Origin of the sequence: Pseudoalteromonas shioyasakiensis (genome assembly GCF_001550135.1) — a bacterium.
GTDB classification, from domain to species: domain Bacteria; phylum Pseudomonadota; class Gammaproteobacteria; order Enterobacterales; family Alteromonadaceae; genus Pseudoalteromonas; species Pseudoalteromonas shioyasakiensis.
Map to the genome: position 1 here is coordinate 88,491 of NZ_LRUE01000018.1, position 115,343 is coordinate 203,833.

At 40.8% G+C, this 115,343-nt stretch carries 108 protein-coding genes and 2 pseudogenes (2 of these 110 cut by a window edge); 46 read left to right on the plus strand and 64 right to left on the minus strand.

Annotated features, from left to right (window positions below):
* The 9 genes from rraB to PASHI_RS14290 form a co-directional block, all read right to left on the minus strand.
* A protein-coding gene (rraB, locus tag PASHI_RS14250) for a ribonuclease E inhibitor RraB (protein ID WP_054552644.1) crosses the window boundary here: on the minus strand, positions 1-279 show its 5' portion. 57 nt of this gene lie to the left of the window's left edge; only the first 279 of its 336 coding nucleotides appear in the window; its start codon is at positions 277-279; its stop codon lies beyond the left edge, outside the window.
* Positions 279-965 carry a 1-acylglycerol-3-phosphate O-acyltransferase gene (locus tag PASHI_RS14255; protein WP_082710947.1) on the minus strand — a complete coding sequence of 229 codons (687 nt, stop codon included), beginning with the start codon at positions 963-965 and terminating at the stop codon, positions 279-281. The genes rraB and PASHI_RS14255 overlap by 1 nt, the downstream gene beginning before the upstream one ends.
* Positions 966-1,130: 165 nt before the next feature.
* Positions 1,131-3,428, minus strand: a complete 2,298-nt coding sequence (gene parC / locus PASHI_RS14260) for a DNA topoisomerase IV subunit A (protein ID WP_062566124.1) — start codon at positions 3,426-3,428, stop codon at positions 1,131-1,133.
* 10 nt (positions 3,429-3,438) lie between these two features.
* Complete coding sequence (locus tag PASHI_RS14265) at positions 3,439-4,539, minus strand: PQQ-dependent sugar dehydrogenase (protein WP_058586580.1); 1,101 nt, start codon at positions 4,537-4,539, stop codon at positions 3,439-3,441.
* A 52-nt stretch (positions 4,540-4,591) separates the two neighbouring features.
* Positions 4,592-6,481 carry a DNA topoisomerase IV subunit B gene (gene parE / locus PASHI_RS14270; RefSeq protein WP_054552648.1) on the minus strand — a complete coding sequence of 630 codons (1,890 nt, stop codon included), beginning with the start codon at positions 6,479-6,481 and terminating at the stop codon, positions 4,592-4,594.
* Between the two features lie 33 nt (positions 6,482-6,514).
* On the minus strand, positions 6,515-7,075 hold the full coding sequence (locus tag PASHI_RS14275) for a YqiA/YcfP family alpha/beta fold hydrolase (protein WP_055021196.1): 561 nt from the start codon (positions 7,073-7,075) through the stop codon (positions 6,515-6,517).
* The gene (locus PASHI_RS14280; RefSeq protein WP_062566125.1) at positions 7,060-7,842 is read right to left on the minus strand and encodes a metallophosphoesterase; all 783 of its coding nucleotides are present in this window, start codon (positions 7,840-7,842) and stop codon (positions 7,060-7,062) included. Before PASHI_RS14280 ends, PASHI_RS14275 begins: the two co-directional genes overlap by 16 nt.
* Entirely contained in the window at positions 7,829-8,287 is a 459-nt protein-coding gene (locus PASHI_RS14285) for a DUF1249 domain-containing protein (protein ID WP_054562727.1), read from the minus strand. The genes PASHI_RS14280 and PASHI_RS14285 overlap by 14 nt, the downstream gene beginning before the upstream one ends.
* A gap of 9 nt (positions 8,288-8,296) precedes the next feature.
* Positions 8,297-8,929 carry an NUDIX domain-containing protein gene (locus PASHI_RS14290; RefSeq protein WP_055197686.1) on the minus strand — a complete coding sequence of 211 codons (633 nt, stop codon included), beginning with the start codon at positions 8,927-8,929 and terminating at the stop codon, positions 8,297-8,299.
* A gap of 150 nt (positions 8,930-9,079) precedes the next feature.
* Here PASHI_RS14290 and tolC point away from each other — a divergent pair, with 150 nt between their 5' ends.
* The 3 genes from tolC (at position 9,080) to PASHI_RS14305 (ending at position 12,089) form a co-directional block, all read left to right on the plus strand.
* Positions 9,080-10,420: an outer membrane channel protein TolC gene (gene tolC / locus PASHI_RS14295; RefSeq protein ID WP_062566126.1), complete on the plus strand. Its 1,341-nt coding sequence runs from the start codon at positions 9,080-9,082 to the stop codon at positions 10,418-10,420.
* A gap of 107 nt (positions 10,421-10,527) precedes the next feature.
* Complete coding sequence (gene lpxL, locus PASHI_RS14300) at positions 10,528-11,454, plus strand: LpxL/LpxP family Kdo(2)-lipid IV(A) lauroyl/palmitoleoyl acyltransferase (RefSeq protein WP_062566127.1); 927 nt, start codon at positions 10,528-10,530, stop codon at positions 11,452-11,454.
* Positions 11,455-11,513: 59 nt separating this feature from the next.
* Positions 11,514-12,089, plus strand: coding sequence for a TcpQ domain-containing protein (locus PASHI_RS14305; RefSeq protein ID WP_054562731.1), 576 nt, complete (start codon positions 11,514-11,516; stop codon positions 12,087-12,089).
* Here the strand turns inward: PASHI_RS14305 and glnE are convergent.
* Positions 12,086-14,872 (minus strand): bifunctional [glutamate--ammonia ligase]-adenylyl-L-tyrosine phosphorylase/[glutamate--ammonia-ligase] adenylyltransferase, encoded by a 2,787-nt coding sequence (gene glnE, locus PASHI_RS14310; RefSeq protein WP_062566128.1) that lies wholly within the window; start codon positions 14,870-14,872, stop codon positions 12,086-12,088. The genes PASHI_RS14305 and glnE overlap by 4 nt on opposite strands.
* A gap of 72 nt (positions 14,873-14,944) precedes the next feature.
* Here glnE and PASHI_RS14315 point away from each other — a divergent pair, with 72 nt between their 5' ends.
* The 6 genes from PASHI_RS14315 (at position 14,945) to ruvX (ending at position 19,206) form a co-directional block, all read left to right on the plus strand.
* Positions 14,945-15,838 carry a DUF350 domain-containing protein gene (locus PASHI_RS14315; RefSeq protein ID WP_054562733.1) on the plus strand — a complete coding sequence of 298 codons (894 nt, stop codon included), beginning with the start codon at positions 14,945-14,947 and terminating at the stop codon, positions 15,836-15,838.
* Positions 15,839-15,866: 28 nt separating this feature from the next.
* On the plus strand, positions 15,867-16,328 hold the full coding sequence (locus tag PASHI_RS14320) for a hypothetical protein (RefSeq protein WP_058586585.1): 462 nt from the start codon (positions 15,867-15,869) through the stop codon (positions 16,326-16,328).
* Between the two features lie 69 nt (positions 16,329-16,397).
* Positions 16,398-17,132, plus strand: coding sequence for a 16S rRNA (uracil(1498)-N(3))-methyltransferase (gene rsmE / locus PASHI_RS14325; protein WP_062566129.1), 735 nt, complete (start codon positions 16,398-16,400; stop codon positions 17,130-17,132).
* Positions 17,133-17,200: 68 nt separating this feature from the next.
* On the plus strand, positions 17,201-18,154 hold the full coding sequence (gshB, locus tag PASHI_RS14330; protein ID WP_062566130.1) for a glutathione synthase: 954 nt from the start codon (positions 17,201-17,203) through the stop codon (positions 18,152-18,154).
* A gap of 24 nt (positions 18,155-18,178) precedes the next feature.
* Positions 18,179-18,736: a YqgE/AlgH family protein gene (locus PASHI_RS14335; protein WP_054562737.1), complete on the plus strand. Its 558-nt coding sequence runs from the start codon at positions 18,179-18,181 to the stop codon at positions 18,734-18,736.
* A gap of 20 nt (positions 18,737-18,756) precedes the next feature.
* The gene (gene ruvX, locus PASHI_RS14340; protein ID WP_054562738.1) at positions 18,757-19,206 is read left to right on the plus strand and encodes a Holliday junction resolvase RuvX; all 450 of its coding nucleotides are present in this window, start codon (positions 18,757-18,759) and stop codon (positions 19,204-19,206) included.
* Here ruvX and PASHI_RS14345 read toward each other — a convergent pair.
* The 3 genes from PASHI_RS14345 to PASHI_RS14355 are packed head-to-tail and all read right to left on the minus strand — an operon-like array spanning position 19,203 to position 22,264.
* On the minus strand, positions 19,203-20,075 hold the full coding sequence (locus tag PASHI_RS14345) for a hypothetical protein (protein ID WP_244269404.1): 873 nt from the start codon (positions 20,073-20,075) through the stop codon (positions 19,203-19,205). The two genes, ruvX and PASHI_RS14345, sit on opposite strands and share 4 nt — an antisense overlap.
* A complete protein-coding gene (locus PASHI_RS14350; protein WP_054562739.1) occupies positions 20,076-21,209 on the minus strand; it encodes a PilT/PilU family type 4a pilus ATPase in 1,134 nt (377 codons plus the stop codon).
* A 14-nt stretch (positions 21,210-21,223) separates the two neighbouring features.
* Positions 21,224-22,264, minus strand: coding sequence for a type IV pilus twitching motility protein PilT (locus PASHI_RS14355; RefSeq protein WP_054562740.1), 1,041 nt, complete (start codon positions 22,262-22,264; stop codon positions 21,224-21,226).
* A 2-nt stretch (positions 22,265-22,266) separates the two neighbouring features.
* Between PASHI_RS14355 and PASHI_RS14360 the strand changes: the two genes are divergently transcribed.
* The 9 genes from PASHI_RS14360 (at position 22,267) to PASHI_RS14400 (ending at position 30,532) form a co-directional block, all read left to right on the plus strand.
* The gene (locus tag PASHI_RS14360) at positions 22,267-22,980 is read left to right on the plus strand and encodes a YggS family pyridoxal phosphate-dependent enzyme (RefSeq protein ID WP_054562741.1); all 714 of its coding nucleotides are present in this window, start codon (positions 22,267-22,269) and stop codon (positions 22,978-22,980) included.
* 17 nt (positions 22,981-22,997) lie between these two features.
* Positions 22,998-23,819 carry a pyrroline-5-carboxylate reductase gene (gene proC, locus PASHI_RS14365; RefSeq protein WP_062566131.1) on the plus strand — a complete coding sequence of 274 codons (822 nt, stop codon included), beginning with the start codon at positions 22,998-23,000 and terminating at the stop codon, positions 23,817-23,819.
* Between the two features lie 23 nt (positions 23,820-23,842).
* Entirely contained in the window at positions 23,843-24,376 is a 534-nt protein-coding gene (locus PASHI_RS14370; protein ID WP_058586592.1) for a YggT family protein, read from the plus strand.
* 58 nt (positions 24,377-24,434) lie between these two features.
* Positions 24,435-24,875, plus strand: coding sequence for a DUF4426 domain-containing protein (locus PASHI_RS14375; protein WP_062566132.1), 441 nt, complete (start codon positions 24,435-24,437; stop codon positions 24,873-24,875).
* Between the two features lie 7 nt (positions 24,876-24,882).
* Positions 24,883-25,482: an XTP/dITP diphosphatase gene (locus PASHI_RS14380; protein ID WP_062566133.1), complete on the plus strand. Its 600-nt coding sequence runs from the start codon at positions 24,883-24,885 to the stop codon at positions 25,480-25,482.
* The gene (hemW, locus tag PASHI_RS14385) at positions 25,479-26,612 is read left to right on the plus strand and encodes a radical SAM family heme chaperone HemW (RefSeq protein ID WP_062566134.1); all 1,134 of its coding nucleotides are present in this window, start codon (positions 25,479-25,481) and stop codon (positions 26,610-26,612) included. The genes PASHI_RS14380 and hemW overlap by 4 nt, the downstream gene beginning before the upstream one ends.
* 40 nt (positions 26,613-26,652) lie before the next feature.
* Positions 26,653-28,488 (plus strand): DUF885 domain-containing protein, encoded by a 1,836-nt coding sequence (locus PASHI_RS14390; protein WP_062566135.1) that lies wholly within the window; start codon positions 26,653-26,655, stop codon positions 28,486-28,488.
* Between the two features lie 99 nt (positions 28,489-28,587).
* Positions 28,588-29,271 (plus strand): hypothetical protein, encoded by a 684-nt coding sequence (locus tag PASHI_RS14395; RefSeq protein ID WP_062566136.1) that lies wholly within the window; start codon positions 28,588-28,590, stop codon positions 29,269-29,271.
* Positions 29,272-29,275: 4 nt separating this feature from the next.
* The gene (locus PASHI_RS14400) at positions 29,276-30,532 is read left to right on the plus strand and encodes a lipopolysaccharide biosynthesis protein (protein ID WP_062566137.1); all 1,257 of its coding nucleotides are present in this window, start codon (positions 29,276-29,278) and stop codon (positions 30,530-30,532) included.
* On the opposite strand, the gene PASHI_RS14405 is transcribed toward PASHI_RS14400, so the two are convergent.
* Positions 30,521-31,237, minus strand: coding sequence for an SIMPL domain-containing protein (locus PASHI_RS14405; protein ID WP_062566138.1), 717 nt, complete (start codon positions 31,235-31,237; stop codon positions 30,521-30,523). The two genes, PASHI_RS14400 and PASHI_RS14405, sit on opposite strands and share 12 nt — an antisense overlap.
* A gap of 169 nt (positions 31,238-31,406) precedes the next feature.
* Here PASHI_RS14405 and PASHI_RS14410 point away from each other — a divergent pair, with 169 nt between their 5' ends.
* Positions 31,407-34,076 carry a bifunctional acetate--CoA ligase family protein/GNAT family N-acetyltransferase gene (locus tag PASHI_RS14410; RefSeq protein WP_062566190.1) on the plus strand — a complete coding sequence of 890 codons (2,670 nt, stop codon included), beginning with the start codon at positions 31,407-31,409 and terminating at the stop codon, positions 34,074-34,076.
* A 9-nt stretch (positions 34,077-34,085) separates the two neighbouring features.
* Positions 34,086-35,039 (plus strand): ion transporter, encoded by a 954-nt coding sequence (locus PASHI_RS14415; protein WP_062566139.1) that lies wholly within the window; start codon positions 34,086-34,088, stop codon positions 35,037-35,039.
* A 22-nt stretch (positions 35,040-35,061) separates the two neighbouring features.
* On the opposite strand, the gene PASHI_RS14420 is transcribed toward PASHI_RS14415, so the two are convergent.
* Genes PASHI_RS14420 through PASHI_RS14430 form a run of 3 tightly spaced genes read right to left on the minus strand, consistent with a single transcriptional unit; the run spans position 35,062 to position 40,211 of the window.
* A complete protein-coding gene (locus PASHI_RS14420; RefSeq protein WP_062566140.1) occupies positions 35,062-39,567 on the minus strand; it encodes an EAL domain-containing protein in 4,506 nt (1,501 codons plus the stop codon).
* 15 nt (positions 39,568-39,582) lie between these two features.
* Positions 39,583-40,008 carry a GNAT family N-acetyltransferase gene (locus tag PASHI_RS14425; protein WP_054562753.1) on the minus strand — a complete coding sequence of 142 codons (426 nt, stop codon included), beginning with the start codon at positions 40,006-40,008 and terminating at the stop codon, positions 39,583-39,585.
* 2 nt (positions 40,009-40,010) lie between these two features.
* The gene (locus tag PASHI_RS14430) at positions 40,011-40,211 is read right to left on the minus strand and encodes a DUF3283 family protein (protein WP_036966037.1); all 201 of its coding nucleotides are present in this window, start codon (positions 40,209-40,211) and stop codon (positions 40,011-40,013) included.
* 153 nt (positions 40,212-40,364) lie between these two features.
* Here PASHI_RS14430 and PASHI_RS14435 point away from each other — a divergent pair, with 153 nt between their 5' ends.
* A complete protein-coding gene (locus PASHI_RS14435; protein WP_244269405.1) occupies positions 40,365-41,066 on the plus strand; it encodes a type 2 periplasmic-binding domain-containing protein in 702 nt (233 codons plus the stop codon).
* On the opposite strand, the gene PASHI_RS14440 is transcribed toward PASHI_RS14435, so the two are convergent.
* The 4 genes from PASHI_RS14440 to zntR all read right to left on the minus strand — a co-directional run bounded on the left by PASHI_RS14440 (position 41,063) and on the right by zntR (position 44,371).
* Complete coding sequence (locus PASHI_RS14440; protein ID WP_055021180.1) at positions 41,063-41,308, minus strand: DUF1289 domain-containing protein; 246 nt, start codon at positions 41,306-41,308, stop codon at positions 41,063-41,065. The genes PASHI_RS14435 and PASHI_RS14440 overlap by 4 nt on opposite strands.
* Before the next feature lie 99 nt (positions 41,309-41,407).
* On the minus strand, positions 41,408-42,538 hold the full coding sequence (locus PASHI_RS14445; protein ID WP_054562756.1) for a 1-acyl-sn-glycerol-3-phosphate acyltransferase: 1,131 nt from the start codon (positions 42,536-42,538) through the stop codon (positions 41,408-41,410).
* Positions 42,539-42,693: 155 nt separating this feature from the next.
* A complete protein-coding gene (locus PASHI_RS14450; RefSeq protein ID WP_062566141.1) occupies positions 42,694-43,974 on the minus strand; it encodes an SO_0444 family Cu/Zn efflux transporter in 1,281 nt (426 codons plus the stop codon).
* On the minus strand, positions 43,958-44,371 hold the full coding sequence (gene zntR, locus PASHI_RS14455; protein WP_082401639.1) for a Zn(2+)-responsive transcriptional regulator: 414 nt from the start codon (positions 44,369-44,371) through the stop codon (positions 43,958-43,960). Before zntR ends, PASHI_RS14450 begins: the two co-directional genes overlap by 17 nt.
* A gap of 94 nt (positions 44,372-44,465) precedes the next feature.
* Between zntR and PASHI_RS14460 the strand changes: the two genes are divergently transcribed.
* Together PASHI_RS14460 and PASHI_RS14465 are read left to right on the plus strand one after the other, a co-directional pair.
* Complete coding sequence (locus PASHI_RS14460) at positions 44,466-45,410, plus strand: D-2-hydroxyacid dehydrogenase (RefSeq protein WP_062566142.1); 945 nt, start codon at positions 44,466-44,468, stop codon at positions 45,408-45,410.
* A gap of 163 nt (positions 45,411-45,573) precedes the next feature.
* Entirely contained in the window at positions 45,574-45,954 is a 381-nt protein-coding gene (locus tag PASHI_RS14465) for a DUF3192 domain-containing protein (protein ID WP_054562759.1), read from the plus strand.
* A gap of 37 nt (positions 45,955-45,991) precedes the next feature.
* Here the strand turns inward: PASHI_RS14465 and PASHI_RS14470 are convergent, their stop codons facing one another.
* From PASHI_RS14470 to PASHI_RS14480, 3 genes and pseudogenes are all read right to left on the minus strand, one after another.
* Entirely contained in the window at positions 45,992-46,915 is a 924-nt protein-coding gene (locus PASHI_RS14470) for a GGDEF domain-containing response regulator (RefSeq protein ID WP_062566143.1), read from the minus strand.
* A complete protein-coding gene (locus PASHI_RS14475) occupies positions 46,884-50,312 on the minus strand; it encodes a response regulator (RefSeq protein ID WP_062566144.1) in 3,429 nt (1,142 codons plus the stop codon). Before PASHI_RS14475 ends, PASHI_RS14470 begins: the two co-directional genes overlap by 32 nt.
* 62 nt (positions 50,313-50,374) lie before the next feature.
* Positions 50,375-50,632, minus strand: a pseudogene (locus PASHI_RS14480) (PhoH family protein); the annotation flags it as partial.
* Positions 50,633-50,717: 85 nt separating this feature from the next.
* On the opposite strand from PASHI_RS14480, the gene PASHI_RS14485 reads away from it, so the two are divergent.
* The 7 genes from PASHI_RS14485 to PASHI_RS14515 all read left to right on the plus strand — a co-directional run bounded on the left by PASHI_RS14485 (position 50,718) and on the right by PASHI_RS14515 (position 58,761).
* Complete coding sequence (locus PASHI_RS14485; RefSeq protein WP_045979589.1) at positions 50,718-52,208, plus strand: site-specific integrase; 1,491 nt, start codon at positions 50,718-50,720, stop codon at positions 52,206-52,208.
* Entirely contained in the window at positions 52,192-54,963 is a 2,772-nt protein-coding gene (locus tag PASHI_RS14490; protein WP_062566146.1) for a hypothetical protein, read from the plus strand. Before PASHI_RS14485 ends, PASHI_RS14490 begins: the two co-directional genes overlap by 17 nt.
* On the plus strand, positions 54,960-57,044 hold the full coding sequence (locus PASHI_RS14495) for a site-specific integrase (protein ID WP_045979590.1): 2,085 nt from the start codon (positions 54,960-54,962) through the stop codon (positions 57,042-57,044). Before PASHI_RS14490 ends, PASHI_RS14495 begins: the two co-directional genes overlap by 4 nt.
* Positions 57,041-57,505 carry a hypothetical protein gene (locus PASHI_RS14500; protein WP_016708220.1) on the plus strand — a complete coding sequence of 155 codons (465 nt, stop codon included), beginning with the start codon at positions 57,041-57,043 and terminating at the stop codon, positions 57,503-57,505. The genes PASHI_RS14495 and PASHI_RS14500 overlap by 4 nt, the downstream gene beginning before the upstream one ends.
* 222 nt (positions 57,506-57,727) lie before the next feature.
* Positions 57,728-58,105, plus strand: a complete 378-nt coding sequence (locus PASHI_RS14505; RefSeq protein ID WP_016708221.1) for a MerR family transcriptional regulator — start codon at positions 57,728-57,730, stop codon at positions 58,103-58,105.
* A 60-nt stretch (positions 58,106-58,165) separates the two neighbouring features.
* Positions 58,166-58,555: an organomercurial transporter MerC gene (gene merC, locus PASHI_RS14510; RefSeq protein ID WP_016708222.1), complete on the plus strand. Its 390-nt coding sequence runs from the start codon at positions 58,166-58,168 to the stop codon at positions 58,553-58,555.
* 53 nt (positions 58,556-58,608) lie between these two features.
* Entirely contained in the window at positions 58,609-58,761 is a 153-nt protein-coding gene (locus PASHI_RS14515) for a GDCCVxC domain-containing (seleno)protein (RefSeq protein ID WP_478212422.1), read from the plus strand.
* Position 58,762: 1 nt separating this feature from the next.
* Here PASHI_RS14515 and PASHI_RS14520 read toward each other — a convergent pair.
* The 7 genes and pseudogenes from PASHI_RS14520 to cadR form a co-directional block, all read right to left on the minus strand.
* Positions 58,763-59,324: pseudogene (locus PASHI_RS14520) on the minus strand (manganese efflux pump MntP).
* Positions 59,325-59,375: 51 nt separating this feature from the next.
* A complete protein-coding gene (gene qatD, locus PASHI_RS14525) occupies positions 59,376-60,107 on the minus strand; it encodes a Qat anti-phage system TatD family nuclease QatD (RefSeq protein ID WP_062566148.1) in 732 nt (243 codons plus the stop codon).
* A complete protein-coding gene (gene qatC / locus PASHI_RS14530; RefSeq protein ID WP_062566149.1) occupies positions 60,104-61,438 on the minus strand; it encodes a Qat anti-phage system QueC-like protein QatC in 1,335 nt (444 codons plus the stop codon). Before qatC ends, qatD begins: the two co-directional genes overlap by 4 nt.
* Positions 61,431-62,318 (minus strand): hypothetical protein, encoded by an 888-nt coding sequence (locus tag PASHI_RS14535; RefSeq protein ID WP_016708226.1) that lies wholly within the window; start codon positions 62,316-62,318, stop codon positions 61,431-61,433. Before PASHI_RS14535 ends, qatC begins: the two co-directional genes overlap by 8 nt.
* Before the next feature lies 1 nt (position 62,319).
* Positions 62,320-64,080, minus strand: a complete 1,761-nt coding sequence (locus PASHI_RS14540) for a KAP family P-loop NTPase fold protein (protein ID WP_082079326.1) — start codon at positions 64,078-64,080, stop codon at positions 62,320-62,322.
* Between the two features lie 11 nt (positions 64,081-64,091).
* Positions 64,092-64,667, minus strand: a complete 576-nt coding sequence (locus tag PASHI_RS14545) for a recombinase family protein (RefSeq protein WP_062566150.1) — start codon at positions 64,665-64,667, stop codon at positions 64,092-64,094.
* 131 nt (positions 64,668-64,798) lie between these two features.
* Positions 64,799-65,188: a Cd(II)/Pb(II)-responsive transcriptional regulator gene (gene cadR / locus PASHI_RS14550; protein ID WP_016708229.1), complete on the minus strand. Its 390-nt coding sequence runs from the start codon at positions 65,186-65,188 to the stop codon at positions 64,799-64,801.
* Positions 65,189-65,270: 82 nt separating this feature from the next.
* Here cadR and PASHI_RS14555 point away from each other — a divergent pair, with 82 nt between their 5' ends.
* The 7 genes from PASHI_RS14555 to PASHI_RS14585 all read left to right on the plus strand — a co-directional run bounded on the left by PASHI_RS14555 (position 65,271) and on the right by PASHI_RS14585 (position 73,445).
* A complete protein-coding gene (locus tag PASHI_RS14555; RefSeq protein WP_016708230.1) occupies positions 65,271-65,924 on the plus strand; it encodes a cation efflux transmembrane domain-containing protein in 654 nt (217 codons plus the stop codon).
* Positions 65,925-65,936: 12 nt separating this feature from the next.
* Complete coding sequence (locus PASHI_RS14560; protein WP_016708231.1) at positions 65,937-66,665, plus strand: transglutaminase-like domain-containing protein; 729 nt, start codon at positions 65,937-65,939, stop codon at positions 66,663-66,665.
* On the plus strand, positions 66,658-67,557 hold the full coding sequence (locus tag PASHI_RS14565; RefSeq protein ID WP_016708232.1) for a cation diffusion facilitator family transporter: 900 nt from the start codon (positions 66,658-66,660) through the stop codon (positions 67,555-67,557). Before PASHI_RS14560 ends, PASHI_RS14565 begins: the two co-directional genes overlap by 8 nt.
* A 45-nt stretch (positions 67,558-67,602) precedes the next feature.
* The gene (locus PASHI_RS14570; RefSeq protein ID WP_016708233.1) at positions 67,603-67,965 is read left to right on the plus strand and encodes a hypothetical protein; all 363 of its coding nucleotides are present in this window, start codon (positions 67,603-67,605) and stop codon (positions 67,963-67,965) included.
* A 69-nt stretch (positions 67,966-68,034) separates the two neighbouring features.
* Positions 68,035-69,363 (plus strand): TolC family protein, encoded by a 1,329-nt coding sequence (locus tag PASHI_RS14575; RefSeq protein ID WP_029216105.1) that lies wholly within the window; start codon positions 68,035-68,037, stop codon positions 69,361-69,363.
* Between the two features lie 2 nt (positions 69,364-69,365).
* Positions 69,366-70,280, plus strand: a complete 915-nt coding sequence (locus tag PASHI_RS14580; RefSeq protein ID WP_016708235.1) for an efflux RND transporter periplasmic adaptor subunit — start codon at positions 69,366-69,368, stop codon at positions 70,278-70,280.
* Between the two features lie 54 nt (positions 70,281-70,334).
* Positions 70,335-73,445: an efflux RND transporter permease subunit gene (locus PASHI_RS14585; protein ID WP_016708236.1), complete on the plus strand. Its 3,111-nt coding sequence runs from the start codon at positions 70,335-70,337 to the stop codon at positions 73,443-73,445.
* Positions 73,446-73,536: 91 nt separating this feature from the next.
* Here the strand turns inward: PASHI_RS14585 and PASHI_RS21875 are convergent, their stop codons facing one another.
* Positions 73,537-73,728 (minus strand): cupredoxin domain-containing protein, encoded by a 192-nt coding sequence (locus tag PASHI_RS21875; RefSeq protein WP_227006812.1) that lies wholly within the window; start codon positions 73,726-73,728, stop codon positions 73,537-73,539.
* A 5-nt stretch (positions 73,729-73,733) separates the two neighbouring features.
* On the minus strand, positions 73,734-73,895 hold the full coding sequence (locus tag PASHI_RS22440; protein WP_353956868.1) for a recombinase family protein: 162 nt from the start codon (positions 73,893-73,895) through the stop codon (positions 73,734-73,736).
* Between the two features lie 656 nt (positions 73,896-74,551).
* On the opposite strand from PASHI_RS22440, the gene PASHI_RS14590 reads away from it, so the two are divergent.
* Positions 74,552-75,073 carry a DUF305 domain-containing protein gene (locus PASHI_RS14590; protein ID WP_008109672.1) on the plus strand — a complete coding sequence of 174 codons (522 nt, stop codon included), beginning with the start codon at positions 74,552-74,554 and terminating at the stop codon, positions 75,071-75,073.
* Between the two features lies 1 nt (position 75,074).
* On the plus strand, positions 75,075-75,806 hold the full coding sequence (locus PASHI_RS14595) for a MauE/DoxX family redox-associated membrane protein (protein WP_016708238.1): 732 nt from the start codon (positions 75,075-75,077) through the stop codon (positions 75,804-75,806).
* A gap of 216 nt (positions 75,807-76,022) precedes the next feature.
* On the opposite strand, the gene PASHI_RS14600 is transcribed toward PASHI_RS14595, so the two are convergent.
* The 27 genes from PASHI_RS14600 to PASHI_RS14730 all read right to left on the minus strand — a co-directional run bounded on the left by PASHI_RS14600 (position 76,023) and on the right by PASHI_RS14730 (position 102,380).
* Positions 76,023-76,373 carry a hypothetical protein gene (locus PASHI_RS14600; protein WP_062566151.1) on the minus strand — a complete coding sequence of 117 codons (351 nt, stop codon included), beginning with the start codon at positions 76,371-76,373 and terminating at the stop codon, positions 76,023-76,025.
* 50 nt (positions 76,374-76,423) lie between these two features.
* Complete coding sequence (locus PASHI_RS14605) at positions 76,424-76,795, minus strand: hypothetical protein (RefSeq protein ID WP_019677951.1); 372 nt, start codon at positions 76,793-76,795, stop codon at positions 76,424-76,426.
* Positions 76,796-76,805: 10 nt separating this feature from the next.
* Positions 76,806-77,228 (minus strand): hypothetical protein, encoded by a 423-nt coding sequence (locus tag PASHI_RS14610; protein WP_062566152.1) that lies wholly within the window; start codon positions 77,226-77,228, stop codon positions 76,806-76,808.
* Positions 77,212-77,877 (minus strand): methyltransferase family protein, encoded by a 666-nt coding sequence (locus PASHI_RS14615; RefSeq protein WP_016708241.1) that lies wholly within the window; start codon positions 77,875-77,877, stop codon positions 77,212-77,214. The genes PASHI_RS14610 and PASHI_RS14615 overlap by 17 nt, the downstream gene beginning before the upstream one ends.
* Complete coding sequence (locus PASHI_RS14620; RefSeq protein ID WP_016708242.1) at positions 77,870-78,205, minus strand: DUF2933 domain-containing protein; 336 nt, start codon at positions 78,203-78,205, stop codon at positions 77,870-77,872. The genes PASHI_RS14615 and PASHI_RS14620 overlap by 8 nt, the downstream gene beginning before the upstream one ends.
* 9 nt (positions 78,206-78,214) lie before the next feature.
* Positions 78,215-78,568, minus strand: coding sequence for a cupredoxin domain-containing protein (locus PASHI_RS14625; protein WP_045979597.1), 354 nt, complete (start codon positions 78,566-78,568; stop codon positions 78,215-78,217).
* A gap of 11 nt (positions 78,569-78,579) precedes the next feature.
* A complete protein-coding gene (locus PASHI_RS14630; protein WP_045979598.1) occupies positions 78,580-80,823 on the minus strand; it encodes a heavy metal translocating P-type ATPase in 2,244 nt (747 codons plus the stop codon).
* Positions 80,824-80,924: 101 nt separating this feature from the next.
* Positions 80,925-81,338, minus strand: coding sequence for a MerR family transcriptional regulator (locus tag PASHI_RS14635; protein WP_045979599.1), 414 nt, complete (start codon positions 81,336-81,338; stop codon positions 80,925-80,927).
* Positions 81,339-81,635: 297 nt separating this feature from the next.
* On the minus strand, positions 81,636-82,058 hold the full coding sequence (locus PASHI_RS14640; protein WP_045979600.1) for a hypothetical protein: 423 nt from the start codon (positions 82,056-82,058) through the stop codon (positions 81,636-81,638).
* 609 nt (positions 82,059-82,667) lie between these two features.
* Positions 82,668-83,528, minus strand: a complete 861-nt coding sequence (locus tag PASHI_RS14645) for a copper resistance protein B (RefSeq protein WP_045979601.1) — start codon at positions 83,526-83,528, stop codon at positions 82,668-82,670.
* Positions 83,525-85,348 carry a copper resistance system multicopper oxidase gene (locus PASHI_RS14650; RefSeq protein ID WP_045979602.1) on the minus strand — a complete coding sequence of 608 codons (1,824 nt, stop codon included), beginning with the start codon at positions 85,346-85,348 and terminating at the stop codon, positions 83,525-83,527. Before PASHI_RS14650 ends, PASHI_RS14645 begins: the two co-directional genes overlap by 4 nt.
* A 27-nt stretch (positions 85,349-85,375) precedes the next feature.
* Complete coding sequence (locus tag PASHI_RS14655) at positions 85,376-85,846, minus strand: YybH family protein (RefSeq protein WP_008467847.1); 471 nt, start codon at positions 85,844-85,846, stop codon at positions 85,376-85,378.
* A gap of 15 nt (positions 85,847-85,861) precedes the next feature.
* On the minus strand, positions 85,862-86,749 hold the full coding sequence (locus tag PASHI_RS14660; RefSeq protein ID WP_045979603.1) for a copper resistance D family protein: 888 nt from the start codon (positions 86,747-86,749) through the stop codon (positions 85,862-85,864).
* Positions 86,750-86,767: 18 nt separating this feature from the next.
* Positions 86,768-87,115, minus strand: coding sequence for a copper resistance CopC family protein (locus tag PASHI_RS14665; RefSeq protein ID WP_016708251.1), 348 nt, complete (start codon positions 87,113-87,115; stop codon positions 86,768-86,770).
* Positions 87,116-87,139: 24 nt separating this feature from the next.
* Complete coding sequence (locus PASHI_RS14670; RefSeq protein ID WP_045979604.1) at positions 87,140-88,972, minus strand: 2Fe-2S iron-sulfur cluster-binding protein; 1,833 nt, start codon at positions 88,970-88,972, stop codon at positions 87,140-87,142.
* Entirely contained in the window at positions 88,972-89,592 is a 621-nt protein-coding gene (locus PASHI_RS14675; RefSeq protein WP_235419340.1) for a PepSY domain-containing protein, read from the minus strand. Before PASHI_RS14675 ends, PASHI_RS14670 begins: the two co-directional genes overlap by 1 nt.
* Before the next feature lie 79 nt (positions 89,593-89,671).
* Complete coding sequence (locus tag PASHI_RS14680) at positions 89,672-92,836, minus strand: efflux RND transporter permease subunit (protein WP_055022009.1); 3,165 nt, start codon at positions 92,834-92,836, stop codon at positions 89,672-89,674.
* Between the two features lie 14 nt (positions 92,837-92,850).
* On the minus strand, positions 92,851-94,608 hold the full coding sequence (locus PASHI_RS14685) for an efflux RND transporter periplasmic adaptor subunit (protein ID WP_055022008.1): 1,758 nt from the start codon (positions 94,606-94,608) through the stop codon (positions 92,851-92,853).
* A complete protein-coding gene (locus PASHI_RS14690) occupies positions 94,608-96,035 on the minus strand; it encodes a TolC family protein (RefSeq protein ID WP_062566153.1) in 1,428 nt (475 codons plus the stop codon). Before PASHI_RS14690 ends, PASHI_RS14685 begins: the two co-directional genes overlap by 1 nt.
* Positions 96,035-96,532 (minus strand): DUF411 domain-containing protein, encoded by a 498-nt coding sequence (locus PASHI_RS14695; protein ID WP_016708256.1) that lies wholly within the window; start codon positions 96,530-96,532, stop codon positions 96,035-96,037. Before PASHI_RS14695 ends, PASHI_RS14690 begins: the two co-directional genes overlap by 1 nt.
* Positions 96,533-96,639: 107 nt before the next feature.
* The gene (locus tag PASHI_RS14700) at positions 96,640-96,999 is read right to left on the minus strand and encodes a hypothetical protein (RefSeq protein WP_062566154.1); all 360 of its coding nucleotides are present in this window, start codon (positions 96,997-96,999) and stop codon (positions 96,640-96,642) included.
* A gap of 156 nt (positions 97,000-97,155) precedes the next feature.
* Positions 97,156-97,503: a hypothetical protein gene (locus PASHI_RS14705; protein WP_045979609.1), complete on the minus strand. Its 348-nt coding sequence runs from the start codon at positions 97,501-97,503 to the stop codon at positions 97,156-97,158.
* A 13-nt stretch (positions 97,504-97,516) separates the two neighbouring features.
* On the minus strand, positions 97,517-97,834 hold the full coding sequence (locus PASHI_RS14710) for a hypothetical protein (protein WP_045979610.1): 318 nt from the start codon (positions 97,832-97,834) through the stop codon (positions 97,517-97,519).
* Positions 97,831-98,868: a hypothetical protein gene (locus PASHI_RS14715; protein WP_062566155.1), complete on the minus strand. Its 1,038-nt coding sequence runs from the start codon at positions 98,866-98,868 to the stop codon at positions 97,831-97,833. Before PASHI_RS14715 ends, PASHI_RS14710 begins: the two co-directional genes overlap by 4 nt.
* A 208-nt stretch (positions 98,869-99,076) precedes the next feature.
* Complete coding sequence (locus PASHI_RS14720; protein WP_062566156.1) at positions 99,077-99,439, minus strand: hypothetical protein; 363 nt, start codon at positions 99,437-99,439, stop codon at positions 99,077-99,079.
* 194 nt (positions 99,440-99,633) lie between these two features.
* Entirely contained in the window at positions 99,634-101,016 is a 1,383-nt protein-coding gene (locus tag PASHI_RS14725) for a PhoH family protein (RefSeq protein WP_062566157.1), read from the minus strand.
* Positions 101,016-102,380: a PhoH family protein gene (locus tag PASHI_RS14730; protein WP_062566158.1), complete on the minus strand. Its 1,365-nt coding sequence runs from the start codon at positions 102,378-102,380 to the stop codon at positions 101,016-101,018. The genes PASHI_RS14725 and PASHI_RS14730 overlap by 1 nt, the downstream gene beginning before the upstream one ends.
* A 299-nt stretch (positions 102,381-102,679) precedes the next feature.
* On the opposite strand from PASHI_RS14730, the gene rapA reads away from it, so the two are divergent.
* Positions 102,680-105,574: an RNA polymerase-associated protein RapA gene (gene rapA, locus PASHI_RS14735; RefSeq protein WP_062566159.1), complete on the plus strand. Its 2,895-nt coding sequence runs from the start codon at positions 102,680-102,682 to the stop codon at positions 105,572-105,574.
* 55 nt (positions 105,575-105,629) lie between these two features.
* Here the strand turns inward: rapA and PASHI_RS14740 are convergent, their stop codons facing one another.
* A complete protein-coding gene (locus PASHI_RS14740; protein ID WP_062566160.1) occupies positions 105,630-105,860 on the minus strand; it encodes a hypothetical protein in 231 nt (76 codons plus the stop codon).
* A 133-nt stretch (positions 105,861-105,993) separates the two neighbouring features.
* Between PASHI_RS14740 and rluA the strand changes: the two genes are divergently transcribed.
* Together rluA and PASHI_RS14750 are read left to right on the plus strand one after the other, a co-directional pair.
* Entirely contained in the window at positions 105,994-106,647 is a 654-nt protein-coding gene (gene rluA, locus PASHI_RS14745) for a bifunctional tRNA pseudouridine(32) synthase/23S rRNA pseudouridine(746) synthase RluA (protein WP_082401641.1), read from the plus strand.
* Between the two features lie 80 nt (positions 106,648-106,727).
* Positions 106,728-107,663, plus strand: coding sequence for a DUF3530 family protein (locus PASHI_RS14750; RefSeq protein WP_062566161.1), 936 nt, complete (start codon positions 106,728-106,730; stop codon positions 107,661-107,663).
* Here PASHI_RS14750 and djlA read toward each other — a convergent pair.
* The 3 genes from djlA to PASHI_RS14765 are packed head-to-tail and all read right to left on the minus strand — an operon-like array spanning position 107,646 to position 110,196.
* Positions 107,646-108,518, minus strand: a complete 873-nt coding sequence (djlA, locus tag PASHI_RS14755; RefSeq protein WP_062566162.1) for a co-chaperone DjlA — start codon at positions 108,516-108,518, stop codon at positions 107,646-107,648. The two genes, PASHI_RS14750 and djlA, sit on opposite strands and share 18 nt — an antisense overlap.
* Before the next feature lie 23 nt (positions 108,519-108,541).
* Positions 108,542-109,198: an N-acetylmuramate alpha-1-phosphate uridylyltransferase MurU gene (murU, locus tag PASHI_RS14760; protein WP_062566163.1), complete on the minus strand. Its 657-nt coding sequence runs from the start codon at positions 109,196-109,198 to the stop codon at positions 108,542-108,544.
* Positions 109,195-110,196 carry an aminoglycoside phosphotransferase family protein gene (locus tag PASHI_RS14765; RefSeq protein ID WP_054562769.1) on the minus strand — a complete coding sequence of 334 codons (1,002 nt, stop codon included), beginning with the start codon at positions 110,194-110,196 and terminating at the stop codon, positions 109,195-109,197. Before PASHI_RS14765 ends, murU begins: the two co-directional genes overlap by 4 nt.
* 103 nt (positions 110,197-110,299) lie before the next feature.
* On the opposite strand from PASHI_RS14765, the gene lptD reads away from it, so the two are divergent.
* The 4 genes in view from lptD to rsmA are tightly spaced (at most 36 nt apart) and all read left to right on the plus strand, a layout consistent with a single transcriptional unit that may run on beyond the window.
* Complete coding sequence (gene lptD / locus PASHI_RS14770) at positions 110,300-112,546, plus strand: LPS assembly protein LptD (protein ID WP_054562770.1); 2,247 nt, start codon at positions 110,300-110,302, stop codon at positions 112,544-112,546.
* Between the two features lie 36 nt (positions 112,547-112,582).
* Positions 112,583-113,875 (plus strand): peptidylprolyl isomerase SurA, encoded by a 1,293-nt coding sequence (gene surA / locus PASHI_RS14775; RefSeq protein WP_055021167.1) that lies wholly within the window; start codon positions 112,583-112,585, stop codon positions 113,873-113,875.
* Positions 113,876-113,880: 5 nt separating this feature from the next.
* Positions 113,881-114,873 (plus strand): 4-hydroxythreonine-4-phosphate dehydrogenase PdxA, encoded by a 993-nt coding sequence (pdxA, locus tag PASHI_RS14780; RefSeq protein ID WP_054562772.1) that lies wholly within the window; start codon positions 113,881-113,883, stop codon positions 114,871-114,873.
* Positions 114,870-115,343 carry the 5' portion of a 16S rRNA (adenine(1518)-N(6)/adenine(1519)-N(6))-dimethyltransferase RsmA gene (gene rsmA / locus PASHI_RS14785; protein ID WP_054550997.1) on the plus strand. It continues 333 nt past the right edge of the window, so the window shows 474 of its 807 coding nt (coding positions 1-474); its start codon is at positions 114,870-114,872; its stop codon lies off the right edge, out of view. Before pdxA ends, rsmA begins: the two co-directional genes overlap by 4 nt.

Sequence of the window (115,343 nt, forward strand, 5' to 3'; positions counted from 1 at the left end):
TGCTTCTAACTTGTCTACGTCTTCCATAATGGCTTCTACGTCAAGTTCACACTCAACAACCACGTCAAAGCTCCACACTTTCTCGCCGTCTTCTAGCTCAAGTTCTGCAGGTTCTTCAACATCGTAACCTAGTTTAAAAGCGGCTAAAGCGGCTTGCTCTAACTTTTCAAAATTTTCGCTAACAAAGTGGTGTTCCACTTCATAAAGTACTTCAGGATCTGAGCCATCTTCAAGTAATGAAGTAACGATGTCTTCAGTAATTTCGCGCCAATTTTCCATTATTTGTTTCTCACTTGAGCATCTAATTCAGTTATTTTAGCAGCCATAATCTGATGAACATGTGAAGCATGGTCACGAGCAGATACGTCTTTATCAAGATAAATCGGCGCTAACATTTCGAGGTAAATTGTACCATTATCCCAGCGATTTAGCTTAATAGTTTTGTGCGTTGTACTCATACAAACTGGCACTACTGGCACATCAGCACTCATTGCTGTGTGAAATGCCCCTGTTTTAAAAGGCAATAAACCACGACCATAGCTTCGCGTACCCTCAGGAAACATCCAAACCGATAGACCTTTTTGTTTTATTTTCTCAGCTGATTTAGAAATTGTGCCTGCTGCTTTTGAACGGTTAGCGCGGTCAATTAAGATATTTCCCGATAACCAATACAGCTGACCAAAAAACGGGATCCATTTGAGGCTTTTTTTACCTAGGCTTACGCAGTTCTCCGGCACCATGGCAGGTAAAGTGAATAGGTCATAGTTATTTTGATGATTTGCTACATAGACAGCGGGGCCAATATTTTTTGGAGTCTCGTGATATTTAAGCTCTAGTTTGACACCTAAAAGTTTAGCTACCTTGCAAAACCAACCCGCAATAATATGCACGTTATTAGTATGAAACGGCTTAACGATGCATAAAAGCAGCCCAAAAACACAGCTTAAAACAATGAATAACGCCATGAAAATTATGCGAAAAATAGCTAACAAACGAATTCTCCTCGTACTAATCAGCGCGCATTATAACGTGAAAAATACCATTTCCATAGCTTTAAGCGCACATGTGTACGCTTAAAATTTCATAACGTTTTAACAATAAAAAGGCCTGCAATTGCAGGCCTCTGGTTTTTACTCTGTTACTTCGCTTGGCGACTCATCACTATCATCTGTTTGAGTCACTTCGACTACAGCCTCATCAACTCGCTGCAGACCACGGGGTAATTTGTTACCACGTCTACCGCGTTCACCATGATAATGCTCAAGATCAGTCGGTTTCAGTGTCAGTTTTCGTTTACCTGCATGCAGGGTTACGCTACTGCCCGCAGGCACCACAGCCAGTACTTTTACAAACTCTTCACGGGCTTGCACTTTCGCACTTGGGATAGAAATAATCTTATTTCCTTTACCCTTACTAAGTTTAGGTAAATCACGCAGTGGGAATAACAACATGCGGCCTTCGTTAGAAATTGCCATACAGTAATCTGTTGCTACATCAGTTACTCTAATTGGCGCGAGTAATTCACCGCCTTTAGGAACACTGACCAGCGCTTTACCGTTTTTGTTTTTACTCACCAGATCTTTAAAGTCGCTTATAAAGCCATAACCTGCATCTGAGGCCATTAACAACACTTGGTTGTCTTCTGCCATCACCACATGCTCAAAGTTGGCTCCTGCGCTTAGGTTAAAGCGCCCTGTCATTGGCTCACCTTGGCTTCGAGCTGAAGGTAAACTGTGTGCATCAGTAGCAAAAGCACGACCACTTGAGTCTAAGAACACTGCAGGCTGGTTACTTTTACCTCGCGCTGAGGCTTTATAGCTGTCGCCTGACTTATAACTTAGCCCTTCAACATCTAAATCATGGCCTTTACCAACACGTGCCCACCCTTTTTCAGATAGCACAACGGTCACTGACTCTGAGGGGATAAGGTCTTTTTCACTTAACGCTTTCGCTTCAACACGTTCAACAACTGGTGAGCGACGATCATCGCCATACATTTCAGCCGCTTCTTGAATTTCTTTTTTCATCAAGGTCGACATACGACGCTCTGAACCAAGCGTTTGCTCTAGCTTGTCACGCTCAAGAGCAAGCTCATCCTGCTCACCTTTAATCTTGAACTCTTCAAGTTTTGCTAAATGACGTAGTTTTAACTCTAAAATCGCTTCCGCTTGAATATCAGTTAAACCAAAACGCTCCATTAATACAGGCTTTGGTTTATCTTCAGTACGGATAATTTCGATAACTTCATCAATATTTAAAAAGGCCGTTAATAAACCTTCTAAAATATGTAAGCGAGCTAATACTTTATCTAAACGGTGCTGTAAGCGGCGGCGAACTGTTTCACGGCGGAACGTTAACCACTCGGTTAAAATACTACGTAAATCTTTAACTTGCGGACGACCATCAAGGCCAAGCATGTTTAAGTTTACGCGGTAGTTCTTTTCTAAATCTGTAGTTGCAAATAAGTGTGCCATTAATGGCTCAGCTTTAATGCGGTTTGAGCGCGGTACAATCACGATACGAGTTGGGTTTTCGTGATCAGATTCGTCACGTAAATCAGCAACCATTGGCAATTTTTTAGCATTCATCTGCGCTGCAATTTGCTCAAGTACTTTTGCACCTGAACACTGATGAGGCAGCGCGGTGATCACTATATCACCTTGCTCTTCAGTGTAAATTGCACGCATCTTGATAGAGCCACGTCCGGTTTGATAAATCTTACGAATATCGTCTTTCGGTGTGATGATCTCAGCTTCTGTTGGGTAGTCAGGCGCATGCACTAACTCAAGCAACTCTTCGATTTCTGTCTTTGGCTTATCAAGTAATAAACAACAGGCACTAGCAACTTCACGCACATTGTGTGGTGGAATATCGGTTGCCATACCTACTGCAATCCCCGTTACACCATTAAGTAAGATGTGTGGTAAACGCGCAGGTAACACCATTGGCTCATCAAGTGTACCGTCAAAGTTTGCGGTCCAATCGACAGTGCCTTGACCCAGTTCTTTTAGTAGAACTTCTGAGAACTTAGATAAACGCGCTTCGGTGTAACGCATTGCAGCAAATGATTTAGGGTCATCGGCTGCACCCCAGTTACCTTGACCGTCCACCAGCGGGTAGCGGTAAGAAAACGGCTGCGCCATTAACACCATCGCTTCGTAACAAGCACTATCGCCATGGGGGTGGTATTTACCCAGTACATCACCCACGGTACGGGCTGATTTTTTATATTTTGCTTGCGCCGATAGCCCCAGCTCGCTCATTGCATAGATGATACGACGCTGTACAGGCTTAAGACCATCACCTACATGAGGTAAAGCACGGTCCATGATGACGTACATTGAGTAGTTTAAGTAGGCGTCTTCAGTAAAGCGCCCCATTGTTTGTTGTTCTACGCCTTGCATCAGCAAGGTATCTGTATCACTCATTAACGCTTACCTATTTTTTCTTAGCACTAACGCGATAGATCACATTAGCAAAGTCGTCTGAGATCAATAAGCTGCCATCTGCAAGTTCTGCAAATGCAACCGGGCGACCAAATGTTTCTTCGTTTTGCATAAAGCCTGTGATGAACGGGGTGTAATTAGTAATACGACCTTGTTCAACATTTGCTAGCATCACTTTATAGCCTGATTTTTTACTACGGTTCCACGAACCATGCTCAGCAACAAAAAGCTGCTCTTTGTATTTAGCAGGGAACTGCTTACCGTTATAAAAATGAATACCTAGAGGAGCAACATGAGCACCAAGTGCAAGGGCTGGCGATTTGTAGTCAGCAATACTTTTACCTTTGCCAAACTCAGGGTCTAAAATCGCCCCAGCGTGAACATAAGGGAAACCATAATGCGCGCCCTCTTCACCTTCACCAACACGGTTAATTTCACAAGGTGGCATGTCATCGCCCATCATGTCACGGCCGTTATCACTAAACCAAAATGCATTCGTTGTTGGGTGATAATCAAAACCAACTGAGTTACGAACACCTTTGGCGATGGTTTTAATTTCTTTTGTATCCACATCTAACGAGAAGATACGGCCATATTTGTCGTCTTCCGCACAAATGTTACATGGTACACCCACTGGCACAATTAGCTCACCGGTTGGCGCAAAACTAATAAACTTCCAACCATGGTGACGATCAGTCGGAAACTTGTCGTATACCACGTCAAATTTAGGATCTTTTAGGTTTTTATCTACGTCTTTAAAACGAATGATACGTGACACTTCAGCCACATATAAATCACCATCTTTAATTGCTAAACCTGATGGCATTTCAAGGCCAGTAGCAATGACAATCTTTTTATCTGCAACACCATCACTGTTGTGGTCAATCAGTGCATAAACATTACCTGCTTTACGCGAACCTGCGTAAACAATGCCTCTTTTTGATACCGCAATTTGACGCGCGTTTTCAACATCATCGGCAAACAGGCTTATAGAAAATCCATCAGCAACTGTTAATTTATCAAGAATATCTTTTGCCATTACAGGCGCTGATAACAAGCTCAGCGATAATAATGAGGTCAGTAGTTTTTTCATTTTTGTCTTGCCCTTTAATTCTTTGCTAGCAACTAGGTTGCTACACCCTTTATTAAACTTCTGCGCGGTTACCGTGATCTTCTAACCATTGGCGACGGTCTGACGAACGTTTCTTCGCAAGTAACATATCCATCATTTCCATGGTTTGCTCTTCTTCGTCTAAGGTTAATTGCACTAAACGACGCGTATTAGGATCCATGGTGGTTTCGCGTAATTGTAACGGGTTCATTTCACCTAAGCCTTTGAAGCGTTGAACATTAACCTTACCGCGTTTTTTCTCAGCTTCAATGCGCGCTAAAATACCGTTCTTTTCGTCTTCATCAAGGGCGTAGTAAACCTCTTTACCAATGTCGATACGAAATAGCGGCGGCATAGCTACATACACATGGCCTTGTTTGATAAGCGATGGAAAGTGGCGAACAAACAGCGCACAAAGCAAGGTAGCAATGTGCAATCCATCCGAGTCAGCATCGGCCAAAATACAAATTTTGTTATAACGCAGACCAGATAAATCACTTGAATCAGGGTCAATACCCAAAGCGACAGAAATATCATGCACCTCTTGCGATGCTAAAATCTGCCCAGATTCAACTTCCCAGGTATTTAAGATTTTACCGCGCAGCGGCATAATTGCTTGGAACTCACGGTCGCGCGCTTGTTTTGCTGAGCCACCCGCTGAGTCACCCTCTACTAAAAACAGTTCAGTACGGTCATTATCTTGGGCGCTACAGTCAGTTAATTTACCCGGTAATGCAGGGCCTGAGGTAACACGCTTTCGCACAACTTTTTTAGCGGCACGTAAACGGCGCTGCGCATTTGAGATACATAACTCAGCTAATAATTCTGCCGTTTCTGTATGCTCGTTTAACCATAAACTAAATGAGTCTTTCACTACACCAGATACAAATGCAGCACATGAGCGAGATGAAAGCTTCTCTTTTGTTTGGCCTGCAAATTGTGGGTCTTGCATTTTAACCGATAATACGTAGCTACAGCGCTCCCAAATATCATCTGGCGTTAACTTTACACCACGCGGTAATAAGTTTCTGAATTCGCAGAATTCACGCATAGCTTCAAGCAAGCCTTGGCGTAAACCATTAACATGTGTACCGCCTTGTGCAGTAGGAATTAAGTTTACATAACTTTCAGCGATTGATTCACCGCCTTCAGGTAGCCAAACAACCGCCCAGTCAGCACCTTCTGTTGAACTTGAAAAGTCACCAATAAACGGCTCTTTTGGTAATACTTCAAAACCTTTAACTGCTTCAACTAGGTAATCTTTTAAGCCAGTTTCGTAATACCACTCTTGGCTTTCTTTGGTTTGCTTGTTGGTAAACTTAATGCGCAGGCCTGGGCATAATACTGCTTTGGCTTTTAATAAGTGATTAAGCTTAGTGATAGAAAAATTAGCTGAGTCAAAATAGCTCGCATCAGGCCAAAAACGCACGGTTGTACCTGTGTTACGCTTACCTACAGTGCCAATGACGTTTAAGTCTTCAACCTTGTCACCGTTTTCAAAGGCCATACGAAATTGCTGCGCATCACGGCGCACAGTGACTTCAACACGAGTCGATAGCGCATTTACAACCGAAATACCTACACCGTGTAAACCACCAGAAAACTGATAGTTTTTATTAGAGAACTTACCACCGGCGTGCAGCTTGGTAAAAATAAGTTCCACACCCGGAATACCTTCTTCAGGGTGAATATCAATTGGCATACCACGGCCATCATCGATAACCTCAAGGGAGTTATCTTCATGAAGGATGACATCTATTTTAGTGGCATGACCTGCCATTGCTTCATCGACACTGTTATCGATAACTTCTTGACCTAAATGATTAGGTCGAACCGTGTCGGTATACATACCTGGGCGGCGTTTTACGGGCTCTAATCCGTTTAAGACTTCAATTGCTTCGGCGTTATAATTTTGCTGACTCATAGTTTTTATATCTTTTATGCGCTTAGCTATGTTTTACGTGATTTTAAGAAAATCTACAATACTTGCAAAGGTTTGTTCGAAGCCGATAAAACTATGATCGCCTCCAAATTCAACGTGTTGCTTACACTGAGAATAATATTTAACCGCCTGCTGAAACGGCAGTACTTCATCGCCCGTTTGCTGTAGCAAATAAATCAATGAAGGGGTGTCTAATTGCGGCAAATATAAACTGCGCAATGCATCCATGTGACGAGTACCAAGTTCATAGTGACTGTCTTGATACGGGTTATAGTTTTCCCCTAAATAGTTATCGAGTAACTCAAATGGGCGAACCGCTGGGTTAATAACCACCGCAGGGATCGAATAACGTTGCGACAAATAGGTCGCATAAAAACCGCCTAATGAACTACCTAATAATACAGTATCATCATTTAGCAGTTGTTCTAATTGTAAAATTGCATGTAATGGCTCATGAGTTAATCGCGGCACCTGATAATCGACATCAAATTGCGCCATGTGCTCACCAAAACGAACTGCTTTGTAAGATTGCTCAGAGCTATTAAAGCCATGAATATAAATTACTCGTTTAGCCATACTACATCCGTGCTTAACAGTAAGTTTTGTTGCTCATCAATTATTAAGTCGATGATTCGAAATGCGGGGCCTAAATCCTCTTGCTGCCACGCCATAGTGTGTTTGGTAAACTGTATTGAACTGGCAGGTGTCGCATACACACTAAGGTTACGGTAGGTTTGCGTGTACTCATGATGCACATGACCATGAAATACCCCCACACACTGCTCAGTATTAACACAGGTATTTAAAAACTGTGGGCCATTTTCTAGCATATGTTTATCTAAGTAGGCTTGAATAGGCAGCGGGTTATGATGACAAAACACCACGCTAGGTACCTGCCCTACCGCTTGGCTTAATTCATCTAAATGCGTTTGTGTTACCCAACCTGCTGGCGTCGGGCCTTTTGAGTTTGCCAACAGCAACTGCCCACCTAAAAAGGTAATGCGCTTATTGTTTAAAATTTGCGGGCTTGTAAGCTTTTCATATTCAACGAGTTCATCATGATTACCCGGCAACCAAAACACCGGACAACTCAGCGCTGAGTCTGCTATTAACTTAGCAAAAAGCTGGTAAGACTCAGTGCTGTGATCTTGTGTTAAATCACCACCAAATACCACACAATCCACATCGAGCTCAGCAATAGCCTGTAAACAACGCCCAAAATACGCTGCCGTATTTACGTTAAAGTATTCACCCGTTGTGTATTTTGATAAGTGGCAATCAGTGATATGGGCAACTTTCAGTGCTGTTTTATCAAAATGGTAGGCGTTACTAAACCAAGCCATTATTTACATCCCAATTTAAAACTGCTCGGCCGTTTTCAACACAAGCCACCAGCCAGTCATATAAGAAGGCGTTAAGCTGATATTTTTCATCTTTTTGATGCATATTCGGATTTGGGTAAGCATAGGAAGGCTTGATGCGCTGATGAAAATCATGATGCACAATTTCAGCGACTTTCGCATCATGATACATGCGCACAGTTAAATACAATGGCTTAACCGAAGGTAAATGACCGGCTTCTTGTTTGATAGAAATATCTGTGGTGTATTTTGCTGTATCGTCAACTTTAACCGCAAAAGTGCTGTGCCCTAATTGTACCTTTCGTTCCTGACCTATACGGCGCTCATTAGGTAATAGCTTGAGCGCACGCACGTAATTATGCTCACACAAAGTTAAGTACTTAGGTAAGCTTTGAATATAACGCTGCTGGGCACTGACGTACGACAAAATAATCCCCTATGAGTTTTTCCAATCAGACAGTATACGTTGCTTATTCAGTGCTAACCACTGTAATGAGATAACTGTCGCTGCATTATCAATTTCCCCCTGTTCTAGGCGCAGCATAGCTTCATCGTATGACATTACATGGGTTTTGATATCTTCATCTTCATTATCAAGGCCAAAAATACCGCCTTGATACCCTGCTAAGTCAGTGCGCGCTAAATATAAATACAAACGTTCAGTGGTGCCGCCGGGGCTTGAAAGATACGACATCATAAATTCCAGCTCGTTAAGCTCAATTCCCGCTTCTTCGAACGCTTCGCGCTTCGCTACATCTTCATAATCAGTACTGCCATCTGCCATGCCTGCAATACACTCAAGTAACCAAGGTGACTGTTTTGATGCGAGTGCCCCGATTCTGATTTGTTCGATTAACAAAACTTGGTCAGTCGCAGGGTCATAAGGAAGTACAGCAACAGCATGGCCGCGCTCTAAAATTTCGCGTTTAACTTCTACTGATTTGCCACCAGCAAACAATGCATGATGAAAGCGGTAAGTATTAATTTTAAAGAAACCATCATAAACACGCTCAATCGGCTTTAACTCTATGTCATCATGATTAAATTGTGAGATTGCTGATATTTTCATTCACTATTTCCTTTGCGTTTTAAGTAAATGTTACGGCCAATTATATTCTGTTACACTTGGACATGCAGATTTACGTAATTTTTTTTTGGTTATTCATTAAAAAAGAGTACCATGGTCACAGTACAAAATTGTCTAAGGACTGAACGAACAATGAAAAAAACACTACTCGCTGCGCTGATCGGTTTTTCAAGCGCACTGACTGCAACAGCTAGTTATGCTGAAGACTTACTACAAGTTTACGAGATTGCGACAGCAAACGATCCTACCGTACTTAAAGCAAAAGCCCAAGCAGATGCACAAGCCTATGAGAGCGATCGCGCGTTAAGTGCACTATTACCACAAATTGGTCTAAGTCTTGGTTACCAATCAACCAAATCAGATCTTTACGAGGGTAATGATGCAACGGGTTATACAGGTTATGACTATGACCCTGATGAATTTAGCCGTGGTATTAGCTTAAGCCAAACACTGTTTGATTTAGGTGCGTGGAATTCACTGGGTATTGCAGATAAACAAGCATTACAAGCAAACGCTCAGTATGATTTTGCTCGCCAAGACTTAATCGTTCGTGTAGCTGAGGGTTACTTCAATGTACTAAGTGCAATCGATAACCTTGAGTTTGTTCAAGCAGAAAAACGTGCCATCGAGCGCCAATTACAACAAACTAAAGAGCGTTATGCCGTAGGTTTAACTGCAATCACTGACGTACACGAAGCGCAAGCTCAGTACGATAACTCTGTTGCACAAGAAATCGTTGCTAAGAACAGTGTTGAAACAGCGCGTGAGCAACTTCGCGAAATCACTGGTAAATACCACGCGAAATTAGACATGTTGAATACTGAAACGTTTTCAACAGTTGCACCTAAAAAGCAGTCAACTGACTACATTGAAATTGCAAAAGACCAAAACTTAAATCTGCAAGTTTCAAAAGTAACGGTTGATATTGCTAAAGATCAAATCGATTTAGCAAAAGCTGGTCACTATCCGAAGCTAACATTAAGCGCTTCATACGGAGACAGCCTAACTGATCTAAACAGCAACTCACACCAACCACGCGAAGACAGTGCAAGTATTGGTGTTAACTTCAGCCTACCTATTTACTCAGGTGGTGCAACAACAGCAGCGACAGATCAAGCACGCGCTTTCTATGTTGCGGCAAGTGAAGATTTAGAAGCAAGCTTACGTGCAGTAACTCGCTCGGTTATCACATCGTACAACCAAGTAGTGTCTGACATTGCTACTTATAAAGCGCTACAACAAGCTGTTGTTTCTGCTGAAAGTGCGCTTAAAGCAACTGAAGCAGGCTTTGAAGTTGGTACACGTACTATCGTAGACGTACTGATCAGCACGCAAAACCTTTACAATGCAAAAAGTAATTTAGCAAACGTTCGTTACCGCTATGTTGTTTCAACACTTCGCTTGAAACAAGCTGCTGGTACACTAACTAGCGAAGACCTTGTTGCAATTAACCAAGGTTTAAAAGAAATCTAAGCATTTCTTCTATAAAGTCCTTATCGTAAAGCCAGCCTCGTGCTGGCTTTTTTGTATTTTTATAGACATACAGTTAAACTAGCTTTTTTATTTTTAGAGATTTTTTTGTGGTTAGTTCTTCTCCTTTTAAAGCGTCTTTTTTAGGCCCTCGTTACTGGTTAACTTGGATTGGCGTGTTCTTTTTATATCTTATCTCTTGGTTACCACATAAATTACAATTAGCACTTGGAAAACTGCTTGGTCGTCTAGTACACCGTTTTATGAAACGTCGTCGCCACATCGCGGAGGTAAATATCCGTTTATGTTTTCCTGAAATGCCAGAGCATGAACAACGCGAATTAGTTCGTAAAAATATGGAAAATACCGGTATTGCAATGATGGAAACCGGCATGGCTTGGTGGTGGCCCCAATGGCGAATCAATAAAGTGTTTGGTTCTGTTAAAGGCCTAGAACACTTTGAAAAAGCTCAGCAATCAGGTAAAGGTGTGCTGTTACTTGTGCCACATTTTTTACACCTAGAAATGGCGAGCCGTATTATGGGTGTAAAACACCAAGGTATTGGCTTTTATCGCCCGCATAACAACCCTTTAATGGAATATTTCACGACTAACGGTCGTCTTCGTTCTAACGAATACTTAATTGGCAAAAAAGATGTTAAAGGCTTACTGCAAGCGCTTAAAAATAAAAAGGTTTGCTACTATTTGCCAGATCAAGATTACGGCCGTAACCGCTGCGAATTTGCGCCTTTTTATGCGGTAAAAGAAGCAGCAACAACAACAGGAACGCTGTTATTTTCAAGTAGCCGTAACTGCGAAACAGTAAGCTTAACGAGCCGTCGTGATGAAGAGGGCCGCTACCATCTAGAGGTATTACCTGCACTTGAAAACTTCCCAAGTGGCGATGACCTTGCAGACGTTACCCACGTAAATCAGCGTATGGAACAAGCTATCGATTTAGCGCCTGAGCAGTATATGTGGCTTCACCGTCGCTTTAAAACTCGCCCAGATAAGAATGCACCTTCTTATTACAAGTAGAGTGACATTTTGCTGTTTGTATGGTTTTATAAAGCTAATCAACAACAAGAGTATTAGAAATGTGGTTTTGGGTTAAGCATTTATCATTAGCTGTTATTTTGATTGCTGCTGCTATTTACTTTTTATTTGGTAGTGGTCCAGTAATGGACATTAAAGATACCAAAAATGCTGCAGCGCAAGGATTATCGCGCTTTTATGCGGCGCTACGTAACCAAGTAAATAACAAGAATAATGAGCGCGATAAATACGTTCTTAAATTACCTACGCCAGAAACCAGCTTAGATGTCGCACTTTTTGAACGCGAAAAGGTCGTAGAGCCTTCATCACCTAACTGGACTGGTGATATTCAACCGCGCCGATTTGAAAACGGTAACACCTTAAAAGATGTACTCTCTGACTATGCCCGTCACGAAGATATCGTACTGTACTGGTATTTAAGCAAAGACTATGTTGTAAAAGATCATTTTCGTGTTGATAGTAACTTTGTTTCAACCCTTTATCAGGTTGGCCGCGCCATCAACGATGATTTCGAAAATGAGGTTTACACCTATTTTTGCTTTAAGCAAAGAGCCGCAGTTATCACTGAGCTGCCCTCTGCTTATGTGCGCGAAAACTGCCGTCGCTTAAAAAGCTAAAACACCTGCTGCCACGCCTGACTTACTAAGTCGATGTGCTGAGTTAACTCAGCACGAGGCGCACAGCGTCCCTGCTGATTCAAACTCATTACATGATAACGTGAACGATAGGCAATATACGCAGCCACTAATTCTTGCTGCATTTGCTCAGTAATACAGCCTAAACGTGCAGCATCAGCTAAAATACGAACATTGTCAGACCAGGTCGTTAGCTCAGAGTGCTGCATAGCATTATTTAGCACCAGATACTGAGTGATAAACTCAATATCTGTGATACCGCCCCTATCTTGCTTTAAATCAAACAGATCATCATTGCCTTTAGCAAGGTGAGCACGCATTTTTTCGCGCATCTCAACGACATCAGTCTTTAGCTTCTCATTATCGCGGGCTTGGCACAAAACGTCTTTGCGGATTTGTGCAAAACGCTCTCGCAACGAATCTTGCCCATAAATCATGCGTGAACGAACCAAAGCTTGATGTTCCCAGGTCCATGCTTGAGTTTGCTGATAGTGGTAGTAACTTTCTAAATTAATAGCTAGTAAACCCGATGCCCCTTCAGGACGTAAACGAGTATCAAGCTCATACAATATGCCTGACGCAGTTCGCGTGTTGAATAGATGCATTAAACGCTGCGCAAGCTTTAAGTAAAACTGACGCGAGTCAATCGACTTATCACCATCGGTATAACTGCTGCCATCGTGGTTATGCACAAATACCAGATCTAAGTCTGAATCGTAGCCAACTTCAAAGCCGCCAGTTTTACCGTAAGCAATAACCGCAAAGCCCTTTTCTTGATCTGAGGTATTCGCTGGCCGACCAAAGCGCTCAACACATGCATGCCATGCAATATTGACCGCTTGCTCTACAATAGCCTCAGCAAGCGCAGTAAGATGATCACTTACCTTCATCACACTCAGTACACCGGTTGCATCGGCTGCTGCAATGCGTAACTGATGCGTTTGTTTAAACTGACGAAGTGCTTCCATTTGCAGCTCTAAGTCGCCATGCTCAATACGTAAGAAATACTGCCTAATTTCATCTTTGTAAGCAGATAAAGGCGTTGGTTTATAGAGCACCTGCGGATCTATCAGCTCATCAAGTAAAATTGGGTAACGAGAGATATGCTCGCCAATCCATTTACTATGGCAGCAAAGTGCTACCAGTTGATTTAAGGCACCTGGGTTTTCGTATAACAGCTCTAGGTAAGCAGTTCGTGAGATGATCTTGTTGAGCACTTGGCAGATCATGGTAAAAGCATCGCTACTGGCTTTTGTAACTGTTAGCTGTTTAAGTAAAAGGGGCATTAATTTATCGAGGATATCACGACCTCGACTGCCAATTTTCGCCTTAGTTAAGCGCGCTTTAAAATCTTCAAGCGCCGCTTGCCAGTCAAGATTCGGCTCACACATTAGGCTTACATCTGTCATTTCCCAAGCGCTAATGTACTCACTTTCACACGGATCCGCTGTTTCGCTTTCAAAGCCAATCACTTGTTCAAACTCACCATGGACTTGAGACATGGTCTGCTCAATGCTAGTTAAACACTGATCAAAATCATCTTTATTGAGCAAATAGCATAAACGTTGCTGGTTTAACTCGTCATCAGGTAGGGTTTGCGTTTGCTTATCATCGAAAATCTGTAGGTACTGCTCAATTTGACGTAAGTCTAAATAGTTTTGTGTTAATAACTCAGCTTCTTTATTCGACATCACTTGGTTGTTAACCAGCTCTTTTAAAGCAATTAGCAGTGACTGAGTTTGTAGGTTAGCTTCACGGCCGCCTCGAACCATTTGTAGCGCTTGCACCACAAACTCCACTTCTCGAATGCCGCCTGCACCTAATTTGATATTGTTTGTAAGGCGCTTTCGGCGTACCTCTTGGGCAATCATTTGCTTCATTTTACGCAGCGATTCAATCACCGAAAAATCAATATAGCGGCGATAAACGAACGGCCGTAGCAATTCATAAAATTCATCCCAATAACGGTTTTCAGTACCAATTAATCGTCCTTTTAGCATGGCGTAGCGTTCCCACTCACGTCCTTGCTCTTGATAATAATCTTCCATTGCATGAAAGCTCATTACCAAAGGCCCACTTTCACCAAATGGGCGCAGGCGCATATCGACTCGAAATACTTGGCCATTTACCGTGGTCTGGTTAAGCGCCATAATTAGCTTTTGCGCCACTTTGGTATAAAACACCTGGGCTTCAATGGAGCGGCGCCCCCCTTGCGTTGCAACATCGCGAGGATAAGAAAAAATTAAATCTATGTCAGATGAGTAGTTAAGCTCTCCCCCACCAAGTTTGCCCATACCTAAAACTAACATTGGCATTGCATTACCGTCATCATCAAGCGGCATACCACTGACTTTAGCTACCTGCGCAAAGGCCCACTGATTAGCACTATCGATAAGCTGGTTTGCAAGGGCCGAGATATAAGCGATGCTATCGGCAATTGGGTTTGCACAGCACAAATCAAGAAAAGCCACTTTCAACCAGTATTTTTCTCGATACAAACGTAGCTTTGCCAGCGCAGCATTGTCATCCAGTTCATTGATTTCAGAATTACTTAACGGAGTTTCAACTGCACGATTAGCAAGCTCCTTATCATCAAGTAACCAGTCTTTTAAATCAGGCTGAGATTGTAAGCAGTTCCACGCAAAATCACTTAAAGACAGCAAGTTAATAATTTCTTGTTGCTCAGTTTGCCCCTCATACAAGCTCGCGAAGCGGGTTTGGCCTAACTGATGAAGTGACTCGGGAAGCGCGTGTAAATTACTCATTAAATACTCTCTTTTAACTTGCCAATAACCGTACTAGAATGATTATCAAAGAATTATTTAGCAGGGACCTGCATGTCATATTTATCACTATCTAACACTAGTTTAGTCGCGATTGCTATTAGTTTCGCTGTAATTTGCGTCACTATAGTACTGCTACGTATTCTAACGCAAATCAAAGCAAAACAAGCGCTTAAAGAAGAGCTTGCGCAACATGATAACTTTGCCATGGGGATCAGCTTTGCCAGCGAAATTATGGTCGTTATAGCCACCATCGCTTATATATTCGATGAAATTAGCTTAAGTGCAGCCCAATCTAATCCGCTAAAAGTACTTTTACTCATTGTGCTGTTATTTGCCTTTATAAAAATAGGTCATTTAATTCATCGTAAATGGATTTTGCATCGCTTTAATGAAGAAGCAGCCATACTCAAACAAAATGTTTGCGCCGCCTTGGTCGATTCAGGCATGTTAATCGCTAACTGCATTATCGCTCTTGGCCTTTATAACTGGTGCCATACCCAAGGTTACAGCAGCTTATTGATCGCCACTGTGAGCTTTTTTGTGCTGCAAGGTATGTTTGCCCTTGATAGTAAAATTCGTGAATACCGCTTTGCAAAAGCCAACCAAGGTGCATCACTACAAAGTAACTTTAACCTTGAAAATACCTCTATTGGCATTCGCTACGCAGGTAAGTCTATCGGCCTAGCACTTGCGGGCTATGCTGGTCTTGCCAGTGCATCATTTATTAGTGGTAAGATGGTAGAAAATTTATTCACTCTAGTATCTCATTGCGGTGCAATGTGGGTATTGTTATATATTTTGAGCTACATTATTAAATATATCTCTCTACCTAATATCGACACATCGTTAGAAGTAGATCACCAAGATAACATTGGCATAGCCTGTATAGAGTTTGCCGTTTTCGGTGCAATAGGCTATTTACTAATAAGTATGTTTTCAATTTGATACGGAAGTATTTGAATCGTGAGGCATTATGCCCTTTAAAGTTAATAATTATTTATTAGTTGATATAGATGATGAGTTTAGCCGCGCATTTGCTCAGCACTACTTTGCAAATGCCGAAAATTCGACTCTAGTTGTGGCTGGCGCTAATAGCCGCCATATGGTTAAACTCATGTTTGATCAACTCGTTAAAGATTATTGCTATTGCGATTTTAGTAATGAAATTAGTGTCTCAGAACTCGCCAGCTATTTACATGAACACCACGATATTCAAGGTGTACTGATTAATCACACCGACTATCAGCTGGCGAATGATGCTCAAAAGTTTATTTATAACTCACTGCACAAAATACGTTACTTAGTGCAACAAGATGGACATAGCTTTAGTTTTACACCTTGCCCGGATGCTGCTCACATTAACCACCTTTCTTGCCAATCTGAGATTGCCGAAACCACTGCAGATGTTTTAAGTGCCAAAGACGAATTTAAATAACAAATAAATAATTGCACCTAAGCCGCTGTATACTTACCATATTGCTAAATTTATTGATAAGTGACAGCCATGCGAGTTCCACATATTTACCAACCTTCAGCGATTTCTTTAAACACCCCAGTAGCACTTGATGATGATGCAGCAGGTCATGTTGGCCGTGTATTGCGTATGCAAGTCGGTGATAAGGTTTCGATTTTTAATGGTGAAGGAGGTGAATACCTCAGTGAAATTATTGAAGTCAGCAAAAAAAATGTCGTCGTTGAGCCTCAGGAATTTGTTGATCATGATGTTGAATCGCCTTTAAAAATTCACTTGGGCCAAGGCATTTCTCGTGGCGATAAAATGGATTTCACTATTCAAAAATCTGTTGAACTGGGTATCACAGAAATCACCCCAATTTTTAGCCAACGTTGTGGCGTAAAACTAAGCGGCGATCGCCTTTCTAAAAAACATCAACAATGGCAAAAAATTGCAATTGCCGCTGCAGAGCAATCAGGCCGTAATTTTGTGCCTGTTGTACACCCTCCTATCGATATAAAAGAGTGGCTAGAACAAGCAAGTGAGGCGATTAAACTTACTTTGCACCCACGTGCTGAGCACAGTATTAAAACTATTCAAGTACCAAACGAAGGAGTGCGCTTTTTAGTCGGCCCAGAAGGTGGATTTACCGATGCAGAAATTGACATTGCTAAACAGCAAAACTTTGTTGATATTCGCTTAGGCCCACGTGTTCTAAGAACAGAAACAGCCGCTCTGACGGTATTGAGCGCTTTACAATTACAGTTTGGCGATTTAGCGAATTGAAAACCGTAAAAATACCCATATATCAAAGTAACAAAACATAGTATGGCATACGATTCTAAGGCAAAAATATGGCAATTAAGCTAGGCATAATCTCTGATCCAATTAGTGGCTTTAATATTAAAAAAGACACTGGCTTTGCAATGATGATGGAAGCGCAAAAGCGCGGTTACGAAATTTACTACATGGAAATGGATGACCTTTCTCTACGTCAAGGTCAAGGCTTTGCAACAGCCGCCAAAGCCCGTGTGTTTGATGATGTAAATCACTGGTATGAATTAGAAGAAAAAGCCACCATTGCTTTAGCAGATTTAGACGTTATTTTAATGCGTAAAGATCCGCCTTTTGATACTGAGTACATCTACGCTACCTATATTTTAGAGCGTGCTGAGCAAGCTGGCACGCTTATAATCAATAAGCCGCAAAGCTTACGCGATGCTAACGAAAAGCTATTCACAGCTTGGTTTAGCGAACATACGCCAGATACTTTAGTAACACGTAGCCAAGCAGACATTCGTGCATTTTTAGCTGAGCATAAAGATATTATTTTAAAACCGCTAGATGGTATGGGTGGTGCATCTATCTTTAGAGTTAAAGAAGATGATGCCAATATTGGTGTGATCTGCGAAACGCTAACCGAACATGGTAGTCGTTTTGCAATGGCACAAAACTATATTCCTGAAATCAAGCAAGGCGATAAACGCGTACTTGTGGTTGATGGTGAAGTAATGCCGTATTGCCTAGCTCGTATCCCACAAAATGGCGAAACGCGCGGTAACTTGGCAGCAGGTGGTAGAGGTGAAGCACGCCCGATTAGCGATTCAGACCGTAAAATTGCAGAGGCTGTAGCACCTACGCTGAAAGAAAAAGGCCTTATTTTTGTTGGTCTAGATATCATTGGCGACCGTTTAACTGAAATCAATGTCACTGCGCCAACGTGTGTAAAAGAGATTGAAGCCGCTTATGACATTTCAATCACTGGTCACTTATTTGATGCCATTGAAAGAAAACTGAGCCATACTTAAATTAAACAACAAAAGGGGCGACCTATGCAGTCATTAGAGAATCACTTCTTAATCGCAATGCCGAGCATGCAAGACCCTTTTTTTAAGCGTGCTGTCACTTACATTTGTGAGCACAATCAAGATGGTGCGATGGGCTTGGTAATTAACCAGCCTATCAATATCACCGTGGGCGAGCTACTCGATAAAATCGAAATTGATAACGACAAAAGCAAGCAAGCTGCAGGTTTAGCTGTGTACGCAGGCGGACCTGTAAAAACCGATCGCGGATTTGTTTTGCACTCACCAAAACCAGGTTATGCAGCGAGTCAAAAACTTAGTAGTGATATTATGATCACCACTTCAAAAGATGTGTTAGCAAGCCTGACTACGAGTGAAGCACCTGAACAATTTATTATCACACTGGGTTATGCTGGTTGGGATCAAGGACAGCTAGAGCAAGAACTGCTAGAGAATTCATGGTTAATTATCAAAGCAGATCCTGAGATCATCTTTAACACACCCGTTGAAAAACGCTGGGAAAAAGCCGTTTCTATGCTGGGTTTTGATATCGGGCAATTAAGCTCTGAAGCTGGCCACGCCTAACATTTATAAATTTTAAGACTATGACAAAACGAACTTTTAAGCCACTCGGTGAACGCACCGTAATGGGTTTTGACTTTGGCACCAAAAGTATTGGTATTGCCATTGGTCAAGAACTCACTGGAACAGCATCAAGCTTACAAGCTGTAAAAGCGAGAGATGGGATCCCTGATTGGCAACTTATTAAAAAACAGGTGGATGAGTGGCAACCAGATTTAATGGTGGTTGGTTTACCGCTTAATATGGACGGCACCAATCAAGAAGTTACCTTTAAAGCCAAGAAGTTCGCTAACCGCTTACATAACCACTTTGCTATACCGGTTGAAACGCAGGACGAACGACTAACAACAGCAGATGCCAAAGCCCGTTTATTTGAACAAGGTGGCTACCGAAACCTTGGTAAAGGTAATGTTGATAATATGTCAGCGGTGATCATCTTAGAAAGCTTTTTTGAGCAGTTTTATGGCGACTAAGGCGCTTTATTAATCACCGTATAGTTGTTTAAATCTGGAATGAAGCCTGCCTCTCGGTAGGCTTTTTCAATTGCGCCTGTTTTACGAAGCTGCGCAAGCCCTTTTTGAATTGCAACAAAGGCCGCTTTTCCATCGGGGTGACTCTTCGAAATAATAAAATGACGGCTATCATTAAGCTGGAGCACTAGGTTTGGCACAGCTACCAGTTCAATGTTTTCTAATGTGTAGCGATTATTGAGGCTAGGCATTAAGGGCATCATCATAAAATCAACCCACTGCATCGATACAGTGCGGACTTGCCCAAGCCACTCATCTTCTCTGAGCAACTCTTTTAAGGGCAGAGCAGATAACGTTTGCCAATCGGTTTGCCAGCGTGGCGTTGACACTGCGGTTAATTGTTTAAAGTCAGCAAGCTGTTTTACTTGCTGCACTTTCTTATTGTTCGGTGAAGTAAATATGCCCGCGTAATACTCACCATTTCGAATCACAGGGTCAGAGATATATACCGACTCAACTAGCTGCTTTGCATCAACAGACCAAACACTATCGAAGCTTAATAGTAGCTGGCCATCTTCTAACAGCTTGGTATTGCGATAATTAACATTACCTTTGTGATAACGAAATGGCTTGGTAAAACCGCCTAAACTCAGTGCTTGTTGAGCTATGATCATATCGACCACATCACGGCGAATGTAAGCACCACTAAAGTCTTTAACTTCAAGAGGTTTGCGACCATTCAAAAAGCGACTGTAATCGTCATAAACATCATCGCGAATAAAAATAACCACACTTTTATTATCATTGCCATATACCTGAAAGGTACTCAGCAATAAAAATAACCAACCGATTAAATTTACTCGCAAACACATTTATTCGTCACTCTTTCCATCAAGACCATCGATAGTCACGCCTTGTAAGAAGCCCGCACCACTTTGTTCATTGTTTTGCAGCTTAATCATTAGGCGTAAGTCATTTGGCGAGTCAGCATGGTGTAACGCATCAGCGTAGTTAATACGGCGCTGTTTATAAAGCTCAAATAAGGCTTGATCAAAGGTTTGCATGCCCATTTCTTTCGATTTAGCCATGGTTTCTTTGATAGAGCCAATATCACCACGCTTGATGAGCTCTGCCACCATAGGTGAATTAAGCAAAATCTCGATAGCAGCAACACGCCCTTCCCCATCGGAAGTTGGCACCAACTGCTGCGCAACAATGGCGCGAAGGTTAAGTGCTAAGTCGTACTTTAACTTATCGTGCTTTTCTTTTGGTACTAAGTGCATGATACGGTCAATGGCTTGGTTGGCATTATTCGCATGCAGTGTCGCCACACACAAGTGACCCGTTTCGGCAAAGCTGAGTGCGTATTCCATGGTTTCTTGTGAACGGATCTCACCAATTAAGATCACATCAGGTGCTTGACGTAACGAGCTTTTTAGAGCTGATTCAAAGCTTTCAGTATCCAAACCAACTTCACGTTGGGTAATGATGCTTTTACGATGCTCGTGAACAAATTCGATAGGATCTTCAATGGTAAGAATATGACCACGCTGATTGCGGTTACGATAACCTAACAGCGCAGCAAGCGAGGTTGACTTACCTGTGCCGGTACCACCTACAAACAGCACTAAACCACGTTTTGCCATAATCACGTCTGTTAATGTTGATGGCAAACCTAGTTCGTTGACATCTGGGATTTGCGTTACGATACGGCGAATAACCATACCCGCTCTATCACGCTGCCAAAAAGCAGAAACACGGAAACGTCCTTCATCAGTTGCAATTGCAAAGTTACACTCTTTACTGTCATGAAATTCTTTGCGCTGTTTGTCGTTCATTGCTGACTCGACCAAAGCAAGTGAATCCTCATCAGAGAGTTTTTCATCGCTTAAAGGTATTAATTCACCGTTTACTTTTGCACTGACAGGCAGCTGGCTCGAAACAAACAAGTCTGAGCCTTTTTTGTCGATCATAACTTGTAAAAAATGATTTAAAGGTAAAGACATTTTAAATAGCTCCGTTAACCACCAAATTGGGTTTTATCTTGCGCTTTAGCTCGCGCATCATTGGTTGTAATAATGCCGTAGTTAACTAAGTTTGCTAAACATTGATCCATGGTCTGCATACCATGCGATGCACCGGTTTGAATTGATGAATACATTTGTGCAATTTTATCTTCACGGATCAGATTTCGGATTGCAGGAATACCTATCATGATCTCGTGAGCTGCAACTCGGCCACCGCCCACTTTTTTAAGTAAAGTTTGCGAGATTACGGCACGTAATGATTCTGACAACATTGAGCGTACCATGTCTTTTTCTTCACCTGGGAATACGTCAATGATACGGTCGATAGTTTTAGGTGCAGAGGTAGTATGCAAGGTACCAAACACCAAGTGACCTGTTTCTGCCGCAGTCATCGCTAAGCGAATTGTTTCAAGGTCACGCAGCTCACCCACTAAGATTACATCCGGATCTTCACGTAGTGCACTTCTAAGCGCATTAGAGAAGCTATGCGTATCGCGGTGTACTTCACGCTGGTTAATAAGGCTCAGTTTATTCTCGTGTACGAATTCGATTGGATCTTCGATAGTTAAAATATGGTGATGCTTATTTTGGTTAATATAATCAACCATCGCCGCTAATGTGGTTGATTTACCAGAACCCGTTGGCCCGGTGACTAGCACCAAACCACGTGGATTATCGGAAATAGTTTTAAAAATATCAGGCGCACCTAAATCATCCAGCGTTAAAACATCACTTGGGATAGTACGAAACACCGCCGCAGGGCCACGGTTTGAATTAAATGCGTTAACACGAAAACGCGCAAGGTTTGGTACTTCGAAAGAAAAATCCACTTCGAGATTTTGTTCGTAGTCCTTACGCTGATTATCGTTCATAATATCGTATACCAGACTATTTACATCTTTTTGTTCTAATGCTGGAATATTAATACGACGCACATCACCATCAACACGTATCATAGGTGATACGCCTGATGACAAGTGTAAATCCGAGGCTTTGTGTTGCACACTAAAGGCCAATAATTCGGTAATATCCATTTATGACTCCACAACCAACTGATAATTATATGGTTACAATAGCAGAACGACTTACATCCGCCTACGCAAGAATTGCTCAAGCTGCAAAAAATAATCACCGCGATGAGCAATCAATCAACCTATTGGCTGTTTCAAAAACAAAACCTGCCGACGATATTATTGCTGCCTATAAGCATGGTCAACGCCAGTTTGGCGAATCATACGTTCAAGAAGCGGTAACAAAAGTCACAGCATTGGCTGATTATAAAGACATTGTTTGGCACTTTATCGGCCCTATTCAATCAAATAAAAGTGCCCAAGTAGCCACGCATTTTGATTGGGTGCAAAGCGTTGACCGCACTAAAATTGCAAAACGTCTTAACGAGCAACGACCAGCCGACAAAGCCCCGCTCAATGTATTAATTCAAGTTAATATTAGTTTAGAAGAGGCTAAGTCAGGCTGCCACCCAGACGAGCTAATGGCATTGGCCGAATTCGTCAATCAATGTCCTAATTTATGCCTGCGCGGTGTGATGGCGATTCCTGCCAAAACCGACGATGCCCAGCTACAATTACAATATTTTGAGCAATTAAGCGCTTGCTTTGATAAACTAAAGGCCCAATATCCCCAAGTAGACACCTTGTCGATGGGTATGAGTAACGATGTTGAAGCGGCGATTGCAGCAGGTTCAACCATGGTACGCATTGGCACGGATATATTTGGCCAACGAAATTAAAAGGTGATAACAGACATATGTCAGACAAAAAAATCGCATTTATAGGCACGGGTAACATGAGCTACGCCATCATTGGCGGCATGGTAAAGAACGGTTTTGCAGCAAAAAACATCATTGCAACCAATCGCAACCAAGAAAAATTAGCTAAGGTTGCTGCTGATTTCGGGGTGCAAACTACCGCGGATAACAACGCGGCACTTCGCGATGCAGATGTGATTGTCTTATCTGTTAAACCGCAAATGATGGGCGATCTTTGCCAATCATTCCAAGATTCAGGCGTTGATTTTAGCGACAAGCTATTTATTTCAGTGGCAGCAGGCCTTACCGTTAGCCGTTTACGTGAAATGCTAGGTCAAGATGTGAAAATGGTGCGTTGTATGCCAAATACACCATCATTACTAGGTCGTGGTGTTTCAGGTCTTTATGGCGCTGGCGAAACCGCTGAAGAGCACGAGTTTGTACAACAAGTTTTTGAGTGTACAGGCATTGTTGTTTGGGTTGAGCAAGAATCACAAATCAACGACATCATCGCTGTTACGGGCTCATCACCTGCTTACTTCTTCTTATTTATGGAAGCTATCGAAGAAAAAGCGAAAGCACTTGGCTTTAGTGATGAAGATGCGCGCCGTTTAGTACAGCAAACAGCACTGGGTGCCGCCGAAATGGCACTGTCGCAACCAGACATCAGCATTTCTCAGCTACGTGCAAACGTAACCTCTAAAGGGGGTACGACTCACGAAGCTGTTGAGCACCTTAAATCACAAGGTTTAGTCGGCACTGTTGCAGATGCAATGGATGCCTGTATTGCTCGCGCTGAAGCGATGGAAAAAGAACTTTAAGCTTACTTTTTGAAGGTAAAACTATGCAAGCCATGCACTTTTTAGTTGGGATTATTTTTGATCTCTTTTTAATGGTGGTCCTTTTACGCTTTTGGTTACAAGCGGCAAAAGCTGACTTTTACAACCCTATGAGCCAGTTTGTGGTAAAAGCCACTTCGTTCGCAGTGAACCCACTTCGTAAAATCATCCCAGGAGTGGGTGGCTTTGATATTGCCTCGTTAGTGCTTGCTTATTTAGTTGCTGTAGCAAAACTCAGTGTTATTTTTCTGATGTTTTATAATGCTTGGGCTCCAGGTCCGGTATTTATTCAAGCGTTAATTACGGTAGTTAAAGAAGGCCTAAACTTACTATTTTGGGTATTAATTATTCGTGCTTTACTGAGCTGGGTAAGCCAAGGCTACAACCCTATTGAGGCTGTATTCCACCAGCTAACTGAGCCGATGTTGCGCCCTATCCGTAAGATTATCCCACCACTAGGTGGTCTAGACCTATCAATCTTAGTGTTGATTATTGGTCTACAGTTTTTACAGTTTTTAGTAATGGATTTAATTGGCTAAGCGTTAAACGTGAAGCAGTAAGGGGCCGAAAGGCCTCTTTTGTTAAGTGAGATATACCATGAAGCAATTTATTTATTTTTCTTTGATTGTATTGAGTTTATTTACAACCTTTGCCAAAGCTGATGAGCAAGCAGGCGCCCAGTACAAGATTCTTGGCCCTTGGGAAGTTCATTACATTGCATTTCCATCGACTTTTATTCAGCCAAACATTGCTAAAAACTATGATTTAGAGCGTAGCCCTAGCAAAGGGATTATTAATATTTCGGTATTAAAAAACAGCGATAAAACAGCGCAGACTGCAACTTTAACTGGCACTGCACGTAACCTACTTGGTAATAAAAAACAGCTTACATTTAAAGAAGTTGTGGAAGGCGATGCGATTTATTACCTCGCGCAAATCGATTACAGCAACGAAGAAATTTACCGTTTTGATATCGAAATTAATCAAAATGGCAAAGTACAAACGTTGAAGTTTCAGCAAAAATTTTACGTAGATTAATTAACCTATGAACAACACCTTGGTTTTAGCCACGGGTAACCCTGGCAAAGTAAAAGAGCTGGCAAGTATGCTCAGCCCACTTAATATTAACGTGGTTCCACAAAGCGATTTTCAAGTGCCAGACGTGCCAGAAACAGGCACCACATTTGTTGAAAACGCCATTATTAAAGCGCGCCATGCAGCAAAGATCACAGGCATGCCTGCGATTGCTGATGACTCTGGCCTTGAAGTAGACGGCCTAAATGGAGCACCTGGTGTGTACTCTGCACGTTTTGCCGGAGCGGGTGCCAGCGATCAAGATAATATCGACAAGCTACTAAAAGAGCTTGCTGATAACCCAGTTCGCAGTGCGCGTTTTTGGTGTGTGTTAGTATTAATGCGCCACGCCGACGACCCTACACCACTTATTTGTAGTGCCAGTTGGGAAGGTGAAATCACCTATAGCCAAGATGGTCAGGGTGGTTTTGGTTATGATCCTGTTTTTTACGTACCGTCTGAGCAATGCACGAGCGCCCAGTTAACTAAGGAGCAAAAAAATGCCCTTAGCCATCGCGGCCAAGCTTTAAAACAACTACTTGCGCAATTGCAGCAAAAAGGCGGCCTGTGAGTTTACCGCCTTTAAGTTTATATGTGCACGTGCCTTGGTGCGTGCAAAAGTGCCCATACTGTGACTTTAATAGCCATGGCCAAAAAGGCACGATCCCCGAAAAAGAATACGTTCAGCATCTTATTGATGATCTCAAGGCCGATTTGCACTTAGTGCAAGGGCGTAAAATCCATAGCATCTTTATTGGCGGCGGCACCCCAAGCTTATTAACTGGTGACGCTTATACTCGCCTACTTGGTGAAGTCGACAGATTAATTGGCCTAACTGATGACTGTGAAATTACCCTAGAGGCAAACCCTGGTACTGTCGAAACAGGTCGCTTTAAAGAATATGTTGCCGCTGGCATCAATCGTATTTCGATTGGCGTGCAAAGCATGCAAAACGACAAGCTAAAAGCCCTTGGCCGTATTCATGGTGCTGATGAAGCAAGTTATGCGGCTAAACAGGCGCATCAAGCTGGGCTAAACAGCTTTAACCTCGATTTAATGCATGGCTTACCAGGGCAATCTGTTGCAGACGCCTTAAGCGACCTTGAAAAAATTATCGCCCTAAATCCACCTCATATCTCGTGGTATCAGCTAACAATTGAGCCAAATACTCAGTTTGCTTCTAAGCCACCGACCTTACCTCATGACGACACCCTTTGGGATATTCAAGAACAAGGTCAAGCGTTACTCGCAGCAGCAGGTTATGAGCAATACGAGATCTCAGGCTACGCGAAGCCCGGTTACCAATGCCGTCATAACTTGAATTATTGGCGATTTGGCGATTATCTCGGTATCGGCTGCGGTGCCCATGGTAAAATTACTGATGAAAATAAAGTCATCACCCGTACGGTGAAAGTAAAACACCCACGAGGTTATATGGATCTTGCCAAACCGTATTTATACGAACAATGGCAAGTAGCAGAAGACGACTTAGCTTTTGAATTCTTTATGAATCGTTTTCGTTTAGTCGAACCCTGCCCCAAAGCTGATTTACCTTTGCTTACAAGTTTGTCACTGCAAAGTCAGGAACAAGCCTTGACTGATGCAATTGCAAAAGGCTTACTAATTGATGATAAAGATAACTGGCAGGTAAGCCAAAAAGGCCATCGCTTTTTAAATGACCTGCTAGAATTATTCGTTTAAGAATTATAATTAAATTTCTAACAACTACAAAGGAACGATAATGCGTAAACTGACCTTCATCGCTGCGGCGGTAAGTGTTGCATTACTTGGCGGCTGCCAACAAATGCAAGAGCAACCGAAGCCTGCACCAAGTGTACAAAGCCAACCTGTACAAAGTGAAATCGATAAAGCTAATGCCTTCTTCGAAGATACTTTTAACCGTGATGTAATGAAAAGCCCTATCTATCAAACATACATGGGCATCAAAAAAGATTACGATAAATGGGATGATGGCAGCGAAGAGCGCGTTTTAGAAGACTTTGAACAAACTAAAGCTGATCTAGTTGCGCTTAACGCAATTAACCGCGACCTATTAGATGACGCAACAAAAGTAAGCTATGACCTTAAAAAGCAAGATTTAGAAAACGAAATTGCTGATTTCAAATGGCGTCATTACAACTACCCTGTGAACCAAATGTTTGGTGTTCACTCGATGATCCCTGCGTTTTTAATCAACCAACATCAAATTGCCGATGTATCTGATGCTAAAGCGTATATCTCACGTTTAAATGGTGTTACAACGGTTATTGATCAGCTAATCAAAGACCTTGAAGTACGTGCAGATAAAGGCATTATCGCGCCTAAGTTTGTTTTCCCACACGTGATTGATTCAAGCAATAATATCTTACGCGGCGCCCCATTCCATGACGGTGAAGACTCAACGTTACTAGCTGACTTTAAACGCAAAGTTAATGCGTTAGAGATTGCCGATAGCGAAAAATCAGCACTTATCAGCGATGCTGAAAAAGCCCTAAAAGCAGCAGTAAAGCCTTCTTACACTAAGCTAATTAACTTCTTAGCTCAGTTAGAAAAACGCGCTGATGACCGCGATGGTGCTTGGAAATTCCCTGATGGTGAAGCGTTCTACAATAATGCTTTAGCACGTACCACAACGACTGATTTAACAGCAAAAGAAATCCACACAATCGGTTTAGCTGAAGTCGCGCGTATTCACGACGAAATGCGTGAAATTAAGGACAAAGTAGGCTTTAAAGGTGACCTTAAAGCATTCATGCAATTCATGAAAACTGATAAGCAGTTCTACTACCCTAACACAGCTGAAGGTAAACAACGTTATCTTGATGAAGCAACAGCGCTTATCGATAACATGAAATCTCGTCTAGACGAGCTATTCATTGTTAAGCCAAAAGCTGACCTTAAAGTTAAAGCTGTTGAAGCATTCCGTGAAAAAGCAGCAGGTAAAGCGTTCTACCAACAACCTGCGCCAGATGGTTCACGCCCAGGTATTTATTACGCAAACCTTTACGACATGGAAGCAATGCCAACATACCAAATGGAAGCACTTGCATACCACGAAGGTATTCCTGGTCACCACATGCAAATTGCTATCGCGCAAGAGCTTGAAGGCGTACCTAAGTTCCGTAAATTTGGCGGCTACACAGCGTATGTTGAAGGTTGGGGTTTATACTCTGAGCTAGTACCAAAAGAAATGGGCTTATACGAAGACCCATATTCAGATTTTGGTCGTCTTGCGATGGAATTATGGCGTGCATGTCGCCTAGTAGTAGATACAGGTATCCACGCTATGAAGTGGACACGTCAAGAAGGTATCGACTACTACGTAAATAACACACCAAATGCGACGTCTGATGGCGTTAAAATGGTTGAGCGTCACATTGTAATGCCTTCACAAGCAACGGCATACAAAGTAGGCATGCTGAAAATTTTAGAGCTTCGTGAAGCGGCTAAAGAAAAACTAGGCGATAAATTCGATATTCGTGAATTCCACGATGTAGTACTTAAAAATGGTGCAGTACCGTTAAATGTACTAGAGAAGTTTGTTGACCAATGGGTTGCTAAAAAACAAGCAGCTTAAGCAATAAAGACTTGAAAAAGGCCGCTCAGCGGCCTTTTTTATTTATTTAAACAACTAGTTGAGCTATAAATGTATAAATAATAAAAAACGAGTATCTCCATGCAAAGCGCGATTGAGCAATTGAACAGCCGGCTTCAACATCATCAGTTAAAAGAACTCATTGCCGATTACCAAAATTTATCGGGAGTTTTGCAAGCGGCACAATTACAACATATCTATCAATTAGCTTGCAGTAGTGAAGTTAAATACTTGTTTTTACAAAATGTGGCAGCGCATTTACTCGAAGCAAGCCCGCTGCCAAGTGAAGCTGTAGCCTTAATTGATGATATCGATAAACTGAGCTTTTTCACGCCTGGTCTTAAATTTCAAAATGCTTTTTGTGTAACAGACAATCAGGGCAATACCTTACTACATCATTTATTTACGCAGTGTCAGGCTGATAACCTACCCTTTAATTACTTGCGTTCGTTAATGTTATTTGAAAGCAATGAAAGCTTAGGCATAGCATTAAAAACATTAAATAAGCAGCAGCTCACTCCTATTGGTTGCTTTATAGCGCTAAACAGCACGACTCAAATGCTAGCCAAACATGAGTTCTCTGCATTATTAGCCATGATGGAAGTCGACCAAAGCCACAGCCCAAGCGCAGTCAGCGCCTTGGTAAATACCCTTAAGCAATTTTATGGTGCCAATCAACCAAAGAGTAGCGACAGTAAAGTGCTGCTTTGCGCGGCCTATTTGCAAGTGCCAACGGCGCAGTTATTAAACGCCCTTAATCAATAATTTCATGAATAAGGATGTTGTTAAAGCGTTTTTATCGCTCAGCAGTTTTACCGCCCTTAACCATGGTAGCCGTATTGTTCTTACCTTGTGCCTTGCAAGGTTATTAAGTAATGATGAGTTTGGCACTTTCGCCGCGTTACTCGCACTTTGTGAAATTCTTTTGTTACCAGCGAGCATGGGCTTTGCATCGTCGTTAATGCGTATTAGCTATCCGCTCTACAAAGCTCAACAACATGATTTACTGCGTGGCTTAAAGCATGTTTATTTAGCTGCATCTTGTTTATTCGGGGTGATTTTTGTTGCAGCTGTGGTGATCAGCTTTCAGGCCATTTCGCCGCATCAAAGTGCCAAAGAACATGTAATTTATTTACTGTTACTGGTGCCGATTGGCGCCATTATGCAAAGCCAATCTGCTTTTTTAGTGGCGTTAAATAAACCTAAAATAGGCCTAATAACACAGCAATGTATCTTTGAATTATTAACCGCAGGGTTTTGTTTCTTAGTTTATTTGATACGTGGGGACTTATCGTTAGTCGAGATTTGTATATTGTTGTTTTGTAGTATCTTGTGTGTAGTCAGTTATCAATATTGGTTAATCAAGAAAATGATCGTCGCAAGTACTGCCCGCTACCAAACCAAGCAATGGTGTAAAGACTCATTGATCATGCTCGCCAGTGGTGCAGGCACTGTATTAGTCGCAAAACTCGATGTATTACTGGTGCATCACTGGTTTGGTGCACAAGACGTAAGTATCTTCTTTCCTGCGGTGGTGATTGCCGGCTTACTGACTATTTTAGGCAATGCCGCCAACCAATATTTAAAACCCATTTTAATGGCAGATGAAACGACCGAGCAGCAACTTAGCGAGTTAATGAAAGTGGTATGGCGTTTTAACTTTGCCGCTATTTTACTGCTTGCCCTGCTCGCAAAGCCACTACTCAACCTCTATGGCGAAAGCCAATTGCAGGAAGGGTTTTGGATTTTAATGCTGCTGTTACTCGGGCAACTGTTATTACCAGCAAGAATTTTAGCCAGTAGTATGATCAAATTAAAAGGCAACCCGCTTATTAACTTGTACGTATTACTTGGCGCAACCAGTGTCACGGTTTTAATGGCAGTACTGTTAAAAGATCAGTTTGGCTTATTGGGGGTGGCTGTAGCATTTAGTGGTGGCTTTATGCTCGGTGCGCTTTGCCGCATGGTGATTGTATGTACACGCATGCGGCTGCCTTTATCTGTGGTATTGGGTTTAGTCAGATAGATAATATTCAACACTGGTAACCACACGCACTTTTTTCAGCTGAGGTGTGTTTGAATCTCTATCAGAAATTGAAAACTGCCCCTGACGCGCTGTTTTAATTTTACCTAATTTAGACTGTGAATCTTTGGCAAATTTCATTGCCACTTCACGGGCTTTTTCGGTTGCTTCTTGAATCATATTTGGCTTAATTTCATTTAAGCCATTAAATAAATATTGAATACGCGTTTCGTAATTGTCTTGTACTATCGCAATGCCTTGCTTGGCTAATTGGCTTACAGCGCCTAAGGCATGTTGCACTTTTTCGATGTCATTTGAATAAACAATGACATTATTACGGGCGATATAACGAAACTGCTGATTCTCGCCGCCATATTCGCGGGCTTGTTTATCAATAATTGACTGACTACCAAGGCTGATTTCTTCATCACTAAAGCCATGTAGCTTTAAAAAGGCAACGACTGCATCGCTTTTCTCTTCAACCCGACCTACTAAATTTTCAAGGTTGTTATCGGCATCAGAAAACTGTAACGGCCATATAACAGTGTCTGCTGGCACTTCCATTTCAGCTAACCCTTTAACGTGAACAGTGCGCTCCATGCCTTTCACATCAAGGGCTGCACTTTTCAAAATAAAACCTAATCCGAGCAAACCAACCGCCAATGCACACGCTGCAATAACGATATTAAATGGTTGCGCTTTATTCATGCTTTTCTCCTTGATGTAGGTCACTGTTTTTGACTCGAAAAGTAGTTATAAACAGGTTATCTTATGAGTATAACTTTTAATACTTTAGAAGCGTGTCGGTTCTAGTTTGGGTGTATTAAACTTAACAGACCCTGAAGTTTTAACAAACAGCGCAAGCGAAGGAAACAGCATGAGCGTTAAACGTATTAGCCAATTTTTTAACCCTAAATCAGTCGCGGTCATTGGCGCCTCAAATTCTCCTAATCGAGCGGGGTTTGTGGTTATGCGCAACCTTTTACAAGGGGGCTTTAAAGGCCCAATCATGCCTGTTAGTTTAAATCACAGCGCTGTACACGGCGTACTAGCCTATCCGAGCATTGCTGCACTTCCAAAAGTACCTGACCTTGCGGTTATTTGTACTAATAAAAACACCTTAATCAACATCATTAACGAGCTTGGAGAGCTTGGCTGTAAACATGCAGTGGTGATTGCAGCCGGCTTAAACGCCGACCAAAAGCACGCATTAAAAAAAGCTGCTGCTGAGGCAAATGTCTCTTTACTTGGGCCTAATTGTTTGGGCTTGCTTATTCCTCACATTGGCTTAAATGCTAGTTTTTCGCACACAGTTGCAAGCCCTGGAAAGCTCGCCTTTGTATCGCAATCAGCGGCGGTTTGCTCAACCATTCTTGATTGGGCGAAAAACAAAGAGATTGGTTTTTCATATTTTGTGTCTGTGGGTGATTGCCTTGATATCGACTTTGATGAGTTACTCGACTTTTTAGGTCGGGATGCAAAAACCAAGGCTATTTTATTGTATATCGATAATATAGAAGATATTCGCAGCTTTATTTCTGCAGCACGAGCCGCTGCGTTTAGTAAACCCGTAATAGCCATTAAAACCGGTAAAACCAGCGCCGGAGCCCTTGCCGCAGAAATACACACTGGTGGCAAACAAAGCTCTGATGCGGTCTATGATGCGCTATTCCAGCGAGCGGGTATGCTAAGGGTAAATGACTTACGAGAGCTTTTTGCTGCGACACAAACACTGGCAATGCACCCCAAACTACTTAAAGTCGAACAGCTGACTATTTTAACCAATGGCGGCGGCCCAGGTGTAATGGCGGTTGATACGCTTTTGCAAAGCTCAGGGAAACTGGCAGAGCTTAGCGACGAGACCAGAGCAGCACTGAATAAAGTGATCCCACAATCAGAAATGACCTCGAATCCGGTGGATATTTTTGGTGATTCAGCACCGAGGCGATATCAACAAGCCTTAGAAATCTTGCTGCAAGCCAAAGAAGTTAAAAACCTGCTGATCATTCATACCCCTTCTGCACTTGCACCGAGTGAAGACTATGCTGAGATTATTGTCGAAACCTTAGAAAAAATCCCGAAGATGGCTCGCCCTTATGTTATGACGAACTTTATGGGTGAAGATGCCGCGTATGCTGCGCGAAAGGTCTGCGCTAATAATGCCATTCCGACCTACCGTACACCTGAAGGTGCGGTTGGTGCGTTTATGCACTTGGTAAGTTATCGCCGTAACCAAAAGCATTTAACGCAAACGCCAGAATCAAACACCGATGATGCAAAAATAAATAAAGACGCAGCACGCAATGTCGTAAATGAGTTTTTAGCCGAAGAGCAAAGCTATTTATCAACCCATGAAGCAAGCCAAATACTCACTCATTATGGTATTGATTGTATTCAAACTGAGGTTGCTTACACACCAACAGAAGCCAAAGAACAAGCCATTGAGCTAGGCTTTCCGGTAGCGTTAAAACTAATTAGCCCAAGTATTCCTTCTAAATCAGAAGTCGGTGGTGTGGTCCTTAATTTAAATGATGCACAAGAAGTTGAGCAAACAGCCTTTGCCATGCTGCTAAGAATCAAAAACACCTACCCTGACGCCCATATTGAAGGCTTTTCATTGCAAAAGATGGCGCCGCGAGCAGGTGCTAATGAGCTACGAATCGCTATTAAAACAGAGCCGAACTTTGGCCCAGTGATCTTACTGGGTGAAGCAGGCACCGGACTTGAATTCGCTCAAGCTGCAGTGGCATTACCACCACTGAATATGAACTTGGCAAAATACCTGATTGCTGCGGCGCACGATAAAGGCGTACTTAAAGACCGCGTACTACCAGAAAAGGTCGATAAATACCGTTTATGCGCCCTACTCACCCGCATCTCGCAGCTTGTTATTGACCAACCTGACATTACCAGTGTTGAGCTAAACCCTATTTTAGCCAGCAATGGGCAGTTTTTGGTCCTTGATGCGACTATCGGCCTTAGCCGTTATAAAGCAAAAGCGAACCGTAAACGCTTGTGTATTCGCCCCTACCCGATTGAATTGGTTAAAGAAGTAACCCTTAAAAACAATACCCAAGCACAGCTAAGACCAATTAAACCGGAAGATGAGCAAGCTCACTTAGAGTTTGATCAATCATTGAGTAAAGAAGACAGATATAAACGCTTCTTCGGTGAATTACCGCAATTTAACCATGATCAGCTCGCGAAAATGACGCAAATTGATTATGACCGAGAAATGGCGTTTATTGTCAGCCAAGAGCAAAATGGTTCAGCCTGTACATTAGGGGTGTCTCGTGTACTTATGGATCCAGACAAGCTCGATGCTGAGTTTGCAATTGTGGTGCGCTCTGATTGCCAAGGTTTAGGGCTTGGCACAATATTAATGAATGCGGCAATAGAGCATTGTAAAAACCAAGGCGTAAAACAAATTGCTGGTATTACCTTGCCAGAAAACACTGGCATGATTGAACTGGCACGAAAACTCGGGTTTAAGATCACCCGCGACTTTGAAGAAGGCAGCATTAATATGGTGCTAAAACTTAACTAAAACTGGATCATTATTTTGCATCGTTTAAGAAATTACACTGCACGAGTTTTTGAAGGTAACGGTAAATATCGACGTATAGGACGCGCTCTCGACGTGTTTTTAATGTCGTTGATCATGATTAATGTGGTGGCGATTGTGTTGGAGTCAGTCGGCCCTTTAGCAAAGCAATATCATCACGAATTTTTAATGATTGAGCTGATTTCTGTCGGTATCTTTACCTTAGAATATGTGCTCAGGCTTTGGTGCTGTGTTGATAAAAGCGTGCATAAAGAAAGCCCGTTAACAAATTCAAAAATTCGCATTAAGTATTTCTTTTCGCCCATGGCGCTGATTGATCTGATCGCGATTTTACCTACCATTCTGATGGTCTTTGTGAGTGTTGATTTACGCTTCTTACGAGTGCTTAGGTTAATGCGTATCTTTAAGCTGACACGCTATTCAAGGGCGATGCAGCTATTATTAAACTCGTTCAAAGAAGAAAGCAGTTCACTACTTGCGGCATTTTTTATTATGGCCGTAGTGCTGATCATTGCTTCATGCGGTATTTACTTAATTGAACACGATGTACAGCCAGATAAATTTGGTTCTATCCCTGCTGCAATGTGGTGGGCAATGGTGACATTAACAACCGTTGGTTATGGCGATGTCGTGCCTGTGACTCCCCTTGGTCGCTTATTTGGTGGTGCTATTACACTAGTTAGTATGGGTATGGTGGCTATTCCAACCGGTTTGTTGGCCTCAAGCTTTTCTGAGCAGTTACGTAAACGCAGACAAGTGTTTACCGATGCAGTCCACGAAGCCGTTGAAGATGGGCACTTATCACCTGTTGAAGAGGAACACTTAGAAAACTTACGGTATAAACTGGGTTTAAGTCAGCAAGAGGCGAATAAAGCGATTCATAACGAACTTAAAAACCGCAATCGCAATCTGTATTGCCGCCACTGTGGTAAACGCCAAGATTAACATAAAGGGTAAAGCTTTGGCTTTACCCTGAAAATTCATCATCCCACTGGGTATCTAAAAGCGCTTTTACTTCATCACCTGCTACAGGTTTGCTAAACAAGTAACCTTGGAAATACTCACAGCCTAAAGAGCGTAAGAACTGCAATTGCGTGCGGTTTTCAACTCCTTCTGCTACACACTCTTTACCCAAACTTTTTGCTAAGGTAAGCGTTGAGTTGATAATCGCTTCATCACCTTTATCAATTCCAATATCATTAACAAAGCTTTTGTCTATTTTCAGCACATCAACCGGAAAACGTTTCAAATAGGTCAGTGAGGCATAACCCGTTCCAAAGTCATCCATATAAATACGACAGCCTAGCGCTTTGAGTTTTTCCATACTTTGCTGCGCTTTATCTGAATCATGCATCATCACTGATTCGGTGATCTCAAACACTAATGCGCTCGCAGGAACCTTAATTGCGCTTATTGATTGATGTATTTTCTCAACCAGATTTTCGCTTTCAAAATCAAGAGCTGAGAGATTAATCGAAATATATAAATCAGAATGCGTGGTACGCCATTGGCGCAGCTCAATCAATGCTCTTGATAGAGTCTGTAGCATAATTTTGGTAATTAGCCCGGAGCTTTCTGCAGCATTTGCAAAGTCTTCTGGTTTATATTCATCATTACTCGGCCAACGTAACAACACTTCAAGCCCCGCCACTTGGCGAGTCTCAGCGCTCACAATTGGCTGATAAAAATTACAAAACTCATGTTCTTGGTAAGCTTTACTTAACTGTGATTCAAGGTGCAAAGTACGCTGCACTTGTAAATTCATTTCTTGCTTATAGAACTGATAACAGCCTTCAACATGACTTTTCGCGTGGTACAGTGCGACATTGGAGGCTTTCAATAAAGCTTTGGTGTCCTTTGCATCATCAGGATAAACAGCAACACCAACACTCAGGTTCACCTTTACAGCTTGCTGGCTCAGTTCAATATGAGTATCGACACAATCCATCACTTTTGCACATAACAGCAGTAACTCATCAAGCTGTTTAAAATCTTCGGCAAGGATAACAAACTCGTCACCATCGAAACGTGCCACGCTATCTTGTGGGCGCAACACCTGCTTTAAACGCTTAGCAACACGCTTAATTAATTCATCAGACTCTTCACGCCCAAGCGAATCATTAAAGTGCTTAAAGCGCTTAATATTAACGTTTAATAACGCCACTTTTGTTTGATGGTAATCCGCTTGTTCAATAGCGTGAACGACTCGGTCGTTGAACAAGGTTTTATTTGGCAGCCCCGTCAAAGCATCGTAGTTGGCCAGTAGATGCAGCTCGTTTTCAGCCAGCTTTTGTGCGCTAATATCAGTAACTATAATCACATAGCTATCAAGTTGGCGATTATTGCCTGCAACCGCACTTATTTTTATTAATACTTGGCGCTTTTCACCGCCAGCAACTTCAACAACATCTTCGGCTGAAAAGTGCTCACCCGATTCAAGCTTTTGCATAATGCGTAAGTAATGGATACGAGTTGATATAGGCATACCAAGTGTGAGCGAACGGCTAGAGCGAGGCTCTGCAGGAAAACCAAAGGCATCTTGGAATGACTTATTGGTAGCGCGAATACGCAGATTTTTATCTAAGATAAACACCCAGTCGCGAGTTTGTTCAAATGCTGCACCAAACAAACGGGCATTTTCTTCAAATACCAGTTCACGGGTCATATTTGTGTAGGTGCCAGCTACTTTTTCAGGGGCGCTGTCTTGCCACTCAACCACTTTGCCAAAGTCTTTATACCAGCGCCAATTACCATCAGCATGGCGCAGCCTGTAGGTGCAATTGAAGTAGCCTTTTTGTGTAGATAAAAACTCTAACCACTCTAACCGGAAAGTTTGCTTATCATGAGGGTGAATCTTTGCTAAATAATCATCTAAATTAACGCTGTCTGTTTCATAACCTAACTCATTTTTAAGGCGCGGCTGATAAATAATAGGGCTTTGCGAAGACCAATCCCAAACTCCAGAATGGCTGCCTTCAAGAGCAAGCTTCAATCGTGCTTCACTCTCTTTACTTTCTTTATGGGCGGCTAGCAGTATTTGTTGCATACGGTTACGTCTAAACACCCATGCAGCAACAAACAGTGCAACCAAAATCACATATAAAACAATAAAGTGTGGCGCACGCCAAGGTGGGTATTTCACTTCGATATTTAAAATTGCCGGCGGCGTTAACTCTCCGGTTAATGGATCTTTTGCCCATACCTTAAGGTGGTATTTTCCTGCACTAAGTTTTGGAAACAGTACTCGGTTGTTATTACGGGTATAAGTTTTTTGACCATCACCTAGCTGGTATTCATAAATGATACGTTCTTGATAGTTAAATGCCATCGCCGAAAAGGCAACTTCGAGGCCTATATCATCATGCTCAAGGATAACACTGTCGATTGGCTGTTTTAGCTCAGCGGGTAAATCACGAGACATCAAATCAAGGTTGGTAATATTTACGTGATCAATTAAAGCTTGCTGATAGTGGTTATCCATAGGGTAAAAATAGGTAAAGCCTTTTAGCGTACCATAGACAATTTGCCCTGACTCAAGCTTAGTAAATGCACCACTATTAAACTCAGTCGAGAATAACCCTTCTGAGCCAGTAAATTGCTGAAAATGTAAATTATCAGGGTTCAGTCGCCAAAGTCCTTTGTGGCTACTCATCCAGATCATACCTGCTTCATCAAGCACCATGTCGTATAACAAAGTACCTAACTTATTCTTTTCAAGGTCGATGGTATAAATATGCTCGTAAGTGCTGGCGTCTAAGCCGATTAGGCCAAAGTTTGAAAGCGATAACCACAACACATTGTTGTTATCTATGATGTAAGACATCACATTCACAGCAACATTTTCATGTTGTTCAGGCACTTTATATATCGTCGAGAGCTCGTAAGTTTCGGGATCAACTTGATACAGAATACCCGCATTATAAAATAATGGCGCATCTGGCTTTGAAGATAACGCAGGTAAAAACCCATAAGCTAAAAACGGCTCAAATTCATCAAACTTACCGCCTAGTCGGGTCACTTTTTGGCTATCGATATTATAAACAAACATGCCGTAATCAGGGTGAACATAGTAAAGATCCCCCGATGGCATCAACAATATGCCATGCACCCAATCGTTAATTAAAACCTGGCTCTCGGGGTTTGCGGCTTTGACTGGGGTGGCCTGCCCGGTTTTCGGATCAAAGCTTAATATACCGCGATTAGTATGCAGCCATAACTTATCTTTGTAGGGCATGATTTGGTAAATACTGAACTCAGTAGTAATCAGGTCAACCTGATAATCTTTTAAAAACACTTCACTTTCGTAGGTTTCTAAATCAACCGCTGTTAAACCATTATGGGTGGCAAGCCAGAGACGATTTTGAAACTCAGTGATACTCCAAATTGAATGATGCGATAGCCCATCGCCTGTTAATGAGTTGGCTGTTACATTGATAAAATTGTAATTGTCGTATGACTGATAGAATGCACCATCATTTTTGGTTGCCAGCCACATTCCACCAGAGCGGTCTTTCACAATATCAATAATGCTGGTGTCAGCTAGTGTGTAACCACTTTCCTTTAGGCGCATATTCTTAGCTAACTCACCCGTTTCAAGGTTATATTCAAATAACCCTTTATCAGTGCCAAGCGTAATAGAGTTAGCCTCAGGTATAATCTTCCAAATATTTAATTCACTAATGAGCGTTTTATTTTTAAAGGCAATATCTGGGGTCTCAAACATTGCTTTTAAATTGCTAATATCAACCTGATAAAGGCCTCTAACAGCCCCCACTAGCAATGTTTGTTCATTGATAATAGCGAACGATTTCACATAATTTTGATAAATATGGCTTGGCTCATTTTGGAGATGTTCAAGTTTACGGACTTTTCCTGATGCCAGCTCATAGACATAAGCACCATTACTAGTGCCCATAAAAATATAACCTTGGTACGCGAAAAGCTCTCGAATAACACTACTTTTTACGCGTTCAGGTATTTCAAAAATAGAGGTGATTTTTTTCGTTTCTAAGTCTAATTTGGCAAAATCCCAACCTCGCCCTAGCCAAAGTGTTTTGTCATCAACAGCCACCATGCTAAACACCGATTCAATAAAAATTTGCTCTTCAGTAGTTGGTTTCGCAATAAACTGCTGATAAGTATCGGAAGTGGGATCATAGCGAAATAAACCCGCTTGTAGTGAAGCTATCCAGATATAGCCTTGAGGGTCTTGGTAAATACGGTCAATGATGGCATCTTCAAGCTCACCATTAGGGCCTTTTATGTGAACCACCTGATAACCATCGTAGCGATTGAGGCCACCTTCAGTCGATAACCACAAGTAGCCACTGTTATCGATAAGCATGGTGTTTACATAACTTTGCGATAAGCCTTCACTGGTTGATAAACGTTTTACCTGCGAGATAGCGGGATGGCTAAATAAGCCACAGGTCAGAATAAAAAATAACGCTATACTGGAGAAGAACTTAGTCATTGACGTTCCAAATTGCTAACTTGGCACTGTGTCACGCGTAAAGTGCATCGCAACTACGTTTCGATGCGCATATACCTCAAACAACGATTGCAAAGAATTGGGTAATGTTAATGCATAGTTAAACCCATTTTGTAGATAAAAATCAATCAGATTTTGGTACACGAAGGTAAAAACCGTCCCTTTTTGTGCAGCGGTGACAGCCGCAAGTAATTGTGAGGCAATTTTTTGACCCCGCCATACTTCATCAACATAAAGGGTCGATAAAAATAACAGCCCAGCTTGGTTTTGAACTCGGCAAGCGGCAATTATTTCTGTTTCTTTGTAAGCAACCCATACTTGGTCAGCTTTGCTCGCTCTGCCGCGAGCCTTGTGTTTATCATAAAATTTGTTTACTAATGGCGTTTTAATTGGCTCAAGTAAACAAAATCTAAACGCAGCCATGGTTAGCTCATTAGCGAAAGGTAATGCTCAAATTGCTGCTTAAGAAAAGCTTGCTCAGACATAGGCCGATTATTTATTGCAGTGTAAACACCTTCGCGGGTGTTCTTACCACGCTTTATTTGATAAGCCCAAAAAGACGCTTCGTAATCCAATTGAATTTGATATTTTTGCTCTCGTGGCAATTTACATAAATTGAAACTCATACTTTCTCAGCAATAAATTTTTGATTTTGCAAGTATAACAAAATTAACAGGCTTTAATCCCTTTTATTAGCTAAAAAAGCCCACGGATAAGCTTGATTTTGGAAACACATATCAGTAAATTAACGAGCAATTTATGTACGCAAGGAACGCACGTTGTCGAAGTATCTGAGTAACAGATTTGCCTTATTTTTGCTGTTTTTTTGCTTCTCAAGTAGTGCCAGCACCAATTTACTGATCTTTAATCGCCCTGCCGATACACCTCAAGCTCGCTATGTTATTGATTTAATGAGAATGGCATACAAAGAAATTGGCTATGAGATCCATATAATCGACTTTAATCATCAAAATGCGCTGGTTGCTGCAAACCAAGGTGTGCTCGATGGACAGCTAGGCCGTATTGCTGATGTTAAAGATGATTATCCTAATTTATTGAAGGTGGACTACCCACTTTTTGATTTTAATTTAGTGCTACTGAAAAATTGCCGACAATGTCAATATGAACAGCTTAAATCGTTAGCAATTCAGTCAAGCTACCCGGCAGCCCAGAGTTATATCGATAACCACCCATTTGATGGTGATGTGATCAAGGTCAGAAATGTCACCGCGCAGCTTAATTTACTCACGCAAAAACGTGTTGAAGGGACAATATTACTAGACTTTTTACTGTCGACTAAGCATCCGGGGTTTGACCAAACGGCCTTTCATAAACAGATTCTAATGCCGATGCAGAGCTTTCACTTTGTGCATAAACGGCATAAAGCGATAATTCCGCAACTGACTAAAGTACTTAAAAAGCTTGATGAAAACGGCACGGTGCAATTTTTAAAATCGAAATACAACCTCAGTAAATTTTAAAAATCAAAACCGCCTTGCTCAGGATTTGTTTGTTGCTGCTCTGCCTGCTGTTTTTTCTGAAGGAAACGTTTATAGCGCTGTTGGCATAAGCTAATGACTTTACGTTTTTCTGCATTGGTAAACTTATTCCAATAAAAGCGCTCATCGCGACTTCGGTAGCAACCTTTACAATAGCCTCGGTTATTAACTTGGCATATTCCTTTGCAAGGGCTTGGAATTTCAAATATTTCAATCTGTTGCATCACAAATGCCGGTTAATAAAGAATATTAAAAGTATAGCCTGAAAATTAACCATAAAAAAAGCCACTTTAAAAAGTGGCTTCTTAAACTATCTGATTCGCTTACTCAGATTCGCTTGTGGCAAGTTCTGCTTTACGATGAAAAGGTTTAGCATACATAGCTAATACCAAAGGTTTTAGCTCCTCTGGCACTTTTGCTAGTCGCTCGTTAAATGCAGCAGCATCTTTTTCGTCAATCACAGCTTGCGTACAACCACCCGCTATGTAGTTACCAGGGTGTAAGAAAAACGAATCAACAATTTGCTGATCAATGGTTTTTGCCAGCTCTTCAGGTGATTCGCAGCCCGATTCAATTGGTTCGCCAAACGCTAAATGTACATGCCCTTTAGCTGTACTAAAACCTTCAACAATACTAGCAATATCTTCACCTTGCTGTTTCACATACTGACCATGTTGCTGTTTATGATAAAGCTCTTTCGCTTTAGCAATCGCGCATGGCTCGTATTGATAAGAGATAGACACTGGCACAATTTTTAATTCGCGTACGTACTCAGCAAATTCTTTTTTCTGCTTACGACCTTGTAACTGCAACATTTTAAGTAAGGCAGGATCTGTTTGATCAAAACCGTCTTTTGCTCGGCCTTCTTTTTGCGCTATCCAAATTGAGTGGCCTTCAGCAAGTGAGTCATAGATATAAGCTGACAGCTGCGACAGCGCTTTTAACATCTCTTTCGGAGCTTTCGCTGAGCGCTTTACAATAAAGCTTTTGTTTAAACGCATTAACTCAGTGATATACGGAATTTGCAGTAAGTTATCACCAATTGCGATGCGAACTGTCGGCATGTTGTGCTTGAACAAGCCCCAGTTAACGAGTGCAGGATCAAGCACGATATCGCGGTGATTAGAGATAAATAAGTAAGCTTGTTTTGGGTCTAGTTTATCGATGCCCGAAAACGTTACTTCTGAAGTCGTACGGGTGATTAGTTTATTTAAATAATCAGCCACTTCATGCTGAACTTGCTCAACCGATGCGGTGTTGCCCCACTTTTTACGCAGCTGACTGCGCACTAATGGGCGAGTAATAAATGGGAAGTTCGATAAAAAGCGCGGTAGGTTATACTTAGCGATTACATCTACAAAGGCATTATCAGCAATCAAACGCGCTACTGAATCAGCTACTTCATCATCATTGTAAGGTCTTATGTCGGCGTATTTATCCACACTTTCACTCATTAAAAACTACTTAAGTTAAAAAACGGCACGCAGAGCGTGCCGTTAAAAATAATTGGCGGATTATAACTCAGGCAATTTTAAATGCGAACCGAGACGCGATAGTTAACCAAATTAAATGCCAATTAATGTAGAAAATATATATCTATAACAAATAATTAAGCAATGCTCTTACCAGTTTGCGACGCCTTTTTTAATACCATTTTTAGCAGTAATCTAAGCATTAAAATTGCCAACACAATACCTGCCCCAAGGCTTAACCAATGTGGTAGAACTTCATGCTCTTCGCCCATCATCGGCGCCACCACAAAACCGTATTGCGCCACTAAATAATCGGTTAAAAAGCCAAATGCTAATGCAGTGCCAATCACCCCTATTAAGTAAGCAAATACCGCACGCTTGCCAAGCTCTTTACCAACCACACCAAGCGTTGCAATATTAGTTGCCGGCCCAGCTAACATAAACACTAGCACCGCCCCCGGAGACACACCACTGAGTAATAAGCCTGCCGCTATAGGTGTCGATGCTGTGGCACAGATATACATAGGAATACTGATTAAAATAACCACCAGCATCGCAAGAATGCCATTACCCCATTGGCTTAAATAAGATTCTGGTACATAAGTTTGAACTAGAGCCGCAAAAAATAAACCAATCATTAGCCAAATCATAGTGTCTTCAAGCAGCTTGTTACAACTAAAGCTCACCGCGCGTTTCAGTTTGCTAAAACGACTTTCAACGGCTTTAGTTGACTGCTCAGTGCTACAACAGCTTTTCTGCGAAGGTGCTGCTTTTTCAGTTGCGCAACTGTGTTGCGGCTCCTGTGTTGGTTGCGATTCTTTGCTACTACAACAACTTGTTGTTTTAGCAGGCTCAAGTTCTTGAGGTGATTGCTTACTACAACAACTTTGTGCGGGCTTAGTAGATGCCTCTTTGCTACAACAACTCGCTGTAGTCACAGGCTCAGGCTGTTTACTGCTACAACAAGATGTTGATTCTGAGTCTTTTTCATCTGATGCTGTATTTTGATGCTGATGAAGTTCACTGTCTTTCCCCACTAATACACCGGCCACAATGGCACTACACACGGCGGCAATAGGACGTATTACCGCCATAAATGGACCTAGTAACACATACGAAACCGAAACCGAATCGACCCCAGTTTCAGGGGTTGAAACTAAAAATGCTGTGGTAGCACTTTTTGACGCCCCTGCCCTTCTTAAACCAATGGCCGCAGGGATCACACCACATGAGCACAAGGGCATTGGGGCACCAATAAAGGCTGCTTTAACTGTGGTCCATAACCCTTCTTTGCCTAAATGCCGGTTAAGAAAGTTAGCAGGCAAATACACATTGAGAAGACCAGCTATGAATAAGCCCAACATTAACCAAGGCGCTGAAAGTAAAAACAGATGCCAAAAATTATTGAGTAAGTCCATCGATATCCTCCAGCGTCGTTAGTATTGAACAGTTTTCAGCAGGCTCTTCTCCGCCACAACATTTATCTGCTAATAATGATAGTGAGTCATAAAAGCGAGTAAGCTCTGCAATTCGCTGTGCAACGAGATCACGTTTTTGTATCGTCATCTCTTTAACTTCATGGCAAGAATGCTGATCTTTATGAAACTTAATTTGCAGTAGTTCTTTGATCTCAGCCAGACTAAAGCCAACATTCTTTGCTCTGAGAATAAACGCCATTTGTTTATAGTCATTCTCAGAATAAAAACGATATCCCACGTCTGAACGCGAACTAGGCGTTAACAAACCATGCTTTTCGTAGTACCGTAGCGTATCTGTTGAGACACCCAACTGACGGGCAAACTCACCTATTTTCATCACCGTCTCCATTGTGAAGCGTTTATTTATTATGCTCACTATAAACCTTGGAGTACACCCCAAGGTCAAGCAATAAATTAAAAAAGGAAAGCACATGAATATTACTGTCCTTGATGCAGCGACATTAGCCAACACTTCGTTAGATGCCTTAGCGCAATTAGGTAAGTTAACCTGTTACGATTTAACCGCTCAAGAACAGGTTGTTGAGCGCTGCCAAGATGCCGATATCGTTATCAGTAATAAAGTGGTGATTGATCAGCACGCCATGAGCAAATTAACTAATTTAAAATTAATATGTGTTGCAGCGACAGGGACTAACAACATTGATTTAGGTGCAGCCAAAGAGCATAACATCGCAGTGACCAATGTCGCGGGCTATTCAACACCGAGTGTGGTGCAGCATACCTTTACTCTCATCACTAATTTACTGGGCAATACTCACAGATACATTAATGATTGCCAGCAAGGCTTATGGCAGCAAAGCCCGATGTTTTGCCGTTTAGATTACAGCTTTAATGAAATTGCCGGTAAAACACTGGCTATTGTTGGCTATGGTTCACTGGGTAAAGCCGTTGCCGATGTAGCACGCGCCTTTGGTGCCAATGTCATCATTAGTGAACGAAAAGGCCAAACGCCTCGTGAAGGTCGTGTTAGTTTCAATGATGCCCTAACCACGGCCGATATCATTAGTGTTCACTGCCCGCTAACTGATGAAACACGCAACCAAATCGCTGCGGCAGAATTAAGCATGATGAAACCGTCAGCTATTATTATTAATACAGCTCGTGGTGGGATCATCAACGAAGCCGATTTAGCTGACGCTTTAGCTAATAATATTATTGCCGGAGCCGGTGTTGATGTACTCAGTAAAGAACCTGCAGAGCAAGAAAACCCGCTGGCACTATACAAAGGTGCAAACTTATTACTGACCCCACATATCGCATGGGCCAGCCAAGAATCTATTGTGCGCTTAGTTAACGAAATTGCATTAAATATCCAGGCATTTAATCAAGGCGAAACACGTAACAGATTGGTCTAAATCGCAACTTATTAGTCAATAGAGCTAAGTAGTTAGTAATTTATTACTTAGCCCATTGACTAAAAACAACATAAACAATTGATTTAGTTACAATTTATAAGTTTGGCAAGCAGTTTGCTATTATGTGAATAACTATAAAACAATTTCTTCGGGATAAAATAACATGAAAAAAGCACTTCTAATTGCCGCGCTAACTGCTCCATTTTTAACTGGTTGTGTCATTGCTGTTTCTGACGGTGAAGCCGACACACATTGGGCAGGTAATTCTTCTAGCTGGCAGAAACAGCATAAAAATAATCGTGAAGTGATTTCTAACCTAGCATTAGATACGAGCTACCAAACTGTATTAAATAAACTAAATACACCTAACTTTACCGAGTTATTAAAGCAAGGTGATGATGTTTACCAAGTATTATTCTATGCAACGCATAGTATTCACTCTGATGGCAAGATGACTAAAGACGAGTGTACGCCACTCGTATTTAAAAATGATAAGTTAATTGGCGTGGGTGATACGATTTATAAATCACTTAGCAATGGTTAATTAGCATATTTAAGTTCTGTAAGTAGGCAGTTATTGCCTACTTATGTTCGCTCACCGCGATCATTCTCGATACTATCTGATCTCGTCCGGCATCTTTAGCCTGATAAAGACCTAAATCAGCTTCTTCTAGTAAGGTTTGTTCTGCATAAACCTGACCATTTTCTGTGGTCGCAATACCAATACTAATTGTGACATGGTCGGCATTTAGCGACGCTTTGTGTGGGATGTTTAAATCATTCACCGCATTGCGCAGTTTATTTGCAAACGACATAGCTTCTTTAGCTGAAGTATTGGGTAACACCGCAGCAAACTCTTCACCACCATAACGAGCAACAAAGTCACTGCCTCGTTCACACGCCCCAACTAAGGCATGAGCAATTTGTTTTAAGCAATCATCACCTGCTCGGTGACCATAGCAATCGTTGTAACGCTTGAAGTGATCAACATCCATCAATAACACAGATAACGGGGTTTGATCTCGACGGCAACGACGCCACTCTCGCGCTAAATTTTCATCCAAATAACGTCGGTTTGGGATCTCTGTTAAGCCATCAATTGAGGCGAGCATTTCGAGTAAGTCATTTTTTTGTTTGATCAGCAGCTGATTGCGCACTCGAGCACGCACAATAGCAGCACTAAATGGTTTAGTGATGTAGTCCATCGCGCCTAATTCAAGGCCCTTCGCTTCATCATCATGACTTGTATTGGCTGAAATGAATATTACAGGCAACATACTGGTGGTTGCGCTTTCTTTTAGCTTAGTAAGCACTTCGTAGCCGTCAATGCCGGGCATTACAATATCCAAGATCAACAAATCAACAGTTTGCGTTTTTAAAAACGTTAGTGCTTTTTCGCCACTCTCAACACAAAAAACATCATAGTCTTGCTGCAATGTTTTCTCTAATACCAAGCGGTTTAACGGATCGTCATCAACAATCAGTACCTTGGCTCTTTTCAACATCAGTAGATCCTTGTTCGATGATAAATGCGATGACCTGTTTTATTTGCCACTGCAATTCATCATTTAATTGTTCGGGCAGTTCGCCATCTGCTTTAAGCCTAGCTTCACATAGCTGAGCGCACGCTGACAATCGCTTAAAACCAAGATTTCCGGCTGACCCTTTAACATTATGAACCACACGGACCAACTCATCGGTAGTTTTTAATGTAGAGATTTGTAATAACTGCTCTGCTGCCATAGTCGCAAACTTCGACAACATAGTTAATACTAACTTAGTATTGTTTGCAAACTGAGACAGTATAAAAGCTTGATCAAAAAAGACTTCTTTTTTGTTATCAAGTTCACTCATTGCTAAAAACAATTTACTGGCAACGATCGGTTTAGTTAAATGCTTATTCATACCCGCCGCGATTGAATGCTCAATATCTTCGCTTTCACTGTGCGCAGTGAGTGCGTAAATCGGCATTTGCTCTTTGGTGAATGACTGACGAATAATACGCGTTGCCTGACAACCATCCATTTCTGGCATCTGAATATCCATAAAAATGAGATCGGGCCTTAAGCTATTTGCCAACTCAATGCCTTTTTCACCACTATGTGCACACACAACGGTGACATCAATTTGCTCTAAAATGCTTTTAATAATGCTTAAATTAAGCGGGTTATCATCCACAGCCAGCACTAACATGCCTGATAAATCAGTACTAGAAGGCAATGAAACCAGTTCTTTTTTCACAGGCTCTGCGGCTTTATCAAGCTGTAAGCAAAAGCAAAATTCACTGCCTTTACCTTTTTCGCTTTCCAGCTTAATTTCGCCTCCCATTAGCGCAACTTCGTACTTAACAATCGCTAAGCCTAAGCCAACCCCCTGATGAGAGCGCGTTAATGATTCATCACCTTGAGTAAATGCATCAAATAAGCGGCTTTGATCTGCCTTGCTAATACCAATACCGGTGTCTTTAACAGTAAAGCAAATGAGTTGCTGCTCAGCTGACTCTTCCACCAGCATTAAGTTTAATGTCACTGTGCCTTGCTCGGTGAATTTGGCAGCGTTTGTCAGTAAATTAGCCAGTACTTGCTGCAAGCAAATTTGATCACCCACTAAGTTATCGCTAATGCTTTTATCGCATTCGACTTTAAATTCGATATCTTTATTTGCGCATAAAGGGGCTGTTATTCCCTGACAGTAGTCGATTAAATCAGGCACACTAAAAGGGGCTTTATTAAGTTGTACTTGCGAGCTTTCAGCGCGGGCAAAGTCAAGCATACGATTCAATAAAGTAAGCAAGCTATTGGCTGCTGATTTTGCTTGTTCGGCATGATTACGCTGCGGCTGTGTTAAACCTTGCAATGCAATCACGTCAATTAAGCCTAGTACAGCATTGAGTGGTGTGCGTATTTCATGACTAAGGTTTGCAATAAAGCGGCTCTTAGCTAATGTAGCCCGCTCTGCGTCATCTTTTGCTTTTACTAAATCCGTCACATCCTGTACATGAACAACATAGTAATCAGGTGTTTGCTCAGCATTCCAAACTAATGACACACTAATTTGTAGCCAGCGCTGCTGCTCTTGTTGCTCAAGACTAAAGTGATAAACTTTTTTCTTCTCATGCAACAGCTCTGTCAGGGTATTTTTTAACGTCTGATAAGACGTCTCGGCAAATAAGTCTATTAATTTAAGATCATTGGCATTTTCAATTACAAAGATTTTGCGTGCTGCTTTATTTGCTTGCAGCACCTGATCGTCAAGAGATACCAACAGCACCCCATTTGCAGCATATTCCATGGCACTGCGTAATTTTGCTTCGGAGCTTTGTAATGCATTGAGCGCATTATGCTGCTCGGTAATATCACGACCAATCGCCATGGTGCCGAGAAATTGCTGATGCTCGTTATAAAATGGCACGATGCTAAATAGATAACTGTTATCTTCTGTGGTCAATCTTTTTTGATAAGCTTGGCGGTCTTTGAGTACTTGCTTTTCAAGCTCGTTTAACTCGCCATTATCATCGCTAATATCACATAATTGCTGCCCAACTAACTTCTCTTGTGGCAAGCCGATATAGCGCTCATACGCCTTATTACAGCCTAAAAATGAACCATCAATATTCTTAAAATAAATGAGATCAGGTACGTTATTGAGCATGGTATTTAATAGCGCTAAGTGACGCTCTTTCGCATCAATACTACGGCGTAATTGTTTTGATTTTACCTGTACTTGCGAATCAAGCGCTTTATTTGCCTCTTGTAACGACTGAACGAGCTCTTCATTACGGCTAAACACCTTTTTCACACGGCTGAACCAAGGCTGCCAATCAACAGGAATACGATAATGAACTAACGCTTGTTTGCCTTCATCATGCTGCTCAAGATAATTCATTAAGTGCGTCATTGGTTTTACAAAAATACGCTGACTTAACCAAAAAACAGCGCTGAACATCATCACTAAAAACACACTCAAAAATGCGAATTCTAAAAAAATGTCGTAGCCTACAGGTTCACTCAGGGCTTGCTTTGATTCATAGAAACGAGTGTAAATAGGTAAGTTGGTTGCTTCTTGCACTAAATGACTGTGGTTATTCTTGCTCATATCTACCGCGATATTTGGCCAATGCTCGCTAGCACTAATGGCAGTATTAAGTGCTGTTTTTGAGCTGGCAATAACTTGGTTATCTTGATTGATAAAAATATACTCACCATAGTTAGGCGCTATTTTTTTTAACCAGTTAGAAATTGCTTTAAGGTCATAAATCAACACGATGTAATCACGACTATTGGCAGCTCGTTGCTTGCCAATAGCAAAGTAAGCATGACCATTAATCGTCAATACAGAACTCGAAGCAAGCTTGTTGCTATTTATTGATAAAGGTCGAAATTTGTTATCTAACACACTGGTCAGAAATTCACTTTTTGCTGTGCTACGGCGCTTAATATAAACAAAGCCTTGCTCGTTAACATAAGCAACCGCCTCTAAAGATTGAATTAGCGACAGCGTGGTATTAAAAGAGGGTCCGAGGGCAATAACTCGTCGCCATTGATTAATTGCATAAGCGGTTGAGGCAAACTTTCCTTGCCCGACTATCTCCCCAACTCCATCGCCAACACTTTGGTAATAATAGTGATCAAACTGGTTCACATTGCGTGCCCAACTAGGATCAAAATCATATGACAGTGGCTGCTCATAAAGCTTGAACATGGTGTCTATAAGGCCATCTGCGGCACGCATAGCATGGCTAAGCTGAGCTGAAATATTATTAAAACCGTTTTGCCTGCTCTCTATCGCCCGCTCAAGTTTTAAATTATATAAGTGTAAACACAAAAAAAACGCCACCAGCAGCGGCACAATAAGTGCCACTGCTAAAGAGCGATAGTAATGCTTTAACGGTAAAAAATTCACTGGCTTATAAGTACCTTACCTCGATAACAGCTAGGTTAACGAGGCATAGGAATACTGGCAAGTTATAAATTTTCTTCAGCAAAGCTGGCTAAGCGGCTACGTACCACACCGTTTAAATTAACGGTAGCACTGCCCTGAAAATCTTTAAAACGTTCAACAATATAGGTTAAGCCTGAGGTAACTGGCGTGAGGTAGTTACTATCAATTTGCGCTAGATTACCTGAGCAAATGAGTTTAGTGCCTTCACCGCAGCGAGTAATAATGGTTTTCAGCTGTGAAGCGGTTAAGTTTTGACTTTCATCCAAAATCACCCCCGAATTGATATAATACTATCATACCCTTAATAAACTTGAACAAAAAAGTTTTTACACACATACTCTAGCTAAGAATCAAAGGTGAACGAAAATGATACTTCGAAATACAACAAAAACTAAAATAATTAAAGCATCAGTCAACTTTGGAAAAGGAATGTCTTTTCACCTCGATAAATCAGGGCAACCTATTAAGACTGAAAAAGGCATCAGAACTCACTCATATAGGCACGATAAAATAGAACCTAATTTTCCAGTGCTATATCACCCGACTCGCTTCACCGAATGCCAAGAAATGAACTTATTTTTAATGCACCGCTTTGAAGGTCATTTCAGTCTCAAAAAGAATCAAATAGACAATGAGGCTTTTAGTGACGCTTATCATGCCAGCCAACCGGGAAAGCCATTAGATGTTAAGTCTGTTTGCAGTATAGCTAAGCACTTAAAAGCTTTCTTAGATTGGTTGGATAAAGATGATGCATCCTATTTTGAAGTAATAACTGCACCACTTTCAAAACAATCTGTAGATGATGATATTTCTAGGTTACCTGTGTGGAGATATCACAAACATTTATGTGAAAGAGTCGAAACCAAAGATAAGTCTAAACGCATAAGCTTTAACAGCGCTCAAGAACGAATTAGAGCTGTTAAAGCATTCTATATATGGAGCCATAAGCGCGGGGCTATAGATAGCCTCCCCTTCTCACTTGAATACAAACAGGTACGTATTAAATCGAAAGCTAAATCAAGTGTAAGTTCATTGTTTCAATTACCTACTAGCAACACACGTTCTGGAGGCTTATGGAAGTGGGTTAGTAATTTGAGCATTCCAAATACATTGAAACAAAAGGAAGACTCACCCGAAAAAGATCTACAACCATATTCTCCAAAAGAACTTAAACAGTTGCTGGAGACGGATACGGCTCAAAAAGAGACTTATAAGCTTTATTTGCAATGTGCTTTGCTAGGTGGACTTCGTTCTTTTGAGATTTCAGCCATCGACCAGAAAGACCTTTTTGATCCTGATGAAAAAGAAAACGAGAAACGTATTCCAAAATTGAACATTGTACGAAAAGGACATAAGCCAGTGAGATTAACAATAGCGCGAGTTCTAATGAAGCTTTTGTACAATCACACTTTGACAATTCAAAATATGAAGCGACGTACCAAACATGAGACTAATCATGGTATGGACAATAGTGAACATCCGCTTCCTTTGTTTATGAATAGTTCAGGATCGCGGATAAGCGAAGATACACCGGGGAATACTATTTCCATAGTTAGAAAAGAACAAAGGAAGCAGGGATTAGAAATACTATTACGCACATTCCATGACTTACGCGCTACCTTTGCTACTTATGTCGCTAAATACCTAATTGACAAAGGTGAATCGGAGAGTTCCATCAGACAGACACTAATGACCTTGATGAGTCACGAAAGTTTTAAAACAACCAAACGTTACATCGACTTTGCCAAAAGTGTAGCAGTGGATGCATACGGAGCAATGTCAGAGTGGGTGAAAGATATCTACGGTGATGTTGACGAATTACTGATGCGTGAGGCTGAAGATGCAGCAGCAAGTTAAAACGCGGAAGTCCAATCGTATTCCTGCTAGATTTAAACCTCATTCAATTGTTCTAGCCAAACAGTTAGACGTTTTATTTAACAGGGCATATGACAAAGAAAACAATATTAGCGCAGATGACGACACTGCTATTTCAATGAGTCGCTTGCGGAATGCTTGTGTCAGTTTACAACACACTCTTCCTCTAGCCCTTAATAAGGTTAGTACAGATACTGCGACATCAATTCAAACTTCGGGATTAAATGCTCTATCAGACTTTGAAATTTGGCAAGAACTGGAATACTTTTGCATTAATGAAATAAATGATGTCAAGCTACCTAGTTATGCTACTCGTATAGAAGAAGCCTTAGAAAACTTAGCTAAGTTTCATTTTTATGATAACGCTATCAACGCTCCTTTTAGGCTAGTAAATGGGGCTACTTCAATCGACATAACTAAATTATTCGAACTTGAATTCCATCAAGTAAAAGAGATTCGTAAATTACTAAATAAATATCTGGACTATCTCGTCCTTCCAGAATTAAGCCTCAAAGATTCTTCTATTGGGGACAATATCCTCAAAACTGCGACAGCTATTATAAATCTTTGTCTACATGATACTTTTAAGAATACTGAACGCGTCAAACTGCCATTATTGGCAACATTACAGGATAGGGAATTCGTTTCATCATTTATATGCAATCACAACTTCCGTACTTTTTTAAAATTTATACTACCCGATGTGTGGGGTAAAGCTAGAGTCAATCAATTTAAAACTGAAGCCGAAGTAATAGGGTATGCACAAAGCATATCATCCAAATTTGGCAATGAAGTTGATGCTTTTTTGAAAAATCAGATAGCAAGCGCTTCGGAAGCTAATACAACAAGAGTTAGATCCTCAACTTTATCATTTCCAAGGTGGTTGAATAGTGCTGGTAGCGTAGCATCACCAATAATTAAGCTGCTTAGTGAGCGTGGAATTCAAGGGTTTGCAGAAAATGGCCTTCAGGGATTTAAATACCTTTATAAGCATTACCAAGAAGAAACTCAAAATAACCAGCAGTTTTTACTGCTACTAAACGCTGCATTGGACCTTTACCACTTTGTTACGGGTGAAAAAATCGCAAAGGAAAGTTTATTACCCTACTCATTGGGCTATTACCTTAAAGAAAGTGACACTACCGAATGGCAGAAGCATGAGTGGGTATATGACAATGCCTATAAATTTTATCAAAACCTAGTCGAATACCATAAAGTTTTTACAAAGCGAATTGATGGCGAGAGCATAGGTATCGTCACTCTCAAAGGTTACATAGGTAGTATGGCTAGAGCATTGAAAGAAAATGCATCATCATTAACAGATGAACAAATGAAGCTTATTGCCAGTCATGGGGTTCATGCTTTTGTTGAAAATAACTGTGAGATACTAAAGGCTATAAGAGAGGCAATTCAACTAAAATCAAAACAAGGCGATTTGTCGGTTTTTGTTGGTAATCAATATCAGAGCGCTATCGACAAATTACTATCGTTTTATGGTCTAGATACTATTAAAAGCTTTCCGGTCAACACCGAATTAACTGCACAACATCAAGAGCAACTATCTCAGAATCAAGATAAACTCTACTCATATAGAGAAGTAGTAGAATTAGCATATTACATAGAAAAAGGGCTTTCTGAGACCTTACTCACAATTAAAGACAAAGTTACACTTTATGCAGCAAAAGTCATATTGAAAACTGGTTGGAATTCAACTCCTACGCTAGAGCTTGATACTGACGACTTATTTTTCTTTAACACGCCATTACATTCAAGTAAAACTCCTGCTCTTCGTTTATTTAAACGCCGAGCTAATTATCAAACTCAATGGCATAAATTTGAAATTAAAGCCGAAGATCTAGAAAAAGAAGGCGTCTTATACGGCGACGTTGTCGAACCAGTAATATTTGATATTAAGGCTGCGACTAGACTTACGTCTATTTACCGCCCTTCTATTGAGAACCTATCAAAAAGAATTTTTGTTTTTCCCAAAGTAAATAGTATTGGAGAAGTAAAGATTCAATTATTAACAGCATCACGTTTCAAGACCACTATAGATAGGATATTGACTGAGCTTGGGTGTGATATCGTATTTAATTCGCAAAAGATCAGAAAATCAGGGCTTAACTACATTTACCGAAAAGTTGCCAAAGAATTTAAGTGGTATCAAAAAGCTGGCAAGCACTCTTATGAAACGTTCTTGCGTCATTATTTAATGCAAGATAACAAAGATGTTGCAATGACAATCAACAGAGCGACAAAAACAATGGCAGACTATTTTGTTCGCGATGTTACCGACAAAGTAATCATTTTGCAGACTCCACCAGAAGACGGTAAAAAAGTCCCGAATGGCACATGCATTAACTCAAAAGATAAATCCGCAGTAGTGGCATTCGAATCTCAAAACAGGAAATTATTAGACCAGCGAGATACAAACGAGCATGCATGTGCCGACTTTAACGCATGCTTGTGGTGTCCGTTCTATCGCTGTGTTGCTGACGCATTGCATGTTTGGAAACTTTTGTCATACCGGGATTTTGTTGTTGCTGATATGGAAAACTCAGCCGCAACATTTGACTCTGTAACAGAGCAACTGGAAAACATAGAGCAGTTGAAAAATAGAGTTAACGAAATATTAACTGATATTGCCAAGCTTAATGCTCAAGCTGTGATTGATGGAAAAGAATTATTGAGAACAGAGGGTATTCATCCTCATTGGAAAAACACAGGTTTGCTATGACCAAAGAGATAACTAAAACAAAACTACTTGATATCGCTGTTGTAAAAACACATACAGGTCAAATCACTATAAAACCTTTGGTTCAGGTGTTAGAAGATTTTAAAGTTGATGATACTAGCGCTTTTAATTCGATTGCTTTGTGGGAAAACAGAGCATTGAATATTGCTAAACATGGCACTATTCACTTTGGCGATGACACTTGGATAAGCTATGAAGAAACGCAAAGAAATGTGAATTTTAAAGGTGTTGATGAATTAGCATATCAAATTCGAATTTATTCACTAATTAAACTCACACATGGTGATGTTGTAGGCGGTAAACCTCTAAAAATCTCTACACTTCAAAATGATGTAACGTATCTAAATTTAATTGCAGCCTTCTTAAGACAAAGAGGTTATCACTCATTTCATGAGTTGGAGTTCAAATCTGACTTAGTTATTAGGAATCTCATAAAAGACTATTTATATGAAGTCGGGAAAATAGCTATTTACAGACAATCACACTCATTTACTAAACTATTTGACGTGCAACGAAGCTTTCGTCTTTTTGGCCCTAAGGTGTGTAGTGTTTTTATTAATGTGCTTAACCAACTAAACGAGTTACACCATCCGAGACCAGTCACTTATTCGCACCCTGTCATTCCTACTAAAGTAATGAAAAAAATTCTGAAGTTTGCAGAAAAAATAGTTGAAAACTCTAAGGATAAGATAGAACGATGGCTAGAATTAAATGCACGCTTAATAGATAGTTTACATGAAGGCTCCATTGAACCACCGCCCAAAATGAATACAGGTGAGCTAATAGCAAAACATGTAAGAAACTTACCCAATGAAGAGGAATTCATTCAATTATCCGAAGAATTAGAAGATTTAAAATTAGCCACATACATTAATATCTTGGCCTATACAGGTATGAGATATAACGAAGTACTTACATGCAAGGTTGGCTGTGCCAATTACAAAGATGATATTTATTACATTACGGCAATTATGACCAAAACCGACAACAGTAAGGTTGAGATGGAATGGTTTTCAAACGCTGAAGTACATGAGTGTGTTGGTATTTACGAAAAATATGTGATCGGTATGCAAGAAAGGGCAAAAGCTGTACTTTCTTCATGCAGAGCCAATATAACAAGTAGTCAAGCACACAATTTGAAAGAAGGGTTAGAAAGAAACCGTCTTTTCGGGGTTTCACATAGTAGCTGTAGTGTTAGTTTTAGCGATGCTGGGCGATTCACAAAATTTGAGGTTAAAAACAGTGAAAACATTGAGCTTTTTGACTTAACTCTAGACGATGATGATATAGCAGAGCTTGAACGCCTTGAATCTAACTACAAAGAAGTTAGAGGAGAGAATAGAGGTGTCCCATACGAAGAAGGCGATACGTTTAGATTAACCGCTCACATGTTTCGACATACGTTGGCCTACTTTGTCATTGCCAATAAATTAGGTGAGCTTGATGATATTAGATATCAATTTAAACATTTAACTAGCCTAATGACGTTTGTTTATACTCGAAGAGCATTTTTGGCCTCAACAACTTTAATTAAAACTACTGAAGAGTTTAATGAGATTTTAATTGACCGTGTTGCAGAAGAGTTAATAGATGAAGCCGAGTCACAATCACTTAAAGGTGGTGCTGGTGAGCAAATTAATAAAACATCTAAAGATCTGATAATAGGTATTACTGATAGTCAAAGTAAAGATTCGACTGTGATTAAGCAGATCCATTTCAGTTCAATTGAAGAACTGAAAAAATTTCTCGTCAAAAATATTAAAAACATACGTGGCTTACCTACGGGGTACTGCACTGCGGGAGAAGCTTGCAAGATAAAAGGAGCAGGAATCCCTAGTGGCTGTGTGTATTGTGGTAGTAAAATCATTACCAAACGCCACAAGGTCAATTGGCAAATAATAAAAAAAGAAGCAACGCAGAAACTAGAGGCATATGCGGCATTAACCAAAGAAGAGCAAGAAGATTACGAGCTATTTGCTATTCACTGGAAAAATAATATAGCAGCAGCTGACTATGTATTAGATGAAGGCAAAGCGCATACAAACCAAGGAGAACAAGCATGAGTAGCGCATACGATGATATAAAACGTGCTTTTGAAGAGATGAAATCTGATGGCAGCAAGATAACCAAAAATGCAGTAGCAACGAGAGCTAAAAGAAATATTGCAAATCTATCTAAAGAAGAAGAAAAATGGGTAAAGTTACGAGAAAATATTGAAAAAGCTCAATTAACTTGGGAAGAAAAAAATAAAGATAATTTAATAAAACAACTCAGAACAAAGGTAGCCGAACTAAAAAGCAAGCTTGCTAAAGAAAAGCAAAAAAACGAGATTGACCCTAAGGAAATCGATAAGGATTTTGAAAAGCTACTGGTGCGATTACAAGAAATGTACGCTGAAATAGATAAGCTCAAACTGATTAATGCTGATTTAAAAAATCAACTTCAGCACTCAGGGCAACATACAGAAATAAGAGTGGATACGTCTACTGGTGAAATTATTGAATTAGTTTCAACGAAACAATAGATTAGATGTAGTAGCTCATATCTCATCTTACAGTTTTGTTGATTAGGTTTAGACTTCACCTGACAGGCAGCAAGAGCGAACAAGAGACGGTCAGAGTGATCTGGATATGTGAACTTAATTCTACAAAGCGGACGCTTAGCGACCCCGTTCATGCAATAAAATTGAGTTTAGGCAATCCGCATTAATTGTATAATGATGTCTCTGCTTCTAAAGAGTATGTTTATGAGAACCATTGGAAAACTGGCAAAAGATTTAGATATCAATGTTGAAACGATCCGCTTTTATGAGCGCCAAGGTTTAATAGAGCAGCCTCCAAAACCCGAATCAGGTTATCGAAAGTATGACGAGACACACGCTAATCAACTCAAATTTATTCTGAAAGCTAAAGCATTAGGGTTTACGCTGAAAGAAATTGAATCACTGATGTCACTAAGTAGCAGTTGCGCTGATATAGAATCGATGGGATTGCAAAAACTTAATCTCATCCGTAATAAAATTGCTGATTTACAGCGGTTAGAGAAAGTAATTCAAGATATGACAGATTCTTGCAAGGCCAATCAAGACCCTCAATCCTGCCCGGTAATAAATTCACTTAAATAGCTATTGACCCCGTACTTATGTACGGAGTTTATACTACCTTAAAAATTGAGGTAGATAGTTATGATCAATAAAATTCTAGATAAAGTAGGTTCTGGTGGCGTTTGGCTAGCCGCCCTTAGTTGCACAGCATGTTTTCCTGCGCTCGGCTCATTGGCATCTGCGCTTGGGTTAGGTTTTCTTTCACATTTTGAAGGGATAGCGGTGAACACCTTATTGCCATTATTTGCTTCACTAGCGTTGTTAGTTAATTTCTATAATTGGTATCAACATCGAGAGTCATTAAGAGGCATTTTAAGTGTCATTGGCCCAATTGCAGTATTGCTGACCCTTTATCCTTTATGGCAATACGACTGGAGCACTTACTTATTTTACTTTGGGATCATTTGGATGGTCGTAATGTCTATTTTAGATATTGTTAAGCCCATTAAGGAACCAGTATGCAAGGTATAGAATTAAAATCTAAGATAACTTGCCCTGAATGTGGATTTAGCAAAGTTGAAACCATGCCTACAAACGCTTGCCAATGGTATTACGAATGCGAAAGCTGTAAAGCACTACTTAAACCGTTCAAAGGTGATTGTTGCGTTTACTGCTCTTATGGAACAGTTAAGTGTCCTCCTATTCAAGAAGGCAATGCATGTTGCTCAGGTAAGTAGCCTAGTATTCGGTGGTTCTGTGCCAACCAAGTAATATCTTAAATGCGATTGCGATTAACACTAAACCACCAAATAGTTCAGCTTTAGACTCCAGCCATACGCCACTTCTTTCGCCGATATTCACACCAATCTAGCTAAAGGCAAACGTCGTGACGCCTATTATCAAGCAAGCTACGGCTATGTCTACCTCAAGCAATGTGATTGCATAACCTGCCGCCATTGCATCAATACTGGCGGCAATAGCAAGAACAAATAGCACACGATGAGTAACATTAGCAATATCTTCTTCAATTCCTTCAGATTGGGACTCATAAATCATTTTTGCCACCGATAAATAATAGCAAAATAAAAGCTATCCAAGGTGCATAATCTTCAATCCAAGATGATCATCCTTTACCGCTGTAATAGCCTAAAAGAGGTATAAAGCCTTGGAAAAATCCAAAATAAGCAACGGCTTTAATAAAGAGTTTTTCAGCATTTGCTACTTTTTTAGAACCTAAGCCTATGGATACTGCAAACACGTCCATACTGAGTGCTATAGCTAATACAAATACTTCAAACAAATCGATTAAACCTGAATAAAATTGTTATAAGATTACGTGACGTATAATTAGTTACTTGACTGATGTTAAACACCTAAGGTTTGCTGACAGTTGCTCAATTATCGAAGCCTTATTTTTACACCAAATTTCAGCCAGATATTCAGTAACAGTGCCAACACTTGAAGGAAACAGAATATTCCCCGCCACTTTGGCGAAAGGGCCATCAGTTTCGAGTAAAATCCTATCTTGAGGTATCCACGATATTACTTTTTTAGCTCTGGCTGAAGTAAGCATGGCTGGCCCAATAGAAAAGAAACAGCCTAGCTCGACGGCTTCTAGAACTTGCTTCTTAGTACCTAAAAACCAATGAAGAATAGAAGTACCAGCATCGGGGTATAACTTAAGTTGTTCAAGTACTTCACCTGTCGCATTAAGACTATGGATAGTTAATATTTTGTTATCAAAGCCTTCACATTTTTTCAAAATATGCGTAAAAACCTCTAATTGATCATCAAAGTAATCAGCATAACCTTTTGAGCCATCCAGCCCAATTTCTCCAATATATCTAGTTCTATCAACTAGCTTATCGAATAGAGGTAGTTCATTTTTCCTTAAATGAGCAAGTTGAGGGTGCAGACCCAAAGCCGTTTTACAGTGTTTTATGTCACTTGTTAACTGGACAGTACCTTCAAAAGCTGACGGCACCGTAGTTACTGATAGCACGTAATAATTACTGCTTTTTATGTCGTTCAATACCTCTTGATAATCTGGATATAAATCAACATGGCAATGAAGATCCATCATGATGATTTATCCGCTTGGAGAAATAATTCAACCTCTGCCAATCCTCGCTTAATAGTTGATTCTAATTTTTCTCGTATATCTTTTTCTTGTGGTATTGGTCCTGACTTTCGAAGCCAAGAACGATAGTTATCTGATTGTTTCAATCTAATAATGGCAGTTTGAACCGCTTGGAGATCATCGCGAGTATCTTTTTCTTTAATAAGACCTCTCAACCGCTTTGTCTTGTATGGCGCATCTTGTGTAAAACCAGCATGAAAAACTGACGCTCTTCGAATAAGGCAAGGTACACAATGCCCACACTGTTTATGCTCTCTGTGCCAATGACTACAAGAAACACTCAGAGGAACTGCTTTTCTAATTGCGTCTTGATCAACACATTCCGCTAACATTTCACCTTTAGTTTTGAATTGATAGGGGTTTACAAATTTGACATGAAACCCAGTGTCTCTAAGCAAAGATTCAAGCCTGCTTAGAAAATTAGGATGAGTAGTTCTAGTACTATGGCTACCAATCCGTCTTCTGGTAAGCGGTGGATTTATAGAAATATAGCCATTCTCAGGGACGACAATAGTTTCAATACTGCTATCGCAATTAGCATTTCTTAAGGCTGATATACCAAGTACCGCCATAGCTAGGAAGTTGAAGCTTCTTCCCCTCATGCTAATGTCAGTTTTACCTTCTAACTGCTTGATAATATGAGGAGACATTGAATAGGGCAATTCGCCGAATGGCGGGGACAATAATTGCTTAATATCTTCCTGTTTTGCGCCATCACCACGATAAGCGTGACTAACCAAAAGCGGTTTTAAGGCTGACTCTCCGTTTAAAATGTCAATTGCACCAACTGCGCTATCAAGACCTCCTGAAAAAAGGCAGACTGAGTTGAGTCCAATTAATGATTTTGCTTTTGCTTTCGCTTGCTCACTTGTTTTAGGAGTCGGCATCGGCATAGTTGTTTTTTCAAAAGTAAACTGCCATTGATCGCCCGTTAGAAAGTTGAGCAAAGAACTTAGTTCAGGCTCAACAGTATTCCACATATCCTCATCGGTAACAGGAACATGCAAGTGCATTTTTCTAGCCCATGCATTTTCTGCATTATCCCTCAATTCAAATGTATCAGCGGCGGTAACGGCGGTTGCAATTGTTATCAGATCTATTGCATCAGCATCTACATGCAATCCTAAATCACGAACTGTTTGTAGTAGTTGTTTTGACACTAAGCTGTGCTTAGTGATGTCATTTTGATGCGTGTGAAACATTTGGACAGGATGACAGTCTTCAGAAAAATCAGGCAAGTTAGCTGGGTCATGGTTAAAATAAAAATTAGTCATCAAAACTCTCCCATTCATCCACTGTCATTGCAATTGCATCAGCTTGAATTTTAGTAATATTTTCCTTGCTAATAGTACTAGGGTTGCCATTAGTTACTTTGTCTAACTGCTCTTGTGTGATCACTTTTATTAATTCCCTTAATTCTACTTCCATTTGATGATGCTTACTTGCAGGCTCAACATGAAACCAAGCTCTGCCCATGCCTTCAACCACATCCTGAAAAATAAGATCTGTTAAATAACAGCCTATGGCTTCTTGAATAACTTCGTCAGTAAAACTGTTTGGGTCAAATTCTTCTGTATCGGGTAATGCTTCCTCTAGTGCGTAATCCAACGCAACTCTTACAGCATCCGAATCGGCATTATCAGGTGCCAAATGACTAGCAATTTTGTCAATTGCTTGGTCAGTCGATAACCCAGTTAGATCACCTAATGATAAGCTTTGATTATTAACCGTTACGGTGTCGCCACGCATGACACCAAGCAATCCAGAACCAGCCGTTATACCGCTTGCTAGTCTCCGGCTTGTGCTTTTACCTCCGCCAGAGCCTTTTCTAGAGTAACTTTTTAATGAACGCCTTAGATCTGAGGTTGAGCCACCTGTTTGTGCATATTTACCAAATGCTCTTCTGGCGCTGGCAAACCTATTTGGAGGTGGCGTTGCTGTTGGCGAACCACCGATTTCTTGTTGAACCTTGTCATTGTCAATATCGTTGGTATGGTCATTCTGATCATCAGATTGATTGTTATCAGAACCAGTTTGATCATCCCCATCAGTACCTGATGCAGGCTCTATTGTGACGGGATCTCCTTGCTCTGCCCAAGATGGAATTAGCGGACTCTTGTTATTCGGTCCTGTAGACGATGCGGACGTACCCATATTACTTAATTCCCTCTAGTTCTTTTAAGATTGGATTGAGCCACCTTTGACGAGGCAAGCTTTTTAAGAATGTAAGAAGACTTAAGCAACATTTATCATCCTGCTTGGCAAGTAACACGGCTCCATAGATGCCTGTTGGTTTTTCGGTCCAATCACCAATCAACTTAAAGTTTTCAATCAAACCATCCATGACTGACATGTACTCTTCCTTCGGAGTTGTGGTAATCGCAGTAGAGTTAACGCCACTGACCCTTACCTTTTGCTTCATTAATTCTTCTACAAGTTTTTGAGCAGCTCCCGACATTACCGCATTAACAGCACCCATTGGAATGCTTTCTCGGCTAAGGTATGCCGCTGGGGTCAAATCCATCTCAGTAAACATTGGAGGTAATTTTGACCATTTATCAATAAAAGCTAGGTCGAGTTTCCACTCTTCAGGTAACTTTATTTCATCAAATTCAACTTCTGAATTTTCGAGATCCGCTAAAACTTTTGGATATCCGTTTTCCTTATCAATTAATTCATAAAGCTTGTTAGTAGCCTGAGTGCCTAAGCACCTCTCAAAAATTACCAGCTTAGTGATAGTTTTCTCGTCAAGCTGCATTCCTCGACGGTGAGCCGTTTTCTTTCTCATCTTAACTTGATTGAGTAATCGCTTAACTATGCGAGGGTTACCGTTAATGTTTGTGGATTCAGCTAATAGTGGAGCTAACTGTTCAGCAACTACAAATTTGCTTCTGAGTCCTGAATGCTTTTCGATATCGTGATCCTGAAGAAGCTCATCAACGGTAATTTGTGGTTGTTTCCAAGAAAGCCTTAATGATTCTTCAAGGGCACATCTTATCGCTTCTAACTGAGCATCTGTCACTCCGTGGTCTTGAGCGGTGAGCATCATTAAATATGCCCTTATCTCAAGAACACCGGGCCTTGGTACATGCACAGGAATTTGAATAAGCTTGTCTAAATAATCAGTTTGATGTCGTTGAGATGCACCTTTGTGATATTCAGGTACTGCCAAACGGATCATGTCTTCATCGGCGGCAATGACAAATGCGGTATTTGGTAAAAATAGAAATAATCTGATCGCCTCAAGTGTTGAAATGGCATTAAATGGAGAGCAGCGATCTAAATTATCGACATAGACAATAAGTGGCTTATCAAACTCCTTTAACAGATCAGAATATGCTTTTCGGAATTCTTTAATTTCTTTAGGAGGTGAGAATGATTTCTTATCTTTGATCAAACCTTTGTTTTTCTTCGCAACATCCTTAGCGCCATCGACAGCACCTTTTACATCATCAACATCAAGTTCACCATCGTCACCACCACTGAATAGTCCCATGATCTTCTGTATACCACCCATAGTCGGTATACCAGCTAATGCTGCACCACCATCCATTAGCAGTCCCATCAGTCTGATCTTATCTATTCGTCCAGCAAACTCTATTGCTTTTGCACTTAGATTTTTATCGTCTGCTGCTTTTTTTACTAAAGTAGATGCAATTGTTTCTAATAGCGCTGCTTTAGCGTCATCGTATCCTTGGAAAGTCCATGCATCGAAATGCACTTGTATATATTCTTGTTCATCAGTTTCCAAAGATGCTTTGGTAAGTTCAAGAATCGTGGATTTTCCAGCGCCCCAATCACCAAAGACACCTATACTAATAGGCATTAATTCCTTTTCAGTGATAAGATCTTTAATCGACTCAGCCGTTTCATTAAAGTTTAAGAAGTCAATTTTTGACTCTTTATCAGACCACATAACATCTCCTTTTATTTATTATTTTTTTGTTCCATTCTTTCAATAGTTCGATGAACCGTCGGGCGGCTAACAGAATATTTCTTCGCTAATGCAGAGATCGATTCACCATTTAATTTATCTTTATATAATTCTTTCGCTTGTTTGTCTGATAAAGCAGGCAACCTACCCATATGTTTGCCTTTAGCCTTCGCTTCTTCGCGACCTTCTGCGGTTCTGGCTTTTATAAGATCCCGCTCAAGTTGAGCGAATACTCCACATAGGTTGATCATGGCGGTGGCAAACGGATTATCATTTTTAGTATTGAGAGAGCCGTCGATAATATTTAAACAAGCCCCCTTTTTGTGGATACTTTCAATAGCCTCAAGAATAGACTTTAATGATCGGCCTAGCCGATCAAGGCGAGTAACAATTACCTCATCACCCTCCCTGATAAAATCGATGAGTTCCTTTAGCTTTTCTTCATTTCTAATGGAAGCACCTGACTGTTTTCCTTGAAATATTTTTTCACAGCCATGAGCGTCCAACTTGGACAGTTGAATATTTAAATCTTGCTCTTTAGTTGAGACTCTTGCAAAACCAACTTTCATATGTACGAAACCTGTAACTTTCGTACATCTTAACAATCAAGTGAACGAAAGTACATTAAATAAATTTCGTACATGAACGTAATAAAATATAGTTATTCGTACACAACACGGATAGAAAATGAATGACAATTCTAACTATCAAGTGACTTAATTATTCCACACGCTTCAATGGTGTTTTCAGTTGTACACAAACTTGCCATTTGTTGAAGCTCAGCTTTTAGTGCTTTGAGTTCTCTCATTCGATTGTTAACTAAGGCCAATTGTTGAGCAATGAGCTTATTAACACTTGCACAGCTTTCTTCTGGCTTATTTTTCAGTTCCATAAGGCGTTTAACATCTGTTAGAGGGATATCCAAACTTCGGCAATGCTTTATAAACTCTAATTCTTTTAAAGCCCGTTCACCGTATAACCTGTAATTCCCTTCAGTACGTTCAGGAGTTGAAAGCAACCCTTCTTTCTCGTAATACCGAATTGTTTGTATCGAACACCCTGTCGTTTTTGAAAGTTCACCTATCTTCATAAAACTTTAGTCCTAAATCTTGACTCTATAGTCACTATAGACTTTATAGTTAAGTTATCAAGCAAATAACTAAGGCCGTGCAATGAGTGGTTGTGGTTGCGAAGTCGAACTAAAAGATGCGAAACAAAAACATGTGCTGTATTGGTTGCTAGGTATTAATGCGGTTATGTTCTGCGTTGAGATTACTGTGGGCCTATATGCAAACTCAACGGCTTTGATAGCAGATTCAATGGATATGCTGGCTGACGCAATTGTCTATGGTATTGCTCTATATGCCGTGAGCCGATCTTTAAAGCATAAAGCCAATGCAGCCCTTATCAGCGGTTACTTTCAGCTGACACTCGGAATACTGGTAATCTTTGACATAGTAAGAAGACTCGGAGAAGGTGAGCCTCACTCTTGGTTCATGATCGGCTTTGGTTTTGTAGCATTAATAGCAAACGTCATTTGTTTAGTTTTAATCAGAATGCAAAGCAATGGTGAAGTCCATATGCGTGCAAGCTGGATATTTTCAGCCAACGATGTGATCGCAAACTTGGGGGTCATTGCTGCTGGTGTTTTAGTGATGCTACTTGATTCTCGCTGGCCTGACATTGTGATTGGTAGTGTGATTGCAACCCTAATTTTAAGAGGGGCTTACCTGATTATTACTGATGCGAAGAAAGAGCTGAGCAACGCAGAGTTAACAAGCGAAAACAATAGCTGTAGTGGAAGTAAATCAAAATCATGTTCTTAAAGGAGATGGATAATGAGTGCTAATTATTTAGAGAAAACACAAATATTAGACTTAGATGATCACAGCATCCAATCTCTAATAGCAGATCGGAATTGGAATACAATGGATGAATACAACACAATAGGAGCTGCTTACACCTTTGTTAAAGATGAGATTCAGTTTGGTTACAACCGCAGCGATGATATATCTGCGAGTGAAGTTTTAGCGGATGGCTATGGACAGTGCAATACCAAGGGAAACTTGTTAATGGCTCTATTCCGAGCGCTTGGTATTCAGTGCCGATTTCATGGTTTCACGATTGACCAACAGCTTCAGAAAGGCGCTATTCCTTCTTATGTATTTTGGCTTGCCCCAAAATCCATTATCCATAGCTGGGTAGAAGTGCTCTATGAAGGTAAGTGGATCAATTTAGAAGGCTTCATTCTCGACGAAGCTTACCTAAGTTCAATTCAATCCAAATTCAGTCAAGCTAAAGATAATTTTTGTGGTTATGGAATAGCTACTACCTGCATAAGTAACCCAGAGACGAACTGGGTTGGTAAAGATACTTATATTCAAAAAGAAGGCATACACGACGACTTTGGCTTTTATGACTCACCCGATGAATTCTATGCTGAGCAGGGAACCAATCTAACGGGTATTAAACGTTGGGCGTACCAAAACTTTATCCGTCATATCATTAATTGGAATGTACAAAGGCTTAGAAGAAAAAATGTAACCGCCGAGGCTCAACATGCATAACCACTCTCACGGTCATGATCACCCTCACAATGATGAGGACGCTTCGAGACGCATTGGCTGGGCTTTTTTTCTAAACCTCACGTTTACCATCATCGAATTTATCGGAGGTTGGTTAACCAATAGTACGGCAATCATGGCAGATGCTATCCATGATTTAGGAGATAGCATCTCCATAGGCACCGCATGGGGATTAAATAAGCTCAGTAACAAGCCTGCCTCTAGCCAGTTTTCATATGGTTACAAGCGCTTTTCATTGCTTGGCGCATTGATTAACGGTTTGGTATTAACTGTTGGTTCTGTTTTTATACTAATTGAGGCCATACCAAGATTAGCTAACCCCGAAATGCCTCAAGTCGAAGGAATGCTTTTATTAGCTATTTTTGGCATGGTGGTAAACGGTTACGCTGCCTATAAGCTAAGTCATGGAAAGACCTTAAATGAACGAGTTTTAAACTGGCACTTGCTTGAAGACGTTTTAGGTTGGATAGCTATATTTATTGTATCAATCGTATTGATGTTTGTTGAATGGCCCATACTCGATCCTATTTTATCAATTGGGTTTACCCTTTTTATTTTATTTAATGTTGTAAGAACACTGAAAACGACACTTATGCTCTTCTTGCAAGCGACACCAGATATTGATCTTATTGAAAATATTAAATCGAAAATAGTTTCTAAAGCCATTGTGGGTGAAGTACATCACTTACACATCTGGTCACTTGATGGTGAACACAACGTTTTAACCGCCCATATTGTTTTAAACACTGAAATATCTAACGAAGAGCTGAAATCGTACAAGCTAGAGTTGCGACAGGAGCTTAAAGAGTTTGATTTTGCTCATACAACAATTGAAATAGAGTTCATAGACGAGCAATGTCGTGACGCAAGCTAAACGATAGTGTTAACATTGGCATAACTAAGAGATAGTTGAAACGAAATGAATATTAAACAATTCCCTGCATACATCATGATAGTGCTGATATTACTTCAGTCATTTTCTGCTGTGGCAAAAGTTGCTGATGTTCATATTGTTGATTCCGAGCATATAAAAACCGAGCATGTTCATGCTTTAGATGACCACATTTCTTCTGAAAAATTAATACAATCATCAGCAGATAATGACCAACACAACCCCGCTGATTGTCATCATTGCGGACACTGCAATGGCTCGCATGTACAGTTTGCTACGCATGTTTACATCAGTAGAGACATTGATTTCAAATCAAGTCAGGTATTTGATTATTTAAAAGTAGTCATTGAAGCTCCCCCTTCCAGATTACTTCGACCTCCCAAAAGTTAGTCCTTTTATTTAATTGGCGCGTTAGGCGGTGAAGCCAACGCTCGTTTCATAAAATAAACAGGACAAAATATGAATATGTCTTATTTTAAGGCCCCCGTACTTGCTTGGAAGAAAGTAAAACGGTTGCTTCTGTTGTCGTTTTTAGTGACAACTAATAATGTATTTGCAAATGACTTAACTGTTGATTCAGTTTCATTGTCAGAGGCAATACAACGAACACTTGCAAACAACCCACAGCTAACAGCTTTTAAATACAAACAAAAGCGTTTAGACGGCGAGTTAGCTACCGCAGGGTTAAAACCTGAATATAACGTCAGCGCTGAATTGGAAAACTTTGCAGGTACAGGTGATGTATCTGGATTCAGCGACGCTGAACTTACCTTATCAATATCTTCCGTGGTGGAATTGGGAGATAAGGTAAATAGCAGAAAGCTTTATGTTAATGCCCAACAGCAAGCAATAGCTGTTGAAAAAAGAATACAAACACTCGATATTTTGGGTGAAGTAGCAGCTCGCTATATCGATGTTTTGACGTTACAGCAAATCATGCTCGTCAATGAAAATGCAGAAAAGCTAGCACGAGAAACCTATCAAACTGTCTCCAAAAAAGTTCGTGTTGGTTCGGCACCGTCATCAGAGCAAAAACGAGCTGATGCAGCTTTAGCAACAGCTCGACTAAAGACGCTAACCATTTCCAAGCAGTTAGAGGCCAGTGTTCGTAAGTTAGCTATTATGTGGGGAGAACAATCACCGCAATTCTCTCGTGTATCAGGCGATTTATTTGCACTTCCCAAAACAATATCACTCGAATACATCATGGCTCAACTTTCTCAAAGTCCTCATATATTAGCTTATGCAGAGCAATCGAGAATTCAGCAAGCTCAATTACAATCAATCAACGCACAAAGCCACGCTAATATAACGTGGAGCGCAGGTGTGAAAAGACTTGAAGGTAGCAATGAGACTGCGTTGGTTGCAGGAATTAGCGTCCCTCTGTTTACGAGTGATAGAAATAGAGGCAGCTATCAATCTCAAAAAGCAAAACTCGATGAAGTTGAGCAGCAACGGAAAGCCAGTGAGCGAGCAATTTACAGCCAATTAGCGACATTTTATGCGGCTCAGGAAGAGGCTCGCCTTACGGTTGAAACCTTACAAACCAGTATTATTCCGCCTCAAGAAAGTGCTTTGTCATTAGTGCAAAAAGCCTATTCGGACGGGCGCTTTAGTTATTTAGAGCTAGTTTCAGTTCAAAAAGAGCTTATTGAGATGCAATATGCGCTTATTTTTGCCGCAAGTGAGGTTCACAAACAAAGCGCCTCCATTGAGTCCTTATCAGGCATTCCATTAATTTCTTCCGGCAATACAGAAAGCCAACTTTCAAGCTTTATTGAGAATTAATCATGAAAAAGAAAAATATATTAAATTCACCAATCAGCCTTTTCAAATTAATGCTTGTTGCTGTAATTGGTTTCACCTCCATCACGACCTCAGCCAGTGAAGAACACAAAGATGAAATAGTCTCTATGTCTGTTGAGATGGCTAAACAAAACAGCATTGAAACAGTAGCAGCAACTAGCGGTGTTATTCATAACGAAGAAGTTGTATATGGAAAAATCGTTGCCGATCCTGCCTCACTTGCGCACGTTAACGCTAGATTCGATGGTGTTATTAAGGAAGTAAAAGTCAATCTCGGCGAAGAGGTCAAAAAAGGTGAAACGTTGGTAGTGATTGAATCCAATGAGAGCTTAAATCAATATTCGATAAAAGCACCAATGTCTGGGCGTATAGTCGCTAGGCAAGCCAATATTGGCGAGCTTACAAATGGTGAAAACTTGCTGACAATAGCCAATTTTGACGTGGTTTGGGCACAACTATCAGTGTTTCCTACTCAGCTAAGTAAGGTTAACGCTAACCAGCAGGTGCTAATTCATAGCACTGAATTTAATCAAAGTGCGCAAATTAGCTATTTAACACCATCACTAAACGACAAGCCATACTCATTGGCATTTGTAAAATTGGATAACAAAACCAACAAGTGGCCGCTTGGCACTGTAATTAAAGGTGCGGTTACGACCAGTCAACACTCTGCTCCAGTTGTTGTGCCAAAAGGAGCCATTCAAGAGTTTGAAGGCAAAGATGTTGTTTTTATTAAAGAAGGCAATGAATACCACCCTAGCGCCGTAAAAACTGGCGCTTCAGACGCTATCAATATTGCTATCATCGACGGTTTGAACGTCGGCGAAAGTGTGGTTGTAAAGAACAGTTATCTGCTAGTTGCTGATCTAAAAAAATCGGAGGCTGGACATGAACACTAATCTCCGACCTTTTTGTCCTCTACATATTGGCTTCAGTATTATCGAGGTGAAAATATGATCGCTTGGATACTAGAATTATCTATCCGTAGACGTGGTACTATGTTGCTTATGGCCTTGTTTATCATCGCTTTAGGAATATGGAACTATCAGAAGCTACCTATTGACGCTGTGCCAGATATAACCAATGTACAGGTACAAATAAACACGCAGGCTCAAGGTTATTCACCTTTGGAAACAGAGCAACGGATTACGTTTATCGTCGAAACGGGCTTGGCAGGTTTACCTAAGCTGGATTATACCCGTTCACTTTCTCGATATGGCCTGTCGCAAGTGACTGTTGTGTTTGAAGAAGGCACAGATTTGTATTTTGCCAGAAACCTAATCAATGAGCGACTTAGCGCAATTAAGGAGCAACTACCGTTTGGCATTGAACCAGAAATGGGACCAATTGCTACGGGCCTCGGTGAAATATACATGTACAGTATAACTGCCGACGAAAGTGCAAAGCAGAATAATGGCTTACCCTATGATGCGATGGCGTTAAGGGAGATCCATGACTGGGTAGTGAAACCACAACTTGCATTGGTTAAAGGGATTACGGAAATCAATGCAATTGGTGGCTATAAAAAGCAATACCATATCAATCCCGATCCGTTAAGGATGTTGCACTTCGGTATTACCAGTGAAGCACTATCAAATGCAATAATGCGAAATAATGCAAATCAAGGGGCTGGATTCATCGAAAGAAGCGGACAGCAAATTCTTGTTCGTTCACAAGCTCAGTTGCAATCTATTCAAGACATCCAAAACGTCATTATAAAAAGCGACGACGGCACACTTGTAAAAGTTAAAGATGTCGCCGAAGTTGCGATAGGAAAAGAGCTAAGGACAGGAGCTGCATCACTGGAAGGCAAGGAAAGTGTGATTGGCACCGCAATGATGCTGGTAGGAGAAAATTCACGCTCGGTGGCATTGGCTGTTGGTGACAAGCTTAGTGAAATCCAAAACAGTTTACCTCAAGGCGTGTCCATAGTTCCCTTATATGACAGGACAACTCTGGTTGATAAAGCAATTAGCACCGTACAGAAAAATCTTATTGAAGGTGCATTACTGGTTATCTTCGTATTGTTCCTATTACTGGGTAACATACGCGCCGCTTTGATTACCGCCGCAGTAATTCCTTTGGCAATGTTGGCAACAATCACGGGCATGGTTCAAAGCAAAGTCTCTGCGAATTTAATGAGTCTGGGAGCCTTAGATTTTGGATTGATTGTCGATGGCGCGGTAATAATCGTTGAGAACTGCATTAGGCGGTTAGCAGAAAGCCAAAAACGAAATAGTTCTGTCATTTCCCTGAAAGAACGCCTAGACATTGTTTATTCTGCTACCAATGAGGTTATACGACCTAGTGTTTTTGGCGTATTGATCATAACGATTGTCTATTTACCTTTGTTTACCTTATCGGGTGTCGAGGGCAAAATGTTTCATCCGATGGCCGCAACGGTGATAATCGCTCTATTGTCTGCAATGGTATTTACCTTCACGCTAGTCCCCGCTGCGGTTGCTTTATTCTTGAAAGGCAAAATCAGCGAAAAAGAAAGTCCAGTAATTGTCGGCGCTAAGTCAGTTTATAGTCCTGTTTTGAAGTGGGCTTTAAAACTACGTTGGCTAGTTGTTTGCGGCGCTGCTTTACTTGTGACATTTAGCATATTACTTGGTAGTAAATTAGGATCTGAATTTGTTCCTCAACTTAATGAAGGTGACATTGCACTGCACGCGATGCGTATTCCGGGCACGGGTATTGACCAAGCTGTAGAAATGCAGAAGGTACTTGAACAACAAATTATGAAATATGATGAAGTTGTTACGGTGTTTTCAAAAACGGGCACAGCAGAAGTTGCGACAGACGCGATGCCGCCAAATGTGACTGATACTTTTCTGATATTAAAGCCGAGAGAGCAATGGCCCGACCCTAATTTAACGAAAGAGGATTTTGTTGAAAGGCTGGAAAAAGATCTCAGCTCTATTCCCGGCAATAATTATGAGTTTACTCAACCAATTCAGATGCGATTTAACGAATTAATTAGCGGAGTAAGAGCTGATTTAGGGATTAAGCTCTACGGTGATGATCTATCCCAACTTGTCATTTCTGCACAAGAAGTTTTGGCTACACTCAATACAATTTCAGGTGTTGCTGATGCGCGGCTCGAACAAGTTGATGACGTGCCTATCTTTACCGTTAACCCCAAGCCTGAAGCATTAGCGCTATACGGGTTGGATGCAAGCGACTTACAGTCTTGGTTAAAAACAGTCGTGTCAGGTGAAGGCGCAGGGTTAATATTCGAAGGTGATCGTCGATTTGAAATTGTAGTTAGATATCCTGAGCTGTTGAGAGCCAACCTTGATCAGCTAGGTAATTTGCCAATCGCGACAGAAAGTGGTGAGTTTGTACCTGTAAGCGAAGTTGCAGAGTTAAATTATACGACAGTTCCAAGTCAAATAAGCCGAGAAAATGGTAAGCGACGAATTGTAATTACAGCAAATGTTAGAAACCGAGATCTAGGCTCATTCGTACAAGAGGCACAGCAAAAAATTCAACAAAATGTTGAATTGCCTGCTGGTTATTGGCTTGAGTACGGCGGAACATTTGAGCAACTTGAGAGTGCAACGCAAAGATTATCCATCGTAGTACCTGCCACATTGTTTGTAATTTTGACACTGCTTGTCATAGCATTTAGTTCAATAAAAGATGCCCTGATCATATTTAGTGGTGTGCCTTTAGCACTTACAGGCGGCGTATTGGCTTTGTGGTTAAGAGACATGCCTCTTTCAATTTCTGCTGCTGTTGGATTTATCGCTCTTTCAGGGATAGCTGTATTAAATGGACTGGTGATGCTGTCATTCATTAAACAGCGATTACTTGAAACAGGAGAGCTAATAAACTCAATTATCGAAGGTGCAACTATCAGGCTTCGCCCTGTATTAATGACCGCTTTGGTTGCTAGCTTAGGTTTCATTCCTATGGCATTAAACGTCGGAACTGGGGCTGAAGTTCAGAGGCCATTAGCAACGGTGGTAATTGGAGGGATTATTTCCTCTACTTTACTTACTTTAGTTGTTTTGCCTGTTCTATATAGAATTGTTTACAGTAAATACAAATCTTAACTTTAATTTAGAGGCTTCTCGTAATGTTTTCGAGAAGCCTTTTGTTAAGTTACTTTTGCTCGTTCAGGTGTGTAAAAAGACCTATTTAAAACTAAATTACTTTTAAGACGCCGCGATACATTTGTATCTGACAATGAAACTCATGCTCTCCCTGTGACAAGTTTAATAAGGTAATTTGAGTAATTTCATTTAACTTAAGCTGTTCGCTTATATCCAATGAAGGAATAAGCATTATTTCAGCGCAGGGGGATTGCTCTTTATGACCGTTATGAACGCACGTCATTATTGCTAATTGCGCAGATTATGAATGAAACTGGTAAACGGATTATCATTTTTTGTACTGACAGAACCATTAATAATCTTTGAACAATCGCCCCGTTTGTGAGTACTTTCAATGTCCTCAAGAATAGACTTTAATGATCGGCCTAGCCGATCAAGGCGAGTAACTATTACCTCATCACCCTACCTGATGAAATCGATTAGCTTCTTTAACTTTTTTCATTTCTAACCGAAGTACCAGACACATTGCCTTATAATATTTTTTTACAACCATAATAGCCCAACTGAACAGTTGAGCATTCAAATCTTGTTCTCTAGTAGATACTCTTGCAAAACCACTTTCATGTGTAGGAAACTTTTAGCTTTCGGACATGAACGAGATAAAAGATCAATATTCGTTCATTTAAAAAGTGAAATAAATGACAACTCTAACTATCAAGATTAATTCTTCCACATGCTTTAACTGTGTCTTCACTTGTACACGAGCTTACATTTGTTGAAGCTCAGCTTGTAGTACTTTGAGTTCCCACATTAGATTGTTAACTAAAGCCAATTCCGCCTGTGTCTATCACAAGTTCAAAACTCAAACTCTAAATATAAGCTGATTTGATCTCCTTCAAAGAAGATTTTTTGCCCATAAACTCTTACACCGAAATGTGTAGATTAGTACTGATTCACAATAATTGCGCTGAAATTGAGTCAATCGTATTACAAATACTCTTATTGATACTGGCTCATTACTTGCAATTTTTCGAGAACATGACCACATGTAGAGAATAATAGGCTAACAGTGGGAAATATTTACACTATCAATGTAAGGATTACTTATGAAATACTCAAGATTTGCTGCAATGATCATCACCTCAACCATTGCTATGTTTGTCATGATGTATCTCAACACTTACGCAGTATCACATATATGGTTTAGTGAAACGCGTATCTATATGGCGTTGTATATGGGAGCAGGTATGGCAATGATCATGCTGGCCTTTATGCTTGGCATGTACAGTAACAAGAAGCTCAACATGGCTATTTTTCTATTGGCGACAATACTGTTCGCCATATGTCTTTATCTTGTTCGCTCTCAAAGCACAATTTCTGACACTGCCTACATGAAAGCGATGATTCCTCATCACTCCATTGCTATTCTTACTAGTGAGCATTCAACTTTGGAGGATGTACGCGTGCGTGAATTGGCAAATGGTATTATTAAAGCCCAACGAAAAGAAATAAAAGAAATGGAATGGCTGATTAAGGATATTTCTGAAAATGGAAAGGTCAGCTCACAAGCTCAGGCTGAGCAACGACCGCTCCCAAAGTTTGAAGGCACACTGAACAAAGGAGACTAAGATGACTAAGACAGCTACCCTGTACAGAATGGTCACTGACGAACATATCTGCCCCTATGGTTTAAGGTCGAAAGATTTGCTGGAGAGGCAAGGGTATGATGTAGAAGATCATAAGCTCACGTCAAGACAACAAGCTGATGACTTCAAAGATAAGCATGATGTCAAAACTACGCCACAAACCTTTATTGAAGGAAAGCGTGTCGGAGGATACGATGACTTAAGAGAGTATTTTGGTAAAGATGAAGCAGGTCAAACTGGCACAACCTACACGCCAGTTGTAGCCATTTTCTCGATAGCTGCACTTCTTGCTGTCGCATCTCAACATTTTGCTTCCGGCTCATTTATCTCCATCAGAACACTGATGCTATTTATAGCTTTTTCAATGACGCTCTTAGCGGTGCAAAAACTGAAAGACCTATACAGTTTCACAAATTCGTTTATTACTTATGATTTACTAGCGATGAGATGGATAAGATATGGTTATATTTATCCCTTCATTGAAGCATATGCAGGTATTGGTATGGTTGCCCAACTACAGCCTCTCGCAGTGGCACCATTTTCATTGTTTATCGGCACAGTTGGAGCAATTTCAGTTTTCAAAGCCGTTTACATTGACAAACGCCAGTTAAAGTGTGCCTGTGTAGGCGGCGATAGTAGTGTGCCACTTGGATTTGTATCGCTATCTGAAAACTTATTTATGATCGCGGGAGCATTGATTATGCTGCTGATGTAAAGGTATAGCTCTATTCGGCGGCTCCTTAACTGTTAAGATTAGACCTAGGATGCCAGCCCACACCTTTCTAATCCATATGTAACATTTTTTCTGTCGTACTGGCATCAAGATAACCAGAACTGAGCAAACAATCTCAAAGGTTGTACAAAATAACACTAAAGCTTTTTCATTAAGTTTTATTGTTATGCTCTTGTGGTGGCTTTCGCCACCACTTTATTAGTTTTCAAGTTCCACCATATCTTTCGCTGCAATGTCACCAGACACTAGCTTTACAGTTGCGAAATGATCATTCACAATTTTAGTAATTTGTACCGTTCCTACCTTTTCGATAGTGTAGGGATCGTCACCTTCACTCAATACTATTCTTTCATGGAATCTAATAACACTGTATTTTTGCCCAACCTCTGCGCCATGCTTAGCACCAATACAGATTAGAGTTCGATTATCAGAACTTTCTACTACCTGACCTCTCATCATGTATTTATGATAAAAAGTGGTATTAGAACAACCCACTAAATATAAACCGAATGTAAGCAATAAAAGAGCTTTTATATAGGGTGTTTTCATCACTGTTACCTCATTTGACTAACTAATTATCTATACACTTTTTTATGAATTCATTTGTTTTTCCGGCCAGCCCCCGAAGGTGCTTGATGACAACTCCAAGGCTTATGAACAGAGTTATCTTTGATGTTCTGATCAACAAATTTATAGTAACTTTCTTTAGTATGTGTCCACCAATCATCATGAACATCTGCGCCATACTTACGGATTACCTCCTCAATCCCATCAAGGCTTACGTTTGCGGCATCATAGGCAAGGTGTATTTCACCTTCTTTGATGTTGTAACTAACTTCATCTATACCAAAAAGCTGATCTATTTCTTTTACTAACTCGTCACAGCTTTCTTCTGTGACATTGCTAAGCTTTAGATTTCGAACAACTAAATTTTGCTCTCTAACGCCAACTCTATGATCTAAATCGCTCATAATTTTTCTCCTAATGTTTGTGTGAATGCTGTTGATTGCTATCTTTCATTTCTTCCATTTTCCGGTTCATCTGCGGCATCATGTTCTCCATCATTTCTAAATGATGTTCAGTCATCTTGATTTGTTGATGCATTGGCATTTCTTCCATATTTTTGTGCATGGATTGCATCATCTTCATCATTGAACGGTGATGTTCAACCATCATCTGCTGTTGCTTGTCAGGATCTTTTTCAGTTTTAATGGCATGGACTTCCTTTTTCATTTCCATCATTTTTTTATGCATTTCTCCCATGTTCTCATGTGGTATTGTCATGCCTTGATGCATATCAGCTTTGTTCGCACCTTCATGTTTATGCTCATTGTTTTGGGCAAATGAGCTAGTGGTTATCAGTAGTGAACTAATAAATAAAATTGATTTAGTTAACGTTTTCATGATTTTTACCTTCTACACTTTTATTAAAACTTGGGATCCAACTTGGTGTCGATTCCATATACCTGTGGTACTCCGAACCAAATTCAGCAATCGCCTGTGCTTCTTCGCGTTTCGCTAGCTTGACGTAAACAACGACTAAGATCGGAAACATCGCAAGTGTTGGGATTGTCGGCCACTGCAATAAAAAGCCGAACATGATTAGAATGAAAGCTACATACTGTGGGTGGCGACATCTTGCATACCATCCAGTTGTAGCCAATTGATGATGTTTTTGCGCGTGATGCAATACATTCCATGCTGAAGACAACATAAAGAAACCTGCAACAATAAACACCATACTCACTATATGAAATGGGTCCCAATGGGCATCACCTTGAAATCCAAAGAAAGTATGTAATAAATGCCCATTTTCATGCGCAAAGAAATTTACTTCTGGATAGGTCTCCGTCAGCCACCCCGACAGAAAATAGATAGTTAAAGGAAAGCCATACATTTCAGTAAATAGGGCAACAATAAAGGCAGAGAACGCGCTTAGACTTCTCCAATCAGTTGATGTTTTTGGTTTGACAAAACTAAAGGCAAAAAAGATAAAAATTGCTGAGTTCAGTATCACCATTGACCATAAGCCATAATCATATGTTTCATTCATCACTGCTCTCCTTTTTATGTGATTCCTTACGTGCCTTTTCTAAGCCTTGTATGTAGCCATCGCGATAGGCTGCATTTTTATCCGTGAGTTCTTGAAAGCTCTCTTCCTTTTTTTCATCAGGCGCATGTGAATGATCGTGACCATGTTTACCATGACTGCCATGCATAAATACGTGCATCAAGGGGCATAGCAATAAAATCAAGTAGGGAAGAAATTGCAGCGTATGTTGACCATGCTCAAGCACTAAGAAGTAGGTCACTGCGGCAATAAGTGCCAGTGCAGCCCAGCCTGTAGGTGTTGACCAAAAATTAGGGTGTTGATTTTTCATATTGCCCTCCTAAACGACTTTTAAGACACCGCGATACATTTGCATCTGACAGTGAAACTCATGCTCTCCCGGTGACAAGTTTAATAAGGTAATTTGAGTAATTTCATTTAACTTAAGCTGTTCGCTTATATCCAATGAAGGAATAAGCATTGTTTCAGCGCAGGGGGATTGATCTTTGCGTATAAACTTCAAGGTAACAGGTTGGCTAGCAGACACCTGAATTGAGGATGGGGAATACACGCCATCCCTCACTTCAATGAGTACTTCATTACCTTGAACGATTGTTTTATTGGGTTTATATAGCCAAAACCACCAAACAATCAGCGCGATTAACATTAAGCCTAATAAGTTAATTAACATCATCGCTCTTCTCCTTAATGCTCTTTTGCTTTAAAAAAGCGAAGTCGATTTGCATTTGACACCACAGTCAATGACGAAAACGCCATTGCAGCACCTGCAATTACAGGGCTAAGCAGAATGCCAAAGAAGGGATATAGAACCCCCGCAGCAAAAGGAATCCCAGCTACGTTATAGACAAACGCGCCAAACAAGTTTTGTTTGATATTTCGTAAAGTAGCTTTGCTTACCGCTATGGCATCGGCAAGGCCATGAAGTGAACCACGCATTAGGGTAATGTCAGCACTTTCGATAGCTACATCAGTCCCTGTGCCTATGGCGAAGCCAACATCGGCTAACGCTAGCGCAGGAGCATCGTTGATGCCATCTCCTGTCATACCAACAATTTCGCCACTGCCTTGTAGCTCTTTCACCTTGTTGGCTTTATCTTCTGGCAGCACCTCAGCAAGAAATTCGCTAATACCTGCTTTTTTGGCAACAGCGGCAGCGGTTTCCTTGTTATCACCTGTTAACATGATGACGCGTATACCATTAGCCTGAAGCCGTTTGATAGCAGAGATTGAGTCTGACTTAATGGGATCTGCGACAGCAATGATTGCGGCAAGTTCACCATCTACAGCAAAGTACATAGGTGTTTTGGCTTCTTTGGCTAAAGACTGGGCTTTTCCAACAAAGCCTGTGAGGTCTATGCCTTTTAACTTCATTAGTTTATCGTTACCAAAAAGCAGGACTTTATTGTTACAGTTTGCTTCTACACCAAAACCCGTAATAGCATTAAACGATTCAATTTTTAGTAACTCAATATCCTTATCTAAAGCACTTTCAACAATCGCTTGCGCTAAAGGGTGCTCTGAGCCGCTTTCTAAACTTGCTGCAAGCTGTAGTACGTCTTTTTCGTCAGTAGCTTTTGCTAAAACAATATCGGTTACCTTAGGTGCCCCTTCAGTAATAGTGCCCGTTTTATCTAAAATCATGGCAGTGATTTTAGAGGCGGTTTGCAGTGCCTCACCGTTGCGAATAAGTACTCCGGCTTCTGCTGCTTTTCCTACTCCCACCATGACAGACATAGGCGTTGCCAAGCCTAAAGCACACGGGCAGGCAATAATAAGCACAGTAGTTGCTGATACGATAGCAAAAGCAATTGCTGGCTCAGGGCCAAAGTTAAGCCATGCTAACGCACTTAACACCGAGATGATCATGACTACAGGAACGAAATAGGCGGAAATAACATCGGCCAAGCGGCCAATCGGCGGTTTTGAATTTTGCGCTCGTTTCACCATATTGATGATCTGTGCAAGCGCCGTGTCTTTACCAACGCGTGTCGCTCTAAATAAAATCATGCCTGATTTGTTCAAAGTACCAGCGACAACCTCATCTTCTTCGGCTTTTTCAACAGGCATAGGTTCGCCTGTCAGCATGGACTCATCAATAGAGGTGTGTCCTTCCAATACAACGCCATCTACGGGAATTTTTTCACCCGGCTTTACTTTCACAACATCATGAAGCAAAACCTGTTCGATACCTATCTGAACCTCTTTATTATCACGAACTACAGTTGCCGTTTTGGCCTGCAAGCCGATAAGACGTTTAATGGCCTCAGAGGTTTTACCTCTGGCTTTTATTTCTAATGCTAGACCTAAATCAATTAAGCCAATGATCATGGCGGTAGCTTCAAAATAGACATGTCGTGCCATCAATGGAACGGCGTCAGGTGCAAACACAACAACCATTGAGTACACCCAAGCTGTACCTGTTCCCAAAGCTATTAGTGTGTCCATATTAGCGGAGTGGTTTTTAAAGCTTTTCCAAGCGCCAACATAAAAATGCTTACCTGAAAAATACATAACACCAAAAGTTAAAATACCGACAACCAGCCAAGACATGCGTTCAAGGTTTGTTTCAACTGTCATTTCTCCAACTACAATGCTGTAGATCATCAAAGGAACGCCGAGTGAAAGGGCAATAAACGTATCGCGCATTAGCTTTTTGTAATATGCCCAATCCGCCGCCTCTTTCTCGTCAAGCGCATCTGTTGCTGAGCTATCATCAATTGGCTTCGCGTTATACCCCACTGACTCAACAGCTTTGATCAATTCTTCTGTCTTAGCTGTCCCAGAAACTGTTACAGTCCTATCAGCAAAATTCATTTCTGCACTGACGACTCCATGAGTTGCCTTTAACGCCCCTTCAATTTTGCCTACACAGCTAGCACACCCAGCGCCTTCAATGATGAGCTGTTGGCTTTGTGATGTTTTTTCCAACGTATTCTCCTTACTTTTACACGAAGAGGATTGAGTTTTTGCCTGACAGCAACAGCCTGATTCGGTTTCTATATTTGTATTAGTAGTTACCATTTTTCCTCCTATGCCTTTTTAATTTGTTCAAAGTTTTCGATGAGATGACAAACCATGTTTGCAGTCGGCGCTTTGTCTTCCATTTCTTCCCATTGAGAAAGCGCTGAAGACATTTTCCCTCGAAGTGCCAACATTGCTTGAAACTGTTTTTCTGTTTCTTCAAGCCGCTCTTTGATGAGGCTTCTGACTAATGGGCACGCACTTGTACCATCTTCAGATTCATTAAGAATTTGCTTGATATCAGCAACGGAAAAACCAAGATTTCTGGCACTTAAAATGAACTTAAGTCTCGATACTTCTTTATTCGAGTATGACTTGTAGCCGTTCACTGACTTAGCAGGTTTTAACAGTCCCAATCGCGTGTAATAGCGCACCGTATCAGCAGTCGTTCCAAGGCTTTTTGACAGTTCTGCTACTTTCATATTTACTCCTTAGTTTTTCACCTAAGTTTGTACTCTCACCTACAGCTTAGACCTGTGTCTAAGACACAGGTCAAGTACTAATTCTAGTGAATAAGCTAAAAAATAATTTTTTGGTAAAAGAGAAATCTCGGCCAAAATCGACAGCATTAAGTACTGTAAATGGCAATAGTTTGAGAATTTTCATAGTGCCTTCAAAATATCGTACTAATCGTTCAAAACAATTGATTATTTAAATCAATGAATAAGTCATTCTATTTTTGATGGGAGTGGCGAAAAAAAGACGCACTGATCCCGTGATTAGCCAATAATTGGTGGACGATAAAGTAAGAGATGGATACCAGATTTTGGTAGAGGTGTACGCTGTAGAAATAGCTCAGAGTAAATATTGCAAATACCTTCCTCTTGCGCTTGCACAAGATAGGGATTTAAATGAAAGCTTGAACAAAATCCCCCCTCACAACAAACACAATCACTAGCTTTACATTTTTCACAGACTTCATCACCATGACGGTGTTTAGAGTCTTGCGAGTTTACAGTGTGATAGTGACTATTGTCATTCATTGATTGATGGTGAATATTTTTGCTTCGTTGCATAATATGCGTGTCGGAAGATCCATTTTGATGTTCTTCACAATTCATTGGCTTAGCTGTAGCAAAACTATGCTGCGTAAGCAACACAGTTATTATCACTATTTTAAACCACCTGAAAAGTCCAAACATTATCATTCCTTCTTTAGCTCCTACAATATTAGCCACTTTATAAAAATAATTTTATGATCTTGATCAACCTTTGAACTAAAACCTAAACTTTTTACTTTTTTAAACAGCTTAAACTTAACAAGTATAAAAGGGGTGTCTGATTTATACTCATGAGATTGAAGCCAAGCATGAGCACCATAAAAAAAATAAAAACCCTACGCTCATAACTAGGTATTGAGTAAGGGATCATTTTTCCAATTGTTCAGCTTTAAGCGCAGTACTTTGCAACAATCGGTTCTATCCCGAGCACACCCAATTCCCGTTCATCAAAAGTGATAAAATAGTCTATTGTACGTCTTTCAATGGCGATGTTTTTTGGCTTGACTCTTTAACCTTTACCATTCGCCAACTTTACTTCTTAGCTGATATTCCACCTTGATAGGTATACACCAGACTGGCACAGACTGAAAACAAGAAGTAGCTTACTATTACTGCTCTTAGTTCTTTCCAAAAAAACTATTAGCTAGGCCTTTCCTAACATAACTAAAATGGTTTAAATCCCAAAAAACAAAAGCTACCATCAATATAGTTGCGGTAGCTCTCATCAAGTCAATATAGTATTTCTTCACATCAGAGCCAGAACTTGATACCTGCAACAAAAGCAGTATCACGAGTACTTTGCCCATTTAACTTCGCAAATTCGGCTGTATTACCAAATTTATTTGTCCACTCAACGCCAACATAGGGAGCAAACTGGCGGGTAAACTCATAACGAACCCGAAAACCAATAGCACTGCTAGATAAGCCACTACCAAGGTTATTTTGGACGTCATCCTTACCGTAAAGCGTCAACTCTGCTCGTGGTTGAACAATTAACTTTTGAGTAAGTAATAGCTCATACTCAGCTTCGATCGAAAATGCACTATTACCTTGCTCTCCTAAATACGCAGTCATATCAATTTCAAACCAGTAAGGGGCTAGACCTTGTAAACCAAAAGCTAGCCATTTGCGGTTTTCACCTTCGTTATTGTAATCAAGTCGAATACCGACTTGTGTATCCCAATAAGCAGATATTGCGTGGCCCCATAGAAAATCTGTTTGGTTCTCCTCTAAATTACCTTCGCTAAAATCTCCCTCAGTTTTGATGACTAATCTATCAAAAGTAGTGCCATACCATGCCTGAAAGTCAAAAACACCTGCGTTTGTTTGCTCATTATATTCAAGACGATCCCCTAGTAGCGCGTAAAATGAATGCTCATCTGCCAAAGTCAGTCGTTTGTCGCTATTGAGTGCATAAGGACCTTCAGTCAATGTTGTACCTGCGGCATAAGCATGAGGGTCTCTAGCATCTTTAGGTGCATCTCCACCTTGTGCTTGCATTTTAGAATCACCCATCTCAGTCATCTCATCTTTTGCAGATACAGATACACTTATAAGGGGCAAACCTATTAATAATAGTTTTAACGTATTGGTTAGTATTAATTTTCTCATGATACAACTACCTCTCTAAACATACCTGCATCCATGTGGAATAATAAATGGCAATGCCATGCCCAGCGACCTACGTCATGAGGTGTTGTTAAAAAACTAATTCTTTGCGCTGGTTGTACAGGGATAGTATGGCGACGAACCTGTACATCACCTTTTTCATTCTCCAAATCGCTCCACATACCATGCAGGTGCATTGGATGTGTCATCATTGTATCGTTTTGTAAAATAACTCTTAAACGTTGATTATGCTTCATGTGAACTGGCGTGCTTTTTCCAAATTCCAAGCCATCAAATGACCAGCTATAACGCTCCATGTTTCCAGTTAAATGTAATTCAATTTCAGCCTCAGGCTCTTGCTGGCTTGTAATTCCCTCAAGAGAATGTAAATCTGCAAGTGTTAAAACACGGCGTCCATTTTTACGTAAACCTATACCGGGATCATCAAGGTTTGTTCTAGGCATATCAACACGCATATCAACAGAAGCTCCATACTCTGTTTTTGCATGACGCACTTTAGTGCTAGCAACAGCTAATGGGTTTTTAGTCATTCCATGTTTACTATGATCCATTGCCATCGCTCCATGACCCATTGCACTATGATCCATTTTATTAGAATTCATGCCCGACATACCTGCCGTATCAGCCATTGTAGAATGCACACTATCATGGGTCATATTGCCCATCATATCTGTCATCGTTAACCACTCAACGGGGTCTAAAGAAGGTACTGGTGCATCAACGTTAGGTGCCATTGATAAAGTACCTTTAGCATAACCTGAGCGATCCATGCTTTGTGCAAAAATCGTATATGCGTCATTTTTTGGCTCGACAAGTACATCATAAGTTTCACCGGGACCAAATCTAAATTCATCTACTGTCACAGGTTCAACATTTTGTCCATCAGCTTGTACAACTGTTAACTTCAGCTCAGGTATTCTTACATCAAAAAACGTATTGCTAGAACCGTTAATAAATCTAAGCCTAACCTTTTCGCCAGCTTTAAACATTCCACGCCAATTTGTCAAAGGCGCACAACCATTCATTAAAAAAGTCATTGCAGATGCTGATAAGTCTGCAAGATCTGTAGGGTTCATTCTCATTTTATTCCACATTTCCCGGCGTTGTAGCGCATTTGAAACGCTGCTATTTGAAATGTCATCAAAAAACTCTGGAACAGTAGGTTGATTAAAGTTAAATACATCGCTCTGTACTTTTAACTTGCGAAACAAATCCATTGGGTCATCATCAGTCCAATCAGACAATTGGATGACATGCTCATTGTCAGCACTAATAATATCCTTTTCTCTTGGCTCAATAATTAATGCGCCGTACATACCTGTCATTTCTTGAAAACCACTGTGTGAGTGATACCAATATGTGCCGCTTTGTTGCAGCTTAAATTTATAAACAAAGGTTTCACCCGGCATTATACCTTTAAAGCTAATACCCGGTACGCCATCCATTTGATACGGAAGAATGATCCCATGCCAATGAATTGAACTCGGCACTGATAATTTATTCGTTACCCTGATAGTAACGTCATCACCTTCTCTGAGGCGCAAGGTAGGAGCTGGTATTGAGCCATTGATTGTTGTAGCCATTCTTACAACACCTGTGAAGTTTACTGGTGACTCATCTATCACCAGATCTATGACTTCCCCACTTAGTTCGGGCGCAGTACCTGTTGAAGTTCCAGCAAGCAAAGATGAAGCTGCATGAAGAACACTTGGAAAAGCAGCTAATACACCGCCAGCAGCTAATCCTTGTACAAAGCGTCTACGTGGCGTAGAAACTTGATGTAATGGATTGTTATTTCTCATTTTACTCTCCGTTGTTTGAACAATAAATTAATGTGACCAATGAATGTGCTTAATCTTCCATTCACCATTTTGTTTTTCCAGCACCATCGTTTCCATGCCTTGATAATCGCGTTCAACACCTTTATGAGTACCTGTAGTTTGACTGCGCGACGCAGAGATAGCGGTATTTCCAAGTATCGTCACTTGATGTTCAAGTGTGTCGCTCTTCATCGCTGCTAAATACTTCATATCCGACAACATATGATGATGAGCATATTCATCAGCGCTCCTTTCAACGCGGCCTCCCTCGAAAATGGTGACATCATCCGCTAACTGCGCTCTAGCCTGTTTTTGATTGCCAGTTTCAAGTGCTTGATGAAATGCCAAAACAACTTTTGCGGCTGGGGTATCTATACCTTTAAACAAACCTTTGTCTTTGTTCTTATCACCATGAGCGTTTGCTGCGAAACTAAACGTCATTAATAAAACGAGTAATATATTTATTGTTTTCATTTTCATTCTCTCTTTTAGGTTTTAATTTGCAGGGCCAACAACACTAGTAAGCCCAGCCGTTACAGATAAAATGGCAAAAGCTACTACCATTTCTATCGAGATAGATTTAGATAAAGCCTCTCTGCCTTGACTATTTTTAAGTTGTGGAACGAGTATTAGTTTATGTTTAGCAGCAAGTGCCAAAATAGACACTACAAGGGCCAATTTAAACAACAGTGTTTGTCCGTAACTTGAGCTTATTAGTGCATCAAGACTTCCGACCAATTGAATCACGAGCCAGAGGCCTGCTACCAACAATAGGCTCAATGTAAAACTTGCTTGTTTGCCAAAGCTTTCCATCAGCAAATGAAGTTCTGCATAACTTAGCTGATGGCAAGCCTGTTTTAGTGGCAATAACGCCCCAAACCACCATGCCATAACGAGCACATGCAAAATAAGCAAGCCTTTTTCAATTGTGCCTAACTCAGAAATATGACCCAGTAACGTGAATGAGTATGCAAGGATTAATAAACTCAACATTAAAGCGCTTTGTTTTAAGTACGAGTTCACAGCGAGTTTGAACCTTAAAGCTAAAGCGATTATTGCGGTAACTAGCCCAAGCGCTCGAAGCAAAGCTCCAGTGCCGACAGAGGAGTCCCACATAATAGCCAATATATCAGCGTCTATCGCCCCCTGAATTCCCTCTTCTGCCATTGCACCAGTACTGGCAAAGAACCAAGTAATATTAGCGATCAAAGCCATAACTATATAAGTTCTTGTCCACGTTAAATTCGCTATTACAGCATTACTATGAGATTCATTATGCTCAAAAATTTGTCTGAAAAATGTATAGCCGGCAATACAGGCAAAGCCGACGTAAAATACAATTTTTGACAGTACAATGACTGTATTCCAGATATACATTTCCATATCAATCACACAGCCTTACTAATGAACCATAAAGCCGAAGCTATCTTTCATTTTATGTCCATCTTTACCTAAATAGGTCACATCAACGATATAGTTTGTTGGAGCTAATTTAGGTAGTTCCCATGAAAACTCTCTGGAAGCTTCTTTTGATGGTTTAAAGTCAAATTTAATATTTTCACCTTTTTTATTTTTCAACGTAACTTTAACTACACGTACCTCTTTGCTAAATCCCAATGTCAATTTTTCTGGAGTATTCATTAGCATTGCATTATCAGCAGGCACGCTTTTTTCAAGATGCACATGTGCAAATACTGCACTACTAAAAACAACACTGATTATGGTTAAAAGTTTAATTAATGTTTTCATATATACCTCTATTTATTTAATGGATTAACGACTAAATTTATCTTTGAAAATTTGATTACTTGGAATCCCAGCATCTGTAATTATTTTTTCCACTTCACTCATCATTGCTTCTGGACCGCACAAGTAAAACTCAGCCAAATGCAGTTCTGCTTTTTGGTTCATATACGGCAGAAGTACTTTTTGAACATAGCCTGAGTGCCCTTGCCATTCTTCTGAAGGATTAGAAAGAGTAGGAATATAAGAGAAGTTTTTATGCTTCTCACTCAGTGACTTCAATTCATTATGGTATAGCAAGTCATCTTCAGTTCGCGCACCATAGATAAGAGTCAAACCACTTTTATCTTTATGCTTTTTCAACTGTTCAAAAATAATAGACCTCAGTGGTGCAAGTCCTGAACCCGCACCTATAAACACGCGACTAACTTTTTTATTTGAAGTGGCATAAAAATCAGAAAAAGGGCCTCTTGCAGTTATCGTTTCACCTACTTGGAGTGAACCTAAATAACTTGAACCTATTCCTGCTTTAAAACCATTCTTTGCGGTCTGCCAACGGATATTAAACATTAACTCATCAGACTCCTCGTCAAAGTTAACTAATGAGTAGTGGCGAGTTACACCGTTATGAGAAAATTTTCCATGATAGTAGCTATCCCAGTATTTTTCATAGCACTCTGGCATATCATCTGGACGTAAGCTATTCATCCCTGCTGGCACATCAAATTGCATATATGCACCAGCTTTAAATGCCAACTGTTTGCCTGATTTCAGCTTAAATTTCACTTCCTTGATAAAAGGAGTAATGAAATTAGTCGCAACCACAACTAGCTCATGATTTTCAATATTGCGATCAGTATTAACTTCAATCGAACTAATTTCAGAGAACCTATGCTGACATCCAAGCCGATAACCTTCCTTAAGTTGCTCCTGAGATAAATGTTCCTGTTCAGATAGTGTGATAGGTAATTTAGTTGAACTTAAGAACACGCATTTGCCACAAGTACCGCCACCACCGCAACCTGAAGGAAGGTATACATGTGAACTAGCTAGCCCTTCTAATACAGTTGAGCGACCAACTGCTGAGATGTCAGTAATAGTATTTTCATTGGAAAACGTCACTGCCACTTTTTGCCTGTTAGTGCCCCAACCTAGCTTCAGTAAACCACTTCTATACTGTTGTATCAGCCAAGTAACACCAGTAATTGAAAGGAATAGCGTTGCAAAAGCAAATGCAATGATCAACCAATGGTTAAATCCTCCAGAATTGCCATAGTCCATAAAGTGAAGCTTCATCATCAGATCTTTCAATCTGAAATCATCATTGGCATGGCGAAGTACTTGACCTGTAATACTATCTAAATAAATAGTTGTATTGTTCTCATCCTCAACGGCAACTTGCCACATAGGATTTTGCTGCCTTACGTGATCAGAAAACGGAGGTTGAGATAACACTGGAGTAGTTAACTTACCCTGTCCTGAGTAGGAGTTTTTTGCCAAAGTTAGTACTTGTTCTTCAGACAAATTAAATGGCTTTCCTGTTACAGCATCAAATAGCTTTGAGTGGCGCTCTTGATAGCTATGCTGCCCCTTATCGAACACAAAATGATAGTAAGGCTGATGTAAAACCCATATAAGGTTTACTTCCTGCGGAGCATTACTAGTAATGTCTTTAATAGGGAATAGGTCAAAGCCTGTAATGCTACCTTCATGATGAGAATGAACTCTAAGTTCATTACCACTGGCTTTACTGTGATCCATCAAATTGAAGTAAAGGCCCGTTCCCAACCAAATAAGCAGTTGTAAACCAACAAATAAAGAAAGCCACTTGTGTATCGTTGTATTTAACTTAAATAGTCGCATCAAATGACTCTCTTTTTATTTGGGGAAAGCACTCGGTAATAAGTCAATACTGCGCCAGTAATTGCTCCCATTAGACCTAGAGTTGCGACCAAGAACAAAAACCAGTTTGATACGTTTTCTCCATCATAGTAATCCATAATGTGGAACCGCCACATCCAATCAAACAATCGCCAGTAATCATGACGCTTGGCAACAAGTGATCCTGTTTGTTGACTTATATAAAATGTCGGTGTGGAGAATTGCTCAAACGTCACTCTCCAAACAGGTAAATGCCTTGGGGACAACTCAGCAGGCAAGTTTGTCGCTGACTTAATCAACCTTATGCTGTCGATTTGATGATTCAGCGCATAATGGTATTGTGCGATTTCTTTAGCCTTGGTTTCATCTACAAGGGCCTGAACAGCTCCAGTTTTAGCATCTATTGCTACTTTTCCATTTTCTCCATTAATAAAAGAATACAAAGGACGGCCCATACTTTGAGTAAGTGTAACTTGGCTAGCTTTAGGATAATCCGCAGCTAGCTTTACAATGGAGTAATCCATACTTGCTAAATCTATTTTGGCTTCCTCACTCTTAGCCAAGGTTTCGCCGTGTATATAGTGAATATCCATAGTCACCATATACACGCCTGTAATAGACCAGAAGAGGAATTGTATTCCGACAAATGCCATTAGCCATTTGTGATATTTTCTAGCCGTGCTAAGCATTATTCTCAGGCTCCACGTTAGAAAGCTCTTTGTTAAAGGCATTTACTTCAGGCTTTTTAATGATTGAGTAAATTGCAGGGAGTACAATAAGCGTGAGCAGCACAGCACTTGTCATTCCGCCTACCATAGGAGCAGCAATGCGGCTCATGACCTCAGAACCTGTACCAGTACCATATAAAATAGGCATTAAACCTATAATGATTGTAGCTACCGTCATCATTACTGGACGAACTCGTAAGCCAGCACCGTGCAATAATGCATCTTGATATGCATCATCTGAGATGAGTTCTGCTCGCTCCACCGCTTTTTCCTTAAGCTCAGCAAGTGCTTGATTAAGATAAACCAGCATTATCACGCCAATCTCAACCGCAACACCAGCTAGAGCGATAAAGCCCACACCAACAGCTACTGAGAAATTAAACCCTTCTAGATACATCAACCATAACCCACCGATCATTGCCATCGGCAAGGTAACGATAATGATAGCCACTTCACTAAACGCTCTGAAATTCAGGTAAAGCAGAATAACAATAATGGCGAGTGTTAAAGGCAATACATAGGTGAGCTTTTCTTTCGCTCTTTCCATATATTCGTATTGTCCAGCCCAAGTAATTGAATAGCCTGCTGGTAATGTCAGGTTATTTGCTAAGTGTTCTTTAGCATTTTCAACATAAGTACCTACATCAACGCTATCAATATCAATGAAAGTCCAACCATTGATTCTGGCATTCTCACTTTTAATACCCGGTGGGCCATTCTCTACTCGAATATCAGCAACATCACCTAGTGCAATGCGTTGACCACTTGGTGTTACAACAGGTAATCGTGCTAGCTGCTCAGGAGAATCTCGATAATCTTGCGGATAGCGCAGATTAACAGGGTAACGCTCTTGACCTTCTATCGTTTGTGTCACATTCATACCGCCAATCGCAGTAGAAACTACTTGTTGGACATCTTCGATATTTAACCCAAAGCGACTTGATTTATCTCGTGAAATATCAACCTTGATATATCGTCCACCTGCAACTCGTTCAGAGTAAACTGACGCTGTGCCTGTCACTTCTGGCAAGAGTTGTTCTATTTGTTGGCCGATATCCTGAATTACATCAAGTTCTGGTCCGGCGACTTTAATACCGACAGGCGTTTTTATACCTGTAGCTAACATGTCAATGCGGGTCTTGATTGGCATGACCCAAGCATTGGTTAAGCCCGGAAATTTAACCAACTTATCAAACTCAGCTTTTAACGACTCAGTTGTCACGCCTTCTCGCCACTCCTCCCGTGGCTTCAATTGAATAAAGGTTTCAATCATGGTTAGAGGCGCAGGGTCAGTTGCGGTTTCAGCTCGTCCTACTTTACCGAATACATTTTCAACTTCTGGCACAGTGCGAATAAGCTTGTCCGTTTGCTGCAATAACTCTCTTGCTTTACCGATTGAAATGCCGGGATATGTAGTAGGCATATACATAAGGTCGCCTTCATCCAATGGCGGAATGAATTCACTACCAATTTTATCGACAGGCCAAAAACCAACGATAGTCACTAATACTGCTGCGACTATTGTCAATTTTGGAAACTTCATGACTTGCTTTAAAACAGGCATGTAGATAGCAATCAATAATCGATTTAATGGGTTTTTCTTTTCAGAGACGACTTTGCCTCGAATAAAGTAGCCCATCAAAACAGGCACCAATGTTATTGCCAAGCCTGCTGATGCAGCCATTGCATAGGTTTTTGTATAGGCGAGCGGTGAAAACATTCTTCCTTCTTGCGCTTCTAAGATAAACACAGGTAAGAATGAGACAGTTATGATCAGCAAGCTAAAAAATAATGCAGGGCCTACCTCACTCGCAGCCTTAGCTACAATTTGCCAACGGTTTTCATCTGTTAGTGGTGTTTTCTCCATATGTTTATGCATATTTTCAATCATCACTATTGCACCATCAGTCATCGCACCAATAGCAATAGCGATACCGCCTAAAGACATAATATTGGCATTGATGCCTTGCATATACATGATGATGAATGACACCAATATACCTAATGGTAGAGTAACAACTGCCACAATTGATGAGCGAAGATGAAATAGGAAAGCAACACAGACAATAGCCACGACCGCAAGCTCCTCTAGCAACTTGCTCCAAAGGTTATCAACAGCACGATCTATTAACTTCGATCTGTCATAGACAGGGACAACCTCCACCCCCTCTGGTAAAGAAGATTTGAGCGACTCAAGCTTTTCTTTTACCCCATTTATGGTTTGTTGAGCGTTTTCACCAAAGCGCATAACGACAACACCACCAACAACTTCGCCTTCGCCATTAAGTTCTGCGATACCACGGCGCATTTGAGGACCAAGGTTAACGTTGGCAACATCACCAATACGCAACGGCGTGCCTTGTTCGTTAATACCAAGTGGAATTTTCTCTATATCACTAACTGATTGAATATACCCCGTTGCGGTAACCATATATTCAGCTTCAGCCATTTCCACAACGGATGCGCCAGTTTCTTTGTTCCCTTTTTGTAAGGCTATTTGTATTAAACTTAGAGGAATATCGTAAGCTCTCAATTTGTCAGGATCTACTTGCACTTGATACTGCTTAACCATACCACCAACGGCGGCAACTTCGGACACGCCCGGAACAGTTTGTAGTTCATACTTTAAGAACCAGTCTTGAATGCTTCTTAATTGGCTTAGATCATGGTTTCCAGACTTATCTGTTAAAGCGTAAATGTATACCCAACCCACACCTGTTGCATCAGGTCCTAATTGAGGTTTTGCCGAATCAGGCAGGCTTGATGCTACTTGGCTTAAGTATTCAAGTACTCGGCTTCTAGCCCAATACAAATCAGTATCATCATCAAAAATAATGTAGACGTAGGAATCACCAAAGAATGAGTAACCACGAACAGTTTGCGCCCCCGGCACTGATAGCATCGCTGTAGTAAGTGGAAATGTCACTTGATCCTGCACAACTTGTGGTGCCTGTCCCGGATAACTCGTCTTAATTATCACCTGCACATCAGAAAGATCTGGGAGTGCATCTACTGGCGTTTTTTGTAATGAATACAAACCACCAAACGCGATAATTAAGGTAATCAACAAAACAAAGAAACGATTGCCGATAGACCATCTAATAATTGATTCAATCATTATTTTTCTCCCACTTAATGATTAGAATGATCAACAGCAGCTTTATTTTCCTTGCCGTGTTGTTCATCTGATTCAAGAGAGATTTCAGTGATAACTAAGTCATCCCTAACCTCAAAAGTGAAAGTGACATTATCACCAACATTGAAATCAACTATTTCTATATTGTCCGCGACGATAAAATCCATCGTCGCAGCAGGTCTATCCCACTTCTCTATTGGGCCTCGGCTAATATTTAGAATCCGTGTATCAATATCAATCGCATTAATTAAACCTGATACTGTTGCTGATGATACTTCTTCACTCATATCAGCAGGCTCACTCATGATATGAATTCCAGTAACTTCATATCCACCCTCTTCGGTTTTGCTCACTTCAAAGTGCAAAGATTGACCAGACTTCAGTGAATCAATATCTACCTTTTCACCTACATCGAAGTCCATTGTCATTTCAGGCCAATCCCAAGCCTCAGCAGGACCATGAGTAATATTAACCATACGATGTCCCGCCATGACGCTGTTGATTTCGCCTTCCATCCAAACAGAGCTAGGCACTTCGTCATGAGTCATTCGTTTAAAATCAGAGTTTTTACTTGATTCAGAATCAATCAAGAATTGAGCAGATGTCACCACAACATCATCTTCATTAAGACCCTCTAAGATTTCGATACTATCGATATCAACCCGGCCAATTGTCACTTCGATAGACTTAAATTGCCCATCCCCCAAGGCAAGTACAACTCTGTCTTGTTTACCTGTGCGAATGACGGCTTCTTTAGGTACGAGTATCGTGCTATCAGCTTGATTAGCGTGAATAGAGACTTGTGCAAACATGTTTGGTTTTAATTGATAGTCTGGGTTGTCAAACTTCAGTCTCACTCTGAGTGTGCGTGTTTTACTATTCAATGTTGGATAAACATAATCAACGACACCAGCCCAGTCCTCTCCGGGTAAATAATCCAGTGTCATTGATACAGGCAGTCCTTCTTTAATTAAGGCTGCGTCACGTTCAAACACTTCTGCTTCAACCCAAACTTGATCTAGTTGACCAATGCTTAATAAAGTGTTTCCCGGCTTGACATAAAAGCCTTCTCTAATCTTCAAACCGTCAACAACACCTGCTTGTGGTGAATAAAAGGTGATGGTTTGCTGAACTTTTCTAGTCTTTTCTAGCTTTTGAATGAAATCTGCTGAAAGCTGTAACGCTTTAAGGCGATCTTTCGCCGCCGAAATTAAGGAACTATTGTCGCGCTTTAAAGCTATTAAAAGTTCTTCTTGCGCGTTAACTAACTGAGGAGAATACAGTGTATAAAGAGGCTGCCCTTTCTCTACAGGGTTACCTGCCGCTTTGACATAGAGTTTTTCAATCCAACCATCAACACGTGGGTGGATATGAATTAGCTTATCTTCATCATATTGAACGTAACCAACCGTTGATATTTCAGTATGCATATTTTTCAGCTCAACAGGTGCAGTGCGAACCCCTAGGTTATTCACTACATGAGGCGCAATTTTTACTGCTCCGGGACCAAAATCATCACCAGATGATTCTTCCTCATACACAGGAATTAAATCCATCCCCATAGGCGACTTACCGGGCTTGTCCCGGCGGTAATTAGAATCCATCGGTGCAACCCAATACAGAGGCTTTTTCTCTGCTGATGTTGTTTCATCTGTATTACTGTTTGACCCTGCACCTTGATATAAGCTCAATACTCCTGCGCCTAGCGCAGCACCAATGATGATGGCAATAATTGTTTTAGTATTCGTTGACATTATTTTTCTCCAAATTGCTGATTGGATAAGTGCTGATTAGTTTTGTGTGAAGTTTGCATCGACTTATGTTCAGCATTTGAGTTAGATTGAGAACGTGCAAAGAAATAGTTGATACGAGCAACTGTTTTAAGTGCGTCAACATCAATTCTTAAGGCTGATATTCTGGCATTTAATTCTGCGATTCTTGCTCGAACAACTTCGGCAAAATCGCCATCATCATTTGTGTAAGCTGTCAATGACGCTTCTGCTTGGTCATGAGTTTGTTTAAGGAGTTGTTCTTGATAGATAGATTGCCTATCAGATAAACGCTTAAGCTGTCTAAGCTCCTTTTCCACCATACTGATCATTTGCTTTGTCAGTAATAGTTTCTCGGTTTTAATAGTCTCTGAATCTGCAATAGAAGCTGCAACTTGCTTATCTTGTCTGTTCTCGGTGAACAAGGGTAAATCAAACGTTACTCCAACAGAAAATAAATCAGCTCGGCTATCACCAGAGGGCATATTGTCCCGATAGGCATAACTAGCATTAACACCCCATTGCGGTTCATATTGCTGTTTAGCTAACTCAACTGCTTTTTCTGAAGCTTTGCGTTTTATATCAATTGCAAGTATGGCTGGGTGATTCGAAAGCTCCTGAGCCAATAGATTTCTTGAGTAATTAGATGCTTTTAGGACTGTTGAATTGTTCAAATGAATTGTAGGCAACTTTTTAGAAACCCTAAACTCTAATGGTTGCGTATCAAAGTTGAATGATTCATTCAAGCCAGCAGCATCGTAGATATGAAGCCACTCATTAAGGCGAGCGATTGTTGTTTCTAGTTTCTGCTTTTGCGAAGTTAATCGGTCATCTAACTGCACGATTTCCAATTGAGCACGAATAACATCTTGTTGTCTGGTTTTACCAACAACATTTGAGTAGCTAGCTTTAGTAACTTCCGCCATCTGCTCAAAGAGCGCCCAATCCGCTTCAATCAATTTAATGGTTTGTTGGGCTAAGTAAGCATCTAACCATAACTGTGATACTTGGCTTATCAGTTTAGCCTTACGATCCTCTCGTAGCAGTGGAAATTTCGTTGACTCAATTTTTAATTGCTCTTGTTTAATCTTTAAACTATCACCTCTAGGAAACATTTGAGAAACACCAACCTTTAGTTGAGTCATTCCTTCCTGATCTAAGTCCCAAGTATCTGTTGGTAAATTCATTATCCCTAGTGATACTTTGGGGTCAGGCAAAGTACCTGAAGCGATACTTCTATTTTCAACCGCGCTTTGTTTTAACCGACTCCCATGAAGCCAAGGATCATTTTGCTGAGCCAAGGTGATAGCTTGTTCAAGTGACACTACTTTCTCAGCTTGAGCTGAGAATACAGACAAGCCGAGAATTAGCGAAGTTGAAAGTAGAGTAAGGCTTGAAACATTTAATCTCATTAGAATTGCTCCTCATAAGCCTTAACTTCTGCATATACTTTACTCGTTCCATCTTTAAATAAAATTAATACGTTATATGACATAAAGCGGTCGCCGACTTCCATACCCGGAGAGCCAACAGGCATTGCTGGGACAGATAATCCAATCGCATTGGGGTGCTCTTCTGACAAGAACTGCTGAATAAACTTAGCCGGTACATGACCTTCAAAGGCAAACCCATTTCTACTCACTGCCGTGTGGCATGAACGGTAATTAGGTTTGATACCATACTTAGTTTTGATGTTGCCGATGTTTCGGAAATCTTTGGAATGCGCAACGATCCCTTTGTCTTCAATATGAGTTATCCATTTTTTACAACACCCACAAGTTGGGGTTTTATAAACGATTAACTCCAAAGGTGTTACGTCGTTATTGTGTGCATGCTTATGTTCATTAGCGTTTGCAAACGCAGGTGAAAGCAGCATTACAACTGCTATTTTTAAATACTTATTGATCATTTTTGCCCCCAGACGTCGCTGGAAAATAGCTATAGCGCTACGACGCTATATTGACTAACAGAAAAATTAATTACATGTGTGCGAAATTTGGACGCACTAATCCTGTATTAGGCAAAAATTGGTGGACGATAAAGGGAAGTGGAAATTGAATGAGGTTGTTTAGATTGCATAGCAGCTACAGATTCACTCAATATTTGAATATCTGTCGAGTCAACACTGGAATTTAGGACTGTCGTAGATGAGCAAGCATTTGCAGGACAAATACATTCAACGTCACAACAATCTTCTGATTGACCATTACTGCTTTTATTCATATCACCATGATCCATGTTCATGTTCATGTTCATGTGTGATTCATGAGAACCTGATGGCATTTCGCAAGGCATAGCAGAATACGCAAATGCTTGCCCTACAAAGGCAAACAGCATAAGCGTTATCACTAAGACTTTTGAAAATGCTTTAGACATAAAATTCTCATAAAAATATACATGTCTATGCTAATACAAATTTTCGAATAAGTAAATTGATGTCATGTAAACATTTATGAATATTTGACTAACGTCAACTTTTTCAAAGAGGTAAGTGACAAATAATAATCTCATCAGACTTCTTATCTTCGTTATTCAATGGCTTTTATTTTGAGACTTAAGTTGCTCTCTCATTTCTAAAACTCGATCTACCGAATAAGCTCCCGCCCTCATAACAACCAGTTCAACAAACGAAATATCAATTAACTTATGGTCAGCATCAATCACATAACAACTCTCACTATGTGTGTATATTTCTAACTTATCCTCATCAGCAGATTTGCTAACAATCTTTGAAGTTACCATTTGCTCAAATGGCCGAAATCTGAATGTTTCATCGTCAATAACAACCCCTGACAAAAACTCCCCAAGAAATGATTTTTCAAAGTCTTTATAGTCATAGACCGAGAGTATGTAAGCATCCTTTAAATATGTTTTGTCCATTTGTTACTCCCTACTAATAGCCAGCAGGGAGCATTTCTCGCAACTCTAATAGCTCATTTGGAGAGTACATACACTCATGCATTAAATTGAACTCAAATACATCTACATCAAACTTTTGGGGTTCTGCATCTAAGATATAAAAGTCAGCACCAAAAGTTCTATATTCAAGACCGTTTACTTCCATGACTTTCGTGGAAAACAAAGCCTCACCTTTTTTACCGTTCTTACTATCCTCAGCAAAAGTAGCGTAAAGCACCTGTTCAACCTTATCTTCTAAGTCAGATTTAATTGAGATAAGTGTTGCGTTAGTTAGTTTTACTCTTGGTCTCATGCTTTTGCTTCCTTCTTATCTTCTAGGCAAAACGGGCGGAAAAAACTAAGGTACTTAACTCCATTAACTTTTAGTAAATTGTTGTCAGCATCAAAATGTGACAGAACGCTAGACTGATACAACGAAATATATTTTTCATAATCGATGGTGTTAAAAAAATTGGTATCGACACGTCGTGCATGGAAAACAAGAGCTTGCTGATCGATACGAACAATGAACTTTTGATCACCATCTAGATTTTTAACCTGTAGACATAAATCAGGTTTGTGCCAATCAGATACAAAGGAAGGAATCAGTGGGAAGCCATATACCAAATAGCGCATACCTTCGATTTTGAAGGTTGTTGGATTGAACTGAGCCTTATTTAATTTGCCGCTACGGAATAATTCAAGTGTCAACACCAGCCAGTGCTCATGCTTAGAAAATGTATTTCCTTCAGAAATACAGCCTTCGAACTCACTATCATGGTTTACATGATTGATGTACATGTATTGTTTAATGTCATTCAAGGAAAGCTTTTCAACCGGAAACTTTGAAGCTATGAGCCTGAAATAACAACCATGAACTTTTAAATCTGCATATTGAACTATCAACGGATCATCAAAAGCATCGAAATATGGTCGCCACTCCAGCCTAAAGTCAGCACCAGTGTTTACAATAAACTTGGCATCTTCTGGCAACCCTAATACTTGGTATATCACTGAAACTAACTCTAATGTTTCGATATCTACCAGCATCAGGCTTTCAATACGGTTTGCCATTGACTCAATTTCTTTATGAAGCGATTCAATAATTTCTTGATCATCGTATTCATTGATCATTAAGTATTTCAGGGAATCGTGCTTTAGAATTGAATCCAGTTTTTTCTGTTCAAATGCTTCAGTGAGGCTATTATGGGTATCAGAAAAATGAGGGCAGTTATAAACACCTCTAGCCCACAGGCCTTGGGCGTAAAGATCAGGAAACTCTAATAACTCAGCAAACTCTTTTGCTTGTTTATTGAGTTTATTCTTTAATTGATAAAGTGAGATCATTTAGTTCTCCAAACAACTTTCTAATAAACAATGGCCTACCAACACATTGCTTTATTTATTGTTCAAATAACCAAATTTTTACGGATGCTCCGCTTCACTGTTCACGTTTTTCAAGGCGAAAAACATGTGTAGGCGTAGGCTGTCCGTTCAGCCTTCTTATTATAATATCGCCAAAAAACAAAATGACAACTTACGTATTTGTACAACTTTAGGTAGATATTTTGAGTTTGAACTCTGAAAAGCTAAGCCCAAACAAGGATACGACCATCTCTTCATTTATATTGGAGCCGGGAAATTTTTTTTCAAAATTTCCAATAATGCTATCTAGGTGGCTAGCTAATATTTTTACTAAAAATATTTCCGAGTTTGGTGAGAGTGCAGACAGTGCTATCATTGGGTTGTCAAAGGATTCAGCTTTTATTTTTACTAGTAAATCGCTGTAACTGTCACAGCCATATAGACAAATAGCTGCCCCTTCTTGGGCTTGTCCAAGGGGAATAGTTAATAATTTAGATAATCGTTTTGCCTGCCTTTTTATATTTACTAGCAGGTCTTCTTTTTTAAAAGACATCAATACACCAAAAAACGGCAACGCTAGGCCACGCACCTATGTCACTCAGTTTTTATGTGAATATTTAATCTTTTAGTTCAGAGTAAATCCATTTCGTCCTGTTTTCGTGGGAACGGGCTTCTCTGAAAAGCCACTGCAAAAAGCAGTGGCCATTGTCGCAATATTATAAGGAAATGTGAATGGTAGTTTGATGCCTACATATTCTTTTCAGTGAATTCAGCCAAGCTACTACGCTCTACTTCATCAAAAATCAGCACTGATCCTTTTTCATAATGACGAAACACATTAACAGCCGCACTTGCACCAGAAGAAGCAGGTGTTACAAACTTATCGTCAATCTGGGCTAGGTTGCCCAATACGATTGTCCGACAATTTTTCCCACCACGGCTTAACATGCCCTTGATTTGCGCTCTAGTCATGTTTTGAGCTTCATCAATGATTAAAACAGCATCGTCTATTGAACGGCCACGAAAATAAGCCATGCTAGTAAATTCTATATTGGCTTTTTCAATCACATGCTCGACTGTAGCGTAGACATTTCCTTCATGATTATCATCCGAGTGCATCGAAATTAATGCGTCAGTAATACCTGCCAGAAGAGGCATTGATTTTTCAGTTAAATCCCCCGGTAAGAATCCCGGATCGTCGTCCATAAAGTCTCTGGAGCGCACCACAACGATTTTTTTGTACTTTTTCAACTCCAATACTTGATGCAGCGCCGAAGCAACTGCCAAAAAAGTTTTTCCGGAGCCAGCAGGACCAAGGATGATATTTAAATCATAGTAAGGGTCTGTTAATTGGCTTAAAGCTACCGACTGACGCTGATTTTTAGGCAAAATGCCCCATACTTTTTCTTGTTTACGAGGCAATAGCTTTGTGAATACCTCAGTATCTGTTACTTCTGAAATTCGCCCAATGTGTCCAGCTTCATCGTACCAATACATGTTTGGCTGAACTTCATCATTAAATAGACTTATTGGGAAAGTATAAACTTCTCCTGAAACCTTGAAGTCTTTGTCTGATTTAATTCGATCAAAAAGATCTCCTTTAAAGGCTTGTACCCCTGTGTATAAAAGATCAATATCTGATATTTGATTATCTACGGCAACGTCTTCTGCCATGACCCCTACGGTTCGAGCTTTCAAGCGCATATTAATGTCACGGCTAACAATTATTACGTCTTTATTGAGTTCTTTTTGAAGATATAAAGCATAATTAATTATTCTGTTATCAGCATCACTTCCTATCCCGTGCTTTAACTCCTTAGCCAGATCCAATTGAGTGTCAATTCCAATGAAAAGCTTTCCTCTCTGGGCTGTTTCGGTAGATGGTAAAGGAATACCTATTTCCATTTCCTCGGCTGTATGTCCATTTATAATGTCTTCAAGCATTCTAATGCACATACGGGCATCGGCACTTACCGATTTATTAGTTCTTTCTTTCAGGTTATCAAGCTCTTCAAGGACAGTTAGACAGATGTAAATATCATCTTTGTAGCTAAAAATAGATTTTGGATCATGTACTAATGCAGATGTGTCTAGTACACGAGGATTTCGATTATCAATAGAGCTTTTCATTACGCAGCCTCCCAAAAGATTGAATCGTTGCTAGGCTTTGTGTTGTACTTTTCTTGTAAATTACAAATTTTGAGTAAAGGTTTATTGTTGAGAGACTGCTCAGAGTAGCTAAGGTAATCAATTTTTTTGGAAATTCTTTTTACTTTTTCTACAGGCCAATAAAAACAAGGGGGTAAAAACTTTAAAATATCCCCAATTCGGGGTTGTAAAATAACAACCGCGTTTTGAATACTACGGCCACGCATAAAGTTTACTGATTTAAACTGTACGTTAGCTTTTTCCATAATGTAATTACGGCTCGAAATCGGATTCTCATCCCCTTTATGCAGCACTTCTAAGGTATCAGTAATGGCAGCTAACCACGGCGCCATTTTCTCTTCTTCAGTGCCAGGTAAAAAGCCAATTGATTCAGCAATTTCTGGGGTATTACGAGTAACAATCACTTTATCGTAAATGCCTTTTTCAATAATCATTTCAAGGGCACTGGCAAGAGCAAGTAAGGTTTTACCACAGCCAGCGGGACCAGTTAAAATCACCAATTCAATACTTGGGTCAAGTAGCGCATCAAGTGCCATCCCTTGATAAACATTTTTTGGCTTAACGCCCCAAGCGGTATGGCTCATCAAGCGCTCAACACTAATATCCTTTAAAGTAATTTGTTTATCATCGTAGCTTGTTACTCGGGCTGCAAAGTGGTCGCTTTCATCTAAAATATATTCATTACAGAATACATCGCTAATCGTGCTTTTTGCCACATGATGATAGGTATCTCGGCCTTGCTGCTCTGTTTCGCACTCTCCAACCTGTTGCCAAAAATCACCTTCAATTTTTTTATAACCACTAGTAAGCAACGCTATGTCGTCAATTAATTGGTCTGTTCTGTAATCTTCAACAAATTTAAGCCCTGCCCCTTTCGCTTTTAGACGCATATTGATGTCTTTAGTGACAAGCACCACTTTGCTATCGCTGTGTTGCTTCTGTAAATGAACAGCACAATTGATGATGCGGTGGTCGTTTTCGTTGCCCGGTAACCCCGAAATACTGTCTGCAAATAAATGGTCATTAACGATAATTAAGCGGCCACGAGATTCTGTTTTAGCCTTTTTGTTACTAGGGAGCGCGACACCCTGCAACATTTGCTCTGGCGAAGCGTCCTTTAACACTTCATCTAAACCACGAATAGCAACACGGGCGTCACGGCTAACGTCATGTTTCCTATCTTTAATGTGGTCGAGCTCTTCTAATACTGTCATGGGGATAACAACATCATGTTCTTGGAAAGATAAATAAGCGAGGGGTTCGTGGAGTAACACATTGGTATCGAGCACATACATTTTACTATCAAGGTTCGAAGCTTTTTCCATAGCACTTTCCTTACGTTTTATGATTTTTATGCTATACCCAATAAACTAAACAAGCGGCGGATGAAGCTATGGTTTATTCGTCAGGTATATACTCAGTTTAGTCTATTTACGACAAAAGTCCTTTTTATGACAAACAAATATACAATTATTTAACTGGTTAAAATACATACAATTTTTACCATTAATAATGGCTTAAAAAGGTTGACTAAATTTAATTGTGTGCGGCTAGTTTACTGCCTTGAAGTAGCATGGCGTTACAGGTAACATAGCCGCCTTTTTTCTTCATAGACGAGACATACATGAATTTTTCCTTAGGTCAGCGTTGGATCAGTGATACTGAGTCAGATTTAGGATTAGGCACCGTTGTTGCCCTTGAAGGCCGTCAGGTCAGCATTTTATTTCCAGCCAGTGGAGAAAACAGAGTTTATTCTTTAACAGAAGCACCTGTTACTCGTGTCGCATTTAATCCAGGTGATATTATTCGCAGCGTTGAAGAGTGGGAATTAGAAGTCGAGTCTGTTGAAGAGCAAGGCGAGTTACTATGCTATCACGGCATTCGCGTTGATAATGGTGAAAAAGCGCAGTTAAAAGAAACCTTTTTAGATCACTTTATCAAATTCAATAAACCACAAGACCGTTTATTTGCAGGCCAAGTGGACCGCTTTGACCGCTATACGCTGCGCTACCAAACTTGGCAGCACCAGTTTGAGCGCCAACAATCTCCTTTAAAAGGTTTAATTGGTCAGCGTGCAAACCTTATTCCGCATCAGCTTTATATTGCACAAGAAGTGGGTAAACGTTTTGCACCACGCGTATTACTTTCTGATGAAGTGGGTTTAGGTAAAACCATTGAAGCAGGTATGATTTTACATCAACAAATCATCAGTGGCCGTGCTAGCCGCGTATTGATTGTTGTGCCTGAAAACTTACAGCATCAGTGGTTAGTAGAAATGCTACGCCGCTTTAACTTACGTTTTTCAATCTTTGATGAAGAACGTTGTGATGAAGCATTCGCAGACTCTCCAAACGTATTCGAAACAGAACAGTTAGTACTTACTAGCCTTGAGTTCTTAAGCAAGAAAAAACGCTGGTTTGAGCAAGCAACCCTAGCTGATTGGGATTTATTGGTTGTTGATGAAGCGCACCATTTAAGTATCAATAATGGTAAGCCAAGCACTGAATACCAACGCATGGCAGAGTTAAGCCAAGACATTCCGGGCCTTATCTTATTAACTGCAACGCCAGATCAACTTGGTCACCGCAGTCACTTTGCCCGCTTGCAATTACTCGACCCAGATCGTTTCTACGACTACGATGCGTTTGTTGAAGAAGAAAGTAACTACAAAGAGGTTGCTGAAGCTGCTAATCAATTACTGGGTGAACAAGGCCTTGATGATGCATCTCGTGCCACATTAAAAGAGCTATTAAAAGAAACCGACATTACTGACCTTTTAGCGAAAGCGGAGCAAGGTGATGAAACGGCGCGCAACGAAATTTTATCAATGCTGCTGGACCGCCATGGTACGGGTCGTATTTTATTTAGAAATAGCCGCAGCGGTATTGATGGTTACCCAAGCCGTAAGCTTCATGCATACCCTATGGCAATGCCTAAACAATATAAAACGGCGATGTCGGTACTGGGTAACATGGGCGGCATTCAAAATGCTGAACTAACGGCACTTCGCGCTCTATTCCCTGAAAAGATCTTCCAAGAGTTTGAAGGTGAAAATGCTAGCTGGGGCGCATTTGACCCACGTGTTGATTGGTTAATCGAAACCTTAAAAACCCTTAAACACGAAAAAGTATTGCTTATCTGTGCTAAAGCCGAAACCGCACTTAGCCTAGAACAGATTTTACGTGAGCGTGAAGCAATTAAAGCTTCTGTTTTCCACGAAGGCATGTCGATTGTTGAACGTGACCGTGCTGCGGCTTACTTTGCCGATGAATACGACAGCGCGCAGATTCTACTTTGTTCTGAAATTGGTTCTGAAGGTCGTAACTTCCAATTCTCGCATCACTTAGTATTGTTTGATTTACCACTAAACCCAGACTTACTTGAGCAACGTATTGGTCGTCTTGACCGTATTGGTCAAACTCAAGACGTAAACATTCACGTGCCGTATTTTGAAAACACCGCACAAGAGGTGTTACTTCGTTGGTACAACGAAGGCTTAGATGCGTTTGAAACAACCTCGACAACAGGGCAAATGCTGTATAAAGAGTATGGCGAAGAATTGCTTGAGTTTATTGGTGCACACAATTGCGACGAAGAAGAGCTAGACCCACTACTAGAACAAGTGGCAGGTCAAAATGCCAAGCTTCGTAAGCAAATGGAAAGTGGTCGTGACCGCTTACTAGAGCTGCATTCAAGTGGCCAGGGCCGAGCAGAAAGCCTTGTAGCTGATATCGAAGAGTTAGACGATCAATTCACGCTACCAAGTTATATGATCAATGTGTTCGACACCTTTGGTGTAAGCCAAGAAGATAAAGGTGAAAATACCATTATCTTAAAACCAACTGAGCACATGCTAAATCCATCTTTCCCATGCTTAAAAGATGATGGCATCACAGTAACGTTTGATCGCAGCACCTCGCTTTCGCAAGAAGACGCGCATTTCATCAGTTGGGATCACCCAATGGTGCAAGGCAGCTTAGACATGATTTGTGATGATGACTTTGGTACTGCCTCTGTGGCGTTACTGAAAAACAAAAAGCTACCTGCTGGTACCTTCTTTGTTGAGCTTATTTTCATTGCGGAGGCGATGGCGCCTAAAGCACTTCAAGTTGGCCGCTTCTTGCCACCAACGCCTATTCGTATCTTATTAGATAAGGGCAGTAACAATCTGGCTGAAAATGTTGCTTTTGATGCTTTCAATCAACAGTTATCAGCGGTTGGTCGCCAAACGGCAAGTAAATTAGCCAGCGCGCTACAAAGTGCCATTCACCCAATGATCACCAGCGCACAAGACATGGCACAAACCAAGCTAGAAGCACTGCGTGCTGAATCACTAGAGAAAATGCAAACTGCACTCGGTGAAGAACAAGCTCGTTTAACGGCACTTAAGCAGATCAACCCGAATATTCGTGATGAAGAGCTTAGCTTCTTTGATAAACAGCGTAGCGAACTCACGACTTACATCGAAAAAGCCCAAGTTAAACTGGATGCAATTCGTTTAATTGTCGTTTCACACTAACGTTGAAGCGCTAAACTCAAAACCACAAACGCGATGTGCTTTCACATCGCGTTTTTTATGCAAAAAACACCACAAGGGTAATAATTACGGCCACTGCCGCTAGCTTGCAAAATAACTTAGCTAAGCTATTGTTTCTTTTTATTAAATCGTCTTTGTAAGCTTGCTTCAAATATACAGCTTGTAGGTCTGAAAAACCTTTACAGTGCGGGCACTCTGGCTCTAGGTCATTTACTTCTAGGCCACAACGTGTACAAGGTTTACTGCGAATTAAACCAAGGCGAAACATTCACTTGTCCTTTTATTTAAACTCCATAGCTGAATTTACTGTATCTTAGCTGCTACTCGAAAACCAGCACTGGCATTGTGTATGCGCTTATACTCCTTTAAAATAGCGTCCTTGCATATCATCGAGGCTAGCTGTGTTACTCAATTATAATCCCCCAATGACACCTTATTTAAGTATTGTTTATCAAGACGATGACTTGCTTATTGTGAATAAACCAAGTGGTTTACTTACTGTGCCGGGAAAAGACCCAAAACACGCCGATTGCCTTATTGCTCGCATTAACCGCGTTTTTCCAACGGCAAAAATTGTTCATCGCCTTGATATGGCTACCTCTGGCATTATTTGTTTAGCTATGCACAAAGAAGCGCATCGTAATTTAAGCATTCAGTTTCAAGATAGAAAAACTGCAAAACGCTACATTGCTCGCGTATTTGGTAAGCTTGAGCAAGAAACAGGATCGGTAGATTTGCCACTTATTTGTGATTGGCCGAACCGACCAAAGCAAATGGTTGATCACGATAATGGCAAACCGTCATTAACCCACTTTAAAGTGCTTGAGTATGAACAGAATGCAACTCGTGTTGAGCTGACCCCAATTACTGGGCGTTCTCACCAACTACGTGTGCACATGCTGTCATTGGGTCACCCTATTTTAGGCGATAAGCTATATGCTCACCCTGAGGCATTCGCCATGGCTCCTCGCTTACAACTGCATGCTGAAATGCTTACCTTAGCTCACCCAGCCAGCGGTGAAACATTGATTTTTGAAGCCGCTCCTGAGTTTTAAGACAATTCGCTAAATATTTAATAAATACTGCCGATAGTTAATCAATAACTGATTTAATTAAAGACTCAGGTAATATCGGCATGAATTTAAAATCCGCACATCGCTTACTTTACGCAGCCTGTTTTGCGTTGATGGGTAATGTGAATGCTGCCGATTTTATTAAACCCACCCCTTGGTCAAGTTTGGTCACTAACGATATTCAACGCTTTTTACCAAGCGATGAAGTACGCACTCTGCTTGCCGGTGAAGATGAGTTCATTAGCTTATATCGCCAATCGATGACAGCCAGTCAACGCGGAATTGTGCTAATCATTCCTGATTGGCAGCACTTACCCACTAATAATGCTGGTATTAACTTTTTGCGCAAGCAGTTAAACGAAATTGGCTATGCAACCCTTGCCATGACCATGCCTGACATTGATTGGCATCCTGCCGATATGACAACGCCCGAGTCACCTGAGAGCTCTGAACCTGAGTCAACAACACAAAGTAATGAACAAAGCGATGAGCAAGCAGCTTCTGCTCCACCAGCCCAAACGCAACAAGCGCCGCATTTTGTTACGGGTGAGCCCAATATCAGTGAAGCCGTGCTTGATGATTACAAATTAAAGCTAATTGCCAGATTCAATGCCTTGTATAACAGTGCAATGGATGAAGGCGGCAATATTATTGTGGTGGCACAAGGTGCCAGTGCGGGGCTATTGATAGAGCATTATGCTAGCTTTCCAAATAACGAACTAAACGCTTTTATTAGCCTAGGTAGTTATTTACCTAACAGTGTTCGTAACCAGCATCTCAATGCGACGCTTTCAACTATCAGCCCACCCTTACTGGATATTTTTTATAGTGAGGGTAACCCTGACACCCTGCAAAGTGTAAAAGACAGAAAACGCTGGGTAAGAAAACACGCTAAATATGACTACCGTCAAAGAGAGTTATTTGGTGTGCCTTCAGAGCCTGAGCAGCACCAGCGGCTGCTTAAAGAGGTAGACGGCTTTTTACGCCGCCTTTTTTAAATACTCATAAGCCGCTTGAATATCTTGGCTTTTCTTTACCGCAACTTCCATCATATGTTTTGGTAAACCTTGCGATACCAGCTTATCGGGGTGATGCTGAGCCATGAGCTTTCGATAGGCTACTTTAATATCTCTCGCAGAAGCATCACTGTTTAAGCCTAATAGAGCCAACGCTTGGGCGCGATTCATACCATTATTCGGTGGCACACTGTGCCCTCTTTGTTCACTATGACTGCTGCGATTTTGCTGGCTTTGTTGACGCTGCTGTTCATAAAAACGCTGTTGTTGCTGACGAAATGCAAATTCGGCTTGGTAGCGTTTTAATAAAAATGCGAACTGAGTACGTGAAATACCTAACTGCTTGCTCACCTCTTGCAATAGTTGCTTTTCTTGCTCTGCAAGGTGGCCATCTGAAAAGGCCATTTGAATTTGGATTTCGAGGAACAGTTGCAATAAATCATGGCGTCGAGCAAAGCGCTCTTTAAAGTCATGAACGGTTTCTTTTAATGAAAAATCGCTTTCTTTACCACTACGAAAGGCATCTTGTGCTTCTCTGCGCTCATCACCCGATAAGCCCATTTCGTCCATAAACAAACTTGCCGCACGAATATGCGTTTCACTAACGCGACCATTCGATTTGGCAATATGCCCCATCACCGCAAAACAGCTAGAAAAGAAAAGTGCTTGGCGCTCGTTAATATCATCGCCTTTAAACAAACCAGAAAAACCACCTGCTTTATCAAAGTCTTGTTTTAAGCTGCGATCGAACATATGGCCTAGGTATAGGCCCAGTAAGGCTCCTATAAATTTGCCAAACATAAAGCCAAAACAAAAACCGAGTACTTTTCCCCACATAATTTGGCAAACCTCTGTTGTTATTACAAAGCGAAACGTTGATTGATTTCGTCGAGTCTGGCAGGTGTGCCAATGTCATCCCATTGCCCCAAATAAAGCTCAGTCGAAACTTGATGTTCACTGAGCTTTTCTCGCAAAATGGGCCCAAGTGGACGAATACCTGCGCTGAGACCTTTAAAGAAATCAGCATGATAGCGACTTATACCGGAAAAAGTATACTTTTGACTATCTGGGCTTAGGTGACTCAGTGCAAAATCACCATCAGGATTATGCGCAGGGTTTTCTACAAGGACAATATGCGCTTCCCCTGCTTGCAGATGAAGCTGCATCAACGAAGTCACATCATAATCAGTAAACACATCACCATTGATGACAATAAATTGCTCACCCAATAACGGCAATGCCTGAATGATGCCCCCGGCGGTTTCAAGCCCCCCAGCCTGCTCTTGGCTGTAAGTGATCGATACACCAAACTGCGAACCATCAGCAAAATACTCTGTTATTTTGTCGCCCTGCCAAGCAAGGTTAATGACAATATCGGTAATGCCTGCTTGGCGTAAGGTATTAATATGATGCTCTAATAATGGCTTGCCGTTAATCTTTAGCATCGGCTTTGGCATCGCTTCTGTTAGCGGCATCATGCGTTTACCACGGCCCGCCGCTAGGATCATTGCTTTCATTTGGACTCTTTCGTTAAACGCTGCTTAGTCTGTGGAATAATAGTCTGCTCTATCCACTGGCCAAGGGCTGTTAACTCTGGGTATTCTTTACTGACATTACTAATGTATGTAAGGGTTGGCAGCACATTATTCAAATAACCAGACTTACCGTCACGTAATTTTAAGCGGCAAAATATACCTGCAGCTTTTAAATGACGCTGCACGCCGGTTAAGTCAAACCAGCGCTTAAACATCGCAAATGAGGTGTCTTGCAATAGCTGTTGCTCGCTGAATTCGTCATAAGCGTAATGTAAAAGGTAATCTAGCTCTTGCTCTGGTAACTTGAAATAGCAATCCCTTAATAACGACACAAGGTCATAACACACAGGCCCTTGTACCGCATCTTGATAATCGATAATTGCCCATTGCTGCCCCGTGCGCATAATATTGCGGCTATGGAAGTCTCGGTGCACTGTAACAATTGGTTGTTCAAGCGCATTGTTAACTAATAACTCACAAGCCTGTTGCCACATTTGCTGCTCATCAGCAGAAAGTTGCTCACCAATAAAGTTATCGACTAACCAATCTCTAAAAATGCTCAGTTCAAATTGTAAAAACTCGCCATCAAATACTTTCATGTATTGGGCTGGCGGGATTTGCGCCCATTGTGCACTTAACTTTATTAGATGTTTGTAGTGTAAAGTGCGGTCTTCGTCGCCCAGTAAATCAGCCAAATGAGTATTGCCTAAATCACTCAGCAAGAAGAAGCCTTGCTTTTCATCTGCTTGAAGAATTTTTGGTAATTTAAACCCATGCTGAGAAAACACTTTATTGAGTTCTATATAAGGCGTGTTATCTAATTTATCTGGATCTGAGTCCATGACAATATAGCTCTGATCACTTGTATTTACGCGGAAATAACGGCGAAAACTCGCATCCCCTGTGATGGCGGCTAATTGATATTCATCCTCTTTAAAATGAGGATTCAAAAACTGCTGTAAACTTTTATAACGATTCATTTAGTAAGATATCTATTTTTCACTAAGTCAATTACTGTATTTGCCATTGTTTTCCTTTATTATGTCTAGCTTATATCCAACCAAAGAGCATTAAGGTCATTAAATGAGCAAAACCTGGGGCATAATGATGCTAAGCGTACTTAGCGCACCATCGTTCGCCGAAACTGAACTGACACACAATTTTTGTGGCACTTCAATGCAAACCAGAGCTTGGCAACCGCTCCCTGGCCTTGAACTTAATATGATCGATATCAAATCCGATGATATTGAACTATTGGGTACCCAAAGCGCAGAATTTACCGGTAATGTAGATATTAACACCCTAACGATGAATTTGTCCGCACAAAGTGCACTGATTGACAAACAACGTGGGTTACTTAATGCAACCGGCCCTATCGTTTATCGCGATAAAGTAAGCCAAATTAATAGTTCTGGGCTCAATGCGGATTTAAATAATTCTGAATTAAGCTTGCTTGGTGCTGATTATAAGCTCACCGACCAACTTGGTCATGGTGGCGCAGAAAAACTAACAGTCAACGAGTCTGGCCTAAACCTGATGAACGCAAGCTTTACTACTTGCCCAGGCGAAACACCGGTGTGGGCGATTGAAGCTGACGAAATTGACTTATCAAGTGAAGATGGCTGGGGCGAAACTCACAATACCGTATTACGGGTATTTGATACGCCGGTTCTGTATGTTCCTTATTTTACGTTTCCGTTAGATGACCGCCGTAAATCAGGTTTATTAACGCCTAACTTCTCTAGTTCAGGCCGCTACGGTATTGAAACCATCACTCCGTATTACTGGAATATTGCTCCAAATTACGACGCCACCATTACGCCTCGCTATATGTCTAAGCGCGGCTTGCAAATGATTGGTGAGTTCCGTTATTTAACTGAGCAAAACAACGGTCTCATTGCCGTTGAGTACCTAGATAAAGATGATGAAGAGCCAAATGTTGACTCTCGTTATCTATTCCATTGGCAGCAGCAAAGCTACTTTGGTGAGAACTGGCGCGGTAATATCGATATTACTAACGTTAGTGATGATAATTACTTAACCGATTTAAATTCTGGCTACGCGACTCGCACAGACACTCAGTTATACCGCACGGGTTCACTCACCCACTTAGGTGACACTTGGCGCACCAATATTAAGCTACAGAGTTTTGAAGTACTTGGTGATCACCGCGAATCGTATGCGGCACTGCCACAAATTAGTTTTTCGCAAACTGATGCGTATGATTTTTATGGTGTTGATTTAACCCTTGATGGTGAGCTTAGTTATTTCACGAATGATGACGCAGTTATTGATGAAGCAAGCCGTGTTCACATAGAACCTAAAGCAAGCTTTGGTTATCAAGAATACGCATGGTCATTTTTATCTGAGTTCAGCGTGTTGCATACTGAATATAACCAGCATGGTGATTTAGCAGGGACAGACTACGACGAAAAAGTCACCCGCACCCTGCCAAAAGTGCGTTTATACAGCCAATTAAATTTTGAGCGTGATACTGCGTTTTTCTTCAAAGATGGTATTCAAACTCTTGAGCCACAAATTCAGTACTTGTATACGCCAAATAAAGACCAATCAAATATTGGCCTTTACGATACGGCAAAATTACAAGATGACTTTTTTGGTTTATTTAGAGACCGTCGTTTCTCAAGTATCGACCGTATTGCCACTGCGAACCAATTTACGTTAGGTGCGACTACTCGCTTATTTAGCAATGAAAACGAAGAAGTATTTAATTTCAGCGCAGGCCAAATCTTCTATTTAAGTGATGATGCAAAGCCTACATCACAAGGTATTAATGTTGATACTAACTACAATGCCTTGTTCGCAGCGCAAACCATGTTACATTGGCACCGTCGCTGGTATCTATCAGGTGGTATTCAATACGACACTGATGGTAAAGAAATTATTCAATCAAATATCACCTTAGATTATAAAGGTGACGATAAACAGCTCGTGCAATTGAACCATCGCTATGCAAATGATGTCTCAGGCAATACAATCGAGCAAGTTGGTCTATTTACCAGCATTCCGCTATCGCAAGATTGGCAGTTTGTTGGCAGCTATCACCGCGATTTAGAAAGTGGTCGTAGCATTGAGGTTTTCAGCGGTCTTCAGTATGAATCGTGCTGTTGGGCGTTTCAAATCACAGGCCGTCGTCAAATCGAAACAGATTTGAACCAGGCGATTGGTCAAGAGCAAGCAACCTTTGATACCAGTATTGGCTTCAATATCGTATTAAAAGGGCTTGGAAGTAAAAGCCGTTATGATGCACAAAAATTATTACAACAAGGTATTTTTGGCTATCGTAGACCGTATTTTCTTAATAACTAGTACCGCAGTACTATTAGCAAGAGTATTAGAAAAAGTATGAATTTAAAAAAATTATTTGCATCTGCATTATTAACAGTTGGCCTTTGCCAAAGCGTTTTCGCAAAACCTGTCGAAATTGACAAAGTCGTTGGTGTAGTTAACCAAGGTGTTATTTTACAAAGTGAAGTAGACACCATTATCAATCGCGTAAAAACTCAAGCTCAAGAGCAAGGTCAGCAATTACCTTCTGATGATACGCTTCGTATTCAAGCAATCGAGCGTTTAGTAAACCAAACTCTGATGATGCAACTTGCTGAGCGCATGGGTTTAGAAATCTCTGACTCTCAGTTAGACCAAACACTTGAAAATATGGCTCGTGAGCAAGGCGGTACAATCGCTGATTTACGTCGCACTATCGAGGCATCAGGCGAGAGCTACCCAGCATACCGTGAAGAAATTCGTAAAGAAATCACCACGCAACAAGTAATGCGTGCGAACGTTGACCGCCGTATTTACATTAGCCCACAAGAAATCGATAACCTTCTTAAAATCATGGAAACTCAAGGCAAGAATGCCGAAGAGTATGATATTGGTCATATCTTGATTGATATCCCAAGTGATGCAACAGCTGATGAAATCACCAGTGCTAAAACACGTGCAGATAAAGTTATCGAGTTTTTAAAAGAAGGCAAAGAGTTCAAGCGTATCGCTATTTCATCTTCTAGCGGTTCAAAAGCCCTTGAAGGTGGTCAGCTAGGTTGGATGAGCATCAACGAAATGCCATCACTATTTGCTGAAGCGGTAAAAGGCCATAAAAAAGACGATATCGTTGGCCCGCTTCGTTCAGGTGCTGGTTTCCACATCATTAAAGTGCAAGATGTTCGTGGTCGCCAAGTTGTTGAAACAACAGAGGTTCGCTCACGTCACATCTTAATTAAGCCTTCTATCATCTTAAGCGAAGAAAAAGCGCGTGACATGCTAAAAGGTTTTGCTAAAGAGCTACGTGAAGGTAAAGCTGACTTTGGTGAACTTGCTAAAGAATACTCTGAAGATCCGGGTTCAGCATTAAAAGGTGGTGAGTACGATTGGACTGATCCAAGCACCTATGTACCAGAATTTAAAAATACCCTGCTTTCTCTAGATAAAAATGAAATCAGTGAGCCATTCAGAACACAGTTTGGTTGGCACATTGTACAGCTACTTGATAAGCGTGTAGCTGATAAAACAGAGCAAGCTAAGCGTAACCGCGCTCACCAACTACTGTTTAATCGTAAATTTAAAGAAGAAAGTTTCAACTGGCAGCAAGAAATGCGTGAACAAGCGCACGTTGATATTTTCCCAACAGAATAAAAATTATGACCATTAGAATTGCAATTACCCCAGGTGAGCCAGCCGGTATTGGCCCTGATTTACTTATCAAGTTAGCCCAGCACCAGTGGGATGCCCAACTGGTGGTGATTGCTGATGGCGCGCTGTTAAAACAGCGCGCTAAGTTGCTTGGTTTAGATATCAATTTAATTGACTTCGATGACAGCCAAGCACCAAGCATTGCCCCTGCAGGCAGCGTTTACTTACATCAAGTAGATTTAGGCTCTGATGTTGAAGTGGGCGTACTTAATGACGCCAATGGTCAATATGTGCTGGATACACTGCGCATTGCCAGTGAAAAAAATATGGATGGTACCTTTGCCGCTGTTGTTACAGGCCCTGTGCATAAAGGGATTATCAACAAAGCAGGTATCTCATTCAGCGGTCACACTGAGTATTTTGCGCAGCAATCGAATACTGCCGATGTAGTGATGTTGTTAGCTACAGAAGGCTTACGTGTGGCGCTTGTTACAACGCATATACCGCTTGCTTATGTATCGCGCGCAATCACCGTTGAACGTTTAAGTAAAGTTGCCACTATTTTAAACCATGACTTACAAACTAAGTTTGGTATTGAAAAACCGCGTATCCTCGTATGTGGTCTAAACCCACATGCTGGCGAAGATGGTCATTTAGGCACTGAAGAAATTGATACCATAGCGCCAACGTTAGAGCTGTTAAATAATCAAGGCATGAACTTAATTGGACCATTGCCTGCTGATACCTTGTTCCAAGATAAATACCTTTCGCAAGCAGATGCCGTGCTTGCAATGTATCACGATCAGGGATTACCTGTGCTAAAATACAAAGGTTTCGGCAATTCGGTCAACATCACCCTTGGCCTGCCATTTATTCGCACCTCAGTAGATCACGGTACGGCTCTCGATTTAGCCGGCACAGGCACTGCTGATGTAGGTAGTTTTGAATTAGCGATCCGCGAAGCAATTAAGCTCGCCCATGAAAAAGCACAGAATCAATGACAGATAAAGTACATTTAGGACACCGCGCTCGTAAGCGTTTTGGTCAAAACTTTTTAAACGATGACATGATCATCGACAAAATCGTCACGGCTATCGATCCTAAACCTGAAGACAATTTAGTAGAAATCGGCCCGGGTCTTGGTGCAATCACTGAACCAGTCGCTGATTTAAGTGGTCACCTAACGGTTGTTGAGCTAGATAAAGACTTAGCAGAACGTTTAACGAGCCACCCATTCTTAGGGCCAAAGTTAACAGTGCATCAAGGCGATGCAATGAAATTCGATTTTAGCTCTTTGATCAAGTCTGACGAAAAGTTAAAGATTTTTGGTAACTTACCATACAACGTTTCGACTCCGCTGCTATTCCATTTATTTGAGTTCGCAGATAACGTAGAGCACATGCACTTTATGCTGCAAAAAGAAGTGGTCAAACGTATGGTCGCAGGCCCGGGCAGTAAAGCATTTGGTCGC

Bases quoted from the DNA above. Each gene is read 5' to 3' on its own strand.
- PASHI_RS14255 (WP_082710947.1), bottom strand. From the start codon at position 965: ATGGCGTTATTCATTGTTTTAAGCTGTGTTTTTGGGCTGCTTTTATGC.
- parC (WP_062566124.1), bottom strand. From the start codon at position 3,428: ATGAGTGATACAGATACCTTGCTGATGCAAGGCGTAGAACAACAAACA.
- PASHI_RS14265 (WP_058586580.1), bottom strand. From the start codon at position 4,539: ATGAAAAAACTACTGACCTCATTATTATCGCTGAGCTTGTTATCAGCG.
- parE (WP_054552648.1), bottom strand. From the start codon at position 6,481: ATGAGTCAGCAAAATTATAACGCCGAAGCAATTGAAGTCTTAAACGGA.
- PASHI_RS14275 (WP_055021196.1), bottom strand. From the start codon at position 7,075: ATGGCTAAACGAGTAATTTATATTCATGGCTTTAATAGCTCTGAGCAA.
- PASHI_RS14280 (WP_062566125.1), bottom strand. From the start codon at position 7,842: ATGGCTTGGTTTAGTAACGCCTACCATTTTGATAAAACAGCACTGAAA.
- PASHI_RS14290 (WP_055197686.1), bottom strand. From the start codon at position 8,929: ATGAAAATATCAGCAATCTCACAATTTAATCATGATGACATAGAGTTA.
- tolC (WP_062566126.1), top strand. From the start codon at position 9,080: ATGAAAAAAACACTACTCGCTGCGCTGATCGGTTTTTCAAGCGCACTG.
- PASHI_RS14305 (WP_054562731.1), top strand. From the start codon at position 11,514: ATGTGGTTTTGGGTTAAGCATTTATCATTAGCTGTTATTTTGATTGCT.
- glnE (WP_062566128.1), bottom strand. From the start codon at position 14,872: ATGAGTAATTTACACGCGCTTCCCGAGTCACTTCATCAGTTAGGCCAA.
- PASHI_RS14315 (WP_054562733.1), top strand. From the start codon at position 14,945: ATGTCATATTTATCACTATCTAACACTAGTTTAGTCGCGATTGCTATT.
- PASHI_RS14320 (WP_058586585.1), top strand. From the start codon at position 15,867: ATGCCCTTTAAAGTTAATAATTATTTATTAGTTGATATAGATGATGAG.
- rsmE (WP_062566129.1), top strand. From the start codon at position 16,398: ATGCGAGTTCCACATATTTACCAACCTTCAGCGATTTCTTTAAACACC.
- gshB (WP_062566130.1), top strand. From the start codon at position 17,201: ATGGCAATTAAGCTAGGCATAATCTCTGATCCAATTAGTGGCTTTAAT.
- PASHI_RS14335 (WP_054562737.1), top strand. From the start codon at position 18,179: ATGCAGTCATTAGAGAATCACTTCTTAATCGCAATGCCGAGCATGCAA.
- ruvX (WP_054562738.1), top strand. From the start codon at position 18,757: ATGACAAAACGAACTTTTAAGCCACTCGGTGAACGCACCGTAATGGGT.
- PASHI_RS14345 (WP_244269404.1), bottom strand. From the start codon at position 20,075: ATGTGTTTGCGAGTAAATTTAATCGGTTGGTTATTTTTATTGCTGAGT.
- PASHI_RS14350 (WP_054562739.1), bottom strand. From the start codon at position 21,209: ATGTCTTTACCTTTAAATCATTTTTTACAAGTTATGATCGACAAAAAA.
- PASHI_RS14355 (WP_054562740.1), bottom strand. From the start codon at position 22,264: ATGGATATTACCGAATTATTGGCCTTTAGTGTGCAACACAAAGCCTCG.
- PASHI_RS14360 (WP_054562741.1), top strand. From the start codon at position 22,267: ATGACTCCACAACCAACTGATAATTATATGGTTACAATAGCAGAACGA.
- proC (WP_062566131.1), top strand. From the start codon at position 22,998: ATGTCAGACAAAAAAATCGCATTTATAGGCACGGGTAACATGAGCTAC.
- PASHI_RS14370 (WP_058586592.1), top strand. From the start codon at position 23,843: ATGCAAGCCATGCACTTTTTAGTTGGGATTATTTTTGATCTCTTTTTA.
- PASHI_RS14375 (WP_062566132.1), top strand. From the start codon at position 24,435: ATGAAGCAATTTATTTATTTTTCTTTGATTGTATTGAGTTTATTTACA.
- PASHI_RS14380 (WP_062566133.1), top strand. From the start codon at position 24,883: ATGAACAACACCTTGGTTTTAGCCACGGGTAACCCTGGCAAAGTAAAA.
- PASHI_RS14390 (WP_062566135.1), top strand. From the start codon at position 26,653: ATGCGTAAACTGACCTTCATCGCTGCGGCGGTAAGTGTTGCATTACTT.
- PASHI_RS14395 (WP_062566136.1), top strand. From the start codon at position 28,588: ATGCAAAGCGCGATTGAGCAATTGAACAGCCGGCTTCAACATCATCAG.
- PASHI_RS14400 (WP_062566137.1), top strand. From the start codon at position 29,276: ATGAATAAGGATGTTGTTAAAGCGTTTTTATCGCTCAGCAGTTTTACC.
- PASHI_RS14405 (WP_062566138.1), bottom strand. From the start codon at position 31,237: ATGAATAAAGCGCAACCATTTAATATCGTTATTGCAGCGTGTGCATTG.
- PASHI_RS14410 (WP_062566190.1), top strand. From the start codon at position 31,407: ATGAGCGTTAAACGTATTAGCCAATTTTTTAACCCTAAATCAGTCGCG.
- PASHI_RS14420 (WP_062566140.1), bottom strand. From the start codon at position 39,567: ATGACTAAGTTCTTCTCCAGTATAGCGTTATTTTTTATTCTGACCTGT.
- PASHI_RS14425 (WP_054562753.1), bottom strand. From the start codon at position 40,008: ATGGCTGCGTTTAGATTTTGTTTACTTGAGCCAATTAAAACGCCATTA.
- PASHI_RS14430 (WP_036966037.1), bottom strand. From the start codon at position 40,211: ATGAGTTTCAATTTATGTAAATTGCCACGAGAGCAAAAATATCAAATT.
- PASHI_RS14440 (WP_055021180.1), bottom strand. From the start codon at position 41,308: ATGCAACAGATTGAAATATTTGAAATTCCAAGCCCTTGCAAAGGAATA.
- PASHI_RS14445 (WP_054562756.1), bottom strand. From the start codon at position 42,538: ATGAGTGAAAGTGTGGATAAATACGCCGACATAAGACCTTACAATGAT.
- PASHI_RS14450 (WP_062566141.1), bottom strand. From the start codon at position 43,974: ATGGACTTACTCAATAATTTTTGGCATCTGTTTTTACTTTCAGCGCCT.
- zntR (WP_082401639.1), bottom strand. From the start codon at position 44,371: ATGAAAATAGGTGAGTTTGCCCGTCAGTTGGGTGTCTCAACAGATACG.
- PASHI_RS14460 (WP_062566142.1), top strand. From the start codon at position 44,466: ATGAATATTACTGTCCTTGATGCAGCGACATTAGCCAACACTTCGTTA.
- PASHI_RS14465 (WP_054562759.1), top strand. From the start codon at position 45,574: ATGAAAAAAGCACTTCTAATTGCCGCGCTAACTGCTCCATTTTTAACT.
- PASHI_RS14470 (WP_062566143.1), bottom strand. From the start codon at position 46,915: ATGTTGAAAAGAGCCAAGGTACTGATTGTTGATGACGATCCGTTAAAC.
- PASHI_RS14485 (WP_045979589.1), top strand. From the start codon at position 50,718: ATGATACTTCGAAATACAACAAAAACTAAAATAATTAAAGCATCAGTC.
- PASHI_RS14490 (WP_062566146.1), top strand. From the start codon at position 52,192: ATGCAGCAGCAAGTTAAAACGCGGAAGTCCAATCGTATTCCTGCTAGA.
- PASHI_RS14495 (WP_045979590.1), top strand. From the start codon at position 54,960: ATGACCAAAGAGATAACTAAAACAAAACTACTTGATATCGCTGTTGTA.
- PASHI_RS14500 (WP_016708220.1), top strand. From the start codon at position 57,041: ATGAGTAGCGCATACGATGATATAAAACGTGCTTTTGAAGAGATGAAA.
- PASHI_RS14505 (WP_016708221.1), top strand. From the start codon at position 57,728: ATGAGAACCATTGGAAAACTGGCAAAAGATTTAGATATCAATGTTGAA.
- merC (WP_016708222.1), top strand. From the start codon at position 58,166: ATGATCAATAAAATTCTAGATAAAGTAGGTTCTGGTGGCGTTTGGCTA.
- PASHI_RS14515 (WP_478212422.1), top strand. From the start codon at position 58,609: ATGCCTACAAACGCTTGCCAATGGTATTACGAATGCGAAAGCTGTAAA.
- qatD (WP_062566148.1), bottom strand. From the start codon at position 60,107: ATGATGGATCTTCATTGCCATGTTGATTTATATCCAGATTATCAAGAG.
- qatC (WP_062566149.1), bottom strand. From the start codon at position 61,438: ATGACTAATTTTTATTTTAACCATGACCCAGCTAACTTGCCTGATTTT.
- PASHI_RS14535 (WP_016708226.1), bottom strand. From the start codon at position 62,318: ATGGGTACGTCCGCATCGTCTACAGGACCGAATAACAAGAGTCCGCTA.
- PASHI_RS14540 (WP_082079326.1), bottom strand. From the start codon at position 64,080: ATGTGGTCTGATAAAGAGTCAAAAATTGACTTCTTAAACTTTAATGAA.
- PASHI_RS14545 (WP_062566150.1), bottom strand. From the start codon at position 64,667: ATGAAAGTTGGTTTTGCAAGAGTCTCAACTAAAGAGCAAGATTTAAAT.
- cadR (WP_016708229.1), bottom strand. From the start codon at position 65,188: ATGAAGATAGGTGAACTTTCAAAAACGACAGGGTGTTCGATACAAACA.
- PASHI_RS14555 (WP_016708230.1), top strand. From the start codon at position 65,271: ATGAGTGGTTGTGGTTGCGAAGTCGAACTAAAAGATGCGAAACAAAAA.
- PASHI_RS14560 (WP_016708231.1), top strand. From the start codon at position 65,937: ATGAGTGCTAATTATTTAGAGAAAACACAAATATTAGACTTAGATGAT.
- PASHI_RS14565 (WP_016708232.1), top strand. From the start codon at position 66,658: ATGCATAACCACTCTCACGGTCATGATCACCCTCACAATGATGAGGAC.
- PASHI_RS14570 (WP_016708233.1), top strand. From the start codon at position 67,603: ATGAATATTAAACAATTCCCTGCATACATCATGATAGTGCTGATATTA.
- PASHI_RS14575 (WP_029216105.1), top strand. From the start codon at position 68,035: ATGAATATGTCTTATTTTAAGGCCCCCGTACTTGCTTGGAAGAAAGTA.
- PASHI_RS14580 (WP_016708235.1), top strand. From the start codon at position 69,366: ATGAAAAAGAAAAATATATTAAATTCACCAATCAGCCTTTTCAAATTA.
- PASHI_RS14585 (WP_016708236.1), top strand. From the start codon at position 70,335: ATGATCGCTTGGATACTAGAATTATCTATCCGTAGACGTGGTACTATG.
- PASHI_RS21875 (WP_227006812.1), bottom strand. From the start codon at position 73,728: ATGACGTGCGTTCATAACGGTCATAAAGAGCAATCCCCCTGCGCTGAA.
- PASHI_RS14590 (WP_008109672.1), top strand. From the start codon at position 74,552: ATGAAATACTCAAGATTTGCTGCAATGATCATCACCTCAACCATTGCT.
- PASHI_RS14595 (WP_016708238.1), top strand. From the start codon at position 75,075: ATGACTAAGACAGCTACCCTGTACAGAATGGTCACTGACGAACATATC.
- PASHI_RS14600 (WP_062566151.1), bottom strand. From the start codon at position 76,373: ATGAAAACACCCTATATAAAAGCTCTTTTATTGCTTACATTCGGTTTA.
- PASHI_RS14605 (WP_019677951.1), bottom strand. From the start codon at position 76,795: ATGAGCGATTTAGATCATAGAGTTGGCGTTAGAGAGCAAAATTTAGTT.
- PASHI_RS14610 (WP_062566152.1), bottom strand. From the start codon at position 77,228: ATGAAAACGTTAACTAAATCAATTTTATTTATTAGTTCACTACTGATA.
- PASHI_RS14615 (WP_016708241.1), bottom strand. From the start codon at position 77,877: ATGAATGAAACATATGATTATGGCTTATGGTCAATGGTGATACTGAAC.
- PASHI_RS14620 (WP_016708242.1), bottom strand. From the start codon at position 78,205: ATGAAAAATCAACACCCTAATTTTTGGTCAACACCTACAGGCTGGGCT.
- PASHI_RS14625 (WP_045979597.1), bottom strand. From the start codon at position 78,568: ATGATGTTAATTAACTTATTAGGCTTAATGTTAATCGCGCTGATTGTT.
- PASHI_RS14635 (WP_045979599.1), bottom strand. From the start codon at position 81,338: ATGAAAGTAGCAGAACTGTCAAAAAGCCTTGGAACGACTGCTGATACG.
- PASHI_RS14640 (WP_045979600.1), bottom strand. From the start codon at position 82,058: ATGTTTGGACTTTTCAGGTGGTTTAAAATAGTGATAATAACTGTGTTG.
- PASHI_RS14645 (WP_045979601.1), bottom strand. From the start codon at position 83,528: ATGAGAAAATTAATACTAACCAATACGTTAAAACTATTATTAATAGGT.
- PASHI_RS14650 (WP_045979602.1), bottom strand. From the start codon at position 85,348: ATGAGAAATAACAATCCATTACATCAAGTTTCTACGCCACGTAGACGC.
- PASHI_RS14655 (WP_008467847.1), bottom strand. From the start codon at position 85,846: ATGAAAATGAAAACAATAAATATATTACTCGTTTTATTAATGACGTTT.
- PASHI_RS14660 (WP_045979603.1), bottom strand. From the start codon at position 86,749: ATGGAAATGTATATCTGGAATACAGTCATTGTACTGTCAAAAATTGTA.
- PASHI_RS14665 (WP_016708251.1), bottom strand. From the start codon at position 87,115: ATGAAAACATTAATTAAACTTTTAACCATAATCAGTGTTGTTTTTAGT.
- PASHI_RS14670 (WP_045979604.1), bottom strand. From the start codon at position 88,972: ATGCGACTATTTAAGTTAAATACAACGATACACAAGTGGCTTTCTTTA.
- PASHI_RS14675 (WP_235419340.1), bottom strand. From the start codon at position 89,592: ATGGTGACTATGGATATTCACTATATACACGGCGAAACCTTGGCTAAG.
- PASHI_RS14680 (WP_055022009.1), bottom strand. From the start codon at position 92,836: ATGATTGAATCAATTATTAGATGGTCTATCGGCAATCGTTTCTTTGTT.
- PASHI_RS14685 (WP_055022008.1), bottom strand. From the start codon at position 94,608: ATGTCAACGAATACTAAAACAATTATTGCCATCATCATTGGTGCTGCG.
- PASHI_RS14690 (WP_062566153.1), bottom strand. From the start codon at position 96,035: ATGAGATTAAATGTTTCAAGCCTTACTCTACTTTCAACTTCGCTAATT.
- PASHI_RS14695 (WP_016708256.1), bottom strand. From the start codon at position 96,532: ATGATCAATAAGTATTTAAAAATAGCAGTTGTAATGCTGCTTTCACCT.
- PASHI_RS14700 (WP_062566154.1), bottom strand. From the start codon at position 96,999: ATGTCTAAAGCATTTTCAAAAGTCTTAGTGATAACGCTTATGCTGTTT.
- PASHI_RS14705 (WP_045979609.1), bottom strand. From the start codon at position 97,503: ATGGACAAAACATATTTAAAGGATGCTTACATACTCTCGGTCTATGAC.
- PASHI_RS14710 (WP_045979610.1), bottom strand. From the start codon at position 97,834: ATGAGACCAAGAGTAAAACTAACTAACGCAACACTTATCTCAATTAAA.
- PASHI_RS14715 (WP_062566155.1), bottom strand. From the start codon at position 98,868: ATGATCTCACTTTATCAATTAAAGAATAAACTCAATAAACAAGCAAAA.
- PASHI_RS14720 (WP_062566156.1), bottom strand. From the start codon at position 99,439: ATGTCTTTTAAAAAAGAAGACCTGCTAGTAAATATAAAAAGGCAGGCA.
- PASHI_RS14725 (WP_062566157.1), bottom strand. From the start codon at position 101,016: ATGAAAAGCTCTATTGATAATCGAAATCCTCGTGTACTAGACACATCT.
- PASHI_RS14730 (WP_062566158.1), bottom strand. From the start codon at position 102,380: ATGGAAAAAGCTTCGAACCTTGATAGTAAAATGTATGTGCTCGATACC.
- rapA (WP_062566159.1), top strand. From the start codon at position 102,680: ATGAATTTTTCCTTAGGTCAGCGTTGGATCAGTGATACTGAGTCAGAT.
- PASHI_RS14740 (WP_062566160.1), bottom strand. From the start codon at position 105,860: ATGTTTCGCCTTGGTTTAATTCGCAGTAAACCTTGTACACGTTGTGGC.
- PASHI_RS14750 (WP_062566161.1), top strand. From the start codon at position 106,728: ATGAATTTAAAATCCGCACATCGCTTACTTTACGCAGCCTGTTTTGCG.
- djlA (WP_062566162.1), bottom strand. From the start codon at position 108,518: ATGTGGGGAAAAGTACTCGGTTTTTGTTTTGGCTTTATGTTTGGCAAA.
- murU (WP_062566163.1), bottom strand. From the start codon at position 109,198: ATGAAAGCAATGATCCTAGCGGCGGGCCGTGGTAAACGCATGATGCCG.
- PASHI_RS14765 (WP_054562769.1), bottom strand. From the start codon at position 110,196: ATGAATCGTTATAAAAGTTTACAGCAGTTTTTGAATCCTCATTTTAAA.
- lptD (WP_054562770.1), top strand. From the start codon at position 110,300: ATGAGCAAAACCTGGGGCATAATGATGCTAAGCGTACTTAGCGCACCA.
- surA (WP_055021167.1), top strand. From the start codon at position 112,583: ATGAATTTAAAAAAATTATTTGCATCTGCATTATTAACAGTTGGCCTT.
- pdxA (WP_054562772.1), top strand. From the start codon at position 113,881: ATGACCATTAGAATTGCAATTACCCCAGGTGAGCCAGCCGGTATTGGC.